Here is a 115,343-nt window from a genome sequence, read left to right as displayed (position 1 = left end):
TAATGTTTGGATTTGCTTATATTGAAGGTGGAGCTTGGAGTGATGATGGGCTTAAATCCGTTGCAAGATTTGTAGATAGAATCGAAAGATATCTTGATATAGCTAGAGAAGCTATTGAAGCTAACAATAACAATAAAACTACTTTAGATAAAGCTGAAAAGGAATTAAACTTCTGGTTACATAATGCAATTAAAGGTGTAACTGAAGATGCTGATAAATTCCAATTTAATACTGCAATTGCAAGAATGATGGAATTTGTTAATGCTTTCTCTAAATACTTACAAGAAGATGTAAAGAATTTAGATTTCCTAAAGAAAACTTGTGTAGACTTCTTAAAGATTCTAGCACCTTTTGCACCTCACTTTGCTGAAGAACAATGGAGCTTATTTGGATTAGAATTCTCAATTTTCAATGAAGATTGGCCAACATTTGATCCAAAAGCTTTAGTTAAAGATGAAGTTGAAATTGCTATTCAAGTTAATGGTAAGATTAAAGCAAAAATAAATGTTTCTACTGATTTAGATGAGGAAGGAATTAAAGCAGCTTCATTAGCTAATGAAAATATAATTGCAGCAACTGAAGGCAAGAATATAGTTAAAGTTATCGTTATAAAAGGAAGACTTGTAAACATAGTTGTTAAATAACTTTAAATAAAATAAAACAATTATTTAAAAAGGGTAAAGTGTATTTTAATACTTTACCCTTTAATCTTATTCTTTTTTATATTTCTTTAAAGTTATATATAATAAGAGTACTGCTACTAATGTTATTATCAGTCTAATAAAATTTTCTTCAATATTTATCAAATCATAACTTACTAATGCTTCAAGTGCTATAGATGGTATTTTTCCTAAAAAAGTAGCAATTATAAATATAAGTCCATTTACATTGCTAATAGAAGCTGCTAGTGTCACAAATCCTGATGGTATAAAAGGTATTAATCTACCCTCGAATATAAGTATACCTGCCTTTTTCCCTTCAGAATCAACTAGTGCCTTTAGTAATTTATGTTTATTTTTAATATTTTCTGCTCCCTTTTTAAATCCCAATCTATATATTATAAAACTTATATATCCTCCAAATGCTTCTCCAATTAGTGAGATTATAAACCCTTCAAAGGCACCAAAAAATATAATATTTGCTCCTGTTACAAATATTGATGGTACTACTCCCAATATTGCAATTATCGTACTTATCAATATTGATATAGGAATAGAATACATGCTATATTCTTTAAATAATGTAACTATGTCATCTAAATTAAACATATTCTTAAACCTTAATTTCCAAATTTATATAAAAATATATATTTTCATCACCTATATTTTATCCTGAATTAATCTAATACTGCTTTAAACTCTGCTAATACACTACTTACTAATTCTTCATCTAGTTGCCTATAATATTCTAAAAGATTTGAATCTTGAAGAGCAATAAATATATTTTTACTAATTTCCATCCAAATTTCTGGTATATAAACCCATACTATTTCTTCATATTTGCAACTTAATAAAAAATGCTCCACTCCCCAAAATAAATATTCCTTTATATCGTGTAATTCATTAAATTTATTATAATCATCTACTACTTGCTTAGTAAGCTTATACTCATATATATCTACATAAAAAAAGTCAAATCTTTCTCCAGTAACTTTATAAGCATCTTCATTTATTACTTTTATCTTAGGATTATCCCCAAAATTTGTATAATATAAATCTACTATATCTTTTTCTATTTCATAAACTATAACTTCCGTTACATCATCTTTTTTAGCTAATTCTTGGACTACATACCCTAATCCTAAACCAACTACTCCGACTTTTCCTGTTGCATATTTTATAAACATATAAGAACTTTCTATTTCTAACGGAGAAATTTTCATCCATATATTATTGGGTCCATGTAATTCTAAAATACTTAAATCTATATTTTCTTTTTTATTATACATATATCCATTAATAAAATCTTTTTTTCCATTTATTTTTTTTATTTCAAAACTCCCAATCTTCCCTAAAGATATCAAGTTATTATATTCATTTATCTTGTCTACTAAATAAGTTCTGTCATATGGCTTCAAAATAATACTTCCCTTCTGAATGAATAATAATTAAATTACATATACTACTTTATGTAAAATTCTATTTTCTATAACAAATATTTTACTCTTAAATAAATTATTTAATTTTTTCATATAAATTAATGAAATATTAGTTTTATTTATATTCTATCGATTAATTATATATTTAATAAAACATTAACGCATCATTATAACTTATTATAATTTTATTATTTATAATAATTATTATATTTACAATATATAGTAATGACAATAACTATTTATTAAAATTTACTATATATTGCATTAAAAAACTCTTGATATTTAATTATACTATGTTATACTAGTGATATAAATTATCATTTAATAATAGAAGGTGAATAATATGGATAAAATATTAATAAGTGAAGAAGCATACAAAGAATTTAAATCATTTTTAGACGAAAATGAAGTTGATAACTACAGTATAAGAATTAACTTAGCTGGATTTGGATGTAGTGGTCCTGCTTTCAATATATCTGTTGATGAAGCAAAAGAAGGAGACGTTACTCAAAAAGTTAACGATATTACTTTCGTAGTAGAAGAAAAACTAGTTGATGAATTCGGCGGATTCAAATTACTTTCAACTGACGAAAACGAAGGAAGAGGATTATCTCTTAAACCAGTTATCGAAGTTGAAGGCGGATGTGGATCTTGCGGTGGCGGATGTCACTAATTTAATTTTAAAAATTGTTATGCTTTAACATAAAGAAAGCTGTATCATTATTTGATACAGCTTTTTCTATTATATTATTACCAAGCTATTATTTCAGCCCCATCTTCTGTTACTAATACAGTATATTCCCATTGTGCAGAATATCCACCATCTTCTGTTAAAACTGTCCATTCATCATCTTCATCTACAAAAACTTCGTAAGTACCTTCATTTATCATAGGCTCTATTGTAAATATCATTCCTGGTACTAAAACCATTCCTTCACCTCTTTTACCATAGTGTGCTACAAAAGGCTCTTCATGAAACTCAACACCTACTCCATGACCACCAAAAGCTCTTACTACTGAAAATCCGTTTGCTTCCGCATGCTCTTGTATCACTGCTCCTACATCGCCTAAGAATCCCCATGGCTTAACAGCCTCAAGCCCCTTATCTAAGCACTCCTTAGCAACCCTAACAAGCTTTGCATCTTCTTCAGTTACATTACCTATCATATACATCCTAGAGGCATCAGAATAGTATCCATTATAAATAGTTGATACATCTACATTAACTATATCACCATCTTGTAAAATAGTATCTTCACTTGGAATACCATGACATACAACATCATTAATAGACACACAAACGCTCTTTGGAAATCCTCCATAATTTAATGGTGCTGGTATTGCTCCACTATTAACAGTAAGTTCATGAACAATTTTATTTATTTCTTCTGTACTCATCCCAACCTTAATTTTTTCTTGTACTAAATCTAATACTGCATTATTGATTTTAGCACTTTCTTTAATTCCTTCTATTTGTTCTTTATTTTTTATTAAATCTCTAGTTGGAACTTCATAACCTTTTAATTTTAAACTTTCAAGTTTTTCATCAAATTCAATATGGCACTTCTTATATTTTTTACCACTCCCACACCAACATTGATCATTTCTATTTAAATTCATATTAAACCTCCTAAAAATCGTATAGTTATAATATATGTATTCCATCTTAAATAGTCATTTTATATTATATTTCTACTATAACTAAATGTGGCTTAAATATTAGGAACTTATATTAACTAATACTACTTATTATTTCTTATATTATAAATATATCACATATTTTATATTATAAACTTAAAATTTAGTTAAAATAAGAAATCTTATTAATTTTATTAATGACTTTACTAGAATAATCAGAAATATCATTTACATTTATTAAATATTTTATTAACTATTATATTCATTAATTTTATTTATTAAAATAAAAAAATACTCTATTTTAGAGTATTTTAAATTTAATTCTTTATAGCAAATTCATAATTTAAATATTGATCCATTATAGAATTTATACCTTCTAAAACATCCATCCAGTAATCCTTTTTAATTGTAAGTAATTCCTTCTTTTCTTGATCAACATTTTTAAATTTATTCTCGTTAAATTCTTTATAAAATTCATCTAATTGAGTAGCCATATTACTCATAGCTTCAAAATTATCTAATGTTTCACCGTCTAAGATAATCTTCTCATTATGATTTTTCATTTCAAAACTTAAGTATTCAAATAGTAAACTTTCAATTCTAGAATAAACTTCATTAGGTATTTCTTTTGATATCTTTGATTTTTTCTTTATAGATATAATTTCTTCTTTTCCATAATCTCTATAGTTTGCCCATAAACTTGTAAACTCTTCAGATATTGAACTATAACTTTTATATAATGTTAATAATTCTTCATTACTAATGCTTCTTGCTTTAATACATTGATTTAATGTATTTAATACGCCTTCATTTCTACTTCTTATCTCTTCAACACTTTTATAAGTTTCTTTTCCTATTAATACTTTGTAACGTGAATTCATTATCGATGTGTAAACGTTTATCAAAAGGCTTACAACCAATACAAATACTATCAAAAGAATACTATTATTTTTACTTATTTTATAAGATTTCATAATGCACCCCCACAAATTTGTATTATATCACAAATTATTGACTAATACCAGTACTAGGAGCTTTTTGCCAAGCAAAATAATGTAAAATGAAAATTGGAGTAAGTCTCTCTTCATTCTCCACAATTTTCATTTTACATTTTACTTCTTCATTTAAAAGTATCTTCCATGTTCTTGTTGATACTCCTTAATCATATCTAATCCAGCAGTACCACCTTCACCCTTTTCTACTCTACCTTCTATTCTCTTTATTTGTCCATAAGGATTTGATAAAGATAATTCTTCATCTCCTATTAATACCCAAATTGTATTTGGATTTAAAGGCTTAATTTCTAACTCCTTTTCACCTACCCCATCGGTAAAATATATAAGTACATGATTTCGTAGTTTATTATCTCTTATATATTTAAATACTGGTGAAAATCTAGTTGATCCAATATTAGATACCCTTTTCTTAATATCATTCTTGGACCTCATTTCATATACACGTCTAATTTCATTATCACATTCTATTACAGTAATTTTATTAGTTCTAGTTTTAGTTATTTCTAATATTTCAATCATTACTTTATAAACTTCTTCTTCACTCATAGATGCACTTATATCAATTGCTACTATAACCTCTGGAATATTATTGGGAAGAGTTCCTCTTATATCCAACCTTTCTGGCTGCCTTCTATTTCTTCTTGTTATTGTCTTCTTTTCTCCAGCTCTAAGAGATGGTATCAATTTTTTTAATAATTGTTGCCATGATATTTCTGCTTTTTCTGTATATGATTTAATAATTGCTTCTATATCCTTTGGAGCTTTGCCCTTAAAAGAGCTTATTGCTACTTTTTTAGTCATATCCTTTATTGAATCATAATTTAAAGTACTTTCTTCCCAGACATCATGTGCCTTTGAAATATCTATTATATCTCCAATAACATCACTTTTATCAGCTTTTGTACTTTTAGATAACTTTGACTTTATTGCTTCTTCAATTTTTTCAGCATATACTTCAATTGCATTATCTTCTTTAAGACTTAAATTATATTCTCTATTAACTGTTTCAATCTTAAAACTATCTGTAGGTAAATTTTTTATAAATTGATTTATAGAAATATCTAATGCTAAATTAACAGCTGTAGTAGTATATTTATTTTTCAGCTCTCTTTCTCTTTGATGATGACCATACATTATATGATATATTTCATGTTTAAAAAGAGCCTGCATTTCTTTTTTATCACACAACAAAAATAGTACTGGATTAAAATACATTTTAAAGCCTTGCATTTTTGGAATAGTAGCTAATGGCCATGTAATATTAAATCTTATATTTCTTTCTATTTTTACTAAGAATTGACCAAAAAAGCTATCCTCACCTTCTAGCATTCCTATAACAACTGACTCTACCAAAGAAAAGAATTCTCTTTCAAAATTACTATCTATTCTAGCATTTTCCTTTATATCTAAAGCTTGCTTTAACAAACTGTTACGCTTATCTTCAAATAACATATATCATCATTCCTTATTCAAAAATATTAAAGAATGCATCTAAGAATGTATCTTCATTTAATAAATCATTATATAAAACTTTACTAGAATCACTTTTAACTTCCTTCATTATACCAAGTCTTAAATCCCTTGGATAACAAGTTAATAGATCTCCAAATAGTTTTCTATTATTTTCAGTATTATTTTCTTCTAAGTATCTTAAGGAATTCTTAGCTAAAATATATAACCTCGAATGGCTTTCTTTTCTTATTTCATCTTTTAATTCTATAGGTAAAATAATGTATGAGAATAAATCTTCTGGTTTAATTAATGGATTCTTTATATTCTTAATGTAATTAATAAAATCTGTAGCAATACTCACTCCTAAATTACCTTTTACAACATTATAAAATATATCTACAGAGTAATTATTACCGTTTTCCACATAAATATTATACGCCTTAGCAACCCTTTCCCAACTTCTTGGAGTTGCTTTTATAGTTTCTTTAGAATTTGGAGTACTTAAATATTCTGGGAATGTTGATAAAAACTCAATTATATGATCATTAATGTTCCCATCATCACTCATTGCCCATTTAATCCATTCCTTTATATCTGAGTCTAATTCTATCCATACAAATCTATCTTCTTGAGCTTTATCCATATCAACAACTTGATAATCACTGTCTTCAAAACCATCATATTTATTAGAAGGATTCATAGCAGCCACTATCTTAACATTGCCCGCTAACTTATATCCATTTATTTCTCTATTTAAAATTAAATTCATAAGTTCTTGTTGAACTGCATGTTCACATCTATTTAACTCATCTATAAATAATAACACTCCATCATAATTCTTATTTTCTATAGCTTCTTCCATTTCAATAAGCTTATAATGAGTTGCATATTTTGTTCTTCCATTTTCAACTACTGGTAATCCACCTATTTCACCTTCTTTTAAAAGGTTAGCATCTATATTAACTAAATAATAATTATCACTTTTACATATTCTTTTTACTAATGAAGTTTTACCTATTCCAGCTTCTCCTATTATTAATGGAACACTTCCTGATTCTAAAACTAATTCTATAGTACTTATAGCTTCTGAAAATTTCATATTATCACCTCTTTTTGCCTTATCTTGAAAGTTTATAATCTACTAATAAAATTTTAGCCTTTTTACTTCCATATTCTCTTATAAAATTAACTTTGTCCATCTCTAAAATTTCAAGTTCTAGAAAGTCTTTAATATAACTTTCATCTATAAGGTCTTCCTTTACTTTCTCTATTACAACATTAACTACAAAATCTACATCTATAGAATCATAAACGTATTTTACGATTTTTATATTATCTCCAATTAATATTCTTAATTCATCTAAATTAAAATCAATATAGTTAATAGCCTCTTCATTTCCTTTAATAGCTTCTCTTCTAGCTTCTAAAGTAGGATTATCTATAAATTTTATTGCTGCCCAATATTTTTTAATTGCTTCAATTTGAACCTTAGCAGAAGGGTTTTTTATATATTTGATTGCATCATAATCTTTAGATACAGCTTTTATTTGTACTTCTTCACTTGGATCAGCAATAAATTGAATAGCCCATCCTTTTGCATTAATTGCCTCAAATTTCACCTTTTCACTAGGATTCTTTATATATTTAAGTGAATTCCATAATAATCTAACTGCTAGTATTGCATTTTCTTCACTTAGTTCTTCTATATATTCAACTGCAAGTGGATTATTCTTAATTGCTGTTTCTTTCATTTCATTTGTTGGGTTTTCTATATACCTTATTGCTAACCCGTTCTTTTTAACAGCTTCCAGTATTAATTCTACACTTGGATTTTTTATATATCTTATATATAAAGGGTTATCATATATCTTTTTTAAATCATTATTTTCCATGCCTTTTCCTTCCTTATCTCTTAAGATCAATTTAATTAAAATCAAATTTTCCCAATTAATGTGTATTCCCTATATTACTTATATTATACTATATTTAACCGATAATTACTATTACTATTATTTAATAATTATTGTTAATTAAGTGGTAATAAAACAATTACATCTTAATTTATAAATAAAAAAGGTAAAAGTATATTGAAATACCCTTACCTTTAAATCATTTTATTTATGTTCATGATCTCTTATATGATTTATACAATAGCACTGCTTTCCTGAACATTTTGAACAATATCTGAATTCCATACTTGGATCATCTTTTTCAGTTATTCCACATACTACACATTTATGAAGAATTTCTCTTTGTTTTACTTGAGATTTAAATTTTTGATTTCTATGATAATTTACTGCTCCACTCTTTGTTCCTGCTACTATATCTCTTCCAAAGAATATTAAGTAATTAATAACTGGAATTAATACTAATATCATACCTCTCAATGATCCTGCTGTAATAAAATTAAAACCTATTATAATCCAGTTGAATATTGCTAGATATTTAACTTTTATTGGTATTATATAAAATAATAATATTTGAAAATCAGGATAAATTCTAGCAAATGCTAAGAATAAGGAAAGATTAATAAATGCCCCTGTTGCTGGAAGTCCTGTTAATAATGATACTACTATAGTAGCAATCATCCCTACAAGATAATATACATTTAGTTTAAATCCTCCCCATTCATGTTCAAGACCCGTTCCTGCTAAATAGTAAAAATATAATGAAAACAGTAAAGAAATTATACTACCTACTTCTGGAACAAATATAAATGTTATAATTCTCCACACTTCTCCTTGCATTACTCTTTGTGGATTTAATAAAATATTATTAATTAAAGTGAGGTCCCATCCATTCATCATTGTAAGAGCAAATACAAAAGCATTTCCTACTACAATAATAAGCATTAAATTTCTAATATAAAATTTTCCAAACTTTCTTTCTAATTTATTTAATAAATTCATAGCCTCAAGCTTGCTCCTTTTATAATTTATTTGTAACTATATAAATTAAATCATCAATTGAAAATTCTTTATTTTTCATTGTTATTGTAATCATATTACTTATTAAGAATGAAGTTAATTTTCTAGTCTCTATATCAATAGTTATATATTTATTTTCTTTATGTAGATCTATTATTTCATCTACAATTATATATAAAGGATCTAAAACATCATATCTCTTACATCCATGAGATTTTTTACTTTCTGTTTTCTTTTCACTTTTAGTTAGTTCAAAAAATACTTCTTTATGATATATTAAAAACTTTTCTATACCTAAATATATTAACTTTATTTTTTCTTCAAATGATATTTCTTTTTCTTTAACTTCTTTTAATTCATCTAGTATTTCTATCCATTTATTATTAAATATTTCACCAACTAATGCCATCTTATTTTCAAAATAATTATAAACTGTTCCTAAAGCTATTCCACTTCTATTGGCTAATTCTCTCATACTAAAGTTGCTATACCCTTGATCTTTTAAAAGTGTATAAGCTTCTTTTAATATTGTTTCTCTTGGATTTTGTAATATTTTTGGCATGAAACTCCCTCCCCTTATAGTATAGTTTATATTAATATTCTTATATTATCAACCAAGTAACTTCTACTTATTTTATTCCATTTATTTACAATTGTTATTATGTAAAGTATAATACTATTATAAGTTGCTGTATAAATTTCATCTAAGAAAAACTTTTTATAGCTAATAGAAAATTTATTAAAAGAAGCTCTAAAAATAAATTATTATACTTTAATAAGAGGTATGTATTATGGAAAATCAAAAATTCGATATCGCATACAAAAGAAAACTTCTCTATAAACGAAAGAGAAAAAGAAAATTAATATTACGTATTTCTCTTGTATTAAGTGCCTTTTTTTCCCTATCATTCATTTTATTATTAAATAATAAATTTGACAACAGTAATAATTATGTCAACAAAAAAGTAACAACTACATCTTCTAATGAAGATGAATTTATAGTTTGTATAGACCCAGGTCATGGTGATTGGGATGTAGGAACAAAGGGAACTACTGGAGTTCTTGAAAAAGATATAGTATTAAATATATCTTTAAAGCTTGGTAAATTATTAGAATCTAATGGAGTAAAAATTATCTATACGCGAACTAACGATTCACTTCCATGGCTTGAAACAGCTAATGATAGTTTAAAAGAAAGAATTAAGATACCTGAAGTATTTGATGCAGATTTATTTATATCATTACATTGTAATAGTAATTATGATGATTTAGATGCTAAAGGATTGGAATCTTGGTATAAACCTTCCAGTGAAGCTAGTAAAGACTTAGCACTAGCTATACAAAATTCTTTATTAAAATTAAAATATACAGATGATAGAGGGCTAAAAACTTATAAAAATAAAGATGACGCTCTTGCTGTTTTAGAGCTTAACTCAAGTATTCCAGCATTAATAGAACTTGGTTTTTTAAGTAATTACGCCGATGAAAGATATCTTAAATCAAATAGAGGACAAGATGCTTGTGCAAAAGCTATAAATGAAGCAATTTTGAGTTATATTGAAAATAATAAAGAAGATTTATTAAAGGCTCGGGATATTAAGAAAAACCAATAAATTACAAAACAATTTATTAGTGAAAAAATGAAAAATGAAAGAATTGAGGTTGTTTTGCTACGCAAAACTTACAATATATAAGTATCAATCACTTTCTATTCAAAGATCCTTCAAGGATTTTTCCCTCAACTTTTTCATTCTTTTATTTTTCACTATTCACTTTTCTTTCTATACTAAAGTCAAACCGTTAATTTCTTCTATTACTGAAGCTCGTTTATCTATATTTACTAAAACTACTATATAGTCACCACTTATTAATTTTACAGATCCCCTTGGAATTATCTCCTTATCACCTCTTTTTATAGAAACAAGTAAACAATCCTTAGGCCAGTCGACTTCGCTTATAAATTTTCCTTCTACTATACTTTCCATTTCAACTACAAACTCTAATATAGCCTTCTTATTATCATTTTCTTCTTTGCTTACTCCAACCCTCTTAAGTAACCTTTCTAATAAGACTTCATATATCGGCTCATTCCTTAATAATTCTGAAGTAATAAATGATATTATTACTACAACTGATAATGAAAGTAAATGGCTAAATGAACCTGTCATTTCCATTATAAGAACAATTCCTGTTACCGGAGCTTTTACTACTGATACAAAGTATCCAGCCATACCTAATGCTATAAAATTAATTATAAATGAACTATTAACACCTAATAATTCTATTGATAGAACTCCAAAAACATCCCCTATGATTGCTCCTAAAAGCAGCATAGGAAGAAATATACCTCCTGGTACTCCTGAGCCAAAGCAAACTAATAATAAAAGAAATTTTAAAATGTATATTATAATTAAAAATAAAATTGACTGCCCTCCTTCTGTTAACTCTAATATAAGTTCATGTCCGCCACCCAATAACATAGGTGCTATTAAACCTACAATAGCTGTTATTACAAAAGGTATCATAACTTTAACTTCCTGAGGTACCTTTTTTAACTTAGAATATATATCTTGAAATAAATATATTCCTTTTGAAAATAAAACACCTAATATACCTGTAAATACTCCTAATATTATTAGTATCCAATAATATTTTAAAGGTATTGCATTCATTTCACTAAAATTTAATGCTGGCTCCATCCCTAAAAAGTTTTTTGATATAAAATCAGCACTTATAGCAGCTGCCATAGCTGGTAATAAAACTAGTGGTGAAAAATTTCTATGAATTTCTTCTAATGCAAATATAATTCCTGATAAAGGAGAGTTAAACGCAGCAGAAAGCCCAGCAGATGCTCCAGCTGTTATTAAAAACTCTTTTTTAACAGGCATTTTTTTGTACGTTTTCTCTGCAACTCCTTCTCCTATAGAAGAACCAATTTGTACTGATGGACCTTCTCTACCAAGAGATAAACCAGCTGATAGAGCTATTAATCCACCTAGAAACTTATAAATTAGTATTCTTAACCAGTTCATTTTAAGCTTATTTATAACTCTACCCTTTACCTGTGGAATACCACTACCTGAAATCATACCTTCTCTCTTAACCATAAGTCCTACTAGTAATCCTATGAGAGCTAAAGCTATTATTACTAAAATAGCATTTACTATTCCTTTATTTCCCCAAGCATAAAATTTAATAAAAACTGAGTAGAGTTTATTTATGCCTAATCTATTCAATACAATTACTCCACCTGTAATTAACCCTATGATAATTCCTTGAATGATTAACCTAAATTTCATATTCTTTCTTTGAAGTAATATATCTTTTATTTTTTCTCCTTCCACCCTTACATCACCTTATCTTCAAATATATCTTTTACTTCATCTAATATTTTAAAGTTTGTAAAATCAAAATGTAGTGGTGTTAATGTTACATAGCCTTGTGATAAGAAATATAAATCAGAATCATCTTCTAAAATATCATTTCTAGTACCTTTAGTTACATAAACCTTATCTTCATTTTCCTCTACTAAAATATAATTTGTTTTGTATGTGGATTTTCCTAATCTGCAAACTTTTAATCCCTTAATATCTTCTTCATTTATATTAGGAACATTAACATTTAAAACTACATTTTCTTTCAAATAACCTTTTTCTGCTACATCTAATATTTTGCTTATCCATTTAGCAGCTTTAGAATAATCTTCATCTTCTTTGCTCCAATCTACATCCATAGAAATAGCAATTGAAGGCACACTATATATTGCTCCTTCTACTGCTGCTGATACTGTACCTGAATATAAAATATCTGTTCCACAATTCAAGCCTCTATTAATTCCTGAAATAACTATATCTATATCTCCTCCAAGCAAAGATAAACCCGCTTGAGTACAGTCAGCTGGTGTCCCTACTAAACTATATGCTTTAAAATTTTCATCTAATTTTTCTTCTCTTATTTTAATGGGATTATTAATTGATATAGAATGGCTAGAAGCACTTTTTTGCTCTCTAGGTGCAACTACTATAATTTCATGCTTTTTTGATATTTCTTTTGCTAAAGCAATTATTCCTCTAGCATTTATTCCATCATCATTAGTAATTAATATTTTCATATAAGTCCTCCTCCAAATATTATTATTTTTACTCTAAATTTAATAGTACTTATTATTTATATTATTATTTTTTCCTTATATATTATATACTACCATAAAAATAAATAAGATAAAAAAAGAAGTAATGCGGTTTAAATAAATCAAACTACATTACTTCTTAAATTATTCTATTTTTCTTTAAAAGCTTCTATTATTAACTTATACGAATTTATCTTAGAATTTAAATCTGTATTTAAATTTATAAGCATAAACTCATCTGTTTTATATATTTCACTCATATTTAATATTTGTTCTTTTATTTTATCTGGTGTTCCTATTAACATCCTTTTTCTGTTTCTTTTTACAATTTGCATTTCTGTATCAGAATATTTATAAGATAAAGCTGTATCTAAAGAAGGTATTCCTTGAGTTCTACCAGTTTCTACGAGAACTAAAGCTAAGTCCATAATAGACGCTTGCCTATTTACCTCCTCTTCAGTTTTAGCACAAATTGCAAAACTACATATTATTGTATTAGGTGCAGATGAAATTATTGAATTTTTAAAGTTATCTCTATACCAATTAACTGAACTAACTCCCATTCCACCTGTAATAAATTGAGCATATGCATATGAAGCTCCAATTTGAGCAGCCAATCCCGCACTACCTCCACTTGAACCTAAAATATGAATTTCAGGAACTGTATCTATAATAGGTGTAGCTTTTAAATCCTTAAATGCATGATTTTCTGGCATCATATCATAAATATATCCTACTAAATCTAATACCTTATCTGCATAATCATCAGAATAAATATTTTTTCCTTGCTGCATAGCCCTACTTACTAAAGGCATTCCTCCTGGTGCTCTACCTAAACCTAAATCTATTCTATTTGGATATAATGCTTCTAAAAGCTTAAAATTTTCTGCAACTTTATATGGACTATAATGTGGTAGCATAACACCACCTGAACCAACTCTAATTTTTTGTGTTTGAGCAGCAATACTAGATATAAGAATTTCTGGACTAGATCCAGCTAAACTCTTTGTATCATGATGTTCTGATACCCAAAATCTATGATATCCTAGCTTTTCTAATTCCTTAGCTAAGGTTATTGTATTTTTTAATGCTTCTTTTGCATTTGAATTTTCTCCAATAGGAGATTGATCTAATGCACTTAATTTTATTTTCACTTAATTTGCCTCCCATTATTTTTAAAATATATTTATTTTCGAACTATATTTTTATCTTTTCCTATAACTTTACTATAAATACTTTTTTAAAATTTACAAGTAGGCACTTTCAAGAAACTATTACTTAATAATAATTATTATATTCTTTGATTTATATTTTTCTTTGCTCCAATATACGTTGCAATAAAATATCCTCCATATATTACTAGCAATACACATAAAGATATTAATATATTATTCATTATGCTAACACTACCAAATACTGTTATTATTCTTTTAGAAAACTCTAATCCAACAATGGAATGTATTAGTGCTAATGATAAAGGCATCATAAAGTATATTCCTATTTGACTTAATAAGGATCTATTAATAATCTCATCGTCTACACCTATTTTTCTAAGTAATTTATATCTTTCAATATTATCTGTTGATTCAGATAATTGTTGAAGAGCTAATACTGCTGCTGATATTAGCAAGAATATTCCTCCAATATAAATTCCTAGATAAGCTATTATAGCTCCTGCACTTGATGTATCAGCTAATATTTCTTCCTTAGACATATAATACAAAGTTTTATATTTGTTTTCTATTATAGGGTCTACTTCAGAACTAATTAGATTTTGAATATCACTATTTCCATCTTTATAATTTAAGTTTAAAAATGAGTTTTTAGGTACTAATCCACTTATAAGACTATCGTCAACTACAATAGTACATATATTACTTTTCATCATATTATCATAAGCTACAATTTCTATAACCTTATCTACACTTGGTTTAAGGATAGTCCCATTTATATTTATTTCCTTATTATCTCTTAAAACTTTATCTAATACTTTTACTGAATCATCTATATCTGTAAATATTGCATATTCATTATCTCTTAAACTTATCCTTTCTCTATTTGCCATATTCATAATTTCATTAAATTTTGATAACCCTATTATTTGAACTGGCTGATTAACTGAAACAGGATAGTAATCTTTAAGTTCTTCTCTTCCCTCTTCTGATAAAATATCATTATATTTAAGATCACCATTATAATTTATATAACTAACATACTCATCAGAATATTTACTTAAATCTACTTCATTTTCTTTTAAAACTTTTTCTATATCCATCCCTTCAAAATTCCAAAAGGTTAAATCATATTCCGTTAGATCCTTTATATCTTCATTCATTGCACTACTAATTCCAAGTCCACCTGAAAGCATACAAATTCCAACAAACAGCATTAAGCATATAAAAGACATTGATATAAATACTGTGTTTATTTTACTATTTATTTGCCTTAATACAAACATATTTAAATCTTTTAAATAGTATTTTTTATTAGCTTGAACAAGCTTTAATAAAAAACCTGATAATGAAAAGAAAAATAAGAATGTTCCTACCGAACCTAATAATATACTTAACCCATTAATACTCATTTCTAAAGTGGCTACTCCTCCAGTAAGAACAGTATTATAAGCATATCCTAGCATAATACAGCTTATCATAAATATTATTACTGAAACCCAAACATTCCTTACTTTTATAGCTTCATTTTTTCTTGATGATGTTAATAAATCAATAAGGCTAATTTTTCTTATAGACATGGAGTTAAACATTAGAACCAGTAAATAAATAGCTCCAAAGCAGACTATAGTTTTTATCATTGAATTATATGAAAATATAAACTTAAATTTTATAAGATTAACTTGGAACATTTTAGCTGTTAATACTGACAGTCCTTGTGATAATAGTATTCCTAAACCTAGTCCAATAGCTAAAGATATTATTCCTACTAATAAGGTTTCTATAAAAATTATTTTTGATAAATTTCCCTTTTCCATTCCTAAAGTCATATATATTCCAAACTCTTTTTTTCTTCTTTTTATTAAATAATTGTTTGCATATATTATTAAGAATGCTAATATGAAAGATACAAATATTGAAGCATAACCCATTATATTTTCTACTTGCTCAAAGGCAGATGCTTGCATATCATTTAATTCCATCATAATACTTTGAGATTGTATTGAATTAAAAGTATAAAATATACATACCCCAAATACTAATGTTAGAAAATAAATAGTATAATCTTTAAAGCTTCTTTTTAAATTTCTAAAAGCTAACTTAGAATACATTATTTTGGTCACCTCCAAGAAGTGTTATAACTTCAATTATCTTTTCAAAGAACTCTTTTCTTGAATCATTTCCACGAACTAACTCATTAAATATCTTGCCATCTTTAATAAACAAAATTCTCCTTGCATAGCTTGCAGAAAAAGCATCATGTGTAACCATCATAATAGTTGCATTTAAATTTTCATTTAATTCTTCCATACTTTCTAATAACATTTTAGCTGATTTAGAATCTAATGCTCCTGTTGGTTCATCTGCTAATATTAATGAAGGGCTTGTTATTATTGCTCTAGCAGATGCAACTCTTTGTTTTTGTCCTCCTGACATCTCGTATGGATATTTATTTAAAATTTCCTCTATATTTAATTTTCTTGCTATATCCTTAACTCTTTTATCTATTTCTTTATGATTTGTCTTTAATATAGTCAAAGCTAATGCTATATTTTCATAAGCAGTTAAAGTATCTAGAAGATTAAAGTCTTGAAAAATAAATCCTAGTTCCTCCCTTCTAAACTTTGCTACCTTTTTTGAATTTAATTTTGTAATATCATTTCCCGATATATGAATATGTCCACTAGTCACTTTATCTATAGTTGATATACAATTTAATAGTGTAGTCTTACCGCTTCCAGATGCCCCCATTACACCAATAAATTCTCCTTCTTCTACTGAAAAACTAATGTTATTAATAGCTTTAGTTATATTCCCTTTTCTTCCATAATATTTTTCTATATTACTTACTCTTAACACTTCTTTTCCCATATTATTATTCCTCCTACTTGATACTATAGGATAATTCTAATGTTTAGCAGCTATTTAATCCATTGAAGAACATAACAGGAAACTTACACTTTTGTAATATAATAATATTTTAAAATTAATTTTCAAAAATCATCATTCTATTTATAGGAAATGTTATTGATACTTTAGTTCCACCATTTTGCTCTGAAGTTAACTTTATCCCAAGTCCAAGTTTCATTGCTAGCTTTTTACATAAATATAGCCCTATCCCAGTTGATTTTCCAAATTTGCGTCCATTTTCTCCTGTATATCCTTTTTCAAAAGCCTTACTTACATCACTTTCATTCATTCCAATTCCAGTATCTTCAATATGTAAAACAATATTATCTCCTAATTTATTTGTATAAAACTTTATTTTACATTCATTACTTCCAATATATTTTATAGAATTAGATACAATTTGATTAATAATAAACTCAATCCATTTACTATCTGAATACACAGTTACATCTAAATCCTTAGTTTCAATTTTTATTTTTCTTTCTATTAAGATATTAGCATTTCTTTTTATGACCTTATTTACAGAATTTTTTAAATTTAATTCTTTTATTATATAATCCTTTTCTAAAGCATTGCTCCTTGTATAAAAAAGCACTTGCTCAATATAGTTTTCAACTTTATCTATTTCCTCATCTATACTTTTAGTTAATTCAGATTTATTATTCTCTATAAGTAATTTACAACTTGAAATTGGAGTTTTTATTTCATGAACCCAGAGTTCTATATATTCTCTGTACTCATTATTACTTATTTTTAAAGAAGCTATTTCATCATTCATTGATTTTGCAGCTTCCTTAATTGCATAATATAAAATTTTACTATCTAAAAAGCTTCCTTCTTCTAAAATTTCTGAAATTAAATATTTTTTATCTAACACATCTAAATTAGAAATTAACTCATCATAATACTTTTTCTTATTAAGATAATCATAAATATGAAATATTAATATTCCAATACAATTAAAGATAAATATAAATATAATTGCATATAAATCTACATTTAGAGCAGTAAGTAATATTGAATTAAAAATTAATATACCTATACTTATTACAACAAATAATATTCTTTCTTTAATAAAATCTATTAATCGCATATTAGTATATATCCTTGCCCTCTCTTAGTTTTTAAATAATCTATTGCACCTATTTCTTCTAGTTTTTTTCTTAATCGATTTATATTCACTGTTAATGTATTATCATCAACAAACTCATCAGATTGCCATAATGATTCAATTATTTCATTTCTTGATACTATCTTTTCTTTATTCTTTATTAATACATACAATATTCTGCTTTCGTTTTTACTTAATTCTATTCTTTTATTATCGAACTCAGCTTCACTTGTAGATAAATTATGTATCAAGCCTCTATACTCTAGTACTTCTGAATCAGAATTATTATAAGCTCTTCTTATTATTGAAGAAATCCTAGCTAGAAGTATTTGAGTGTTATATGGCTTTGTTATAAAATCATCTGCACCTAAATTCATACTCATCAATTCATCTACTTCACTATCTCTACTAGTAACAACTATTATTGGTATAGAACTTCTTTTTCTAATTTCTCTACATATATAATAACCATCATAATATGGTAAATTAATATCTAATAACACTAAATGATATTTATCTTTCATGAATTCTTCTAATATATTTTCAAAATCTAAAGAATATCTAGTTTCATATCCATATTTATTTAAAAATGTACATAATTCATTTCTTATTTTTTCCTCATCTTCTATTATAAAAATTTTCTTTGTATCCATATTTCCTCCAAATTACAAATCCATTTTTTTCTTATTTTCTACTATATTCAATTATATATCAAGTTTATATACTTAATACAATTAATTATTTACATAATTTTCATTGATATTACTTTAAATAGTCAACAAAATCATTTAATTAAAATACAGAATTAAATTTATACAAACATCTTAGTTTTAATAAAAATTGATTGATTTATAAATACTATTGAATTTAAATAATTCAATAAAGCCATTCTACTATTCTAAATTATAAAATAATATTTTCTATTAATAAGGGAATTCTATTATTGATAATAATAATTTAGGAGGCCTTAAAATGAAAAACAAAAATTCTAACGATATTACTAATCCATCATCACCTAATTATGATAAGAGAATTAAAAATAAAGCTAATGAAAAAACTCCATATGGTGAAAATGAACCATCTACTCATACAACATATAAATAAATTTTAATAATCAAAGAAAATACCGTTTATAAAATAAACGGTATTTCTCATTAATCAACTATATACATATCTATAACATTTATTATTTTTCTATCCTAATAATCTATTTACTATGTCACTTGCATCTTGTGCTATTGGTATTATATTTTTAACAAAGGAAATAGTAGTATTAATACTTGTAAGCAAACTTAAAACCTTTTTTATATTTTCTTTAAACCTTTGATTTTTAGATGCCTCTTCACAAATATTTTTATTAAGCATTATGCTTCCAAGTCCTTGTTCTATAGAGGTTTTTAATCCATCTATTCCGTATATTTTATACTCTTCTATTTTATAATATAAATCACTAAGTACATTATTTAAAAATAACTTTAGTTCCTCATTTACTTCTAATTCTTCTAACTCTTCTATTAATACCTGTATCTTTTCTTTAAATTTCATTAAATTCTCTTCTTCAATATTTCTATATTGATTGCATACATCTAAAGCTAATGCTATTCCATTTATGGATATCAATATTTCCTTTGTGATTATAACATCTAACTTGTGTATATCATCTTCTAATCCTATAGCCATAATTTTCTTTTCAAAATTAGTAAGTGATTTTACTAATTGATCTTTTGAATTGCTTTCAATCTTATTAGTCAGTTTTTTTATATTTTCTATCATTTCAATAATTTGTATTATAGATTTAAATATTTTCTCTTCATCGTTTATATCTAAATCGAAAACCTGAGCAAGAACTGATTCTACCGTTCTAAATCTACTTTGTTTGTTCGCATTACTACTACAAAACTCTTTTGATTTACTTAAGATCTCGTATAGCCTAACTGCCGGATTAGTTGATAATACCATACTACCCCCTCCACAAAATTTGATACAGTTACTATTTCTATACTCTCCTACCGTTCTCCTCTTTTTTTCTTTAATCTTAATAGTTTTTTAAGTATTAAATATTATTAAATTATAATTAATATTTAAATATAGCTTTACTATATATAATGCTTTAAATTTATATTATATGTATGTTTTTTAATTATTTATATCTATTTTTTCTATTTGTACTTTTCCATTTATAATATTCATAATAGCCATAGTTAAAGGCAATAAAAACCTCTTTCTTCCACAACTTCCTGGATTAAGATATATAATATTCTCATTTATATCTAAACTATATTTATGTGAATGACCATATATTATAATATCAACTTCTTCTAAATTAGCATTTATATTATTTTTCTCATGCACAACATAGTTTCTTTCCCCCTATTTCTAATAGTTCCTCTTTATTCAATATATCTTCAAAAATCTCATTATCATTATTACCTTTCACAGCAACTGTTTTGGCAATACTATTAAGCTTTAATAATATTGCCTTATTACAAATATATCCTGCATGTATTATTAAGTCACAACTATTTAAATATCCTATTACTTCTTCTCGCAATAAATTATGTGTATCTGAAATAATTCCTATTTTCATATATTTATCATCACCTTTTTGTATATTTAATGGTATTATATAATTAAATTATAACTATATATTTCATGGAGGATTCTATATTGCTAAAAAAATTTAATATTAAAGGAGTTGCTAATATGTGGGTTATTTATGCATTACTATCAGCTTTTTTTGCTGCACTTACATCTATTTTAGCTAAAATAGGAATAGAAAACATAAATTCAAACTTAGCTACTGCAATACGTACTGTTGTAGTCTTAGTGATGGCTTGGGGAATAGTTTTTATTAATGGTAGCTTAAATCAAATTAATAACATAAGTCAAAAAAGCTGGATTTTCTTAATTTTATCTGGTATAGCTACTGGCCTATCCTGGCTATTCTATTATAAGGCTCTTCAAATAGGAGAAGCTGCAAAAGTAGTTCCAATAGATAAATTTAGTGTTGTAATAACCATGATATTAGCTTTTGTAATTTTAAAAGAAGCTCTTACAGTTAAAACAGTTTTAGGTGGAGTATTTATTACAATTGGAACTTTTATAATGATCTTATAGATATTATTATTCACTATTAACTAAAAAACTAACTGTAAAAACTTAAAATTAACAAGAAAACTCAGCCAAAGCTGAGTTTTTCCTTTATTAATAAACTATGGTTAAATATATTTGACATAGTACTAATCTTCCTTATAGTTTTCAACCACATTTTTTATAATTTCTTTTATTTCACTTAACGATAAATCCAGTGTTTCAATTCCACCAATATCACATTGTGCTGTAGTTTTTATGCTATTGAATATTCTTGCATATAATTGTTTTTTGTTATCAAATTTCTCATTATCTTGTAATATATAGCTATAAACTAACTTTGTTTCTTTTTCTATATAACCTCTATCATTCATAAATATTCTCCTTCATTAAAATTAAAAGTCCTCTATTTTTAATTTTAAACTTTATACTGCTGTTCTTTTATATTATAAATTCGACTCTTCAAACTTATGTTCCATAAAGTGAGTTATCTTATGCAATGGTTTCTTTAAAATTGAAAGAGTAATAAAAATTATGCAATAAACTAATAATGCTCTAACACTTATCCAAACATTTTCCCAAACTGGACCTGATATTGCTTCTCTAAATGAATTTATTGAATAAGTAAATGGCCAAAGTGGATACAACATCCCAAATATTTCTGGATTTGTTTGAATAGGATATATTCCCCCTGCACCTGCTATTTGGAATACCATTATTATAACAGCTATAGCTTTACCTACATTTCCTAAAATAGAAACTAAAGTAAAGATTATAATAGTAAAAGTAATTGATGTTAACATTGCTAATCCAAATAATAAAGGGACATTATAAACTGGGACCTTAAGAAGTAACCAGTCTCCTAAAACTATTATAAATGATTGAATTAAACTTATACTTAAAAATAATAACATTTTCCCAAAATGTCTTTGCATCATATTAGGTTCATTTCCATCATTAAAATCCTCACATTTTGTTGTTAATAACGCTCCAGCTAAAAGAGCTCCTACCCAAATTGCTAAAACTGAATAGAATGGAGTAAGACCTACACCAAATATACCTTCCCCATAAACATCGACCTGCTTAACATTTATTGGTGATGATATAAAATCAGCTATTTCACTAGAATCTTTAGTAAGCAATTCTATTATTTGATTCAAACTATCTCCATTTAAATTCTCTAACTTTGAAGATAAATCAGAAACACTTTCTTGAATGTCAGATATCTTTCTACTTAACTCCTCTGAATCCTTAATTGATTCATTACTAGATGCTATTCCATAGTTTGCTAATGCATCTAATTGAGGTGCTATTATTTTTGAAGTTTCAAGTATAGAGTTTAAAATATCTAAATTTTTTGTGTACTCTTTAGAAATATTATTAATAATATTATTACTATTTTTATAATAGTTATTTGAAATAATAACTACGTTATTCATTAACTCATCATTAGATTTAATAACTGCATCTATTTTTTTATTCAACTCTTCTACTGTTCCATTGTTTGCTAATTGCTTCAACTCAATTATAGATTTTTCCTCACTAGATAAAAGGCTATTCAAATTATTTAGTTCATTTACTAAATTATTCAAACCTGCATTATTTAAAACATCATTAATTTCATTTATTTCTTTTATTGATATATCAACTATATCTTTCATTTTATTAATATAATTATTAGCTTTACCTAATTTTTTATTTATTTCATCTTTAATCCCAGATGATAACTTAATGCTAGTTAATGAATTATTTATTTCCCTTACTAAAGATTGTAGTTCTATAATATTACTATTTATATCATTATTTATAGTATTTAAATTATTTCTATTTTCATTTACTAAATCCTTTATTGATTCCGTTGCCTTTTGTAAATCATTTATTTGCTCTGTAATAATAGGCAAGTCATTTTTCATACTATAAATATATTTCTTTAGATCTTCAGAGTTTTTAGCTGAAGTATTTATAAAAGCTTGTATACTTGATAAATCACTTTCAGCTGTATTAACTACATCTTTTATAGCTAATACCTTTGAACGATTATTATCTAAATGTAACCCTAACTTATTTAACTCATTAAATGCTTCTTCATTTACAGTTTCCACAAAATTTAATTTTATTTCTTTTGTCAACTTATCCTTAGCTACATTAGTTATTTTAGTTGCTATTGCATTTGCTTTTTCATTTACTTTATATATTATATTAGGCTTTTTAGGATTACTAGTTGTTAAACTAACTAATCCATTTGAGAAATTTTGCGGTATTTCTATTATTGCATAATATGTTCCTTGATTTAAAGCATTATTTGCTTGCCATTCATCTATTATTTCCCATTTAATAGATTTATTTTCTTTTAGATTTTCTATAACTTGTTCACCTACATTTATTTCCTTAGAATTTATCACTGCACCTTCGTCTTTATTAACTACAGCAACTGGTAAATTACCTGTATTAGCATACGGATCCCAACATGCTAATATGTTTATCCATGCATACAATGAAGGAATAATACAAAGCCCTATAACTATAACTATTGCTGCATAATTTTTTTTAATTTTAAATAAATCTCTTTTAAATATTTTAAATAACATCTTCATAATATAACCTCACTATTCTCCTATTCCAGACTCATGGAATTTCTTCTCAAATTTCTTTACTACACTCTTTAATCTTGGCTTAAATATAAAACCTAATATTACATATAGTATTGAGAATAGTAATAAAATACTTATGTCTAGAATTACACTACTTATAAGTGGTCCGGCAATAGCCTCCCTAAACCCACCTACTGCATAAGTAAATGGGAAAAATGGCTGTATAATTCTAAAAATAAGCGGATCTACCTGTACTGGATAACTTCCACCACAACCAGCTAATTGAACTATCATAAAAACAATATTTATAGCCTTTCCAACATTTCCAAGTAGAGATACATTTGTAAAAATAATTATAGAAAATGTTATTGCTGATAATACTGAAAAAATGACCATTAAAATAGGAGAAACTGAATATACATTTAGTAAGAATATATTACCTACAGCTATTATTAATCCTTGTATTGCTGCTAATAATACAAAGGTAAACATCTTTCCAAAATATTTTTCTCTTATATTAGGCTCATTTCCCCAATCAATTTTAGGGGCTTCAGTTTTTAAAATTGAAGTTAATATTAAGCCTCCAACCCATATTGCTAAAACTGAGTATATAGGAGCCATAGCTGAACCATAATTAGGTACAGAATATACCTGTACTTCTTTAATATTAAATGGATCGGCAATAAAATTAGAAATTAAATCTGGATTACTTTGTAATATTGCAAGAATACTCTTTAAATCCTCATCATTAACCCTAGATAATTGCTCTCCTAAAGCTTTAATATCATCTCTGTAGTATTTTAGTTCATCTAAAAGATTCCCTGAAACAGTAGATGCTAGTCCACTTCCTTGCTCAGCTGTATTTAATAAATTTGTTATTCCACTAACAGATTTTTGAGAATCATTCAAAAGCTCATAGGCCTTTTTAGTAGCATTTATTAAATTATTATTTATATCATTTAATATTGGAGCTGTTCCACTTTCAAAACTATTTTGTAAATTTTCAATATTACTAGAAATATGTTTTAAATTATCTTTTAACTTATTTATAACTTCTTCATTTTCTTTATTTCCACTAGAATAACCATCCCAAATTGATTCTAAAGAACTTTCTTGATTAATAATATCATTTTGTAATACTTTTAAATCTGAAATACTTTGAGATATAGTTTCATTTGGTTTTTCTTTATTAACGGCTTCTAAGTATTTTATATTTGAAGTTACTGAATTATTAGTTAAATTAATTGCATTTTTTGCATTACCTAATTGACTATTGATCTCCACAGTATTATCATTATTCTTTAAATTATCTAAAATAGCTATTATTTTATCAACATTAATCTTACTTTGACTTAAGTTTTGACTTAATATAGAAATTGAATTAGTAAAGCTATCTGTTGTTGTCTTTATTAAATTTTCTGCATTTTGAATTATAGACTCACCAGTGGACATTCCACTTGTTAATAATGGTAGTGTTGATTTAACTTCTTTTAAATAATTATTTAAATTTTCAGAGTTTGAATTTACCCCATCTAAAATATTTATAATAGAATCTATTTCTTTAGATGTAGTTATTATAAGATTTTTTAGCTTTATTATATCTATCTTATTTTTATCAATTTTATCTTCATAACCATCAATTTTTTCAAAAGCTTTTTCATTTACTGTTTCAATAAAATTAGTAGTTATTTCATCAACTAACGTTTCTTCTGCTACTCCAGCTATTTTTCCTGCAACAGGATTAGCTTTAGTATCTAATTTATAAATTATCTCTGCCTTTTTACTTCTATCTGTAGTTATACTAACCAAATCCTCAGAAAAATTTTCTGGGATTTCTATAGAAGCAAAATAAGTACCATCTATTACACCTGAATCAGCATTTTCTTTGCTAACAAATCTCCACCCTATATTCTTATTATTTTTAAGTTCTTCAATAATCTCTTGTCCAACATTTAGCTGCTCCCCTAAAACTTCTGCACCTTTATCACTATTAACTACTGCTATAGGTATTGTACTCGTATTTCCATATGGGTCCCAACATGCCTTTATATTTACCCAAGCATATAAAGCTGGTATAACACATACACCAGCTACAATTATTAAGGCTATTGGATTTTTAACAATACTTTTTAAATCTCTCTTGAATATCTTTACTATATTTTTCATACTGCATCTTTCCTCTTGCTACTTATAATATTTCAAATTTGACTAATTAGTACAATTTTAACTCTCCAGTATAAAAATTTCAACAAAGATTATTTATTATTTTAGCTTTTAAAAGGCTATTAAATATTAAATTCTATAATAAATGTGGTATCTTTCTCAATATTGCTTTCAGCATATATTTTTCCATTATGACTTTCAACTATAGATTTAGCTATTGATAATCCTAATCCATACCCTCCAGTTTTTCTTGCTCTTGAAGTATCTACTCTATAAAATCTTTCAAATATTTTATTTAAATCTTCTTTTTTTATACCTTCACCTGTATTTCTAACTTTCAATCTTATTTTATTTTTATCTAAATTAAGCTCCACATATATTTTACCATCTTTATTAGTGTACTTTATTGCATTGTCTAATAATATTATGAATACTTTTTTTATACTTTCTTTATCACCCTTTAAAAATACATTGTTTAAAATATTTGTCTCTAATTCAATTTTATTTTCAAATATAACAGCTTCAAATGTTAATAATATATTGTTTAATAGTTTACTTAAATCAAATGTTGAAAATTCTATAAGTTCTTTACCTGTATCAAGCTTAGCTAAAGATAGCATTTCATCTATTAATTTTGCCATTCTTTCAGTTTGATTATTTATATAATTTATCCATTTAATTTGATTACTTATATTATCTTCTTTATTATCCAAAATTACAGATATATTTGTTCTTATAATTGCAAGTGGTGTTTTTAACTCATGCGAAGCATCTGCAATAAATTGTTTTTGCTTTTCAAAGCTATCTTTTATAGGTTTTATAGTTCTATTAGTTAAATAAATACTTATAAAAAGCAATCCTACCAAGCTTATACTCCCAATAGTTAAATATGATCTTAAAAGACTTGATAAAGCATTTATTTGAGGTTCCCTACTCATAAGCACTATCTTCATACCTTTATTTATAGTTTCTTTCATATATCCATAACTATTTCCATCTAATTTTACTTTATCAAATTGTTTATCGCTTTTTATTATTTTATATACAGCATCCTCTAAAATCTCCTTATCAATTTCCATAAAAGTTAATACATTAGCTATATTATTGTCAGTATCTAAATCAATAATTATACTTCCAGCCATCATTGGGGAATCCGGTCCTGCAGGCTTACGAGGATTAAACATTGCACCTCTTAATTGATGTTCTAAATCTCTATCCATACTAATAGCAGTAGAAATATATATTGTCCCAAAAATTAATATAAAAACTAAAGTTAATAATGACATATTTATTAATATAAATTTCTTCTTTAATTTATCAAACAATGCTATCCTCCATCCTGTATCCTACTCCCCTTATAGTTACAATACTTACATTAGATTTTAAATAAGTTAATTTTTTTCTTATAAATGAAATATATACTTCTATATTGTTATATTCAACCTCCGAATCAAATCCCCAAAGTTTTGTTATTAAATCATCTTTGCTAACAACACATTTAGGCCTTTCCATAAAATATTTAATTATCTCGAATTCTTTCAAAGTCAGTCTTATATTCTCATTATTTACATCTAAATCATAAGTATCTAAATTTAAACTTATATCTCCATATGTTAATATATTATCATTTACAACATTCCCTTTTCTTCTAGTTATAGATCTTAATCGCGCTAGTAACTCTTCTGTAGCAAAAGGCTTTGTTAAATAATCATCTGCCCCTAAGTCAAGACCTCGAACTCTATCCTCAATTTGACTTTTAGCTGTCAGCATAATAACAGGTGTAGAAATACCTGATTTTCTTAATTGCTTTAATAAGCTTAATCCATTTAATTTAGGTAGCATTGTATCCAGAACTATAACATCGTATACTCCTGTTAAAGCATAATCAAGTCCATCCTCTCCATCATAAACAGCATCAACTGAATACTTATTATTTGTTAATATTTGAAATAACGCTTCTGAAAGCTCTCTTTCATCTTCTACTAATAATAACTTCATACTTATTCCCCCTATTTTAAATCATCTATAAAATTTTATTATTATTACTTATATTAGCTCCTTATTAATAATTATCAAACTAACTTTTCTTTAATTTTCTCCTATTTTTTATTCTTTAATTAAGTATTTGTTAATTTAAATAAAATTTTATCACATGAACCTTAAAATAAAATTAAATTTAAGATTAAATTAAGCTTTATATAATAATATCAATTTGTGAATAGGAGGTGAACTTTTATGACAAAGCCAAGACATGAAATTAAGGTATTCATTAATTACTCTGACTATATTTCTTTAAAAAATAGAATTAAAGCTTTTGCCAAACTCGATACTAACGCTAGCGAAAATGGTATTTATCATATAAGAAGTCTATATTTTGATAATTTTAATGATAAAGCCTTAATGGAGAAAATTAATGGATACAACAATAGGGAGAAGTTTAGAATTAGATTCTATAATAATAATCATTCGTTTATTAAACTTGAAAAGAAAAGTAAATCTAATGGATTATGCTACAAATCATCTTCACCTTTAAATAAAGACGAATGTATTAAAATCATAAATGGTGATATCGATTTTTTAATTAATTCAGAAAATGAACTTTTAAAAGAATTTTATTGCAAATTAAAACATCAATGCCTTAAACCCAAAACAATCGTCGATTATACTAGAGAAGCTTATATATTTAATGCAGGTAATGTAAGAATCACTATTGACAGTAATATCAGAAGCGGATTATATTCTCATGATTTATTCAATTCTAATTTGACTACTTCAGGAATAATTGACGGAAATCCAATAATATTAGAAATAAAATATGACAATTTTTTACCAGAGATTATTAAAGATCTAATTCAAACAAACACACGAAATCAAACTGCTGTATCAAAGTATGCAGCTTGTAGATTACTTACAGTATAAACTTTAATTTGGAGGTACAAAAATGACTTTTAATGATATTTTTAAATCTAGCTTTTTAGAAAAAGCTTCTACTTTTTCAATTCTTGATATGGTTATAGCTCTTGTTCTTGCCTTTGCTATAGGATTATTTATATTTTTAGTTTATAAAAAAACTTTTAGAGGTGTAATGTATTCCGAAAACTTTGGTGTTTCTTTACTTGCAATGACTTTAGTTACAACACTTATAATCTTAGCTGTAACTTCAAATGTGATATTATCACTAGGTATGGTTGGTGCTTTATCAATAGTAAGATTTAGATCTGCTATAAAGGAACCTCTAGATATTGCCTTTGTTTTTTGGTCAGTTAGTACAGGGATTGTACTTGGAGCTGGTCTTATACCTCTAGCTGTATTTGGATCAGTATTTATTGGAATAATTCTACTTGTATTTGTTAATAAAAAAAGCTCTGACAATCCTTATATACTAATTGTTAATTGTGATGATGATAATAGTGAATATTTAACAATGCAACATATAAATAAATCTGTAAAAAAACATGTGATAAAATCTAAAACAGTTTCTGGAGATATCGGAATAGAACTTACTGTTGAAATACGATTAAAAGAAATGTCAACTAAATTTGTGAACGAAATAAATCATTTAGAAGGAGTTCGTAATGTTGTTTTAGTAAGCTACAATGGTGACTATATGAGTTAACCTTTAAGGTGGTGTAATAATATGATTTCAAATAAATATATAAATGCTATTATAGCTACTTTAACAACTATTACTATATTGTTTACTACTATATTTTATATAAATACTAAAAATATAGATAATATAAATACTAACCACTCTAGCAACAACTTTACTTATGTTAATACTGTTTTTAATAAAGATCAAATAACAGAAGTTAATATAGAAGTAGATGAGAATAATTGGAATTATCTTTTAGTAAATGCTATAAATGAAGAATATGTTAATGCCGATATAACTGTTAACGGAAATAAATATTATAATGTTGGTATTAGAGCTAAAGGAAATTCTAGTCTTTCTTCTGTTGCTAGTGATAATACTACTGATAGATATAGTTTTAAAGTAAAATTTGATGAATATGTGGATGGACAAACTTTAGATGGATTAAGTAAAATTGCATTAAATAATATAATGTTTGATGCAACCTATATGAAAGAATACCTTTCTTATGATTTGCTAGAAAAAATGAGTGTACCTACTCCTGCTTTTGCTTTTACAAATATAAAAATAAATGGGGATGAATGGGGATTATACTTTGCTGTTGAAGTAATTGAAGAAGAATTTATAGCGAGAAATTATGGTTCACTATCTGGAAACCTGTATAAACCTGAAGGCAATGAAATAGGCGGTAAAGGTAATCAGAATATGAAGCCTAATATTAATAATGAAGACTTCGCACCTCTAATTATTGGTAATTATGAAAATAGCGAAGATGTTGTTCCTCCTAATATGAATAATGGTGATAATGGAGTAAGTTTTACTCCTCCTGATATGAATATCGACAACAATACTAGAAATACTATTCCGCCTACAATGAATAATGGTGAAAACCCTCCCCCTCCTAATATGGATAATCAACAAAATGGAGAAAATTTCACCCCGCCTACTGGTAATGAGGAAAATATAGAAAACATAAATTCAAATAATAAAAATAATACTACTCAAGGAAATGACAACTTTAAAGATAGCGGCTTTAGAGGTGGAATGATGGGTGGAGGAATGGGATCTTCTAATGGGGGAAACCTAGTTTACACTAATGATAATAAAGATTCATATTCTGATATATTTGATAATGCAATATTTAAAACAACTACTTCATCTGATGAAGATACTGTTATTGAAATGCTTAAAAATCTAAATGAAGGAACTAATTTAGAAGAATATCTTAATATAGATGAAATACTTAGATATTTTGCAGTGAACACTTTCCTTGTAAATTTAGATAGCTATGCTTCTAACATGAAACATAATTACTATCTTTATGAAAGAAATGGAATATTTGAAATACTTCCTTGGGATTATAATCTTTCTTTTGGTGGATTTTACATAGGAAGTGCTAGTAAAGCTATAAATTTCCCAATAGATAGTCCAGTTACAGATTCTCTTGAAAATAGCCCTTTAATAGGTAAATTACTAGAAGTTGATGAGTATAAAGAAACATACCATGAATATCTTCAAGATATTGTTGATTATGTTAATAATGGAACTTATGAAAACACAATCATTAAAGTAAATTCACTTATATCTGATTACGTTGAAAATGATGCTACAGCTTTTTATACTTATAAAGAATATACAAACTCCCTTCCTGAGTTATTGAATTTTGGAAGAGACAGAGCTAAAAGTATATCTGCTCAGCTTGATGGAACTGAGCCTTCAACTAGCTATGGTAGCATTGAAACTTCAATGAATTTAAGCTCTTTAGGTAGTCAAGGTGGTATGAATAATAAGGATAAAAATATGGGCATGCAGGGTCCTTCTAATGATGCATTTTCTCCGACTAATAATACATTCACTAAAGATAATCAAGGAAATGAAGCTGATCCACCTAATAATAAAGATAATGCATTTATAAATGGTAATATTCCAAATAATATGACTAATTATGAAGTCACTTTCTTTAATAGTAAAAATAACCTACTAATATTAGTTGGATATTTATTCTTTTTGATTGCATCTATACTATTTGTCTCTATGTTTAAAAGAAAGAAATTCAAATATAATAAGAGAATTTAATTTGTTTATACTTTAAATTATTTTTCTTTTATTATGCAAAAAATACTTATACTAATATATTATAATATAAGTATTTTTTATGGAGATTATTATGGTAATAACACCCGACATAAAATATTTAGAATATGTCTATAAAGATGGCGTTAAACTTTTTACTTTAGTTTCAGAAGTAGTTAACCTGGAACTTATACCTGGACTTTTTGTACGAGCCTTAGGATATAATATGGTGAGGATCCCCAAAATAAGAAAAGAAAAAATTATAAAGATTATCTAGTAGCTCTTCAAGAATGGGCATTTGATGAATTACCTTGGGGAGATATAACTAAAGTTACTTATAACTTAACATTTAAGATGCCTGAATTTAATTTCTTTACTCTGAATGGTAAGTGTTATCCTTCAACTGATTCCCTTGAAGTTTGTTATGGTGATACTGTAAAGGTAAGATTTTGTAATATTCAAATGCACCATCATCCAATTCATCTTCATGGTCATCAATTTAAAGTTGTTGGTGCCGATGGATTCCCAATAAGAAAGGAAACTCAAATATATAAAAATACAATTTTAGTTACTTCGGGAGAAACATGGGATATTGAATTTATAGCTAAAAATCCTGGTATTTAGCCAATGCATTGCCACATGCCTCATCATGTAACTAATAATGCTGCACCAGGAGCTGGTGGCATGTTTACTGCAGTAAACTATATAAATAATATAACAGAATTCTACTTAAATAATTATTGCCATATTTATTACTTTGTTAAATCAAATAATTTATACAATCATTGTTTATACTAAAAACCTAATTAGTTATAAATATACTTAAGAAAGTATGTTCTATATACTAATTAGGTTTTTATTAATTCCATGGACATATTTTCTTTTCTAATAAATCTATAATTTTAAATATAATAAGAGACATAATACTAAGAGCTAATACTCCAGCAAACATTCCTTTATAATCAACCATTGACCATGAATTCATTATATAATATCCTATTCCATATTTAGTTGCATAATTTTCACTAAAGAATAAAGCAGAAATTGCTATTCCTATACTTACTCTTAAAGCAGAAAATACTTTGGGTGCTATTGCAGGCATCACTACTTTTAATATAGTATCACTTTTACTAAATTTCATAACTCTAGCAGATATTAATACATCTTTGTCAATTTCTTTAACTGCATCTCTTGTAACTATTAAAATTTGAAAAACAATTATAGTTACCATAAGTATTATTTTAGATTTATCTCCTATTCCAAACATAACCATAAATATAGGTAAAAAAGCTATTTTAGGTATAGGATATAGTAGATATACTACTGGTGAAATTATTTTATCTACTAAACTACTAAGTCCAAGAGCAATTCCAACTGGAATCCCTATAATTAATGATATTAATATAGCTCCCAATATTCTATACATGCTATATAAAATATGATATATAAAATCATTTTGTAATAATCTTATTAGCTCATATATAGTAGTTTTAGGTGATGGTACCATATTAGTACCTATTAACATACTTAGTAAATACCATAAAGCAACTACAATTATTACTCCATAGAGTCCTTTTATTATTTTTAATAGTAGCTCTTTAATCATATAGTTTACCTCTTACTTCATTACATATTTCTATGTACTCTTGTTTCTTTCTTATATCTTTATCACCAAAATATCTATTATTAATTATGCTATGTATTTTACCATCCTTCATAACAACTATATACTCACCTAAAAAAACAGCTTCTTCAATACTATGTGTTACTAAAATCATCGTATTGTTTCTCTTATCTTTTATATCTAAAAGTAAATCCTGAATTTTTTCCTTGTTTATTGAATCTAGTGCAGAAGTTGCTTCATCCAATAGTAGCGTTTCTGGGTTGCTTATTATTGTTCTTGCTATAGCTACCCTTTGCTTTTGTCCTCCACTTAATTCCTTTGGATATTTATTCTTAAAACTTAGTAAATCTAATTCTTTTAGTACATCATTAACTAATTTCTCTTTTTGTTTTTTTGTAAATTTATACTTATTTAATCCAAGCTCTATATTTTTATATACTGTAAACCAATTAAATAATCCTAAATTTTGTAGTATTAAAGAAGTTTCTCCTTCTATTTCTAATTTCCCTTCATAATTAGAAATAAGCCCTGCTATAGTATATAGCAGGGTTGTTTTTCCACATCCTGATTTACCTATAATTGCATAAGTCTTTCCTTTTTCTATAGATAAACTTAAGCTATCTATAGCTTTTTCATTCTTATACTTCACGGTTAAATCACTTATTTTTATCATACTACTTTACAAATTTTCCTTCTAATAAATCAGCTGGCTTTACTGATAAATCTTTATTCAAAGTTTTTTCAGTCCAGTCTATTACACTTTGTAAATACTCATCACTTGGAAGGGCTGCTTTTTTATATGTAGGTAATACCATAATATCTTTTACAGCAGGATTTGTATTTGGTATTTTTTCAATTAATATATCTTTTGCTATTTCAGGATTTTTGTTTATTTCTTCTACAGCTTTATTATATGCTTCATGAAAAGCCTTAATAGTATTTGGTTTTTCAGATATAGCTTTTCCAGTAAAAACTAAACAATCTGCTGAAAATTCATCATCCATTCCATAAACATTTTTCTTTAATCCTTGTAATTCTCCATTTGAAGCTACTGGTTCTGGGAATAAACTCATATCAACTTCACCACTTTTTAAAGCTGCAAGTCTTGCTGGTATTTCATTTATAAATACCTTTTCTACATTATATTTATCTCCAAGCCACTTATCGATTAAGTAATTAGAAACGCTTACTTCCATCATTCCCACTTTTATGTCCTTTTTATCAGTTGCCCCTTCAGTAGCTAATACAGGAAACATTCCATCTGTCATTGTTGTTGCTTTTATATCAAACCCACCATCTACATTCGTAGCAACAGCTATAAAGTCAGTCATTGCTCCATCTATAGCATTACTTTGAAGAGCACTTTGTCTATTTTGAGCATTATTATAAATTTCTATTTCTACATCTATACCTGCATCTTTAAAGTACCCATTTTTTTGTGCAATAAGTATTGGTGCTGTATCAACAGCTGGCATTAAACCAATTTTTAATGTTGCATCTTCTATAGAAGCCTCTTCATTTTTTTCATTTGATCCACATCCAATTAAAATAACTGAGAACATTGATATCAAAATAAGTGATAACAATTTTTTAAAATTTCTCATTTGTTAATCCTCCTACAATCTTTAAATCCATTTTTATTATAGTTAAATAGACAAGCTATTTCAACATTTCCGGTAAACTTTTTCTATAAATTATAAAAAATCACTAATATATAAAGGATATTAGTGATTTTTTTAATTACTTTTTAAATTTTAATACTACTTTAAATAAATCTCCATCTATTTCTATATCTAATGTACCGCCTTGTAATTCAACAAAACTTTTTGCTATTGCTAAGCCAAGCCCTGATCCTTCTGTATTTCTAGACTTATCTCCACGAGCAAATCTTTCTACTATTTCTTCTGCTGTAAAATCTATTTCATTTGCTGACATATTTTTTAATGTTACATAAACTTCTTCGTTTCCATCTATTATATCTATAAATACTCTTGAGTTTTGCATTGAATACTTAACTATATTAATTAATAAATTCTCAAATACTCTAAAAGTCTTTTGACTATCTAATGGAACTATCACTTTATTTCCCGGGAAATTCCACTTAAATTTTAGTGATGATTCTTCAATTTTATCACTTAATTCAAATTGAGTTTGCTTCATAAGTGAAACTATATCCACATTAACTATATTTAGTTGAATATTTTTACTTGTTGCCTTACTTACTTCAAATAAATCTTCTATCAAGTTCTTCAGCCTTTGGGATTTTCTATCTAATGTATCTAAATATAATTTTCTATTTTCTTCACTTATATTTTCATCCTTTAGTAAATCTATATAAGTAATTATTGATGTTAACGGTGTTTTCAAATCATGAGAAACATTAGAAATAAGCTCTGTTTTCATTCTTTGACTTTTTACTTCTTCATTAACTGCATTTTTAAATCCTTTTTGTATTTTTTGAAGTTCATCTTTTAATGGTTCGAAAACTCCAAGTTCTTCTTCTATAGTAACATCTAAATTACCTTCTGCAATTTTATTTGTAGCTTCTAATAATATTTGATACTTATTCCTTATATCATTAAAATACTTTCTTAAAACAAAATATAAAAATACTGTATATATTATAGCTGCACCTACGCCTAAAAACCATATGATACTCATAAAAGCAAGAGCTATAAAGTTAACTGCTAATATCTTTATTATTATTTTATTAGATTTATCATTTAAATCTATATTTGTAACTTCATCATATATTTTTGCCCATATTCTTTTTATTAGCCTAAATATTTTATATATTATTGTATTTTCTTTTATATAGTTTTTTAACCCTTTATTAAATATATATTTAATTAACACTACTGATGTAAAAGCTGTTATTAATAGTACAAACCAATAAGCAATATTACCTATTATTAATATTGAATTTGTAAATACAAATGGTATTCCAACTCTTACTAGTGATTCCTTAACCCATTCATTGTTTACGGTCCAATAGGATATATTAGGTGAAAACGCAACTAAAGTTGTTATTAACGTAATTAAAATTACACTTATTTCAAAAGGAATCTTAATAATTCTTTTAACTCCTATAATATCCTTTGATTTTCTAAATGGAATAATTAACGATATAAACATTATAGCTATATAAGCTATTAATATATAAACCAGTATTATATCCCCATATCCATAGCTCTCTGCTCTATCAACATAATTGCTTATTCTATCAACATATTTAAGATCATTTGGTACACCATAAACAATAGTTATATTTTTAGGATTTGATAAAACAAAATCACTATCTCCATTAATTAAATTTCTCCACTGAAAATCTAAGAAAGTACTTATTACATTTTCACTTGCACCTTTTATTTTATTTATACTAATTTCTCCATACTCATTATAATCAATAACCATGTAATAGCCATAATAATTATCTAAATCATTTAAAACTTCTTTATTATCTTCATTTAAAATTAAATCACTTAATTTTTTTTCCGTATTTGAAGAAAAAGTATTAGTTTTTTTATCAACTATATAATAATCTAAATTCTTTAATTCTCTTTTTAATACTTTATTCCAATTACCTATTTCATAATTAATATTTCTCTTTATAAAGCTATAATCAGTCATATCCTTTTCACTATAGCCTTTATATTCTTTAAAAAAGATTTCATCAGCAGGAATATCTTTATTTTGCTCCTTTTCTAGAAGATCCTTATACAATACAAAACTTCCTTTATATAGATCCATTTGAAAATTATAATCTTCAAAATATGAAGGCTTTTCTTTTTCATTTGCAAGTTTTGATATTCTAGGGTAAGATGCCACTAAACCTATTGATGTCATAATCACTAATATATATACTATTGCACTTAAAAAATAATTATATTTACTGCTTTTCAATTTTGTATCCAACTCCCCACACCACCTTTAAATATTTTGGATTTTTAGGATTAATTTCAATTTTTTCTCTTATATTTCTTACATGAACCATTATTGTATCAGTATTGATTGCTTGTTCATTCCATACTCTTTCATATATTTCTTCAGGAGAAAATACTCTTCCTGGATTTTGCATAAGCAAATGAAGTATTTTAAATTCAATTGGAGTAATTTTTACTGGGTTTCCATCAACAGTTAATTCAACTGTATCAACATTTAATTCAAGTCCTCCAATTACAAAGCTATTAGATTTTTCTTTTTCTACCCCTACTAAACTTAGAAATTTTGAATATCTTCTTAGCTGGGAATTAACTCTAGCTAGTAATTCTAAAGGTGTAAAAGGCTTAGTTACATAATCATCCGCACCTATGTTTAAACCCATTATTTTATCAACTTCTTCTGATTTTGCTGAAAGCATAATAACTGGAAAATCATATTTCTCTCTCAGCTTCATAGTCATGGCTATTCCATCCATCCTTGGCATCATTATATCTACTATTGCTAAATGAATTTCTTCTTTGCTTATAATTTCTAAACCTTCTATTCCATTGTATCCTTTAAAAACATTATATCCTTGATTTTTTAAATATATTTCTATAGCATCTGCTATTTCCTTTTCATCCTCTACAACTAAAACATTATATGACTTCATAATTTAACTCCCTCTTTTTCTGTAATAATATAAATATTATACAATAAAAACTTTAAATTAATCTCATTAACTAAAGTATATCTTCTAATCCTAAAGATATACTTTAGTTAATTCTAAAGATTTTCTAAAGAGCTTCTTTAATTTTCTCACTATAATATTTAAAATTCTTAAGGTCTTCTAATGTAACCATTCCAAAGTCATTAATATTTATCTTTATAGTTGTAAATGGTAGTGGAATTATATATTTATCCCACCTACTTTTTAAACTTATCTTTCTTGAGTAATCTAATTTAACTCCAATAAATTTTTTATTAGCTTCTCTTGATAAAGAAAATCCTATTTTTTTAGGAATATGATATGGTCCTAATGGTCCATCTAATGATATTGCAACTGATTCATTTTCTTTTTTACTAACTAACTTAAGATCCCTTAAGAATGATTTCATTTTAATTCCATCTGGCATTCTTAAAGCCTTAACATTATATTTTTTCAGGACGTTTTCTATATAATTTCCTCTCGTATCCGCTGTAACAATTACATTCAAACTAAATTTCTCACTAACTAACTTCTTTATAACTAAATTCATTGAATAACTATCTCCATGCCAAAATCCAATGATACTATTATTAATATCAAAATTTAATTCATTTAAAACTATATCACTTGTTTTAAAAACTAACTCTAGATACACTATAAATAATTTACTTATTATAGTTTCCTTAATTTGCCTTAAGTTCATATTTAAATCCTCTGTTATAATATTCTTTTATTGTATGTGCATAATTATATTCAGCTTTTTTCGCTATATTAGAATTTAGATATTTTAAAGCTTCATTATACGCCCCATATCTAAGTTCATTCATTTTCTCATAGTTATTTACAATATCCTTCACTTTTTCTGACCATTCATCTATATTTTCATCTGTCATATACCCATTTTTATTATTTACTACAACATCAACTACTCCACTTGCTTTAATTGCGACTACTGGAAGTTTTGCTGCCATAGCCTCAAGTAATACAATTCCTTGAGTTTCAGATTTCGATGCAAAAAGGAATAAATCACAAGCCTTATAATAATTTCCTATTTCTTTATTATCAATTTTATTTAAGAATTTTATATTTTCCTCTAAATTCAGTTCTTTAACTCTTTTTATTAAATCTTCTTTTTCTGGTCCTTCTCCTATTATTAAAGTATTAAATGAGTTTCCAATTTTATCTTTCAATAATTTAATTCCATCTATAATAAATTCAATATTTTTTTCCTTACTTAATCTTGATACTGTACAAAAAAGATGACTTTTATCTCCCTTGTATTTTTTTCTTATTTCTTTTACATTTTCATTTGCTTCTTTGAAATAGCTTTCATTTAATCCAGTAGGCATAACTTCAATTCTTGTTTTTGTATTATTATCCATTAAATACTCTTTCATCATATTTGTTGGTGCAAATATTAAATCACATTTATTTGTAAAATATTTTATAAGTCCAGGTACTAGTTTTTCTTTAGTAAAATATAGAACTAAATCTTCAAACTCTCCAAAATAATTTTCTTCGTTTTTCTTTGCATTTTCTTCTAATGCTCTATAAGGTTTTATATAATGTAGATATTGTTCATATCTAGTATGGTAAGTATATGCAACTGGAATATTATATTTTTTACCTAAGTATAAGGCAGTTTGTCCCATAATCATTGGATGATGAACATGTATTATATCTATTTTTAAAGATTTGAACTTTTCTTCTATTTCCTTATCAAACATATTTGGAATCACTATTCCACTTGAAAATTTATAATTAGCTGACTTATATCTTATAACATACTCTTCTTCTACTTGATTTTCATAAGTTGGAGCAAATATATAAACTTCATGTCCGAGTTCTCTAAGCCCATTAGATAATCTTTCTATAGATATAGGTACTCCTCCAACGAATGGTTTATAATTATTTGTTAACATTGCTATTTTCATTTTTATTCCCCCTATAAAAAAGTTAATTTTTGAAATACGGCCTCTCCAAATACATATCCAGCACCTATAAATATAAAGTTCCATATAAATATTCCAAGTGTTGAGCTTACTGTATATTTAACAAAATCTAATTTTAAAACTCCTGCTGGAATTGAAATTAATGTTCTTGCCATTGGTATAAGTTTGCTTATAAATACTCCCATAGAGCCCTTTTCTCTTAATATCTTAAAATTTTTATTGATAGCTACTTCATGCTTAGGAAATTTCTTCAAATACTTTTCTAGTATAAATTCTCCAAAAAATCTACCTAGAAAATATAAAGCCCAACTTCCTAAAAGACCTGCTAAAACAGAAAGTGATATTACTAAAATAATATTTACTCCACCTTTTGAAGCCCATACACCTGCAAGTGGCATTATTATCCCTGCAGGAAAACCAGGTAAATTTAAATATTCTAAAAATACAATTATAAAAACAACTATTATTCCATATTGCGAAAAATATTGATTTAAAACTCCTACATCCATTTGCTATCTCTCCCTTGTTCTTATTTATTTTAGTTTAAGCTTAAAATCTTAATATATTTTTGATATAAATCTAAAGACTTTCTAAATATAACTTTAAAAAAATCTGTGTTCATTAATTTGAATACAGATTTTTTATTTATAATATTTTATCTAATTCTTTACTTACTAACTTGATATTATAGATATTAATTAAATTAACAAATAAATAAATCATTTTTTTGTTGACTATTTGTCTATTTAATGTTATTCTAATTGAGCAGTTGGTACGTAAGTGCTAATTACTTGAGGAGCTTGGGTTGTCTTTCGCCGGATACCAAGCTCCTCTTCATTTTTATAGTTGAAATTATTAAATTTGCCTAATAACATGTTATAAGTAATATAAAATTAAAATTAATTACAAATTACAATAGGAGTTGTATTATTGAAGTATCCCAAAATATTAGACATAAATATCTAACATCTGAGATTCAAATCATCATAACAACTCCTATATTTATATTGATTTTATTAACTGAGTTAATTTTTCTTCTATTTTACTACTATTAATTACTATAATTGCAGATATTAATAGTACTCCTCCCCATCCCCATAAAGGTATTGATATACTTGCCGAACCTAATGCACATGCTATTAAAATTTCCCATGGTCTTGTAAGTATTAGTATAATAAAATATCTTTTAAAACTCATACTGCTAATCCCCACTAGAAAATTTATTATATCATCAGGGAAAAATGGAAGTAATAGCATTAAAAATATTATTATTTCTCCCTTTGGAGAATTTATTATTTCTTCGTATTTTTGTAAAATTTTCGGACTGAGAAACCTTTCTACAAATGTCTTTCCACATATTCTTGATAAGTAAAATATTATTGCAGATCCACTAATTATAGCTAAAGTAGTTATTATAAAAGACCCCCACATTCCAAAGACCATTGCACCTGCCACAGCACTTACATTACTAGGTATAGGCGCAATAATAATGGATGCCAATTGTAATAAGAAAAATATAATGTAAGCACTATTTCCGAACCCTTCAATATAGCCTTTAAAATCTTCTAATGATGACATATATCCTAAAATCCCACTTGATTTAAAATAAATAATTATAGCTATAAGTGATACTATTGATATAATTAAATATATCCATTGTTTTGTCTGTATCTTATTTTTATTCATTAATTCTCTCCTTTTATAAATTAATCTATATAATTTAAATAAGCATCTATAAAAATACTAGTTTTAAATTACTCAGTACCTTTTATCTACTCCATATTTTTTATTAACTTTAGTATAAGTTTAAAATCTTAATATATTTTCATATAAAGCTTAAGATTTCCTAAATATAAAGTGAAAAAAATCTGTACATATAACTTAAATACAGATTTCTTGTTTAATAATATCTTCAATTAATGATATAACTAAATAATTCATTCATTTTTAAATGAATTATAACTTTATATTGATTATTAATATATTAAATGTTATTATTAAGCCATTAATAGATACGTAATATAATTGTGGAGCTTGGATGTCTTTCACCGGATACCAAGCTCTAATTTACTTTATATGACCTCTAAAGAAAGGATTTAATTATGAATTTTAAAGATTTAAAAATAAATACAAAATTAGTTGATGAATTAAAGAAAAATGGTATTACAACACCTACCAAAGTTCAAGTTAATGTTATACCTGAAATAATTAATAAAAATGATGTAATAGGAAAATCAAAAACTGGCTCTGGAAAAACACTAGCCTTTTTATTACCTATACTTCAAATAATAGATAGTAATTCTAAAAGTACTGAAGTGCTAATTTTATCTCCAACTAGAGAATTAGCTATCCAGATAACTGAGGAAGCAAATAAATTTAATATAAATGATATTGGAATTTTAGCTGCTTACGGTGGAAAAGATGTTGGTTCTCAATTAAAAAAACTTAATAAAGGCATCAATTTAATTATTGCAACTCCTGGAAGATTACTTGATCATTTAGAAAGAAAAAGTATAAATTTAAGTAAGCTAAATACTGTTGTTATAGATGAAGCTGATCAAATGCTTTTAATGGGATTTAGAAATGAAATTGAAAAAATAATGTCTTATGCTCCTAAAAAGCTTCAAACTCTTTGCTTTTCTGCAACTATAGATTCTAAAGTAAAAAAACTAGCTTATAGATATATGAATAATCCAACTATCATTGATATTACAGAAAATGAAGAATCTGAAATTCCTAATATTAAACAAGAAGTAGTTAAAACTACAGATAGATGGAAAGTTGATGCTTTAGTTAAGATTCTAGAAGAAGATAATCCTTTTATGTCTATTATCTTTTGTAGAACTAAAAGAAGAGCTGATGAACTAGAAGTAAAACTTGCTGCTAAAGGTATAAAGGCTGCTAAAATACATAGTGATGTTCCTCAAAATAAAAGAGAAAAAATAATGAAATCTTTTAGAGATTGTGAAATTCAATTTTTAATAGCAACTGACGTAGCTTCAAGAGGAATAGATGTTACTGGAGTTACTCATATATATAATTATGATGCACCAGAAAGTGTTGAAAGCTATATTCATAGAATAGGAAGAACAGCTCGTGCTGGAGATAGTGGCTATACATGCCTTATTACTGATCCTAAAAACTACACTATATTAGAGGAAATTGAAAATTACTTACAATATACAATTCCTGAGCGTGAAGTTAACTTTAAGTAAAAAAGTGCTTATATTAAATGTGCTTATTCCATATTTCTTAGCAAATTAACACCAAGTTACAGATATTAAATTAAAAAACTGATAGTTATAGTTTAAAAATAATTTTAAAAATGCATATTTATATATTGTAGCAATTCATATATTATGGTTTAAAATTTATATAAAAATAGACAATAAATATACTATTTTAATAAATAAAAAGTTAATAGAAAAATTTAAAGGACGTCGCGAAACGCGACTCCCTTTAAATTTAATTAGTAATAATTCTTTATATAATTAATCATAGAAAAAAACAATAGATAGATTTGTTTTACCAAAACCTATCTACTGTCTCTTTGTAGTTGTAATTTATAATGATCTTCTACTTTAATTTCCAGATTTCCTTATTGTATTGTTCAATAGTTCTATCTGATGAGAAGAATCCCGCTTTACTAATATTAAATAAAACTTTTCTATTCCAAGTTTCTCTATCTTCATAATCTTTAAATACTATTTCTTTAGTTTTAATATAATCTTCAAGATCTAGTAATGTCATGAACCAATCTTTATTAATTAATTCTTTATGAAGTCTTGTTAAGTTTTCTTTATCTCCAACTGCTATCATTTCATCACTAAGTATAAAATCAACTAATTCCTTTATTGCAGGTTTTTCATAGTATTTCTTAGAAACATAGTCTGCTTTTTTATAGTGTTCAATAACAGTTTCACTTGATTCCCCAAAGATATAAATATTATCATCTCCAACTAATTCATGTATTTCAACATTAGCTCCATCTTCTGTACCTAAAGTTAATGCTCCATTTAACATAAACTTCATATTACCTGTTCCAGAAGCTTCTTTAGATGCTAAAGAGATTTGCTCTGAAACATCACAAGCTGGAATTAATTTAGATGCTTTTGTTACATTATAATTTTCTACCATAACAACTTTTAAATACTTGTTAACTTCAGGATCATTATTTATAATTTCTTGTAGACATAAGATAGTATGGATTATATCTTGAGCTATTATATAAGCTGGTGCTGCCTTAGCTCCAAATATCATTGTTATTGGAGTTTCTGGGATATTTCCATTTTTGATATCTAAATACTTATGAATTATATAAAGAACATTCATTTGTTGTCTCTTATATTCATGAAGTCTCTTAATTTGAATATCAAATATTGAGTTTTCATCTATTTCAACACCTTGAGTTTCTTTTAGATAATTCTTAAGAGCAATTTTATTATTCTTCTTAATTTCTCCTAATTTTTTTAAAACCTCTTTATTATCTATATATTTTAATAAGTTTTCTAGTTTAGTAGCATCCTTTTTATAATCATCTCCAATTAGCTCACTTATATACTTTGCAAGTTCATTATTGCAATGAATTAACCATCTTCTAAATGTTATCCCATTTGTCTTATTATTAAACTTCTCTGGATAAATATTGTAAAATGGTTTTAACTCTTCTTCTTTTAATATCTCAGTATGAAGTGCGGCAACCCCATTTACACTAAATCCATAATGAATATCCATATGAGCCATATGAACTCTATTATCTTTATCTATAATATATACTTTTTCATCATCATACTTAGCTTTTACTTTATTATCTAATTCTCTTATAATTGGCATTAATTGTGGAACAACCTTATCTAAATATTCTATTGGCCACTTTTCTAATGCTTCTGCTAATATTGTATGATTTGTATATGCACAAGTCTTTGTAACTATTTCAATAGCCTCTTCCATTCCTATTCCTCTTTCTCCTAAAAGACGAATTAACTCAGGAATAACCATTGATGGATGTGTATCATTTATTTGAATAACTACATGATCATATAATTTATGCAAATCATATCCATTTTCTTCAGCTTCTAATAAAATTAATTGAGCTGCATTACTTACCATAAAGTATTGTTGATATATTCTTAATAAATGTCCTGCCTTGTCACTATCATCTGGATATAAGAATAAAGTTAAGTTTTTCTTTATTTCTTCCTTATCAAAATTTATACCATCCTTTACTAGTGTTTCATCTATTGTGTCTATGTCAAATAAACGAAGCTTATTGCAAGCCTTATCATAACCTGTAACATCTATATCATAAAGGCTTGATATAACCTTAAATCCTCCAAATAAAACTTCAAATTTTATATCTGATTTATTTAACCAACTTTCACTAGTTATCCATGGATTTTTTACTGCCTTTTGTTTATTATTTTCAAATACTTGCTGGAATAATCCAAAATGATAGTTTAAACCTACTCCGTCCCCATTTAATCCTAAAGTTGCAATTGAATCTAAGAAACATGCAGCTAATCTTCCAAGTCCACCATTACCTAATGATGGTTCTAACTCTATTTCTTCTATTTCAGTTAATTCCTTACCATTATCAGATAATACTTCTTTAACTTCTTCATAAAGTCCCAAATTAATTAGATTATTTGATAATAACTTTCCAATTAGAAATTCAGCTGAAATATAATAAAGTTTTTTATCCCCCTTATTAGTTCCCTTTTTATTAATTGTTCCTTTTGTTAATTCTAATAAAGCTAAATAGATTTCTTCATTGCTTGCTTCTTTTATTGTCTTGTCAAATCTCTTTTCTAGAATTTTTGTTAAGTTTTCTTGTACCATTGTTCTATCCCACCCTTAAATAATTAATTTACTTTTTAATAATATTATTTATATTCCTTTAAATTTCATAGGTTCATTAAACCCTTTACACTTACTATAATATCAACTTTATATATATGAATTTGTAAATTCATTCTTTTATTTGTATATTATTTATATGACTTTATAAGTTTTTTTATTTTCCTAGTTTTTTAACACTAACATAATAAGAAATTGCACTTATTCAATTACTTAATTGGAAGATTATATGACCTTTTATAATTTCCTAGTATAAATTAAAAGGAGATGCCCCAATACATCTCCTTTTAAAACATCTAATTATCTCTTACCCAAGAAATAACATATGCATATTTACTTTTAATAACTGGATTTTCAAATTTAAATTCTCCTTTTATTCCTTTTTCCTTCATATATAAGTCCAGATGACAAAGTGCTATACCTATATCTATTTGGCTCATAGCGGTACTACCATTGTTATATATATGAATATCGTCCTTTACCTTAAGCAATCTCCATGGTTGATTATTCATAGATGATGGTGCTAATCTTACCATCTCAAATACTTCTCCATATTCCTTTGATTCTTCCTTTGAAAGATGAGTATTAAAATTTTCATTGAAGAATAATTCAGAATAATCTTTTCTTATATTTTTATGGTCTTTCATTAATGATGCAAGAAATGATTTTTTTCCTCCTTCATATCCAATTGGTGATACCACTGGTAATATTTCACTACTTTTAAGATTAATAGTTTTTCCAAAATCCCCCTTGCTAAATGTTCCTCCAAGCCAAACTGTACCTAACCCTAGTGAAGTACAATATAAAATCAATTTTTCAAATGTATATCCTAATGCTTCTAATGCAAAATCTTTATTTTCGCATGCAGCTACTAAATAGTAATTTGCTCCTTTTATAACTCCATATGTACCAAGTCTAATTACATCCTTATAAGTTTCCTTTTTAATTAATTGTATTCTTACCTTTATATTAAAAGGATTATCTAATTTACCTATATAATTATCTATTTTATTTATTAATTCCTGAGATAAAGGCCTTTCTTCATAATTTCTAACAGAATATCTAGCTCTTATTATCTCCTCTAAAGGTTTATTGAATGTTAACCCCATATGAAATATCTCCCCCTCTTTTATATCATATTAAATAAACATTATCTATCTCCTTTTAAATAAACTATATAAATTCCCCTTGTAAAGGACCAGTGGGAGAATATTTGCTTTTGTGTAAAAACAATATGTATATCTAATATCTAATAATATAATATTCTAGAATATTGATTCTTCTAATAAACTTAAATTATTGACTATTATTTTCTTTGTACCAACAGCTTTAATAATATTTTCATTTTCTAATAAAGTTAGTTTCCTACTTAATGTTTCTCTTGCTATGCCACAATAATTAGCCATTCCTTCTCTATTTAAAGGAAGATCTATTTCTATCTTTCCATTTACAACTTTACCATATTTCTCTGAAAACTCTAAAAGCATACAACATATTCTTGCTTCTGGATTATTATTAGATAAATTTTTAGAAAGATTTTCTACTTCTATTAATCTCTTATTCATCTCAGAAAGAAGTTTTAAACAAATGGACGGGTTAGAATATAATATATCCTTTAGATCCTCTCTTGAAATAGTACATAATTCAGTGTTTTTTACTGCCACTGCAGATACATTACTTTCCTTAGTATCTCCTAGTATATTGCTTTCTCCAAGGAAATCTCCAACAGTTAGTATATTAATAATTTGCTCCTTTCCAGTTGCAGTACTTTTACTTATTTTTATCATGCCTTCACTTATTATAAATAGCTTTGAAACTTTATCTCCTTCTAAAAACAAGCTTTCTCCTTTTTTTAAGACCATATGCTTTCTTACTGATATTATTCTATCTAATTCCTCTTCAGAAAGTGATTCAAATATAGGTACTTCTTGTGCATATAATCTACTTGCACATTTTTCACAACAACAATCACAATTCAAAATAAAATACCTCCTAACCTAAATCATATAACTTAATTTAATTATACTATAAAATTCACATTTATAATTAAATTATATAATTTACAAGGAGGTATTAATTAATTTATATATTGATTTTAAAAATTCTACTTAATTTTAATTTACATTTAGTTTCTTAAATATAAGATTATTACTTACAATCTTCAGGTGTAAATGTACAATAACCTATATTATCACATTCTTTTTTCATATTAGCCCACTTAGTATCACCTTCTATACTTTCTAATGCTGTAGGATATAATATATAATTTTCCTTAAATATATGATCTTTTAATTCAAAGCAAATAGCATTTGAAAGTCTTTTTAATTCACTTTTATATTCAACAAAATCTAAGTCAGCTACAGACTCACTTAACTTCTTTAGTTCTCTTTTCTTTTTTCTTAAATCTTCATGCTCAAGTCTCATTATTCTAGTTGGTCCTGTTATCCCCCTTGCTTCAAGCTCTGGGAATAATACATCTTCTTCTCTTTTATGATGTGGCTCAGCATCTAATATACTAATAATAAGTTCAGTTACTCTTGTAAATTCTTTTCTATTCTTATCATAACTTTCCATTTCTAGTATTACATTAGTTACTTCTTCTAATTTCTTTAAAAAGCTTAAAATCAATGCATGTTCTTCAACTAGTGTATATAAAATATGTCCCTTAGATATATTGCTTTGTAATTTTTCAAGTTCACCTTGTAAAATCGTCATATGAATTTCACATAAATGCCTTAATTCACTTGGATTCATTCCTTCTTCTACTAAACTTTGCTCTGCCATAGAAAGTTCTAACGGACTTATTGATTTAACAAGTTTTAATCCCTTTTCCTTTAAATCTTCTGTTAATCCTTTTTCATTTAAATTTCTTAAAAGTACTGTTAACTCCTTTATTTTTCCTTCATTAACTGCTCTATTTACACCATTATCTAAAATAAATCTTTTCTTTTCCAAATTAATCACCTCTATATTCTTTAATAAACTTCTATTGATATCTCTTAAATAAAATATTGTTTTCTTTATGAATATGAACAAATAAGTCTTTCTCAAGATCATGCATCTTCATATATAATAATTTGAAGCTTGTACACGCCCATTCTGGAGCACTATAATCATCTGTAATTTGAGCTAATTCTTTTAGTATATCTCCTGCAGCTTCATGTTCTCCTATAAAGCTTTCTATTTCTACTTTTAAAATATCCTTCTTTTCTTTATCATTAGTATTTTCAAATTCAATTATCTTTGGAAATAATATTTTTTCCTCTTTTATTAAATGTTCTTCTAACTCACATTTTAATGCTCCAAAAAGTTTATGAACCCTTGTTAAAACTTCTGGTAAATGATTATAATGAACTTTAAATACCCTAACTAATAATGGATCTATATCTCTTAGTAATTCAAAAGTTTTAGCATGATGAGTATTTACTATATGCTGAATTAATTCTTCTGAATTTCTTTCATTCCAATTTATATATGATGAATTATCAAATATAAATTCTTCAAGTTCTTCATTTATATCTTCAATAAATTTATCTACGTTAATATTTTTTTCTTTTAATGCAATTTCTAAATTTTTATTTCCACCACAGCAATAGTCTAATTGCATATCATTAAATTTTTCAACAACAGCAGGATAAATAATAACACATTCACCTAAACTTAAATTTTTATTTATACTCTTTTCCATATCAATCACTCCAACCTTGTTTTTCTTATCTATGAATAAATTATAAGAAAATTTTTAAAATAAAAATGTGATTCAAATCAAATTTTGAGAAATTATAATCCTACATTAAGAATTGCATATATAAAATCAGTTTAATCTTTAATCATTAAAATAATAAAAACTTTATATCATAACCTTTTCTAAAATTTCAAAGTATAATACGAATCAAAAAAATAAGAAGATATATCATAACTATATCTCCTAAAATATTTATATTATACTAATTGTTGAAGACATGTCTTTAAATCTTCTTCTGGTGTACTAATAGGTTTAAGATCAAATGTATCTACTAGATATTGTAAAACATTTGGTGATATAAATGCAGGTAATGATGGCCCTAAGAACATTCCTTTTATTCCAAGCGATAATAATGCTAATAAATCTGCAACTGCTTTTTGCTCATACCAAGATAAAATTATAGATAATGGTAATGAATTTACATCTGTATCAAAAGCATCTGCTAAACTTGTTGCAATTTTCACAGCGGAGTAAACATCATTACATTGACCTACATCTAAAAGTCTAGGCAATCCATTTACTTCTCCAAATTCTAACTTGTTAAATCTATATTTTCCACAAGCAAGAGTTAAAATAATACAATCCATTGGAACTTGTTCAGCAAACTCTGTATAATAATTTCTTCCTGGTCTTGCTCCATCGCATCCTCCAATTACAAAGAAATGTCTTAGCTTACCTTCCTTAACTGATTCCACTATCTTATCTGCATGACTTAAAGTTGATTTATGAGCAAAACCTACTAATATTTCGTGTTCTTCTTGATCTTCTTCAAATCCACCTAACTCAAGGGCTTTATCAATTATTTCTGAAAAGTCCTTATATCCATTTTCATCTCTTCCTATATGCACTATTCCATCCCATCCAACTACTGAAGTACTATAAATTCTATCTTTATAGCTTTCTCTTGGCTTCATTAGACAATTAGTTGTCATAAGAATACAACCTGGTATATTATCAAATTCCTTTTGTTGATTTTGCCATGCAGATCCAAAGTTTCCTACTAAGTGCTTATATTTTTTTAGTCCATCATAACCATGGGATGGTAACATTTCTCCATGTGTATATATATTTATTCCTTTTCCTTCACTTTGCTCTAATAGCATTTCTAAATCTCTTAAGTCATGCCCTGAAACAACTATAAATGGTCCTTTTTTAATATTTACATTTACTTTGTGAGGTGTTGGATTTTTATATCTAGTTGTATTAGCATCATCTAGAACTCTCATAACTTCTATAGCTATTTCTCCAGTTCTCATTACCCAACGTATTAATTCTTCAACTTCAACATTATCATTTGTCATAATTCCTAATGCTCTAAAATAAAATTGATCAACTTGATCGCTATAAAAATCAATAAATCTAGCTTGATGACCATAAGCAGATATTCCCTTTAACCCATAAAGAATAGTTGATCTTAATGATCTTATATCTGCATCTAATTCCTGATCGTACATAATTCCTGCTTTAACTGCATCCTTTAGCATTTCCTGCTTAGTAGCGCTTAAGTTATATGTAGCAGGATCAGGGTAATCCCCCTTTGGTGCTTTACTTCTTAATGACTCTTTTATTTTTTGTGAATCTTTAAGCATTTGTATATGTACTTCTACATCAAAGTTAACATTAGTTAGTGTTGTAAAAAGTCCATTTTCTACAAACTCAACTATTGTTTTATCTATAAGCTCACCTTTATCAATTAATGGTTTAGCATAACATGATATTCCCTTTAGTTGATAAATCAATAAATCCTGAAGATTTGCAACTTCTGGTGTTTTACCGCAAACCCCCATTTTAGTACACCCCTTGCCCCCCATAGTTTGCTCACATTGATAACAGAACATTGCATTATCCATATTTTATCTCCTTTCTATATAAACCTATTCTTAGTTATATAACCCTATTATCAGTTATATAAACTATTTTTATTCATATATAATACTCTTTTAAAAAGCAAAAAATTCACGATTGCTTTGAACAATCATGAATTTTATATTCTTAATTTTTCTTTATTCCTATTATTTTTTTAAATCCTATGATTGAAATAATGCAATTAACTATAAATATAGCTATGCAAATTACTAAGCTAAGTAAATATACAAAATTTAAATTTTCTTTCATAAAATCAGCTAATGCATTAATTGCAAAATAACTATGAATTGCACCAACTACTAATGGAATGAAATAAAATAATGCAACTTCTCTACTTATAGATTTACTTATATCTTTCTTTGAAGCTCCTATACTTAAAAGTGTTTTATACTTTTGCTTATCTTCATTTGCATCACTATAAATTTTTATATAAATAATACTAGCTTCTGCTAATGCCATTACTAAGAATAAGAATCCTCCAATTGCATAAACAAATTTTACCCATTCTATTGTTTTTAACTCAAATTGCCCATAAAATCCATGAGTGGTTTCTAAATTAAGATTTTTTCCTATTTCATCTATTACATTAATTATATTTTCTTCATTTTCTATTTTAATGCCATAGAAATTTATTTCAGTTGCTGTTTCTTTAAGCTTTTCATATTCATCATTATTAACAACTATAGTAGAATAATTTAATGCTTCACCAAAAACTCTGATTCTAGTACTTTCGCTTACATTAAACTTAACATCATTTAATGTAATATCATTGGTATTAGCTAAAAAGCTCATAAGAGTACCTGGTCTTTCAATGTATATAACATTATTACCTTCTACCATTTCCTCATTAAATTTATCTAAGTCTTTCTCATCACCATTTGCTTTCAATATATTAGATAAATTATCATAAGATACTACTATATATTCATCATTTTGATATTGTGGAACATCTTTTAATGTACTATTAACCTTTAGTACTTTAGTATTTAAGGAATATTTTTCTTCTCCAACTTCTTTTAATTTATCAGCTATTTCTTCTGAATTAAACTCATCTGTAGATGAAAGTGCTAAAGAATATAAAGTAATATTTCTTTGACTATTTTCATATGTTGTCTTCATTGAAAAAGCTGTTCCAAGAACTGTAGTAGTTGTTGCTGTTAGTATAGCTATAGTAGCATAAATAGTATAGTTTTTCTTAAATCTATAAGCTAAATTATTTATAGTTACAATATTTGATCCTTTGTATAATATAGATTTTCTATTAATTAAGAAATTAAACACTATTGGGAAAACAGCTCCAAATAATCCATATGTTCCTATACAAACTAATACTAAAGTCTTAAGAGCATTCATTGCTTCTTCATTTACTAAGTAATATCCATATCCAATTAGAAATAAAGAAATTATTCCAATTACATATATAAGAAAATTAACTTTAGGCATCTTTTCTTGTTTTTTATTTGCATTTAAAAGATCTACAATTTTGCTTCTAACTATACTTATAAATCCTTTTATACTCATAAATAAAAAGATACACATAAAAATTGCTACAGTATAAATTATTGAATTTAAGCTTACATTAAACGTCACATCTATATTAAAGTCTGCAATTTTAAAAACTACTATTTGAAAAAACTTTGATAAGACAACTCCTATAGTTGTTCCAATTATTGATGCACTTACTCCAATTAACATCATTTCAATAAAATATATCTTTCCTATTACTGATGAATCAAGACCCATAAATGCATAAATACCAATTTCCTTTTTTCTATTTCTTAAGAAGATATTTGATGCATACCAAATAAAGAAAAACATAAATATAACTAAAATGACAGTTATAACTTGCAAAATAAGCTTGCTATATTCTTCATTCATATCACCAAGGACTTTCATTGCCTCTCCATCCATCATAATTAAGAAATTACTTAAAATAACCACCGAAAAAATCATTGAGATAAAGAACATAGTATATACTTTTATATTATTTTTGAAATTATTATAAGCTATATTGAATACGCTCATTATTTAGCACCTCCTAAAGATGCTAACATATCAATTATCTTACCATAAAACTCTTTTCTATTATCTCCTTTATTTAATTGACACTTTATTTCTCCATCACTTAATATATAAACTTTATTAGAATAACTTGCAGTAAGAGCATCATGAGTAACCATAACAATAGTAGCATTTTCTTCCTTATTTGCTCTACTTAAAGATTCTAGCAGATCTGATGATGATCTTGAATCTAATGCTCCAGTAGGCTCATCTGCAAAAATTACTTTTGGATCAGTTATTAAGGCTCTAGCTGCTGCCCCTCTTTGCTTTTGTCCTCCAGATAATTCATATGGATACTTCTTTAAATGCTCCTTAAGACCGAATATCTCTGCAATATTAATTACTTTGTTTTCTATATCTTTAGTTTTCTTTTTTCCTAATGCTAATGGCAATGCTATGTTATCCATTAAATTCATATTATCTAACAAATTATAATCCTGAAATATAAAACCTATTTTATCTCTTCTTAAATTAGATAAATCCTTATTCTTAATCTTTGTTATATCTTTTCCATCAAGAATTATTTCACCTTTTGTTGGTTTATCTAAGCTTGAAATTAAATTAAGCAAAGTAGTTTTTCCTGCTCCTGATGGCCCCATTATAGAAATAAAATCACCTTCATTTACAGTAAAATTTATATTATTTAAAACCCTTGTTCTAAACCCTCTAACTCCATACTCCTTAGATACATCTTTTAACTTTAAAATTTCTTTCATAACTAATTCCTCCAAAATTAACTTTAACTTTAATTTTATTTTAATAGTTTTTTAATTTGGATTCCTTCACTTAACCTTACCTTTTTTATTCTAATGTTACATTTTAGTAACCTTTAAATAATCGGAGATTTTATAAAAGTATATATTAAATAAAGTATATTCACCCTTAATTGATTCCACAGAAATTTCATGTTCTAATTTGTTTAATACCTTCTTAGTAAAATAAAGTCCCATGCCAGTAGATTTATATACTTTATTTCTACCATTACTCCCTGTAAAACCTTTATTAAATATCCTTTCTATATCTTCTTTTTCTATGCCAATGCCATTATCCTTAATACATAGTTTTATATATTCTCTATTATCCTCTGCATAAAATTCTATCTTACCATTTTCTTTTGAATATTTAATAGCATTATTAATTAATTGATCTATAACATAAATAATCCATTTCCCATCACTATGAATATTATAGTTTAAATTACTTGTAACAATTTCCACCTTATTTTTTATTAAAAAAAATGAATTGTTTCTTATAGATTTTTTGACTATATCCCCCAAATTTTCTTCCTTAATAAAAATATCCTCTGAAGCTACAGTAGCTCTACTTCCATAAATAACTGAATTAACTAGAAAATTAATTTTTTCTGTTTCATTTTTTATGCTACTTGCTGCATCATAATCCTCTATATCCTCTGAAATTATATTTAATGCTGTTATTGGCAATTTTATTTCATGAACCCATTTAGAAATATATTCTTCCATATCTCTTAATTTTTCTTCATATTCTTTAGTTTTAAAATCATACTTTTTATCTTTATTGTCTATAAGCTTAAAAATAATCTCCTCTTCTAAAGAATTTTCTTTAACATCTTCTAGAGAAATATCATTTTCATTTAAAATAGATTTATATAAATCGTAATATTTCTTTTTCCAATTAAAATAAGCAATGTATATCCATATTAAATATATAGTAATTATAATGAAATCTAAATAAATTAAATCACTAGTTCGACCATTGAATGAATTTATTGAAATTAAATATATGTTTATTACTAGTAATAAAGCTATTGAAAATATAATATTTATATTCTTTTCTTTTATAAATCTCATTAAGCCCATTAAATCATATACCCTATCCCTTTCTTAGTCTTTATAAAATCATTTAATCCTAATTCATCCTTAAGCCTTCCTCTTAGCCTAGTTACATTTACAGTTAATGTATTATCACTTACAAATTCATCATCATTCCATAAGCTCATCATAATTTTATCTCTTGAAACTACTTTCCCTTTATTTTTAATAAGTATTGATAATATTTTCATTTCATTTTTTGTTAACTCAATAATATTATCTTCATATTTAAATGTACATTTTTCCATATCTAATATAGTATCTTTATAATAAATAACAGAATCTGAAAAAGTATAATCATAGCTTCTCCTTAGTAATGCATTGATCTTAGTTATTAAAACTTCTATAGAAAAAGGCTTTGTTATATAATCATCACCACCATTATTTATTCCCATAATTAAATCCATATTTGAATCTCTTGAAGATAAAAATATTATAGGCACCTTAGATATTTCTCTAATTTTTTCGCACCAATAAAACCCATCATAGTATGGTAAATTAACATCCATTATTATTAAACTTGGTTTCTTTTCAGTAAATTCTTTTACTATATCACTAAAATTATCTATAAGCTCTATGCTAAATCCCCATTTCTCTAAAGATAAAGAAAGCTGTTTTGATAAATCTAAATCATCTTCTATTAATAATATTTCTCTCATAATAGCTACCTCTCAGTTATTTTTATGTAAATTATAACATTATGTAAATTTATATGAAACATTATAAAGTATAAAAAAGCTATAACTAATATTATATAGTTATAGCCTTAATTTTATTAAAAAGTACTTTGGTTACGCTAGCCAAAGCTATGACGCCCTCTATACTAATAATCTTATATTTAATTTCTAATTAACTTAACTTCTTTATTTATTAACCTTAATGATTGTTCTTTTATTCCTTCTAATGAATAATTGCAATTTTTTTCTTGTATCAATATTTTCGTTTTTATGCTGAATTCTCTATTATACATATCAATTATCCTACTTTTGATATAATACTTAAAATTACTTCCACCTAAAACAACTACACTAGGGTTAATTATTGCTGATATTGTTTTAATAGTATTTATAATTACTTGAATATACTCATCATCATCTAAATTGCTAATCATCATTGCATTTAGAAAAGTATTTCCAACAGGAATGAATCCAATTTCTCCAGCATATCCATTATCACCTTTTAAAACATTTCCATTTAGTACTATTCCAGCCCCTACCCCTAATGAAGTAAAGCTTACATATACAAGACTAATAGGATCACATTTATTTTTTTCTATATAATCATTATAAAATGCTAAAGAAGCAGAATTTATATCATTCTCTAATAGTATCGGAACATCAAATCTTTCTTTAAGATATTTTCTTATTTTTATTTCTTTCCAATCTTCCATTCTAATTCCAGATAAATATCCATCATCAGTCACAACTCCAGGAACGCTAATACCAATGCCTTCTATATTGTTATAAACTCTATATAAGGCTTCTATTGTATTTATTATAATTTCAATATCTTCTAAACTTCCTATTATTTTAGTATTTTCTTCTAAAACTTCTCCTAAAGTGTTTACAATTCTATAAATTATTTTCTCTTCTTCTATTGATATTGCTATTAAATATCTTTTATTAGGATTTATCTTATATCTTTCAGCTCGTCTTCCACCACTAGATTCATCTAATCCTACAGATATTATTTCATTTATTTCCATTAACTCATTTAAAATAACTCTTACTGTTGTATGACTTAACCCTGTATCCCTAGTAATTTCAGCTCTTGTTGCATTACCTCTAGCCCTTATTGAGTTCATTATTAATGAAGTATTCACATTTTTAAGTTCTGTTGGTTTTCCTGCAATTTTTTTCATTATAAGAAATTTAGCTCCTTTAAAATATCACTAGGATTTTTAAAGTTATAATCAGCATCTATTCCATCTAAGTCATCAGCACCCCACATAGCTATACCAAAATCCATCCCTGCAGCCTTAGTTGCTTTAAAATCAAATATTGTATCTCCAATATACATACAATCCTTTGGACTTATATTTAATATTTCACTTACTTTTAATAAAGGATCAGGATATGGTTTATGTCTTTTTGTATCATCTGCTAAAACTTCACACTGAATATATTTTTTTAATCCAGTAGGTCCAAAATCTATTTCATATTGATCTTTCATTTTAGAACTTGCTATAGCACATATGATTCCTTTTGAATTTAGTGTTTTCATAACTTCATCAAAGCCCTCATATAATACAGCACCTTCTTCAAAATCATTTACATACTGTACCCACTTCTTATAAGATTTATCTATATCCTTAAAACCAAGATCTTCTAAAGTTCTCTTTCCTGCATATGCTTTATATTTAAGCAAATCTTCATAAGAAATGACTTCACCTAGCTCTTCTTTTATTAACCTTTGAAGTGGAATTAAATTCATTCTCTCTGTATTTAAAATTGTTCCATCTAAATCAAAAATAATACATTTATACTCTCTCATATTTATAACCATACCCCTATACTATACTTTTGAAAGTTTCTTTCAAAAGTATAGTAACATATTTCTATAAATTAATCAATAAAATTAACTTATATAAAATAAACCAAGCCACAATAAAATGACTTGGTTTAAACTTGTATATAAATATATTATAATAATTCACCATATCTCTTTATAAATGCCTTTTTTAATATAGTTGCTAATATCATATAAAGTATTATTATTACTATTAAACAAGGAAAATAAATTGCCGGCATAGCAACCATATCCAAAGCCTTTCCAAAAGCTGTATAAGGAATTATAGTTCCCACTGCTATTCCTAATGTTGTTAGAGTTGTAAGTTGCCATGATGCTCTACTTTGAATAAATGGAATGTCTGGTGTTCTAATCATATGAATTACAAGAGTTTGAGACCATAATGATTCAACAAACCATCCTGCATGGAATAATCCCATAAATCCTAATTGTTGCACTTCATTTAATGTATAATATTGTCCTCCAAATACTAATGGACAAATAAAGAAATACATTAAAATATAAGTTGCTATATCAAAAACTGAACTTGTTGGACCAATCCAAAACATAAATTTACTTATTGAACTTGCATCCCATTTACGAGGTAATTTTAGATAATCTTCATCAACGTTATCCCAAGGAATAGTTATACAAGAAATATCATAAATTAAATTTAATATTAGTAATTGTATTGGTAACATAGGCAAGAATGGTAAGAATATACTTGCTACTAATACAGAAAACATATTTCCAAAGTTTGAACTTGCTGTCATCTTTATATATTTAATAATATTAGCATATATCTTTCTACCTTCTACTACTCCATCTTCTAATACCATTAAATCTTTTTCTAATAAAATTATATTCGCTGATTCTTTTGCTATATCAACTGCTGTATCAACTGAAATTCCAACATCAGATTCTGTCATAGCTGCTGCATCATTTATTCCATCTCCCATAAAGCCAACAGTATGTCCATTATTTCTTAAAGCAGAAACAACTCTTGTCTTTTGATTAGGAGAAAGTTTAGCAAATACATTTGTTTCTTCCACTACTTCACTTAATAATTCATCATCCATTTCTTCAATATCTGATCCAAGTAATAAATTATTTACCTTTATTCCAACTTGCTTACAAACAGAAGATGTTACTGCATCATTATCTCCAGTAAGAATTTTAACATTAACTCCAAAGTCTTCAAGAGCTCTTATTGCATTAGCCGTACTTTTTTTTGGTGGATCTAAAAATGCTAGATATCCTATTAATACCATATCTGATTCATCTTTTACTGAAAGCTCCCCTACCCTTGATGGATTGTTCTTTTGAGCAATTCCTAATATACGCATTCCTTGACTATTGTAACTAGAAACAGTATCTAAAATTTCTTTTTTAATTTCTTCTGTAATAGTTTCAATTTTCCCCTTATATTCTACATGAGAGCAAACTGATAGCATTTCTTCAATAGCACCTTTAGTTATTAATTGAGTTTTTCCAGCTTTATCTTCAACTACTACACTCATACGACGACGGCTAAAATCAAATGGTATTTCATCTACTTTTTTATAATCATGCCATAATTCAATCATATCTTTTTCATTTGCATGATTTACTATAGCTATATCCATTAAATTCTTTAGTCCTGTTTGGTGATAGCTATTTAGAAAGGCATGACGTAACACTCTGTTATCTTCTTTTCCATGAATATCAAGAGAATACTCTAAAACTACCTCATCTTGAGTAAGTGTACCTGTTTTATCTGTACAAAGAACATCCATTGCCCCCAAATTTTGTATAGCATTTAAATCTTTTACTATTACTTTCTTTTTTGACATAGAAACTGCACCTTTTGCAAGGTTTGCTGAAACTATCATAGGTAACATTTCTGGGGTAAGACCTACAGCTACTGAAAGAGCAAATAAAAATGCCTCCATCCAATTGCCCTTAGTAAATCCATTCATAAATAGTACAAATGGAACCATTACTAACATAAATCTAATTAATACCCATGATACTGAATTCACACCTTTTTCAAAACTTGTAGTTACTTTTTTTCCTACTAATTGTTTTGCCATTGAACCAAATATTGTATCATCACCAACATTAATTACTATTGCTATTGCTGATCCACTAATAACATTACTTCCCATAAAAGCTAAGTTATTTAATTCTATAGGATTTTTACTATCACCAATAATAATTGTGTCTACTTTTTCAATTGGCTCACTTTCACCAGTCAAAGATGATTGACTAACAAATAAATCTTTTGCCTTTAGTATTCTAACATCTGCTGGAATCATATCTCCAGCTGCAAGATGAATTATATCTCCAACTACAATTTCATTAATAGGAATTTCTTTTGCTCCTACACCTTTACGCTCCACACTTATAGTTGTTTTAACCATTTCGCTAAGCTTTTCAGCCGCCTTATTTGACTTTGTTTCTTGAACGAAACGAAGAATACCACTTACTAAGACCATTGAAGTCACTATAATAACTGATGTTGCATCTTTCTCACTTGGACCAACAATTACTATATCTGTAATGAATGATATAATCGCTAAAGCTAATAAAATTATAGTAAATGGATTAATAAATGCTTCTACTAGTCTTTTTAATAAAGAATCTCCTTTTTGATGAGTAATTTCATTTTTTCCATATTCCTCTCTCATCAATTCAACTTTACTTTCCTCATAACCACTATAGCTTGTGTTATACTTCTTTAAAATACCCATTTCATCTTGTTTTGAAGAAAAAATTAGTCTATTAACTCCTGAATTTACCTTTACCTCATCTGTAATTACTTTTCTAAATATCTTCTTTTTCATCGTCCTATCCTCCTAAAAAATTTAAAATATTTTTAGAGGTAAGACATAGATCCAAAAAGAAATATTATCTTTCAATTATTCAATTTTAAATTGTAAGAGGAATGAATGATGTATAAGCCACTGCATCATAGCTCCTCAAATTAATTAAATTTATATTTTTCCCTAGTGGATCTATGCACTTACTACTCTCTTCATCCATTCCTCTCACCTCCTAAAATTCAAATTATCTATATAAACATAAAAATGGATTAAAGCAACAAAAAAACCCTTACCAAAATAACTTAATGGTAAGGGAAATAAACTTACAAGCTTAATACAATCATAATAAAAGACTGCACAAAAAAACATAAAACAGAAAACTGCTTCATCATCGTACAAGCTTCAGCTTCACAAGGCGATGAAATTGCATTAGTCTATGCCTTGGCTTCGACATAGACTGCTAACCTTCTCATAGTGTCTCCACTATTTTGCGGCAGCAACCCTTATCCTTGTGGTAACCTCACCTACCGAAATATTAAATTGTTAATTCTCTTATATCATATGTAATAATTAAAAAATTGTCAACACTTTTCATAAAATTCATATTTATTTTTCACCTTTATATACTCTTACATAATTTTAAATCCTATCTATTTATATACTATATTAATACTATTTCATCATATTATTAATATAAATTTAACCTTTTTTCTACTAATATTCGTTGTAAAATTATTGTTATATTTATTTAGAAATGTTAAAATAACGCTTAATAACTCTTTCATTAATAAATTAAGGAGATAGCTATGAATAAGAAAAAAACAGCATTAATTTCAACTAGTATATTAGGTGCTTTATCTATAGGCGCTTTAGGATTTGTAGGTAATTTCTTTTATAATTTGGCCCTTAATCCAACAGTATCCAAGGATGCTATATTTGGCACTCCAGAAGAAGCAAAGTCAACTAGTGGAGAAGTTGTTGACGAAAATGTAGATTGGCTGATTAATAAATCCAACTTTTCTAATGAATATATAACCTCCTTCGATAATCTAAAACTTCATGGTTACAAAATACTAAACGAAATTCCTACTAACAAATGGGTTATATCTGTTCATGGATATACAAGTCAGGGATTAGACATGAGTGGTTATGCTAGAAATTTCTATGAAATGGGATATAATATTTTAATTCCCGATCTAAGAGCTCATGGTAAAAGTGAAGGCGATTATATTGGAATGGGTTGGGATGATAGATTAGATATTATTGAATGGATAAATTTAATTCTTAAGTTTGATGCAACTTCAGAAATAGTTCTTCATGGAGTATCAATGGGAGCAGCCACAGTTTCTATGACTTCTGGCGAAAAACTTCCAAACAACGTAAAAGCTATTATAGCAGACTGTGGATATACATCTGTTTGGGAACAATTTTCACATCAACTCGATGTTCTATATTCATTACCTAGTTTTCCAGTTATGAATGCTTCATCAGTAGTAACAAAAATCAAAGCTGGTTATACTTTAAAAGAAGCTTCTACACTAAAACAAGTAGCAAAATCTAAAACTCCAATATTATTCATTCACGGAGATGAAGATGATTTCGTTCCTTACTCAATGATGGATGAACTTTATAATGCCACAAGTTCAGAAAAGGAAAAATTAACCATAAAAGATGCCGGACATGCTAAAGCATCTAAAGTAAATCCTGAACTTTACTGGTCCACAATTAATATATTTATAAATAAATATATTAATTAAAAGTGAAAAATTAAAAAGTGAAAAAGTTAAGGATCTTTTCCTAAACTCTTTCACTTTTCCATTATTAATTTAACTTAGAAGTATAAATTGGCAAAGATAAATAGACGGTTGAATAAGCATATAGCCAGCAATTAGAGATACTTGGTGAAGGAAAAACTACTAGGCCTTAATGTTGCTTAATTGTTTGAGCGTAGATAGTTAACTAAAACTCTTTGCATAGTAGTTTTTTCGAAGTTTAATAGGACATCTACTTCAGACAAGCTTCAGCAGATGGTCTTTCATACTAAGTTCAGCTAGCTTCACTAAGTATTCAATTCCTACGTAGCTATTTAGCTTATGGACTATATCTAGTTATCATAGACTTTATATTTGCAATTTATTTATTATATCCATTAACTATTAAGTCTAACTTTCCTGTCTCAGGATCTATTGCAAGTCCATGAACAGATATACCTTCTGGCATTAATGGATGTTTCTTAATTAAAGTAACACTATCTTTTATAGATTCTTCAACCGAATCAAATCCATGCAACCATTTTTTAATATCTATTCCAGCATTACAAAGTGTATCTAAAGATTCTTTTGAAATTCCTCTATCAATAGCCTTTTGCAATAATTTATCTGTGTCTAAATTACACATTCCACAGCCATGATGTCCAATCACAAAAATTTCATCTATATTAAATTCATAAATTCCAACAATTATACTTCTAATTACACTTCCAAAAGGATGCATAATTGCTGCTCCAGCATTTTTTACAATTTTAGCATCACCATTTTTTAAATTTAATGCTTTAGGCAATAAATCTGTAAGCCTTGTATCCATACAAGATAAGATAAGTATCTTCTTTTTAGGATTTTTTGAAGTTATGTATTGCTCATAATCTTTATGTTCTACAAAGTCTTTATTAAATTCTAATATTTCATCTAATTTACTCATAGAGTCCCCCTTTTATGTTTTTAGCCTTTTACTTATTTTATAATAACAATACAATTTTTCATATAGTTTTTTATGTATTATTGTTATACATTTTTAATTCTATCCAGTAAATTTTTATATTCTAAATCCAATTCTTCTTTTTTAACTTTATTTGTTTCTAATGATAATAGTGAAATAACCTCTGTTAATCTATTTTTTAAAACTAGCAATTCCTCTTCACACTTCTTTTTATTAATATCAACACTATCAATATTTTTATGATCTAAATAGAAGCTATAACCTCCATCAAATTCATGTAGTTTATTTTCTTTAATTTCAATAATATAATCACATATATTTGAAACAAATCTTATGTCATGAGATACTAAAATAATAGTCTTATCAGTATTTACTAAAGCATTTTCTAATGCCTCTATAGATTTAATATCTAAATAATTGGTTGGTTCATCTAGTATTAATATATTATTATCTGATAAGATCACCTTACATAGCCCTACCTTTACCCTTTCTCCTCCACTTAAATCAGCGACTTTTTTATATACACTTTTATCTTTAAATCCAAATTCACTTAAATTAATTCTTATAAAAGTTTCATCATAAGATGAATCTTCTTTTATATTTTCTAAAATAGTCTTATCATCCTTTAAATTACCTTGACCTTGATCAAAATATCCTATTTTTACATTACTCAAAATCTTAACTTTATCACTATTTCCACTAATTATATATTTTAATAAAGTTGTTTTTCCACAACCATTTTCCCCTATTAAAGCAATTTTTCTTCCTTGTTTTATTTTTAAATTAACATCATCTATTAATAATTTATCTTTCACATAAATTTTTGAATCCTCTATTTCAATGGGAACTTTAGAATTCAGCTTCATACTTGGTACAATGTTAATTATAGTTTTCTTTGTATCTTTTGGTTTTTCTTTAACCTCTAACTGATTTATTCTGCTTTTAATTGATTTTATATTATTATCTATATTCTTCTTTCCTCTTTGATCACCCATTTTTATAGTTTTAGCTTCTGATGGTCCCATTCCTTTGGGAGCTTTTTTAATTCTATCTCTTAATACTTCCTTTTCTGATATGGCTTTTTCTAATCTAGATTTTTCATGAATATATTTATTATATTCTCTTTCATTAACTTTTCTATTTTCTTCTTTTTGATTAAGATAATCGCTATAATTTCCACTATATATAGTCAGCTTTCCCTCTTCAATTTCAACAATCTTATTACATAAATCATCCAAAAAATTTCTATCATGAGAAACAATAAGCAATGCTCCCTTATACTTCTTAAACATTTTATTTAAAAGCTTAACGCTTTCAACATCTAAATTAGAAGTAGGTTCATCTGCTATTATAAGACTACTATTTTCTTCAAAAGCCTTGACTATCCTCATTTTAACCTTTTCCCCTCCAGATAAGTAATCATCATATTCATCTGGAACATGAAGCATACCTTTTAATTTCCCCTCCCCGTCAATTTTGCACCACTCTTCTCTTTGACTAATATAAGAATAACTATCTGTAATATAAGTAGTTCCTTCATCAGCTTTTACTTCTCCCATTAATATTTTTATTAAAGTTGTTTTTCCTGCTCCATTTTCTCCTACTACTCCTATTCTATCGCCTTCCATTATTTCAAATTTATCTATATCAAGTAATAATCTATCACTATAATACTTCTTTAAATTATTAATACTTCCAAGTTGCATATTAAAGCCTCCATCAATAAAAATATAAAAGAAGGATGTTGCAAAAATTATACTTTACAACTATCCCTCTTAAATTAATCTTTTATAATATTATTTGATTTATCAATTAAATGTATTCTACTATAATTATTTAATTTTATTCTTTAAATAAAATTATTTAATAATATTACTAGCTTTTGGACAAGATATATATTATTATTATAAAAAATACTAATTTGAGGTGGTAAATATGACAGTTTATGCAATAACATTTTATTTAAGTGAAGATTCTCATTCATGTGGTTGTGATTCTCACGATCACAATCATGATCACGAACATCATCACCATCATCGTGATGACTATGATATAATTGCAACAATAAAATCACTTGGAGCTTGGGCTAATTTTATGCCTGATAGCTATTTACTTAAAACTGATGTTTCAGCTAATGAAATTTCAGAAAAGATTAAAGCATTCTTACAACCTAATGATCTGCTTTTTGTAACTAAGGTTGACAAGGATGATGTTGCATCACTAACTCCTGGTGTTGTAGATTGGATAAAAGCTTAATAATATAAATTCAAATGGCTAGATTTATTTTAAATCTAGCCATTTTTACCTTTTAATATATTCCTATTAAGAGTATAAATCCATTAATCATAACTCTTTAATATTTTATAAAATATGCTACCCAAATTTTTAAAAAATGAATCTTAAATTAGATAACTTTAATTAAAATATAACTTTACAATTAATATATCGGATCTGTAATAACACCAAATGATGTTGCTTTTATTAAAGGATTATTTATAAGTTCAATCAATTCTTCCTTTGTCCCATGAACTACTACTCCTAAAATTTTTGCATCTTCAGATGAAGTTTTTCCTCTTTCCATTATTTCATTATATAAAGTTTTATTCACTATCCTAGGCCTTTATAAAGCTATCATGAACTATGTCTTCTGCATCATTGATTTTACATCCACTTTTTACCAAATACAGACATATAACATTAAATTGCTTTTTATATAAATTTATAATAAAATCTTTGTCCATATTTCCTCCTTTAGTATTCTAACCCTTTCTTAAATAAGACAATTAAAATAGTAAAATGTGTACATATAAAATAAATTTTTAATTAAGCTTCAAAAACATTTTTAACTTACTATCTAAATAATTTATTATGACTTCAATTCCTAATATAATTAATTCTAAAATAAACTGTTATCTCCTTTATTCTCTTTAAAACTTTCTTATGTTATATATAACTAACATTTTCTTACATGAAATAAATATATTGTTGATTTATAATATAGGAAATTTAAATTTCAATGAAAAGGAGGTATTAAATTGCTAAATGCATTAACCATATTTATTTTACAACTTGTCTATGTTCCACTTTTAACATTAAGAACTACATTTGTTGTTAAAGGTAAGAAAGCTCAAGCTTCAATGTTTGCTTTCCTTGAAGCTATAATTTATATAGTAAGCTTAGGTATTGTTTTTTCTGACTTAAGTAATATCCTTAATATAGGTGCTTATATACTGGGATATGGTATTGGAATATATCTAGGAGGTTTAATAGAAGAAAAACTTGCTATTGGATATAGAACTATTCATGTAAATTTAACTAGTTACAATCAAGAATTAATTGATAAATTAAGAAGTTTAAATTTTGGAGTAACTACTTATAATGGAGAAGGAATTAATAAAGAAAAAAGATATAGACTTGAAATTGTATCTCATAGAAGTAGAGAAAGTGAAGTTATTTCTATAATTCAGTCTATGGAAAAAAATGCTTTTATAGTTTCTTATGAGCCTACTCAATTTAAAGGTGGATATATTACTAGGCATATGAAAAGATAGTATTTGTATATTCCGATTTTTACAGTTGATATTTTGATAATTTGTTATAATTTATAATAATTATATATAAATTCATTTCCACTTAATATATAATATTTATAAATTTATAAAAATAGGCTGGCGCTATATGAAATATAAAATACTAAAAGTAAACATGATAAACTATAAATTTTACTATGATGGAAAAGAAATTGATTCCTACATTGACTTAATTAATATGCATTAAAAAGATGGATATTCTTTATCTCAAATTCTATCATTACCTAGTGAAGATGCTTCTACTCAATTAACATTAGATATTATTTTGCAAAAAGATAATAATGCTTCTTCATATAATCAAGGATTCTCATATTAATTATAAAAGGAAAGCTATGAAACAAATAGCTTTCCTTTTATTTTCTAAAATTATTAACTTTTTAATCTCTCTATTTAATAATTATGCGTTAAAAACTTCTTTATATTATCTATAACTATCCTATTTTGTTCTTCAGTTCCCATTGAAATTCTAACGAACCCGTTCATGCCGATTAGTTTTCCGTCTTTTACTATTATTCTATTTCTTTGTAGGAAATCTACTAACTCACTTGCTTTCTCTCCTAATTTGAACATAATAAAAGATACATATGATTTAATATATTCTATGTTAAGTTCTTTAAAGGTAGTTTCGTACATATGAAGTGCTTCTTTATTTTTAATCCTTACTTGTTCTACATACTCTTTTCCTTTATAACTCTAACTGCTAAATTTTGAGCATATGAATTTAAGTCAAAAGGTCCAATAACAAACTTAAATTCATCAATTATGCTTGATCTAGCTATTCCATATCCTACTCTCACTCCAACTAACCCGTATGCTTTTGATAAAGTTCTTAATATTATTACATTAGAAAACTCTTTATAAATCTTTAAAGAATCTAATGGATCCTTTTCTAAAAATTCTATATACGCTTCGTCTAAAACTACTTTAACATATGAAGGAACTTTTTCTAAAAATGATACTATATCTTCATCATTTAAAAGTGTTCCAGTTGGATTATGAAGATTAGATATCCAAATTAATCTTGTATTTTCATTTATTATATCTTAATATTCAGATATTCAAAAAAATTTAGTATCTCTTAATGGATATATATATCAATATAATTTAGATAGAATATTAATTGCTGATAAATCTGGAAACGGCTTAAATAGTGGTGGACAAACTGTTACTATTTCTGATAGAGACTATTTTAAAACGGCTATGTCTGGTACTTCAACAGTTAGTAGCCCATTGACTGATAAAACTACTAAAAAAACTCTAATGACTTATTCTGCCCCAATAAAAAATAATGATCAAATAGTATGGGTATTATCTTTTGCTAGAGATGCTAAAGAAGTATCAGATAAAATAAGCACAATAACATTTAGAAAAACAGTAAAAACCTGCTTAATAGATGGTAATGGTACAACGATAGGTCATTATGATTATAAAAGAGTCCAAGAGGGAGAAAATGTAATTGAAATAGCTAAAACAAATACTGAATTATCAGAACTAGCTAAAAACTTTGAAAAAATGAAAGCTGGTGAAAATGGATATGGTGAATATAAATTTAATGGTGATAAAAGAGTAATTTCTTACTATAGTATTCCTGAACTTAATTGCTCAGTAGGCCTTATGGGTTGATAGTAATGATCTATTTATGGTAATAGTTATTACTATTGGAATTATATCACTAGTTATCGCAATGATACTAGCTTACAGATTCTCTAATAAACTTAGTAAAAGATTAAAATTAGCTTCTAGTATAATTTCAAATTTTGCAAAAGGTGACTTCTCATAAGTATTACCTAATAAAGAATTAAATAAAACATATGAAATAGGAGAAAGACTTTCTTCAATAGATAAATCACAAGATTCACTAAAAGATATGATTTCTTCCATCAAAGATTTATCAAATACTTTAGAAGAAGAATCATTAAGCCTAACTAATATATCTGAGGATTATTTAACTTCATGTAAAAATATTATTGCTGCTACAAAGGAAAGTTCACAAGGAACATATAGCCAAGCTAATCAACTTTCTAATATTACAGCTGATATGGATACATTTGATGCTAATTTAACTTCCATAATTACATCTATTTCTAACATTAATACTATGGTAACTAATATTAATAATAAATCTACTTCATCTAATGAAGATATAGGTGAACTAGTATTAACTATGAAATCCTTAGAGAAGAACTTCAAAATATTTAGTGATACTATTTCAAGCATGAAGGAAAATATAAATAGCATTACATCAATAACTGACGTAGTAAACTCTCTTTCTGAACAAACTAATCTTCTTGCTTTAAATGCTGCTATTGAAGCTTCCAGATCTGGGGAGGCTGGAAAAAGATTTGTAGTTGTTGCTGATGAAATAAGAAAACTAGCTGAAGAAAGTAAAACTTCATCAAGTGAATTATCTACCTCAAGTGAGAGAGTTGCTGATTCAGCTGAAAATTTAAGTATATTAACTAAGTCAATATTATATAAACTTAATAAGTTTAAAATAGATTAATAAAAATTTCTATTTAAGTTTATATATAAATGATAAGAACCGTATATATGATTTGTACCTTAGATGTTAAATATTTATATCTAAGGTGCACTTCAATATTACGGCTCTTTTTTATATTACAATTCTAAATTATCTCTACTTATAGCAGTTGCAATGAAAATTAATAAACTAGCTAAAAAAGATTTCCAAGCTCTAATTACAGCTCTTTTATCATTAGTTTCTCTACTTGCTCTCCTTGCCTCCTCTAAGCCTCTATAGTTAATATTTAAAAATACTCCTGTAGAATAAAGAAACATTGCATTTGTTATTCTAGGAAAATTCTTTGTATCAATAAAATTTTCAGATTCATTTGTGTCAAATAATTGATCTGAAACTCCTGCCCTTAAACTATATAAATAATAAAGGTTTAAAAGTGTAGCTAATATTATAATATATAATGTATCTATAGATAAATTCAATGTACCTAATTGAGATATTAACTCATCTCTATTAGGTACATTTGCATTATTTTGAGAATCATTACTTTCTTCTTCATTATTATTCTTTACTTCTGCTTCTGTATCATTTTTAATATCTTCTGCTATTCTATCCTTATCTTTAACTCTTATTTTTTTATTACCTGATCTATCTTTAATAGTATGCCTATCATGAATGCCTTGTTTATTTTTATTTATTCTACTTCTTTTATTTTCTACTTCATAACTCTTTTTTGATTCTGAAGAATAAGCTCTCTCAAAACCACTTCCTTCTCTTGAAGCAGAACACTGATTTTTATACTTTTTACTATTGTAGGTCTTTTTAGATTTCAATATCCTACTCCTAAAGGCATAATTATTTATAATATAAAATATGCACTTATTTATTATAAGATACTAATAATTTGTAGTTATTAATTTGATGCTTCTTTATCAGCGAATTGACTGTTATATAATTTTTCATAGAAGCCACCTTTTTTCATTAATTCTTCATGTGTTCCTTGTTCAATTATATTACCATCATTTATAACTAATATTAAATCAGCACTTCTTATTGTTGATAGTCTATGAGCTATTACAAAGCTAGTTCTTCCCTTCATTATATTTCTCATAGCTTTTTGAAGTAATAATTCTAACCTTGTATCTACAGAACTTGTTGCTTCATCTAAGATCAATATAGCTGGATCTTTAAGTATTGCTCTAGCTATTGTTAAAAGTTGTTTTTCACCTTGTGAAATATTAGATGCCTCTTCATTTAAGAACATGTTATATCCATCAGGAAGAGTTTTTATAAAATGATGAACATTAGCTATTTTAGCTGCTTCTACTATTTCTGCTTTTGTTGCTCCAAATCTTCCATACTCTATGTTATCATATATAGTTCCGTTAAATAACCAAGTATCTTGAAGCACCATTCCAAATATTGAACGTAAATCCTCTCGTTTCATATCCCTTATATCTACGCCATCTATTTTTATTGATCCACCTTTAATTTCATAAAATCTCATTAAGAGATTAATTAATGTAGTTTTTCCAGCACCTGTTGGTCCAACTATTGCAACCATTTGGCCACTTTTAACTTCTGCACTTAAATCTTCTATTAAAATCTTATCGTCATTATATCCAAATCTTACATGTTCAAAAGTTACATTTCCTTTTGGACTATCAAGTTTTACAGCTTTTTCTATATCCTTTATTTCTTCTTCTTCATCTAAGAATTCGAATACTCTATGAGCTGCTGCAACTGCTGATTGTATTGCTGATGATAACTGAGTTACTTGTGATAAAGGTTGATTTATTTGCCATATATAACGTATAAATGCTTGAAGGTTACCTACTGTTATTCCTCCTGCTATTGCTGTTATAGCTCCTGTTACTCCAACTGCTGCAATTCCCAAATAGCTAACAAGTCCAACCAATGGTGACATTATACTTGATATAAATTGTGCCTTAAATCCTGTGGCTCTAAGTTCTTCATTTACATCCATAAACTCTTTTATTGCATCTTCTTGCTTTCCATATAATTTAATTTCATTAAAACCAGTATACATTTCTTGTACTTTACCATTAAGTTTTCCTAAAGCTTTTTGTTGTTTATTAAATAAGTTCTGTGATTTATTTACTATAATCTTTGTAATTAAAATACTTAATGGAATTATAATAGTTGCTAAAAGTGCAAGTTTTACATTTATCGAATACATCATTATAAGTGCTAAGCTTAATGATAAAAATGCATTAACTACTTGAACAAAACTTTGTTGCAAAGCATTGGAAATAGTATCTACATCATTTGTAATACGACTTAATACATCTCCATAACTATTACCATCAAAATACTTTATAGGTAGCTTACTTATTTTCTTTTGTACTGTATTTCTTATATCCTTCATTGTATTTTGGATTGCATTGGTTAATAAGAAACTAGCTATAAATGTAGATCCTGCACTACCTATATAAACAAGGAATAACAAAATTAAAATTTTTATAATATAGTTAAAATTAACTGAAGCTCCTTGAACTCCTTTTATAATAGCTTCAAAATCCTTAGTCAATTGTGTAATAATTAAACCTTCTGTTCTTGGAGCTAATGCTGTGAATATTGCTGCTGATACTATAAATAGTATTGCTCCACAGAATGACCATTTATATTTATTTACAAAAGGAGTAATTTTCTTCACTACTGCTTTAAATCTATTCATTATGCAAGTTCCTCCTCTGTAAGTTGTGATGATGCTATTTCATGATAAATTTCACAAGTCTTAAGTAATTCTTTATGAGTTCCAATACCTACTACTTCTCCTTCATTTAATACTACTATTTTATCAGCATCCATTATTGAACCGATTCTTTGTGCTACTATTAGCACTACTGACTCCTTAGTTTCTGATTTAAGTCTCTTTCTTAAAATAGCGTCTGTTTTAAAATCTAAAGCTGAAAAACTATCATCAAATATATATATTTCTGGTTTTCTAACTATTGCTCTAGCTATTGAAAGTCTTTGCTTTTGTCCTCCTGATACATTTGATCCACCTTCACTTATTACTTCATCAAATTTTTTAGGTTTACGTGAAATGAAATCATAAGCTTGTGCAACCTTTGCAGAATATTCAACTTCTCCAGTATCTGCATTTTTCTTACCAAACTTAATATTACTTGCTATACTACCAGTAAATAAAAGCGTCTTTTGTGGTATAAATCCAATTTTTTTACGTAATGCCTTTAACTCATAATCTCTTACATCTACTCCATCTATTTTGATGCTACCTTTCGTAACATCATAAAATCTTGGAATAAGATTTATTAATGTACTTTTTCCACTCCCTGTACTTCCTATAAAAGCAATTGTTTCACCCTTTTTAGCAGTAAAAGAAATATCTTTAAGTACTGCTTCTTCTCCATTTGGATATACAAACGATACATTATCAAATTCTACTAATCCTTTAATTTCTGTATCTTTAACTCCATTTTCTGGACTCTTTATTATAGGATCTTCATCTAATATTTCCTTAATTCTATTAGCTGAAACTTGTGCTTTAGGATACATTATAAATACCATTGAAAATAACATAATTGAAAACATGGCATGAAATAAATACTCAATAAATGCTACTAATTGTCCTACTTGAAGAGTTCCTACATTTATCATTTTACTTGATACCCAAAATATTGCTATAATTGCTAAATTTAATAGGAAGAAGAACATTGGCTGAGATATAGCCATGAGCTTATGAAGCTTTTTAGAAACTTGTGCATATAATTCATTAGTTTCATCAAATCTTTTTCCTTCATAATTATCATTTCCAAAAGCCCTTATAACTCTTATTCCTGTTAAGTTTTCTCTTGATATTCTGTTTAGCTTATCTAGTCTCCTTTGTTGAGTTTCTGATAATGGCTCAGATATCTTTGCTATAACTATAACTCCAAGTATTATAAATGGAATAGTTATGGCTAGGACTACAGATAATGAAGGACTTGTTTTAAGAATCATTATTAAACTTACTATAAACATTACTGGAGTTAATAATGCTGTTCTTAAAAGAGTATTGGTGAATTGTAGAAGTACAAATGCATCATTTGTAGTTCTCGTTATCATTGATGATACTCCAAACTTATCATACTCCGTATGTGAAAATTCTTGTGACTTTTTAAAAATATCATTTCTAATATCTCTTGTTATACCTGTAGAAATTCTTGATGAACAAAATCCTAAAAGTATTGTTCCAAGAACTCCAATAACCGAAATAATTGAAATAATTATCCCCATTCTTTTTACATAATTAATGTCACTATTTACTATCCCTTTGTCTATAACTTTTGCCATTATAGTTGGTATTCCTAATTCAACTAATGCAAAGCCAAAGACAGATATAATATTTAGTATAAGAAGCGCCTTATAATTTTTTAAATACTTTAATAATAATTTCATTGCTGCGTGTTCACTCCTTTTCTTTTAATTCTTTTCAATATAAATAAAAATGAAATAATTAGAATATTACTATTATTTCATTCATTTAATACCCATATGCAATTTTTCAGTACATTATAACATAGCTTAAATAAAAATTCCACATTTTTCCCAATACTCCTTACTTTCTTCTACATTATATTAATCTTAAATCCAAAAATAATTTTAAATCAAAAAAGCATAACTAATATTTTAAATAGTTATGCTTTTTTTAACTTTTAATATTATAAAATTAAAGTTCTAACTACATTCTCAACAGTTTTTTCAAGATTAATTTCTCCATTTTTAAGAGCTTCCTCCAAAGAACATACACCTCTTATAATACCAAAAATTGAGTTTATTCCTATATCATAAAGATTTTCTGCTCCTTCACCAATCTTTCCTGCAAAAGCAATTGTTTTTACTCCACTTTTTTTAGCCACAGATGCTACTCCCATAGGAGTTTTTCCAAAGATAGTTTGGCTATCTATTGAACCTTCTCCAGTAAATACAAAATCAGCTTCTTTAATCTTATTTTCTAAATCAGTATGCTTTATTATTAACTCTATCCCACTTTTAAGTCTTCCATTAAAAAAAGCAAGTAATGCTGCCCCAACTCCACCTGCAGCACCAGCCCCTTCAACATTTGCTACATCAATTCCAAGTTCTCTTTTAATTACTTCTGCGTAGTTAGCTAACGCTTCATCTAATTGTATAATCATATCTTCTGTTGCTCCCTTTTGAGGACCAAATATTCTTGAAGCACCATTTTCTCCTATAAGCGGATTGTTTACATCGCAAGCAACCTCAAATATAACATCATTTAGTCGCTTATCAAAATTAGTTAAATCTATAGTATTTAATTTAATTAACTCACTACCACCAAAATTTAGTTCCTTACCCTCTTTATCTAATAAATGAGCTCCTAAAGCTTGAATCATTCCAGCACCACCATCATTAGTAGCACTTCCCCCAATTCCAATTATTATATGCTTTATTCCCCTATTTATAGCATCTAATATTAACTCACCTGTACCATATGTAGTTGTAATTAAAGGATTCCTATTCTTTCCTTCAACAAGATGAATACCACTTGCACTTGCCATTTCAATAATTGCTTTTTCACCATTTCCTAATATTCCATAAGTAGCATTTATCTTTCTATGTCCAAGAGGATCAGTAACTACTGCACTTACAAATCTTCCTTCAGTTGCCTCAACTAAAGCTTCAACAGTTCCTTCTCCTCCATCCGCCATAGGAACCTTTATGCATATGGCATCTTTAATTACTTTTTTAATTCCTCTTTCCATAGCATTACAAGCATCTTTTGACGTCATACTTTCTTTAAACGAATCCGGGGCCAATATAAACTTCATATAATTCATCTCTCCATTCAACTATCCTCATAGTATTATATCAAATATTATCGGAGAAACTGAAGTTAATATTAATCAAATTATTGATTCATATGGTATAGTTTCTATACCATTAGTAATATTTCCATAAGAAAATAAGTTATTATTAATTTAAATCGGCTAAAATTAATTTATTAATAGCCTTTGCAACTCCACTGTTATTATTATCTTCTGTAATATAATCTGCCATAGCTTTTACCTCATCCATTCCATTTTTCATTGCTACAGCCATACCTGCTCTTTTTAACATTTCTATATCATTTCCACCATCACCAATACAAATAACCTCTTTAATATCTATACCCAATTCCTTTACCAATTCCTCCACAGCTTTTCCTTTAGAAATACCCTTACTATTTATTTCGCAATAATGATGCTCTGCACTAGATATTTCAAACTCTTCCGTCTCCTCCAGAATTGTCCTCACTCTTTTTACTTCATCTAAATTATTCTTATTTATACAAATTGCCTTAACTATTTTATATTTATTATCTAGAGCTAAATTTTCAAATGGATAGTTTTCAATTATATTTACTTTATGCTTATTATCTAAATACTTATTTATTTTTTTATAACTATATTCATTTGGAATGTTATTTTCAGAAATTATTTCATTTTCAGTATTTAAATATATATCTACATCATAGTCTTTTACTAATTCCTTCAATTTTAATATTTCCTCGTAACTTAATGTTCTAAATTCTAAATTTCCATCCTCTGTTAAAATTATGCCTCCATTTGAAGCTATTACTTTAGTACTAACCCCTAATAAATCTTTTATATGATCTACAAACTTATAAATTCTACCTGTAGCTATACATATATTTACTCCACTATCAATAGCTTTCTTTATTGCTTCTATATTTTCATTTGTAATTTTCTTGTCATCTGTTAATAGAGTTCCATCTAAGTCTATGCATACAAGTTTATAATCATTTTTCTTCATTCCCATCTCCCCCTTATTTTTTCATATAAATAAAATGATCTGCATGATTTAAAAGTTTCATACAGATCATTTACTATTATTTTACCATTCAGCTATTGTTCCATCATAGTTTTTCCAACTAGGATTTGTCCAGTATAATCCTTCTGCAGAAACTTTTTCTACAAGTTCTTCATCTATTTCTATACCTAGACCTGGCTTTGTTGGCAATTCTAAATATCCATCTTTATATTGGAATATTTCTTTATTTTTTACAAAATCAAGTAAGTCAAATCCTTTATTGTAGTGAATTCCTAAACTTTGCTCTTGTATAAATACATTTGGTGTACAAACATCCAATTGTAATGTTGCTGCTAAAGCTATTGGCCCATAAGGTGCATGAGGTGCAACAGCAACATCAAATGCTTCTGCCATAGCTGCAATTTTTCTAGTTTCTAATATTCCGCCGCAAAGAGCTATATCTGGTTGAATTATATCAATAACTCCTTCTTTTAATATGTTTTTAAAGTCCCATCTACTATATAGTCTTTCACCTGTTGCAAGTGGTGTAGCAGTATGATTAGCAACTTCTCTAAATGCTTCTTCATTTTCTGGAAGTACAACTTCTTCTAAGAACATTAATTTATAAGGCTCTAATTCCTTTGCTAAAACCTTAGCCATTCCCTTATGAACACGTCCATGGAAGTCAACTCCTATACTTAAATCAAATCCAACAGCATCTCTTATAGATTTAACCCTATCAACTACTGCTTGGACCTTTTCAAATGAATCTATATAATGAAGTTCTTCTGTAGCATTCATTTTTATTGCTTTAAACCCTCTATCTCTTCTATCAATAGCTTCTTTTGCAACATCTTGTGGTCTATCTCCACCTATCCATGAATATACCATTATTCTATCTCTTGCTGCTCCACCTAATAATTCATATATTGGAACATTTAATGCTTTACCTTTAATATCCCATAAAGCCATTTCTATTCCTGAAATTATTGTTCCATTAATTGGACCACCTCTAAAGAATGATCTGTGAAGTTCTTGCCATATTCTTTCTATTTCAAATGGATTTCTTCCTATTATTCTTTTTCCTAATTCATAAGCACCTGCTACTACTGTATCTGTTTTAGTTCCAGATATCATTTCACCCCAACCTTCAATTCCTTCATCAGTTGAAATCTTTATGAATATCCATCTTGGCTTTACAGTATAAACTTTAATTTCTGTTATTTTCATTACAAAGTCTCCTTCTACTACTATATTTTAATTAAGCACTTTGCCCTACTTCATTATTTTCTGGATTTTTCTTTGCATCTTTCTTAGGTTTAATAACATCCATGTAGTACCAAATCACTGCAAATCCTATTATTAATAATGGAATATTTATTATTGGATTACCTACAGTAAAGGCCATGAATATTATAAAACTTTGAGTTAAGCTTGTTGCTGCAAATGATGATATTAATGCACCAGCTGCTAAGCTTAAATCAATCCCAACACTTGAAGCTAAATCTGTTAAAACTGGAGCTGTAACTGTACCAGCTAATAATATAGCTGCAGTAGTACATAAACCAATAACCACGTTTTTAAATAGATTTCCTCTAGTTAACGCAACTACAAGTGCAACTCTAAATGGAACAACTGCTAAGTCTGCAAAAGGTAACATTCTATTTCCAGGAAGTACTACCGCTAATAATATTGTTAATGGTATTACTATTAATGAAGTTGTTATAACATCTGGATTACCTGATACTACTGCTGCATCTAATCCTATAAATAGATCTCTTCCTTTAAATTTCTTCTTTGCAAATTTCTTTGCACCTTCTGATATAGGCATTAAACCTTCCATAAATAGTGATGTCATCTTAGGTATAAGAACTAGAACAGCTGCCATATTTACTGCAACATTTGCTATGTTAGTAAAGTCATATCCAGCTAATGCACCAATAACTCCACCTAAAATTAATCCCATTATCATTGGTTCTCCAAAAAAACCTAAATATTTTTTAGCATCTTTTAATGAGAAATTTATTTTATTTACTCCTGGTACCTTATCCAATAACCAGTTAAGTGGTACTGCAACTATTAATGAAGATAATGCTGAAACTGTTGGCAATGACACTCCTGGTAAACCAAAGTAATCTTCTACCATACCTGCTGACCAGTCTGATAGCTTAAATGTTACTATTGCCATTGCTATACTTGCTCCAACTCCAAAGAATATGTTTCCAGTTACGAAATAAGTCATAACCCCAACTATAGCCATATGGTGATAGTTCCATATATCAACATCTAAAGTATTCGTTTTCTTAAGAATTAACATTATAATATTTATAGCTAAAATTGCGAATATTAAAATAGGTATAATAGGTGATGCCCAAGTTACAGCTGCTATTGTTCCCCAGCCTACATCTAGTACATCTAAGCTGAAGCCCCATCTTTCAACCATTGCTTTAGCTGCTGGTCCAAGGCTTCCAGATAAAAGGTTAATTACAAGCTTAATACCTGCAAATCCAATACCAACTGTTAACCCCGATCTAAATGCCTTAGCTGGTTTAACCCCAAAAACAATGCCTACACCTAATATTATTAATGGTAAAAGTACAGTTGGGCCTGCATTTAATAATGTCTGGAATACATTATAAATAAGTTCCATAGTTAATCCTCCTCAATTATTTAATACTATTCTTAACTATTTATTTCTTAGCATAGTTTAATATTTCTTCTAAAGTTTCATCTTCTCCGATTCCTGTTAATAAAGACATTGCTGATACTACTGGTATTTTTGCGCTATCTCCACCATATTTTCCTGTTGTAACTAATATATCAAAATCATCTACCTTGCTATCAATCTCTAATAATTTGCATTGAGTTACTGATACTGCAACTCCATTTTCTTCACATATTTCCCTAATCTTTGTTGCCACTACTGTTGATGTTGCAATTCCATTTCCACAAGCTACTAATATTCTTTTCATTTTTTATTCCTCCAATTTTTTAATATTTACTATGATTTATTTCTATAAATTTTTCTAGGTATTTAATCCAAATAGCTCTTAACTACTTCTAAGATAGCTTCATCAGATTTTGCTTCTATAATTTTCTTTAAATCTTCTGAATTTTGAATTAAACTAATTATTTTTTGTAGCATTTCAATATGACCATGAGGTTCATTTAATGCTAGCATAATTACTATTTGAACATCCAATGTTATACTTGGATCATCCATAGCTTGAAAATCTACGGGATTATTAAGTATTCCCATTGCTATGGCAGATTCATTTACTAAAGTATGATCACAATGTGGTATTGCTATTTTTATTGCAGCAGGTAATCCAGTTGGATATTCTACTTCACGCTTTAATATAGCCTCTTTATACCCATCCTTAGCAAATCCTTCATCTTTTAATTTATCTGCTAAAAAACTTAAAATTTCACTACTAGTACTACACTCTAAATTTCTGTAAATTAAAGTACTGTGACTCATATTCTTTCCCCCTACTGTATCACTCTTTCTAATTCCTTTAATGCCTTTACTAATGCTTCAATATTTTTTGAGTTCACATCATCTTTATTAAAAAGACTTGAGCCTATACCTAAATAGTCAGCTCCATTTTCTAAGAATTCTTTAGCATTATCTGCAGATACTCCGCCAACAGCCATTACTTTTATATTTCCTAAAGGAGCCTTGATATCTTTTATATAGCTACTTCCACATGCTTTGGCTGGAAATACTTTTACTATATCTGCTCCATTTTCATAACACCACCAAATTTCTGTTGGGGTCATTGCTCCTATTATTGATTTAACATTATTTTTCTTACACTCATCAATAACTTCTTTCTCAACTACTATTGGTGTTAATATAAATTCTGCACCTGCTTTTATTGCATTTTTTGCATCTTCTATATTTTTTACTGTACCTGCACCTATGCTAACTCTATCTCCATATTCTTTTGATATCTTTTCAATAGTTTCAAGTGCACTCTCTGTGTTTAATGTTATTTCTACTGCTCTAATATTTGATTGAACTAAAGCCTCCATAACGGTTTTTGTTTGTTCATAGCTGTAACCTCTTAAGATAACAGTCACTTTAGAAAAATCCTTCACCTTTTTCCCCCCTTTAGTTTTCTTGCAATATATTAAAGCAATAGTCATGCCAAATTATTATGGCTAGTTTTGTATTTTGAGTTTTATAATAAAATTTCTAGTATTTCTTCTTTACTAGTGCTTGATTTTATCTTATTTAGAACACTTTCTTCCATGATTATCTTATATAATTGTTCAAAATATTTTTTTGAATCATCCTTTAAAGCTATAAGAAAAATTAAGTCTACTTCATAATTTTCACTCCATACTATCTTTTTGGCTAATTTAGTAATTAATATGGTTGGTTTTGTAACAAATTCTGAAGCACCATGCGGAATTGCTATTCCACCTTTTAAATACGTATCTCCAAGCATTTCTCTTTTAAATACACTTAATAAGAATTCTTCTTTTACATATCCACCATCAATAAGCTTTCTAACCATATCATCTAATGCTTCATCTTTATATTTATAATTTTCATTAACAAACACAACATTTTTATCTATAATTTCAGATAACTTATTTTCTTCTTTATTGGATATTATATTATTTAACTTTTTAACTCCTGATCCTTTCATTAATTCCTCTAATGATATAAAAGGTATATTTCTAAATTCCGGGTTTATCGTTCCTACTATAGCTTCTATATTTTTATTTTTAGATATCCTAGATAAAGATGAATTTATATCTTCATCCATAAATCCTATAGGTATAATTTCAATATCTTTTCCTTTTAAATCAATTTTGTTTTCTACATACTCTTTTATTTTTAAAGCTGAGCCTTTTCCTGTAATACATAATGTAACTATAACTTTTGATAAGTTACTATTTTCAATGTTATATTGACTTGATCCAAAACCTTTAGAATCACTTTCAAGATCATGCATTATTTCTTCTAATGATTGATCTGTTAATGCTGACTTTCTTACAGCTTCTAATACCATTAAAGTATCAACTCTTCCAATTACTCTAGTCTCAATTCCAGTTTTAGCAGTTATTATATCTCCAAATGTAACAAGTGAACCCATGTCAACTAAAATAATACAGCCTTTGCCTTGGTCATTTTCCTTCACTAATCTTATAGCTTTTTCAAGCATTATATCGGGAGAATCTCTAAAATCCATATCAAGTCCTACTGCATGATCAACGCCTAAAAACTTATTAGCTACTTCTGCCATTGCTGATGCTACTCTTCCATGAGTCATTACAATGACAGCTACTTTTCCTTCTTCAGTTTTTAAGTATCTTGTATAATTTTTAAGATACATTGTAATGAATCCTATTTCATCTTCAGGAACATCTATATTCAATCTTTCTCTTACAATTTCACACATTTTCTTAGCAACATTATATTCCTTTTCATACCTTGTCTTTATAATACTTAATTTGGGATTAATTATTTCCTTCCCATTACGTATTCTTTCATATGTTGAATTTAAATGAACAGCCAAAGGGTAAATGATATCTGACTGTAATCCTGTAAGTTCTTTTTTTGCAAGCTTTATCATCATTTTTACTGTTTCAAGGCTTTTAACACCAACTAGGTTCATAAGCTCATCTGTATTTACAACATTATAATTAATAGCCTTAGCCCCTCTAATCAATTCAAGCTCAACTTGTTGACTTAATATTTTTGATATTTCTTCATCGCTATACCCAACAAATTTAAGTTCTGACTGTCTTTTTTCTATAAATTTATATATATTTGTATTTTTCTTATTATATCTTGTATCTTCTTCTATTCTTTTCTCACCCTTATGGGATATATAAATATCTTCTATAATAAACTTTTCTATATCAGAATCATCAATATTAATCCTTCTACTTTGTTCCTTTATATAATCAGGTAGATACCTTTCATCTATATATAATCTTTTATCTTCTTTGAGCTTATGTTCCAAAAAACTTATGGCACATGCTACTTGAATATCACTTTTAAGTTGTCCTATATTTCCTTGACACTCATATTTCATAAGCTCACTTATGACATTTTTGGATATTAACATATCCTTTTTTATTCTATGACTTTCTTCAAAAAAGGCTTTATTTATTAATTCAAACCTTTCCTCAAAAGGTCTATCCTTAATTGCAGGTATTTCTATAACCATTGGTATTCTTCTTCTAAAAGTTAATAAAAGAGAACTCTCAACGTTTTCAGTCGTCGCTGCAATTATCATTACATTACTTTTTCTTACTGTTTCACTTTCTCCAAGCCTTCTAAATATACCTTTATCTAATATACTAAATAGTATTTCTTGTCCCTCTGACGGTAACCTATGAATCTCATCTAAAAATAAAATACCTCCATCACAAGCCTCAACAATTCCCATCTTATTTTCAGTAGCTCCTGTGTAGGCACCTTTAACACTACCAAATAATTGTGATAATAAAAGCTGTGGATTATCTGCATAATCTGCGCAGTTAAATATTATATATTTTGCATCTTCTGAAAAATTACTTGTACTCTTTGCAAATTCATACATTGCATCAGCTAAATAACTTTTACCAACCCCTGATGGTCCTAGAATTAATACATGCAATCCATGAGGTGGATAGCTAACTGCTGCTTTTGCTTGTTCCACTTGAACTCTTAAACTACCATTGTATCCAACTACTTCTTTGAAAAAGTCTTTTTGTTCATGAAAATCCTTAATATCCTCTGTCTTTTTATCTTTTATTGCATTTATATAATCATCTTCTTGCATATTAGAAATCAATTCTTTCTTTATATTAGAAGCTGCATATCTTTCAACTTTATATCCCTTTTCCTTTAAAGCTTCAGCTAGAGCTCTGTCCGATATTTTTTTATCTTTCTTTAAAATTTCTAAGGCATCCGTTTTTACATATTCTAACCGTCTATTTCTTGAATTAGCTATATTATTTTTCTTTCTATATTCGGTTACTATTTCTCTTAGTATATTTAATTTCTTTGCTATTTCTTCATCAGTTAAAGGATTTTTCTTATTTTCTTCCCTTAAAACCTCTGCTATCATTTTTTCTGTATTCATACTAATCTACCCCCGGGTTTGTATTTTAAAGTTACTATTATAATACACTACTTATATATAATTTTGAATTTATTAATTATTTATTCAACTTTGTTAAATTTAATATATTTACAAAATATTATAAATCCAATAATTCTCATATGCTATACTGCTAAACTCTATATAGACAAATATAAATGAGAAGACTCTTATATGATAAATAATAGCCTTCTCATTTTAAACATATTTTTAAAATTCTTTCTCAAAAGCAATTCTTTTACTTCCATCTAATAAATAAATAACACCACAGTATTTAAAGCTATTTTTTTCTAACAACTTTTGCATAATTAAATTATCTTCATGTGTATCAATCTTTATATTTTTTATTCCTTTTGATAAGCAAATTTCCTCAGACTTCTTAATTATTTCTGTCCCAATTCCTTTTCTATTAATATTATTAGAAACGGCTATTCTATGAATAACAGCATATTTCCCATTTGATATCCATTTTCCTTCATATATATTATTATAAGTCTCTTCTACATCAAATGATAAAGAAGTAGTTCCTATAATTTCACCAGTATCTTCTAAAACATAGCTAATATTATTTCTTATATCCTTTAAAATAACTCCCTCATTAGGATAGCCATTTTGCCACTGATCAACTTTATTATTTTTTAAAAAAGCCTTTGCCTCATTAATAATTTTCATTATGTTTTTTAAATCTTTTTCTGTTGATTTTCTAAATATCATTTTTTATTCTCCTAAAACATAAATTTATTAATTAGTATTATACAACATATCCTTATAATTTCTAGAATAATATCTATAATTAATTTAGAAACTAGTATTTTATTAATTGTTCTTAGCAAAATATTACAATAATCTTCTATAAATTAATTACTTTTTTAAGTAGAATAATTAGCCTTTTATGAACAGTATTACAATTTAACTAAATATCTTTTTATATATTAAGTTCTAATTATTATTAAAATAAAAATCCATAGTACGTGTTTACTATGGATTTTACTCTTCTTATCATATTAAACTTCTAATTATATTTTAATGGACTTCTCATTATCTCGCTATTTTACCTACTCCATAGCTTACTAGACTTTCCACTTCTTCATTTGTTACTAAATTTGCATCTCCATAAATTGTATGTTTTAAAACAGATGCTGCAACAGCAAATTCACAAACATACTTAGGAGACTTATTATTTATAATGCTATATAAAACTCCTGCAGTTAAGGCATCTCCCCCACCTACTCTGTCCACTATATCATCTATTGTATGAACCCTTGATGAAAATAATGTACCATCAGTATAATAATTACATTGTAACGTATTTACTGTTGATGACTTTATATCCCTAAAAGATGAGAAAATATGCTTTATATTAGGATAATTCTTTGAAATTTCATCATAATAATATTTTAATTTTTCATATTTGTCCTCTAAATCACATCTCATATTCAGTATATTTTCAGCATCTAAAATACCGCCTGAAAAAATATTAACATACGGTAAAATTTCTTTCGTAACTTCACTTGCCTCTTCTAAACTCCACATCTTTGCCCTGTAATTTGAATCATAACTAACTAAAATATTATTTTCCTTACAGTATTTTAATATTTTAAAAGTTAACTCTCTTGTTTTTTCTGAAATAGCTAAAGTTATACCTGAAACATGGAATATATCTATTCCATTTAATGCTTCTTTTATATTTATCTCTTCCTCTAAAATTGATCCAAAAGCTGAATCTAATCTATCATAAATTACTTTTGATCCCCTATTTCCACTTCCTACCTCTAAAAAATATATTGGAGTCCTCTTATTTCCTCTAACTATAAAATTAGTATCTACAGATTTTGATTTTAAATAGCTAAGAATTCCATCACCTAGACTATCACTAGAAAGCTTAGTAATCATTCTAGTACTTATTCCAAAGTTTGATAATGAAATTAATACGTTAGCTTCTCCCCCTCCATAATTCACATTAAACTCATTTGAATTTGATAATAATGCTCCTTTTTTAGCTGATAATCTTAGTAATATTTCTCCTAATCCAGCAACTCTCATATTAAATACCTCTTGCATTATTAAACTTTTCTATATACTTCTTACAAGTAGATTCTATTTCATCAAATTTTCCTGCTTCTCCAAGCTTATTTAGTTCTCCCCCTATTCCAACTAAATCCACTCCTGCTTTTGCCCAAGTATCTATATTTTCTAAATTCACTCCACCTGTTACCATAATATTTGCATGTGGTAATGGTGCTTTTACTGAACTTACATATCCTTGTCCAAAAGCATTCCCTGGGAATAGCTTAACTACATCTACTCCACTTTCATAAGCAGTTACTATTTCATTTATAGTCATTACCCCTGGTATATATGGTACATTATATCTGTTACAAAGAATTGCTGTATCTTTATTAAAAGATGGTGAAACTATATATTGTGCTCCTGCTAATATTGCCATTCTTGCTGTTTCTGAGTCTAACACTGTTCCAGCTCCAATTACAACCTCATCATTTCCATGATACTTTTCTGAAAGTTCTTTTATTATTTCATTTGCAAACTTATTTGTATATGTTACTTCTATAGCTTTAACATTTCCCCTAATACAACTTTCTGATATTTTAACTCCAATTTCTTTTGTAGTTCCACGAACTACAGCAACTACTCCACATTCCTTTAAGGCATTTAAAACTTTTATCCTAAACATAGTAAAATCTCCTATAAATCTTATATAATATTTTTACAAATAATTTTTCCGTGTCTCCAAATACTTTTAAATGAAAAATTAATACTTAAGAATTACGAATTATAATAATCTTTTTATACTAATCCTATCTCCTATAAGTTTTGCAGAGCAAAACCTCCTTAATTCTTCATTATTCATTATCAATTATTCCTTACTCCATATACCCACCCTTCATAGGTGAAACTGCTTTTTCTGAGAATATCTTTAATATTCCAGACTCATATTTATTTGCTCTTGGCTTCCAAGATTCTTTACGCTTAGCAAGTATTTTATCTATATCATCTAAAGCTACTCTTTCTCCATTAATACCTACTAATTGTAATATTCTTTTTTCTATATCTATTTCAATTAAATCATTTTCTTCAACTAACGCTATTGGTCCTCCAACTGCTGCTTCTGGTGAAACATGTCCTATAGCTGGTCCTCTTGATGCTCCTGAAAATCTTCCATCTGTAATAAGAGCAATACTTGCAGATAATTCTTTATCTGATGAAATTGCTTCTGTTGTATAGAACATCTCTGGCATTCCACTACCCTTTGGTCCTTCATACCTAATAAATACTGCATCACCTGGTTTAATTTTTTTAGATAATACTGCTTCAATTGCTTCTTCTTCACTATCAAATGGTCTTGCTTTTAGAATAGCTTTATGCATTTCCTTTGGTACAGCAGAATGCTTAACAACAGCTCCTTCTGGTGCTATGTTACCTTTTAATATAGCAATAGCTCCATTTTTACCTATTGGATTATTATATGGTTTAATAATATCTTCTTTCTTTAAGCCAGTTTCTTTTAAATATTCATTGCACTTTTCATAGAATCCATTTTTCTTTAGATCTTCTAAGTTTTCACCTAAAGTTTTTCCCGTAACTGTCATTACATCTAAATGTAATAAATCTTTAACTTCTTCCATAATTGCTGGCACTCCACCTGCATAGTAGAAATACTCTGCTGGCCATTTACCTGTTGGACGAATATTTAATAAATATGGCGCATATCTGTGTATTCTATCAAAGCTTTCTGCATCTATATCTACTCCAAACTCATGAGCTATTGCTGGAATATGAAGTAGCGAATTAGTTGATCCTGAAATAGCTGCATGAATTATAATTGCATTTTCAAATGATTTTGCTGTAACTATATCTCTTGCCTTTAAATTCTTCTTAGCTAATTCAACTATTTGCTTTCCTGCTTCTATTGCTACATTTTCTAAATCCTCACATGTCGCTGGCATAACTGCACTTCCAGGTAACATTAGCCCTAATGCTTCAGCCATAATTTGCATAGTTGCAGCAGTTCCCATAAATGAACATGAACCAGCTGATGGACATGCATTATTTTTATAATAAGTTAACTCATCTTCAGTAATTTCTCCACGCTTTTCCATAGCACTATAAGTTCCTATTTGTTCTAATGTTAAAAGATTTGGGCCTGCCTTCATTACCCCACCAGTAACAACAATTGCTGGTATATTTATTCTTCCTATAGCCATTAAATGTGCTGGCACGCCTTTATCGCAGCTTGTTATAAATACTCCTCCATCAAAAGGTGTAGCATTAGCATGAATTTCTATAAGTGATGCTATTGTATCTCTAGATGCTAAGGAATAGTTTATGCCATCATGACCTTGTGCCATTCCATCACATATATCTGTTGCAAAGAATCTAGATGCCCTTCCCCCTTTTTCTCCTACTCCCATAGCTGCATTATTTGCAAATTTAAGTAAGTGAATACTTCCTGGATGACTATCTCCAAAAGTACTTTCTACTATTATTTGTGGTTTAGATAAGTCCTCTGAAGTATATCCCATTCCTCTACGAAGTGGATCCATTTCTGGAGCAATTTTTCTAATATCTTGACTAATCATTATTATTCTCCTTAATCAATAATCTATTATTTAAACATAGCTCGGATAATGGATAATCCATCGTCCGAGCCTGTATCTGTTCTTTTATACTTTATTATTTAAGTTCTGGCCAGTAGCCCTTGTTAGCTTCAATTAAATCATCTAAGATTTCTTTTGCCACTTTTGCACTAGGTACTGTTTTAGATAAAGTAAGAGCTTGCCATAACTTTTGATAACTTCCTTCTATCCAACCTTCAACAACTAATTTTTCTACTGCTACTTGTTGTTCCATAAGACCTTTTTCAAATCTTGGAATAGTTCCTTGAACTAAAGCTTCTGGTCCATTGCTTCCTACGATACATGGAACTTCAACCATTGCTGTTGGATCAAAGTTTTCAATAGCTCCCTTATTTTCTACAATACATAACATTCTTTCATGTGTGTTGTATGCAATTGCTCTTGCTAAGTCAACTATGAATGATGCATGTGCATCTATATGGAATTCTCCACCTTTTGCTGTTCCAGCCTTAACTATTTCTCTTGCTGCACTAAATACATTCTTTTCTCTTCCATTCATTACTTCATTTGCTCTTGTAAATTCTGCATTAGAATGTTCTACAACATAATCTGGATATAGATAATATTTTAAGTAAGTGTTTGGTAAAAAGTTTGGATCTAATGCTATTAGGTCTTTTGCTTTCTTATGAGTTTCTTGCCAGCTTGGTTCTGTATGTTGAGTATCTACTTCAACTTGATTTAAATAACCATTTTCAGAAACATATTCTCTTAGCTTTGGCATTAAATCGTTTCCTTGTTTATCTCTAACACTTGTCCACCATCCAAAGTGATTTAATCCAAAGTAATTAACTTCTAAATCTGCTGGAGTTAATCCAACTATTTGAGACATACGACGTAATGTTCCTACTGGCATATCGCAAATATTTAATACCTTTGAATTTGGTTTTAACACACGGCATGCTTCTGCAACTATTGCTGCTGGGTTAGAGTAATTTAGCATCCAACAATTTGGAGAATACTTTTCCATAAGGTCGATTAACTCCATCATTCCACCTATTGAACGCATTCCATATGCTATTCCACCTGGTCCACAAGTTTCTTGTCCAACCACTCCATATTTTAAAGGAATCTTTTCATCCTTTTCACGCATTTCATACTTTCCCACTCTTATATGTGCCATACAGAAATCTACATCAGTAAATGCTTCTTCAGGATCTGTTGTATATGAAAATTCTATTTCAGGTGCACTTTCCTTTAATAATATTTCAAGTGCTTCACCAATTACTTCTTGACGTTCTTTATCATTATCATATAATTTTAATTTACGTAAAGGAAAACGATCTACATTGTCTAAAAGCATCATTACGATACCTGGTGTAAATGTGCTTCCTCCTCCTGCTATTACTATAGAAAACTTTTTGCTTGTATCCATAAAATTAGCCACCTTTCCTATTACAACTTATTAAATCTAATCATTTTATTTTAAAATTAGTCATTTTTCTTACTTACAAGCTCATTATAGCCCAGTAAAATGTAATGGTAAACAGTTTCGGTGGCCAAAGAAACATGTTACCCTAGGTTGTAACATGTTCTCAAAAAATCTCTATTTATTAACTTTTTATTGTACAATTCATAAAATTAAATTAGTTCAAAAAAATTATAATAATATATATTATTGTATTTATTATATAATTAACATTATTATATTATTTAAATATATTAGTTATAAAAAAGGAGTCATATCATTGGAAACACTTTTAATTATATTCTTAATCGGATTAGTCATTTATAATATTGTTTACTCTATTTTCTTTTATTACTACTCTACATTAACATGATTATTTAAAGCTTCTTTATTTGAAAAATTATCTCTCTTACTTATTAAAAGACATATCCAATCTAAAACTATATGAACAGCTTGATCAAATAAAGAACTTAATAATTGTATTGATTCTCCTTCACCGTCACCCTTAACCTTTCCAGGTACCACCAAAACAATATCTGCTATTTCACCTAAAGAAGAATTTCTTTTACTTGTAACTGCAATAACTTTTAACCCTAAATCCTTTGATGATCTTGCATTACTTAAAGTATTCTTTGTAGTGCCAGAACCAGATATAGCTATATAAATATCATTCTTTTTTAATGCAGGGGTAATAGTTTCACCCATAACATATGATTTATATCCTATGTGCATTAGCCTCATAGCAAAACCTTTTGCCTGAAAGCCACTTCTTCCTTCGCCATCAACAAAAATTGAATTACTTTTATCAATAATATTTACAACTTCATATACTTCTTTTTCATTAACATTTGATACTACATCATTTACTTCTTTTAATATTTGATCTATTAACTTCATAAAAGTTCCTCCTTAATTTCATTTAAAACTTTCATAGGATCTTTTGCTGCTGTTATTGATGAACCTATAACTACTATGTTTATCTCTTCATTTTTAAGCTTTTTAATAACCTCTAAATTTATCCCTCCAGCTATGGCAATATTTTTTATCAACGGAAACTTTAATTTAAACTCTCTTAATTCATATATAATATTATTTGAATTACCTTTATCTACAGATGTATGTAAACAATAAATAGCTTCATCAAACCTTGATATTTCTTTTATTTTTTCATATGAACATTCAAGTAAATCAATCATCATTTTCTTATTATATTCTTTTGAAACATCATAACACTTTTGTAGTGTTTCTAAAGAAGAACTTCCCATTACAGTTAAAATATCAAATCCTTGATTATATCCCATAGTAAACTCATAAGCGCCTTCATCATTAGTCTTTATATCTCCTAATATTAATGAATTAGTTGCTTTTAAATGCAATTTTTTTAAATTTAATAGACCATAGTCTTTTATTAAAGATGTTCCAATTTCAATTATATCGGCTACTCCATTAAATTTTTCAACTAACGCTATTGCTTTATCTAGTTCTACTCTATCAATAGCAACTTGTACTTTCATTTCTATCTCCTATCTATATGTTTCAATCAATTAACTTTAATAATTAATACTAATATTATATTAAACAATCCATAGGTTTATTTTAGTAAAGTAAAAAATTGAAACTAATATATTGGTTTGTTTCTAATATAAAATAAATTTAAAACTTTATCAGAAATAGGAGTGGCTAAAATTAGTCACTCCTACACTTAAATATAGTTTAATTTGCTTCTATTCCAAGATATTCATCTACACTTTTTCTTACTCCAGTAACTCTTAAACCATAAATTACTTGAACATTTTCACCTTTTATCACAACTCCATTAGCAGCTGTTTCATTTTTTAATAACGCTTCATTAACTAGTGATGAATCTTTTACTATTAATCTTAATCTTGTAAAACAGTTATCAACCTTTACTATATTATCTGCTCCACCAAGACCTTCTACTATTATAGGTGCTAATCCTGCATTGTCAGCATCCTTGCTTCCAGTAACAGTTGCTGAATTATCCTTAGTTGAATTTTTTTCTTTATAATCACTCTTTGTATAAAGCTTTGTATCTCCATCTTCTTCTCTACCTGGAGTTTTTAGCTTAAATTTAGCTATTACAAATCTGAATACTACATAATAAACTACAAATTGTCCTAAACCAACTAATATATACATTGGCCAGCCAGTTTTTTCTATTCCAAGTGGAATATTATATAATAAGAAGTCTATTAATCCATTTGGTCCTATTGCTGTAACTCCTAAAACGTTTAATACAACCATTCCTAGTCCGCTTAATACTGCATGAATTACGAATAATACTGGTGCTACAAACATGAATGAAAATTCTATTGGTTCTGTAACTCCTGCTAAAATTGATGTAACAGCTGCTGGAATTAATATTGCCTTTATCTTAGTTTTGTTCTTTGGTAATGCTGTGTGGTACATAGCTAAACATGCACCTATTAGACCAAACATCTTTGAAAGTCCTCTAGCATCCCAAATTACTGATGCTGAAAGCTTAGCTATAGTTGGATCAGCCATTTCTGCAAAGTATATGTTTCTAGCTCCTTCAAATACTTGTCCACCGATTTCAGCAACTCCACCTAATGAACTATATAAAAATGGAGTATAAACTAAGTGATGTAGCCCTGTTGGAATTAATAATCTTTCTAAAGTTCCATATGTGAATATACCAAAGTTTCCTGAACCTTGTATAAACTCACCAAGGTTATTAATAACATTTTGCACTGGTGGCCATATATAGCTGAATACTATTGCTAAACCAACTGTTACTGGTATTAATATAATAAATACTAATCTTGATCCACCATATATTTGGAATGCTCCATCAAATTCTTTTTCACAGAATTTATTATGGATATATGCAACAACTATTCCTAATATAATTCCTAGAAAAACTCCCATATCCAGTATTTGAACACCTAATACAGTTGTTTGTCCACTTCCTCTTAATGCATCTGCTGGTGCTAATTTTTCAGTTAATGTTAAAAATATATTCATTGCATTTATAAATACTAAAAACACTAATAATGATGTAAAACCCGCTTCTGCTTTTTTCTTTTTCGCAAGTCCTACTGCTAAACCTACACAAAATATAATACCTAAATTAGTTAATATTGAAACTAAAGAACCTGATAACATTTTTCCAAGCCCGTACACAACATCATTCTTTAAAAATGGTAAGTACTCTGCTAACTTTGCATTTGTTAAAATATTACCTATTGCTATTATTATACCTGCTATGGGTAATATTAAAACTGGTACGAACATTCCTTTAGAAAAGTCCTGTAGTTTATTCATTATCTTTTCTTTCATTTTTTTACCTCCATTTATTACTTTTTCAGAAATCATTTACATTTATCATTATAATGAGTGTCTTATTATCTGTATATAGATTTTCCCCTCAAAAAAACGTGTTACCTAATTAGATAACACGTTACTTAGAATTATTATTTTTTCGTTTATAATATTCATATATTAACAATTCAACTAAAACTAATACCTTTGGAAAAAAAGTATTCGGCATTAGATTTCTGTCATCCAGCTTATTTGCGTCATCAATTTTAAAACTTACATCTGCAAGTTTACTTATACTATTTTCTCTTTCATTTGTAAATGCTATAACATTAATTCCATGTTCCTTTGCTGTTTTTACCTTATTTAAAACCATTGGAGTTTCTCCTGATTTTGAAATAACTATAATGGAACTTATATAATCTAAGTTATTTTCAAATACTCCTATCGAATCTGTACCATTGGATAATATGCATCTTTTTCCCATAACTAAAAGTTTCTTATTAATATATTCTGCCACAATTCCTGAAAATCCATTCGCATATATAAAAATAAATTTACTATCATCATTAAATAAAATATCTACAAACTTATTAATAGCATCACTAGAATTTTCTTTTAAAAGACTATCCATATCTAAGCTATCAACAAAATCTCTTTCATTTAAATTTTCTCCTAGCTCATTCCCCTTTAATGATGCTAAGTTATATTGCATTTCTAAAAAACCAGAGTAACCAAGTTTCTTAGAAAGTCTCATTATTGTTGATGTTGAGGTATAATTATTTTTTGCAATTCCCCTAACGCCTAGCTTATTTACTTCGTCTATATTATCAACTATATAGTTTAAAACTTTTATTTCAATTTCAGTAAGCCCTTTATTTTCAATAAACTTAGATAAATCCATTATAAATCCCTCCATTAATTACAATTTATTATACAGTATTTCGATAGATTTTCCACCATATATAATTTTCTTATACTGTATTACACTTTAAGGGATTATATTTTTATTTTGTTTGCTAATTTCTCTAGTGCCTCTTCCATTCTTTTCACTTTTGTTTCTTCCTTTTTAGCTGAAGTTATCCATTGAAAATACTTTCTTTGTTGTGAATAAGGTAAGCTTTCGTAAAATTTATATGCATCATTATTTACTATAAGCTTTTCCTTAAACTCTTCTGGTAACTCTATATTTCTTTCTTCTTCGTCTTTTTGTAATTCTACATTTACAATATCTCCATACTTTTTACCTATCTTATTTCTTATTTCTTTTGTTATTCCTATCATATAACAAGGTAAACCCATTTTCACTATTGATCCTCTATAATCCACACCATCAAATTTCACTTTAACCTTTACTCTCTTGGCTCCAAATTCTTTTTCAACATCTAGAGGAACTTCTATATAAGTTGCATCTTTTCCTTCATGCTTTTTTATCTCTACTTCAAATTTATAATTTTTCATATTTGTCTCCTACTTTTTGTATTAAATTGCTTATTTAAAATTAAAATAAAATTATAATGCTTATTAATTTTATAATTAATATATAATAGAGCATTGCATAATTAAGAATTCAAATTTAAATAGCATTTTTATACATTCCTCTATTATGTATTATTATAACCTTGAACACTTTTTATATTATATCTGATATAATGTATAAACAACAATATATAGTAGGAGATTTTATGAATAAGTTACAAGAAAATATTTCACTCACTAAGCTTGGAGGACTAAATAATTCAAATTATTTAATAACATTACAGAACTCAAAATATGTTTTACGAATTCCAAGTAAAGATAACACGAATAATTTTTATAATGAAAATGAAATTTTAGATATAATTAAGCCTTTTAATATTTCTCCTAATATACTTTATCATAATAAAGATACTGGAGTCTTATTAAGTGAATTTAAACAATCTAATAAAATTAGTATTGAATTTTATAACTCCCCCTTTTTCATTAATAGTTTAATTCGTACATTAAAAAAACTACATAATTTAAATTGTAATAATTACTTTAATCCCTTTGAGATAATTAATAAGAATATAAATATTTTAATAGATTTAAATTTTAATTTTGATCACGATATAAATTTATTAGTAAAAAAATTAACCTCATTGGAAAATAATTTAACTAAGGAGTTTCATTATGGATTATGTCATAATGACTTAAATACGTCTAACATTTTATATACTAAAAACTCTGTCTATCTTATTGACTTTGAATTTTCTGCAATGGGCGATATATTTTTTGACCTAGCTACTTTATCTTGGTTTTTAAATGACGATATGAAAAATGAATTGATTAAAAGTTATTTTGGTTACTCTTCAAAAGATTTAAAAGAAAAATTAGAAGGCTATCTCTTTGTAGTTAAACTTTGGAACGCAACTTGGAGTTTTATAAAATCAGTAAATAGCACTTCTAACTATGATTATAGACTTGGTGGTAACATGATATTAGACGATTTAATAACTTCTTTATAAATCGTCTAATACCTTTAATTATTATTTAATTTAACTTTCATACCTCGAATTATATTCTTCTCTTCTTTAGAAACCTTTAGAGATTCACAAATTTTTTGTAATGATTTATTATATGTAAAATAATCTAAGTTATTTTCTTTTAGATAATTTAAAGTTGTTTTATTAAACTTTACATAACAAATAGAAATTGCCCAAGCAACAGCCATTTTAACATAATATCCATCATGCTTTATTTTATCTAAATTACTTAAAACAAGCTCAACATAGTCTTCTTCAACATAAAAATTTAATAACATTACTACTGCAAACCTTACTTCAAATTCATAACTTGATGAAAGATACTCTTCTATAAACTTCCACATTTTTTCTTTATTTTTATTAGTAGTTTTTAGTCCATTACAAAAGCTATCACAAACTGACCAATTATTGATCTTTGGTACATATTTTCTAATAAGATTTATAATTTCATCTATATCAGCATTATTAATATATCCAATTACCATACCTTGTAGCATTACTTCTTCAAAGTAATCATCACTTGCATTATTTAAGTAATTTTCCCAATTTTCCTTAGCAATACTTTTTGCAATTTTTCTTAATGCTGGTAGTCTAACTCCAAGTATATTATTAATTCCTGGTAAAAGCTTCGAAGAAAACTCCCTGTAATCTTCTTCTGACAAATTTATAAGTTCTTCCCTTATTTTTAAGGCTATATTTTCATCAACATTAAAGGCCAAAATTCTCCCCCCTTATCTATTAACTATTAATTTATTGCTAATCTAATGCAAAGAACTTTGGTTCTCTATTTCTAGTAGCCTTTCTTTCATTTCTAGGCCTCCAGCATATCCAACTAAACTTTTATTTTTACCTACAACTCTATGACATGGTATCATCATTAATATTGGATTTTTATTATTTGCCATTCCAATAGCGCGAGCAGCTTTAGAGTTTCCTATTTTTTCTGCTATTTCCTTATATGTTCTTGTTTCTCCATAAGGTATCTTAATTAACTCATTCCATACTTTATGCTGAAATTCTGTTCCTTCTGGATCTAATGAAATACTAAAATTTATTCGCTCTCCTGAAAAATATTCATTAAGTTGATTTACTGCTTCTTTAATTAATTTAGTTTCTCTTATTTCTATATCTTTTTCAATCTTTAATTTATTCTTTATATAAATATTGGTAATACCCTTTCCATTATCAGCTATTCCAATTTCTCCAATTATTGTCTCATAATAAAAAATACTTTTCATATAACTCCTTCACATCTATTTTATAAGCAGATTCTTAATTATTTTATACGATAACTCATAGGACTCATCCCTTCAACTTTCTTAAAATTATCATAAAAAGTTAATAAACTTTTATATCCACAATCATAAGAAATTTCAGTAATTGATTTGTCACTAGCTTTCAAAAGTTCCTTAGCTTTATTAATTCTAATTTTAGAAATATATGCTTTAGGTGTTAGACTAAAAGTTTTATTGAATACTCTTATTAAATGACTTTTAGCTATATGAAGATTACTTATTTTAATTTTGATAAGCTCTTCATCAAAATAATATTTATCATAAATCTCCTTCATACTATTAGCAATATTAGTAATGGGATTATACTCTATTAAATCAGGTCGACATCTTTTACAAGGCCTAAATCCACTTTTAAGTGCACTTTCAGTAGTAGAAAAAAATTTCACATTTTCTTTAACTGGCTTTTTAGATTTACAGGATGGACGACAAAATATTTTTGTTGTTTTAACTCCATAAAAAAATTCCCCATCATATCTTGAATCATTTTCTATGATAGCTTTCCATTTTTCCTCCTTATTCATATATCTACCTCCATTAATAATTTATCATAAGACTTAAAATATTTCTTACGGATTTTTATCTTCTAATTTTAATATAAATCATAATATTTATTTTGTATAAATACTATTATAATTTATACAAAATAAAAAAGTACTGATTAACAAGAATCAATACTTTTTTAGCAGAATTAATAACTATATATTATTTTTTTAAGACTATCTAGTTTATTATAAAATTAGAGAAAGCAATCTCTTAAATAATTTTAGGCAGCAGATTTAATGAAAGATTTCATACTGATATGATATTCAATTTCTCTTTCAAGTTCTTTAGCTTGCTTAAACCCTACACCTTTAAATAGATTTTGTGATCTCTTATTAATTTTTTTAATTTTAGCTACAACATAATCAGCTCTCATTTCAAAAAAAGCTACTTTTAAAGCTTCTAGTACAGCATTATGTCCTATTCCCTTTCCCCATAAATCCTTTTCACCTACTGCAATAACTATCTCTACAAACTCACCTTTTGGAACTAAACGTAAGAATCCTATTGAACCATATACATTTTTTATAATAAAAAATCTACAATTATTATTAAAAAGATGAGTTAATATAGGCATATTTACTCTATTTATAACGTTAATTAAATTTCTTTTCACATTATTATCCTCATTTAAATAACTTGTTATTTCATCATCACTAAGCCAGTTACATATCTTCTCTGCATCTGATATATACACCTCTCGACTCAGATTAACACTATTTACTTCCACAAAGTACAACTCCTTAGTTATATTTGATATAGCTTGCAAACTTCATGAATTAATTATTACTAGTAATACTCATATTTTACTCTCTTTATTAATTTAAGTAAAAAGTGTAGTTCTTTATTGCTTAAGTTTAACTCAACTTTCTTATTCTTTTCTTATTTTTCTAGCATTTTTCCACAATGTTTATATTTTCCATTAATAGTATTTAATTTCCATTTTAAGTTATTAAAAGTATTTTTTTGGTACTTTAATATATTTAATAACACCTACTTATAAATTCTTTAAATATATTAAATTGTTCCGGATAATCTTTATATAAATGTTCAGGATGCCATTGTATCCCTAATACAAATCTCCTATCCTTCATATAAATGCTTTCTATGACTCCATCTTCACTTATTGCAGCATCACTCACCTTAGGGGAAACCTTCTTTATAGCCTGATGATGCATACTATTTACCATTATTTCTTCTTTTTTCATAATATCAAATAATAAAGAATGTTTTTTAATAATCACCTTATGAGTTGGCTTATTATAAGGCTTTTCTTGCCTATGAACACTATCTTTATTATTATTTCTATCTATTTTTATATCTTGATATAAAGAGCCACCTAAATACGAATTTAACAGTTGAAATCCCCTGCATATTGCAAGTATAGGTTTATCTACATTTAATATTTCATTTAGCAAAGCTTTTTCCATTGTATCTCTAGCAATATTTACATCTCCACAATGAGTAGATTTATTTTCATTATATATTTCAGGATTTATATCTTGCCCACCAGCTAGTAAAAATCCATCAAATTTATTCACCAAAATTTTTATATCTTCTTCATTATCTATAATCGGCAATATAACAGGTATTCCTCCTGCATCTGTAATTGCATCTAAATATGACGGTAACATCCAAATACTATTTTTTTCATCATCAAAAAGTGCCGTAACTCCAATAATAGGCTTCTTCATATTATCCTCTCCTTCCTATGAACTATTTTATTTATTAACTATAGTAACACTTTTTATAACTTATTCCTATTTTTATACAACATTTCTCTCCTTTACATTTATTGCACTAAACAACTTTTTCTTATATAATATAAAATGTTCTTGAAAGGTAACATATTATGATAAATTACAATAATAAAAAATATATATGCTTACTAGACTTTGCAATGGATTTTATAAGAAGCAAATAGAAATCTCTTATTTTATGTCATCTTTATGATGAACCCAAGAGGTTTTTGGAACTTCAAAGATTTGTACAGGGAATAAGTCATAAAGTATTAATTGAAAATTTGAAAGAGCTTGAGGTAGATGAATTAGTTATCAATATAACATATGATGAAATGCCTTCTAAAGTTGAATATTATTTAACTGAAAAAGGAAAATAAATTACTAAAATTATAAAAAAGCTTGAAATTTGGTCTAAAAAATATTATCCAAATATAAATAAAACTTTTTAAATATTATACTACAAAATTACAGATACTAATCATATATATTTTACTAATTATATAGTCTAAAGGTTTAATTACAATTTTAAAGTTATCATTTTTTATATTAACTTTTGAATTTTAATAATTTAAATTTTAAAATTAATTAATGAATCCTATATTTTAATACAAAGGAGATTACATATGCTAAGCGAAAATCTTTTAAATAACCTTAATGAACAAGTTAACTTTGAGTTTTATTCATCTTATACGTATTTAGCTATGGCAGCTTATGCAGAATCAATAGATCTAAGTGGTTTTGCAAATTTCTTTAGAGTTCAAGCTCAAGAAGAGTTAGCTCATGCCATGAAATTATATGATTATATATTTCAAAAAAATGGTGTTGTAAAGCTACAAGAAATTCCTCAACCTTCTTCAAATTATAATAATATAATTGACTTATTCGAAAAAGGATATGAACATGAACAATTAGTTACTAATAAAATTTATAAACTAGCTGATATTGCTCTTGAGGAAAAAGAGCATGCTACCATTAGCTTATTAAAATGGTTTATAGATGAACAAGTTGAAGAAGAAAATAATTTCAACTCATTTTTAAAGAAAGTAAGAAGATCCGATGGAAACCCTGCTGCTTTATATATGCTTGATGAAGAACTTGCTAAAAGAGTATATGTTCCTATAACGACTACAATTTAAAAAACAAAGAGGATTACTGAATTAGAGTAATCCTCTTTGTTTTTTATTTAATTTATCTAATTCAAAATTTCTATTTTTTCATTTCATATTCAAATGTTTTTTTAACTAACCACATATTATCTAAATGCATATAGTTCTATTATATATAATAAATCTGACTCAAATCCTTATATAATATCATATAATAATTAGAACTCTTACTGGAGGTATTTATTTTATATGAGTAATGACGATTCATTTGATGATATTGAAGAATTTATAAGAAATTTGGATATAAACCTTGCCGAGCTCGAACGAACAGGTGCAACATTTATTTCAATAGGATATGCTTTTTTTGCTTATGCTGCAAATGTTGATATACATGATTTATTAACCAATAATAATACTGATGTAGCTTCTGCTGGAATTACACTACAGGGACAACAGCTTGTATTATTAGGCTATATTTTCTTATGGGTGGTAGCTACCAAAAGAGTTTATTCTAGAAATTTAAGAAACACTCAAATGGAAGAAACTATTAACGTATCTCCTTATGTAAAGCTCTCTAATTCATATCTATTAAGTACTTTTGCAAATACATTAAGACTTGAGGCTTTTACAGAAATAGCTAACTCTGAAGAGAGTGGAGAAGGAAATGATGAAGTTATTGAATAATAAATCAATTATTATATTTAATTGATTTATTATTACATACTTCCTATCTTTATAATATAGAATGGACATATATAAATATAGTTATTACCTACTTTACTTTTAACTAACTAAAAAAAAATATATGTCCATCTAAAAAAACAAAGAAAAGAAATCCTAAAGATTATTTGTTTTCTCTTTTAGCTCATTCCATTTAATATTCATTTGATTTCTTAAATTTTCTATATCATCACTTATAATATAATCTTTTACAAAAGAATAATCTAATTCTGAGCCAATGCTTTGCAGATGGTTCTTTTAATCTCGCTAAATAGTCTGATTTTGGCTCTGAAACAAACATTGGTCCGAAAATAGCCATTAACAAAAATATTACTAAAATAATAAATCCTACTCTAGCCATTTTATTATCCCAAATAACCTCAAAAAACTCCTTTAGAGAATTTAAAAATGAGCCTTCTTTATTTATTGTCTTATTTTTTTGTTTTACTGCCACTGTATTACTCATATCTTTACTTCTCCCTTAACCTTGGATTTAACTTAGTATTTAGGAATTCTGCAAATATTCCTGATAATAACACCATAACTATTATCATTAAGAACATACCTTGCATAAGTGAGTAGTCTCTTCTAGAAATATCTGTAGTTAAATAATATCCAACCCCTGGATATATAAAAAGATTTTCAATTAATGGTGATCCACCAAACATCATACCAAATGATATTGCAACACTTGTAACCATTGGCAACATTGCATTCTTACCTAAATAACTAAATACTATTCTTCTATCTGATATTCCTCTTGCCTTTGCATAATTAATATAATCTTCTCCTAATACAGACATACAATTTGCCTTCATTCCCATTACCCATCCCTGCTAGTGTAGTTAAAAAATATGCTAACATATGGTTAATGATGAATTATAAGCTCCTTATAATAAGCTATTTTATTTACTGTCATATCTATAAATAAATTGCTGATTAAGTCATCTGCTGTGATATCCGATCCATCACTCCATTTTAAATCTTTCTTTAATTTTAAAGTTAATATTTTATCCTTAAAATCATAACTTTCTAACAATGAAGGCTTAAATGTTTTTTCTGGTTGAGAACTATAATCACATAAATAATCATATATAATTGGTTCCATTGACCAATCAGGTCCTCCATTCACTGAAGGATTACCATGTCCTGCTGGAGCTGGTGTGAAGGAAACCATTGTACTTAATTCAGTTCCTTTAGAATCTGCTTTTTCTCCTTCAACTTTTGCATTTGTCATTGTTGTTTCGACACTTATTACTGAGTCCATAATAGATTCATCATTTGTGCTTTCTGAATTATTACTTTTACATCCCATAAATACAGATGCACTTAAGGTTAATGCCATAGTAAATGCTATAAGTTTTTTTAACTTATTTTTTTTCATAATCTTCCCCCTACTTTCATAGTAAAATTTATTACTGTTCACATTTAAAGTATATTAAGCGATACACTCTCAGTAAACGTTTCAAAAAGAAAAACCTAAGTAAGGTTTATAAATAATAAAATTTGTATATATACTAATTCATAAAAAAAGGAATTCAGCAATAGCCGAATTCCTTTTAAATATTATGCAAGTTTTAAATGAATTAATTTGCCTTTAAAATCACCATGTAAATTAGTTAAATTAATTCCAGCAGTCATCAATGCTCCACCAGATATAATTTCTCCGGTTTCTTCATTTTTATAAAATTTCTCTTCTATTAATCCCTTTAACTTTATTCTTCTGCTATGGTAATTTGCTCTTTCAAATACTTGTACACAAGTTACTAAGACTTCACTCTTATCTTTAGATACTACTGACCAAGCATCAAATGAGTTATTTTCGGAAAAGTTTTGTATTCTATAGTAATCACCACTTCTTACTAAGTCATTATACTTATGATACATTTCTATTTGTTCTGGTATCATATCTCTATCTTCCTCAGGAATTCTTGTTACATCAAGCTCATATCCAAAGGTTCCGGCAAGAGCTACATAACCTCTAGTTTCAAAAGGCGTAGTTCTTCCAACTGTATGATTTGGACAATCACTAACATGAGCACCTATAGCTGAAAGTGGATAAACCATAGATGTTCCTTCTTGTATTTTTAATCTTTCAATTGCATCTGTATCATCAGAGCACCATATTTGAGGACTATAATAAAGCATTCCTGGATCGAATCTTGCTCCTCCACCGGAACAGTTTTCTAATAAAATATGTGGAAAATCTTTAGTTAATCTATCCATCATATCATATACTGCTAGAACATACCTGTGTAATAATTCTCCTTGATTTTCTGATTTCAATCCAAGGCTTCCTAAATCTGTTAGTTGCCTATTCATATCCCATTTTACATAAGTTATATTTGCACTTGATAAAACTTTTTTTATACTATCATATATATAATCTAATATTTCTTTTCTTGATAAATCTAAAACATATTGTTCTCTACATAATGCAGGTTCACGACCTGGTATTTTAATACACCAATCCGGATGTTTTCTAAATAGTTCTGAGTCTCCTGATATCATTTCTGGTTCAACCCATATTCCAAATTCCATACCAAGTTTGTTTACTTCATCAACTAAATTCTTAAGTCCACCACTTATCTTATCTTCATTTACAAACCAATCACCCAATGATGAATTATCAGCATTACGCTTTCCAAACCAACCATCATCCATAACAAGCATTTCAATTCCTAATTTTGATGCTTCTTTTGCTATAGATAATAGTTTTTCTGTATTAAAATCAAAATAAGTTGCTTCCCAATTATTTATTAATATTGGACGCTTTTTGTCTTTATATTCTCCTCTTATTAAATTATTTCTATATAAATCGTGGAAGGTTCTTGTCATCTTTCCTATGCCTTCATTTGAATAAACCATAACAACTTCTGGAGCTATAAATTCTTCATCTTTATTTAATAACCAATTAAAATCTTCTGGATTTATCCCCATTACAACTCTAGTTGTATTAAATTGACATCCTTCAATTTGTGCAAAGAAATTTCCTGAGTAAACAAAATTAAACCCATATACATTACCATAGTCATCTGTTGCTTTGCTATCTAATAATGCTATAAATGGATTATCTTGATGACTTGATTCTCCCCTAATTGTTGATACTACTTGTTTTCCATAACCAATTTTCTTTCTTTGCACATGCCTTTCTCTAGCCCAAGACCCATGAAGTGATATCATATCATAATCTATATCATCAAAGTCGATACATGTAGATAAAACCTTCGTTAAATTAATTTTATCTTCACTTAAGTTTTTAACCTTTACACTTCTTGTAATAACATCTAAATTCTCAAAAGTGGTATAAACAAGTACAACTTGTAAATTTAAATACATATCTTCACAAGTTATTTCAAGGCTTGTACATTCATTTTCATCTCCAAAGGTAGCAGGCAATCCATTAAGCTCTTTTTTACCTTTATAAATTTCATGTGACTTATATTCAAGTTTCACTTCTGAATGCCCATTTTTATCTATAACTCTTATTGACGATTCCCTAAAATCTCCAATTCCATGAGTTGAATATTCAAAAGGAAAACTATCATAAAAAGATACTCTATCTCTATTATTTTTTGATGGAACATATGGTGGTTCATTAATTCTCATTAAATAATTTATATCTTCATCAATTACTTTCTTACCAAAATAAACATGTCCTAAAAATTTTTCTTCATCTACAATAGAAATAATGTATGATGTATCTTTTGAATCAAGTTTAAATACATTATACTTTTCTATAAATCTAATACCCATCTTTTATACCTCCATTACATAATACAATATTTAACCCAAATTTAATTATAACGTTTACTTTAAAATAACATAATTATTTATATTATTCAATACTGTTATAAATTACAATAATATTTGCAACAGTATCTTATATTTTGTTTATATTTATAAAAAGGTACAGTATTAATATTTTATTATAAAAATTAATACTGTACCTTCAAATTATCTTTTTATTAAATTTTATATATTTTTTACTTCATCTTTAATATACCTTTGTATATATATCTTATTTGCAAAAGCTATTACCATCGATCTTACTATCTCAGATTCAATAGTAAATTTCTTTGCTGAACTCGGCTCTGAAAAATCTCTTGTAGTAAATACTGATTTTATTGCCTTTTCAAGTTCTATACAAAAAAAATCATATGCCTCCTCTATAGGGCAAGTATCTATTTGCTTTCTTATTAAATAGCATATTTCTTGTAAGGTAAATACTTGCTTTAATGTACAAACTACAATTAAGTAAGCTAAATGTTTTTCATTATATCTTTTATCTTTTGGAGGATAAACTACCTTTTGTTTCACATAATTATTAAGCATTGTAGGTGTTAATAATTTTTCTTCATTATTAATATTTATTTCTTTTAATACATCTTCTATATATACAATGACTTGGTCCTTATATAACGAAACTTTTGGCAGTTCATTAAATCTTGGGCAATGGAATTCTAAAATATTTCTATGAATTCCACCTTTATTCCCTCTATCCATACTGCCTCTCCTATTTTTATGATTATTTTAATGAATCATGCTTTTTTATTACTTGTATCGCAACACATCCAGGTCCACCTTGAGTAGTAAATGCTGGACTTAACAAATTAATTTCTATATCTGCATCCTTAATATCTTCTAATATAATTTCTTTTGCCTCATTTGCTAAATCTTCTTTGCAAGCATGCGAAATATAAATTTTATAATTAGAATCTATATTTTTCTCTATAAATGTTTCACATATTTTTTTTACTGCTTTTTTATATGTACGTTTTGTAGTAAACTTTTCAAGAGATTTGCTGTCCTCTGAAAGAGTCATAACTGGTACTAATTTAATTGCACTGCCAATCTTACCAACTATAGATGATACTCTTCCCCCTCTTACCAAAAAGTCAAAATCATAAGGAATTAAGAATGAAGTTGATGTTTCAATAAACTTCATTATTTCATTTACTATTTGATTTCTCGTATAGCCAACTTCTACAAGCTTAACAGCTAAATCAACTAAATACCTGTGTGGCCCACATAAAGTTTTTGAGTTAATTACATCTATACGCTCCGGATTGTTATCCATACTTTTTGCCATACATGCTGAATTATATGTACCTGATAACCCATCTGCCATTGAAATATTTATTATTTCATCTTCTGGATATTTACTATATAAATCCAATACATGTCCAATAGATGGCTGTGAAGATTTTGGAACATGTCCTTCATTAATAATATCAATAAATTCTTCTGTATTGATATCCTCATATTCCCTATAGGTCTTGTTATCAATGCTAACTGTAAGAGGTGCAATATCAATATTATTAGCTTGTCCCTCTTTTATAGAATAAAGTGTAGATGAGTCTGATACTATTTTTATCATCTTTTTTCTCCAATTTCGTATTTTAATCTAATATACATAGTTTTAAAAACTATTTGTTTCAGATTATCATACTAAGTAATCGATGTCAATAATAATTATGTAACCATTTAAACGTAATTTTTTCCAACAAAATTTTGTGTTCCATTTATAGTAACTTTTAAAATTATATAAAATAATAAGAACCACCTTTTTAGATAGCCCTTATTAAATTTAAAAGTTAAAATCTACAGTTATTTATATAGTTTATGCTAAATCATTAAGAATAATTTAATTAAGAAAATTTCAATTGCAGTTTATTTTGATACTTTTCTAGATTATACATTACAAGATCATATCTTTTATATTTTAAATTTTAGCTAATATAAACCTTAGTACTTTCAGGAATATTATCATATATCCACTTTGCATTTTCTTTAGCTAATCTCACACATCCATCTGATAAAGCCATTCCAAGTCTTCCATCTCTTACACTACCATCCAAATTATAAATTATTGAGTGAAATAAATAATTTCCTTTAAACTGTGTATAATACCAGCATTTATAACCTCTCTCTACTCCAAAATACAATCCTTTAATTCCTATACTGAATGTTCCCTTTGGTGTTGGAGTAGATTTCTTTCCAATAGTACATAGATAACTATGAATAAGATTCCATTTATTTTTTGAACCACGAAATATGTTGACTTTAATTTTTTTGGTATCTACCCATATAAAATATTCAGTTGGGCTAGAAAAATCACTAGAATTAACAAATGCTGTAGTATTATTATTATAATCCTCTCCCCTTTTAAAGGAAAAAATTTTATTAATTATTTTCAAAATACTCTCTCCAAAATAAATACTTTCTAATTATACTATTCACATCAAATCAAATGTTGAAAATAAATGCTTATTTCATTATATTATTTGTCATTATATCTAATATCAATTTATTTTAAGATTCTATAATTATTTTATAAAATATTCCTCATCTTTTAGTAGAAATATTATCATGATAAGTTTCCCATTTTAATAATAAATCTAGCTTTTTATCAATTTGTCATAATATTCTATATTTTTCTTTAATGCTTCCATATTAAATTAATGTTTTATTAGCAAATCCTTACTTTCTTCATTTTGCTTTTATTTTGCTTATTGAGTACACTCATTGTAATAACTTAAAGGAGGATGATGCATATGTGGGGCTTTGAAATTAAGCTCTAGGTGTGGTTATTTAAATATCTAATATTATAAATATATTCGCCTCAACTTTATAGAGCTTAATAAATAATTATATTAGTTGTAATATTATATATAAAGTTATGAAAGAGGTATTTATTATGTCAAATTTAGCATTTAAAGTCTATGAAAGAAATGTAAAAGCAAATCAAAGTAAACTTAGAAAAACTGGACAAATCCCTGGGATAATATATGGGGAGTTCCTTGATCATACTATCCCAATAAAAATGTGTAATGCCGAGCTTAGAAGAATGCTTAGAAAAAATAATAGTGGATCTATTATAGAAGTTGAATTAGATGATAAAAAATTTAATTGCGTAGTTAAAGATGTTCAGAAAAATAATCTACATGAAATAGTACATGTAGATTTTCAATATATTAAACCAAATGAAGTAATAAAAATGAGAATTCCTATTAAAATAATTGGACAAGAAAATCTAGAATCTAGACGATTAACATTAGAAACTCATAATTTATTTATAGATTTACAAGGTAATGTTGAAAAAATTCCAGAATCCATTGAAATAAATGTTTCTGATATGAACGTTGATGATAAAGTATTAATCGAAGATATTGTTATTCCAGAGGATATAACAATTTTAACTGACCCTAAAACTCTATTGGCTGTTGTAAGTAGTCAATATATTTAATTCTAATTTTATAATTAAATATTTATAAAAAGAAAAAGCTATACACTGCACTGTATAGCTTTTCCCATGGCAAAATATACTTTAATTTTAAGAAGTTCTGAACCTTATACTTTTAGCTAGAATGATTATCTAGAGTAGAACTCAACTATTAAATTTTCATTAATTTGTATTGGAATTTCTTCTCTTAATGGATATCTAGTATATACAGCCTTAAATTCATCTAAGTTAGAATCTATGTAAGGTAAAGTATTTACATGCCCATTTATGTTTGAAATATAATTTGGAGATTTTCTTGCCTTTTCTGTTAAAGAAATTTCTGTTCCTGGTTCTACCTTATATGATGGAATATCAATTTTCTTTCCATCAACTAAAATATGTCCATGATTAACCATTTGCCTTGCAGCTCTTATAGAATTAGCAAATCCAATTCTATATACAAGGTTGTCTAATCTCGATTCAAGTCTTAATAATAAAGCTTCTCCAGTTGTACCTTCTTTAGTTTTAAAGGCATCTTCAACATATTTTTTAAACTGCTTTTCTAAAACTCCATAATATGCTCTTAATCTTTGCTTTTCTAATAGTCTTACACCATATTCTGATAACTTTTTATCTGCTCTACTTGTTCCCTTTACAGCTCTATTCATAGCTTTTGGATGTCCATAAACATTCAATCCAAGTCTTCTACTCTGTTTAAATCTTGGGCCTCTTTCTCTAGCCATGGTTTTCCTCCTTTTTAAAATTAAATTATGTAATTATAATATCATACCTTCTCAATAATTGAAAATCATTATCATTTAGTTTTTGCCTATTATCTTAATTTATTTTTAAATTCCTTAATATTTCTCACTAATTGATAATATTTATCATTTGTGTTGTACCATATCTATATCTTCAATTTTATCTTAACCATCACTATAAATATTATTCTACTCTCTTAAAACCCCTTTTATTTGCCTATTTATATCCCTATAACCAATTCACGTACTTTATTTTATAGAATCTTATTTTTTCATTGCAATTTTTGTAATATTTATATATAATTAATTTTAAATATTGTCATAGTTTATTTTTAGGAGATTTTAAAATGATAAAAAATATAAATTTATCTGAAACGCTAAAACTTAATATATTTTTCTTTAGCCTTTTTAGTTAGGTTTGTATTTATCGGTTTATATATTGACCATAGATACAAACACTTAATCGTTTGTATCTATGGAGGCTAAAGTTAATTTATTAAAGCCACATAGGTATCCACTATGTAGCTTTTAATCCTAGGCCTAAAGCCACATAGTAAATTCTATGTGGCTTTTTTATTTATAAAATATGGAAAGAGGTACTACTATGAAAAAAAATAAAAATAAGGACGTATTAATTATTGCTTTTGCAGTCTTCTCTATGTTTTTTGGAGCAGGTAATCTGATTTTTCCTCCATTTATAGGATTGACATCTGGTCATAAATGGATTGTAAGCTTTTTGGGCTTTATATTATCTGATGTAGGACTTATTCTTTTATCAATAGGAGCAATAGCACGTGCAGGCTCTTTTAAATCAATTTTAAAAAAATCAGGTAATAAATTTGGTCTTACTCTAGAAATTGTAATTATGCTTTGTTTAGGTCCAATATTAATTGTACCAAGAACAGCTGCTACAACTTTTGAAATGAGTGTACAACCATTGTTTGAATCAGTTAACCCAGTTTTATTTTCAATTTTATTCTTTTCTATAGTTTTAATATTAACTATAAAACCAACTAAAGTTATGGATATACTTGGTAAATTTTTAACTCCAATTTTACTATTTTCCCTATTGGTTTTAATAATAAAAGGAATCATTTCTCCTATTGGATCTTTGAATCTCGATATACAATCTAATAACTTATTTATGACAGGATTAACACAGGGTTATCAAACAATGGATCCATTGGGAAGTGGAGGTATTACTGCTCTAATAATTACATCATTTTTAAATAGGGGATATACTAAAAAAGAAACTATAGGACTTACTATAAAATCAGCTATAATATCTGCAATAGCTCTTACTTTAGTATATGGTGGATTAACTTATTTAGGAGCAACTGCCTCTAATATTTATAATCCAACTATTTCTCAAACTACACTATTAATTAGTATAACAAATGATTTGTTAGGAAATTCTGGAACAATAATATTAAGTATAGTTGTTGCTTTTGCGTGCCTTACTACAGCAATAGGCTTAACTTCTGTCACAAGCAAATATTTTGAGGATATTACTAATAAGAAAATTAAATATAATTACATAGTTATTTTTATTTGTACTTTTAGCGCTATTATTTCTAACTTTGGAGTTGATAAAATAATATCAATTTCTGCTCCAATATTAACAATAATCTATCCGGTTTCAATTGCATTAATCCTAATGAATTATTTTAAAAATATATTTACTAAAATTGAAATTTTTAAAGGTGTTGCATATTCTACGCTTTTAGTGAGCTTGCTTACTGTAATTGATAGTTTAGGAGTAAATATAAACTTTATTCATAAGCTACCTTTCTCAAGCTTTGGTTTTAACTGGATTATCCCAGCTATAATAGGAGGATTTATAGGCTTCATTTTTAGTCATATCACTTCAAAAAAATTAATGTTTTTTAATTTTTGTAATAAAAGCAAATAAAAAAAGTAGCTGTGGCACTAAATAATTAGTGCACAGCTACTTTTTTGTAAAAAATAAATCTCAAACTCTATGAGTTTAAGATTTATGGTAAAATATCTTTATTCGAAAAAAACATTTTACAAAAAGATTATATTTCTTAATATCATTCTTTAGCTATTTTCATTATTTCCTTAGCATGATTAGTTAATGTATCAAAATCTCCTGAGTTTACCATATCCTTATTAGTTATATAATTACTAATTCCTGCACCTACAAATCCTAAATTTAAGAAATCTCCTAAGTTTTCTGGAGTAACTCCTGCAGCTGCAATAAACTTAACATTATTTATTGGACCTAATATATCTCTTACATACTTTAATCCTAATGTACCTGCTGGGAATAGTTTTACAAAATCTGCACCAGCTTTATGTGCTGATAAAATTTCAGTTGAAGTCATAGCACCTGGTATTGTTACTAAATCTAATTCATTTGCTAGCTTTATTATTTCAACATCTGAATTTGGAGCTAAAATATATTCTGCTCCTGAGTTTTTTGCAGCATAAACTTGCTCTGTAGTAATAACAGTACCTGCTCCAAACTTAACTTTGCCATTAAATTTAGAAGTTAGCTCTTTAATTGCTTCTGAAGTTTTTTCAATACAGTTTTCATCACCTTGATCAAATGTTACTTCAACTAACTTAACTCCGCCATTGTACAAAGCTTCTACTAATTGAACTAACTTTTCTCCATAAATCCCTCTACAAATTGCAATTATTTTATTTTTTTCAATAAAATTGATTATATCTTTTTTCATTTTGTACACCTTCTAAATATATTTTTCTATTGTTTATTTTATTATTATATCACAATACTATTTTCATTAATTTAATTTCAATAATTTTTAGAAATTTTGTATATATTACTATTCTTTTATTTTTTTAAACAATCCTCTGGATTTAATTTTATATATTCCCATTTTCCATTACTATTTTGAACATATTGAGATACTTCTATATCATAATCATTAGTTAAAGTATAGAATTGTATTTTATAGTTCTTATTGTCGTTTCCTAGGAAATATATATTCTTAACATAGCCATCCACCTCTGTTTTTCCCATCTTTTTAATAAGCTTGCACCAGTTTCCATATTCTATTTCAACCTTTGAGGCCCCATCATATACCCATCCATGATATGGTGCACAAAGATAATTTTCAGGTGTAATACTAATATCTAATATTTTAAATCCATCTCCTGATTTACCTAACTCTATAAATCCATAGTAATAAGTAAAACTTGCAATGTTATTTTCTAAAGCTTGTATAACTTCTATTTCATAAAAATACTTTAAATTTTCATTATCACTTTGAACTTCTTTATACTTTATTAAACTTATATGAAACATATTAGAAAATGAATCTTTATAAGTATTGAAACTTACCTTTTTCTTATATTCATAATCAAAAAAATTATATGCTATTGGATAAGGCCTATTCCCATCCCCCAATGAACCACAACCTATGTATTTACTATCTGAAGGATTAGCTGCTTCCCTTAAAAGTGAAAAATAATTCAAGATCGTATCTTCTGGACTCTTTATAAACTTTATTGGAATAGATATATCATTTACTTCTTTATCATAATAATTATTAATAAGTTCATTAACTTCATCTTTATTATTTAATACTGGCAGCTTTGATGGTCTAAAGTACTTTTCGTTGTTTATTATAGTAACTACTTCTTTTTCTTGTTGTTCTTCTAGCTCTTGATTTATGACAAATGCTCCTGCAATAAAATCCTTTTTATTATTTATTATTACGTATTTATAAAATATAAATCCAAAACAAAATAACGCTAATAAACATAATAATAAATAACCTATTCTTTTTTTAATATAAATTACCATTTAATACTCTCCATTATAATATACTTAATAAATATCTATTATAATGTTTATTCCAAAAAAATTTGAAAATTACTTAATCTATTGCGAAAGTAAAAAAGCGCAATCTCAGTAATCTATTTAATGTACAATTTAATTTATTCAATTTCAAGTAAGCTTTATTGCCTAGAAAAAGTTAATTTTTTTATTTTTATAAAGGGAGTCGCGTTTTAAACTGATACCTATAGACTAGACACTAAAATAAAAGGGTTTATGTCTATAGGTATTTTTTATATAATTAAATAAACAGATGGAGGTTACTGAATGGGTAGATTTTTATTAACGAGAGAAGATATTGAAAAATTAGAAAAGAATAAATATGTAGCTAAAGCAAGTGAAACAACAATAACTTATACTTTTGAGTTCAAAAGATTATTTATAGATGAATATATTGCTGGAAAACCAGCACGGAAAATTTTTGCTGAAAATGGATTTGATATAGCTATGATTGGAATTAAAAGAGTTGAAGAATCAGCTGCTAGATGGAAGAAAGCTTATGATAAAGGTGGTATTCTAGCTTTAGATAAAGCCACAAGAACCCCACGTTACCGTAATGTTAATCGAGAATTAACGAAAGAAGAAATTATAGAAAGACAAGAAGCTAAAATCAAGCTACTTGAAGCACAGGTAGAACTATTAAAAAAATTAGACGAGAAAGAAAGGTTGCTGATAAATAAAAATAAAGGATTGAATGCTAGCAATAAATTTGAATTAATAAAATCTACAATTGAAATGTATAATTTTAAAATGTTAACAGGATACTTTTGTAAGATTTTAGATGTTTCACGCTCGGGATATTACAATTATATAAATTCAGTAGATATACGAAAGCAACGTGATAACCAAGACTTATTTACTAAAAATCTAATTTTAAAGGCTTTTAACCGACGTGGATACAAGAAAGGTTCTAGGTCTATTAAAATGATCTTGGAAAATGAATACAATGTAATTTATAGCTTAAAAAAGATACAACGAATAATGAAAAAATATGAAATTATATGTCCACATAGAAAAACTAATCCTTATAAAAAATTGCAAAAGCAACTAAAGAGCATAGAACTGTTTCGAATCTTTTAGAAAGAAATTTCAAGCAAGGAACTCCTGGTTTGGTTTTATTAACTGATATTACATATTTGCCATACGGCGAAAACGATATGGCTTATTTGTCAACCATTCTAGATGCCGCAACAGGTGAAATCTTAACCCATCATATGTCTAAACGAATTACTCTAGATATAGCGACAGAAACAATACTAAAACTAAAAAAACAGAAGAAAGTAAAGTTAGCTGCAAATGCATTTATCCATTCTGACCAAGGCTCACATTATACAAGTCCTATATTTCAAGCCTTACTGAAGGAAAATGACTTGGGTCAATCTATGTCTCGCCGTGGAAACTGTTGGGACAACGCCCCACAGGAATCTTTCTTTGGTCATTTGAAAGACTCTGTTAAATCTAAGAAGTGTAATTCATATGAAGAACTTAAAAGTAAAATTAATAAATATATAATTTATTATAATAACTACAGGTATAAATGGGATCAAAAAAAGATGACCCCTGTTCAATACAGAAATCATCTTCTTTATGCATAACCCTTTTTTTTATAATGTCCTTGACATAGGTATCAGTTTATTTCGCGACCCCCTTTTATACTTCTATATTAATTTTTTCTAAAGGGTATCACGAAACGTTATATTCTTTAAGTTATTTATTTACTTAAACTAATTTTTAAATATAATTTTTTATCTATTATTTACATATGCATAAAATTAAATATTTTTAATACTATTCGTAAAAAAGGAGCTCTAATTTAAGCTCCATTTTTATCAACTTCATTAAAATTTATTTATATATATTTCTTTAATTTTAATAATGTAATTTATAAACTTTTATTAAGTTAAAGATTTTTCCTCTTCACTAACTTTATTTAAAGCTCGTAAAAATAATTCTATAGGTTGAGCTCCTGATACTGTAAATTTTTCATTGAATATAAAGAATGGTACCGCATTTATTCCATAACGCCCTGCCAGTTCTTCATCGGCTCTTACTAAATCACTATATTTATTACTATTTAATACATTTATTGCTTCTTCTTTATTTAATCCAACATTCTCTGCTATTTCAACCAAGGTATTAAAATCACTTACGTTTTTAGAATCTGTAAAATATGCTTTAAATAAAGTTTCTGTCATTTCCTCCATCTTACCATACTCTTTTGCAAAATGAATCATTCGATGAGCATCAAAAGAATTTGTTGGAACTAAAGTATCAAAGTTATATTCTAATCCTAATTCCTTTGCTTGATTTACTATATTATCATTATTTAACTTAGCCTCTTCATAAGTAATTCCATACTTATTAGCAATAAGTTCATGTATGTTCTTATCATTATGCTTTTCTGCACTAGGATTTAATTCAAAACTACGATATATAATTTCTATATCTTCCTTTTTATCAAATTTTTCTAAAGCTACTTCAAATTTACGTTTTCCTATATAACAAAATGGACAAAATATATCTGACCAAATTTCAACTTTCACTTCTCTTCCTCCTTACTGTATAGATATTTTAATTGATTATTTGTATATTTTTAATTATCTCCAAATTATTTCTGCATTTTTCCTTGGGGTAGTTCTTAAATACTTTATATTAGGATATCCAATAACCATACAAGTTACAATTTGTTTACTTTCATCTAAACCT

Annotated in this window: 112 protein-coding genes, 2 pseudogenes and 1 riboswitch (2 of these 115 running past the window's edge); of the genes and pseudogenes, 24 read left to right on the top strand and 90 right to left on the bottom strand. The window is 26.9% G+C overall.

Features of this window, described 5'->3' with window-relative positions; translation table 11 throughout:
* Positions 1-644, top strand: partial view of a leucine--tRNA ligase gene (leuS, locus tag CSBG_RS05550; RefSeq protein WP_008677790.1) — the 3' end only. 1,807 nt of this gene lie to the left of the window's left edge; only the last 644 of its 2,451 coding nucleotides appear in the window; its start codon lies off the left edge, out of view; its stop codon occupies positions 642-644.
* Between the two features lie 66 nt (positions 645-710).
* Here the strand turns inward: leuS and CSBG_RS05545 are convergent, their stop codons facing one another.
* Both CSBG_RS05545 and CSBG_RS05540 read right to left on the bottom strand, forming a co-directional pair.
* Positions 711-1,268 carry a VTT domain-containing protein gene (locus CSBG_RS05545; RefSeq protein ID WP_008677789.1) on the bottom strand — a complete coding sequence of 186 codons (558 nt, stop codon included), beginning with the start codon at positions 1,266-1,268 and terminating at the stop codon, positions 711-713.
* 68 nt (positions 1,269-1,336) lie between these two features.
* A complete protein-coding gene (locus CSBG_RS05540; RefSeq protein ID WP_008677788.1) occupies positions 1,337-2,077 on the bottom strand; it encodes a hypothetical protein in 741 nt (246 codons plus the stop codon).
* 364 nt (positions 2,078-2,441) lie between these two features.
* On the opposite strand from CSBG_RS05540, the gene CSBG_RS05535 reads away from it, so the two are divergent.
* Positions 2,442-2,771 (top strand): HesB-like protein, encoded by a 330-nt coding sequence (locus CSBG_RS05535; protein WP_008677786.1) that lies wholly within the window; start codon positions 2,442-2,444, stop codon positions 2,769-2,771.
* A gap of 77 nt (positions 2,772-2,848) precedes the next feature.
* Here CSBG_RS05535 and CSBG_RS05530 read toward each other — a convergent pair whose 3' ends face one another.
* The 7 genes from CSBG_RS05530 to CSBG_RS05500 form a co-directional block, all read right to left on the bottom strand.
* Entirely contained in the window at positions 2,849-3,718 is an 870-nt protein-coding gene (locus CSBG_RS05530; protein ID WP_008677784.1) for a methionyl aminopeptidase, read from the bottom strand.
* 335 nt (positions 3,719-4,053) lie between these two features.
* Positions 4,054-4,710, bottom strand: a complete 657-nt coding sequence (locus tag CSBG_RS05525) for a hypothetical protein (RefSeq protein ID WP_008677783.1) — start codon at positions 4,708-4,710, stop codon at positions 4,054-4,056.
* Between the two features lie 150 nt (positions 4,711-4,860).
* Positions 4,861-6,204 (bottom strand): VWA-like domain-containing protein, encoded by a 1,344-nt coding sequence (locus CSBG_RS05520; RefSeq protein ID WP_008677781.1) that lies wholly within the window; start codon positions 6,202-6,204, stop codon positions 4,861-4,863.
* A gap of 13 nt (positions 6,205-6,217) precedes the next feature.
* Entirely contained in the window at positions 6,218-7,303 is a 1,086-nt protein-coding gene (locus CSBG_RS05515; RefSeq protein ID WP_008677779.1) for an AAA family ATPase, read from the bottom strand.
* 19 nt (positions 7,304-7,322) lie between these two features.
* Entirely contained in the window at positions 7,323-8,096 is a 774-nt protein-coding gene (locus CSBG_RS05510; RefSeq protein ID WP_008677777.1) for a hypothetical protein, read from the bottom strand.
* 222 nt (positions 8,097-8,318) lie between these two features.
* Positions 8,319-9,113: a rhomboid family intramembrane serine protease gene (locus CSBG_RS05505; RefSeq protein ID WP_008677775.1), complete on the bottom strand. Its 795-nt coding sequence runs from the start codon at positions 9,111-9,113 to the stop codon at positions 8,319-8,321.
* 19 nt (positions 9,114-9,132) lie between these two features.
* A complete protein-coding gene (locus tag CSBG_RS05500) occupies positions 9,133-9,693 on the bottom strand; it encodes a TetR/AcrR family transcriptional regulator (protein ID WP_008677774.1) in 561 nt (186 codons plus the stop codon).
* Positions 9,694-9,922: 229 nt separating this feature from the next.
* Between CSBG_RS05500 and CSBG_RS05495 the strand changes: the two genes are divergently transcribed.
* On the top strand, positions 9,923-10,744 hold the full coding sequence (locus CSBG_RS05495; RefSeq protein WP_008677773.1) for an N-acetylmuramoyl-L-alanine amidase: 822 nt from the start codon (positions 9,923-9,925) through the stop codon (positions 10,742-10,744).
* Between the two features lie 168 nt (positions 10,745-10,912).
* Here the strand turns inward: CSBG_RS05495 and CSBG_RS05490 are convergent, their stop codons facing one another.
* The 7 genes from CSBG_RS05490 to CSBG_RS05460 form a co-directional block, all read right to left on the bottom strand.
* Positions 10,913-12,430, bottom strand: coding sequence for a ClC family H(+)/Cl(-) exchange transporter (locus tag CSBG_RS05490; protein WP_051005307.1), 1,518 nt, complete (start codon positions 12,428-12,430; stop codon positions 10,913-10,915).
* 47 nt (positions 12,431-12,477) lie between these two features.
* Positions 12,478-13,242, bottom strand: coding sequence for a 5'/3'-nucleotidase SurE (gene surE / locus CSBG_RS05485; RefSeq protein ID WP_008677771.1), 765 nt, complete (start codon positions 13,240-13,242; stop codon positions 12,478-12,480).
* Between the two features lie 167 nt (positions 13,243-13,409).
* The gene (locus tag CSBG_RS05480; protein ID WP_008677770.1) at positions 13,410-14,414 is read right to left on the bottom strand and encodes an LLM class flavin-dependent oxidoreductase; all 1,005 of its coding nucleotides are present in this window, start codon (positions 14,412-14,414) and stop codon (positions 13,410-13,412) included.
* Between the two features lie 137 nt (positions 14,415-14,551).
* Positions 14,552-16,543, bottom strand: coding sequence for an ABC transporter permease (locus CSBG_RS05475; protein WP_008677769.1), 1,992 nt, complete (start codon positions 16,541-16,543; stop codon positions 14,552-14,554).
* Positions 16,533-17,303, bottom strand: coding sequence for an ABC transporter ATP-binding protein (locus CSBG_RS05470; protein ID WP_008677768.1), 771 nt, complete (start codon positions 17,301-17,303; stop codon positions 16,533-16,535). The genes CSBG_RS05475 and CSBG_RS05470 overlap by 11 nt, the downstream gene beginning before the upstream one ends.
* A gap of 115 nt (positions 17,304-17,418) precedes the next feature.
* Positions 17,419-18,435, bottom strand: a complete 1,017-nt coding sequence (locus tag CSBG_RS05465) for a sensor histidine kinase (RefSeq protein WP_008677764.1) — start codon at positions 18,433-18,435, stop codon at positions 17,419-17,421.
* A complete protein-coding gene (locus CSBG_RS05460; protein ID WP_008677761.1) occupies positions 18,426-19,106 on the bottom strand; it encodes a response regulator transcription factor in 681 nt (226 codons plus the stop codon). Before CSBG_RS05460 ends, CSBG_RS05465 begins: the two co-directional genes overlap by 10 nt.
* A 319-nt stretch (positions 19,107-19,425) precedes the next feature.
* On the opposite strand from CSBG_RS05460, the gene CSBG_RS18925 reads away from it, so the two are divergent.
* Positions 19,426-19,557: a hypothetical protein gene (locus tag CSBG_RS18925; RefSeq protein ID WP_008677759.1), complete on the top strand. Its 132-nt coding sequence runs from the start codon at positions 19,426-19,428 to the stop codon at positions 19,555-19,557.
* 90 nt (positions 19,558-19,647) lie between these two features.
* On the opposite strand, the gene CSBG_RS05455 is transcribed toward CSBG_RS18925, so the two are convergent.
* Together CSBG_RS05455 and CSBG_RS19025 are read right to left on the bottom strand one after the other, a co-directional pair.
* A complete protein-coding gene (locus CSBG_RS05455) occupies positions 19,648-20,412 on the bottom strand; it encodes a hypothetical protein (RefSeq protein WP_008677756.1) in 765 nt (254 codons plus the stop codon).
* A 177-nt stretch (positions 20,413-20,589) separates the two neighbouring features.
* Positions 20,590-21,040, bottom strand: a pseudogene (locus CSBG_RS19025) (metallophosphoesterase family protein).
* A gap of 116 nt (positions 21,041-21,156) precedes the next feature.
* Between CSBG_RS19025 and CSBG_RS05445 the strand changes: the two are divergent.
* Positions 21,157-21,570 carry an EamA family transporter gene (locus CSBG_RS05445; protein ID WP_035285684.1) on the top strand — a complete coding sequence of 138 codons (414 nt, stop codon included), beginning with the start codon at positions 21,157-21,159 and terminating at the stop codon, positions 21,568-21,570.
* Positions 21,571-21,692: 122 nt separating this feature from the next.
* Here CSBG_RS05445 and CSBG_RS05440 read toward each other — a convergent pair whose 3' ends face one another.
* The 5 genes from CSBG_RS05440 to CSBG_RS05420 form a co-directional block, all read right to left on the bottom strand.
* Entirely contained in the window at positions 21,693-21,917 is a 225-nt protein-coding gene (locus tag CSBG_RS05440) for a hypothetical protein (protein ID WP_008677752.1), read from the bottom strand.
* A gap of 72 nt (positions 21,918-21,989) precedes the next feature.
* A complete protein-coding gene (locus tag CSBG_RS05435) occupies positions 21,990-24,137 on the bottom strand; it encodes a YhgE/Pip domain-containing protein (protein ID WP_008677751.1) in 2,148 nt (715 codons plus the stop codon).
* 12 nt (positions 24,138-24,149) lie between these two features.
* Complete coding sequence (locus CSBG_RS05430; RefSeq protein WP_008677749.1) at positions 24,150-26,300, bottom strand: YhgE/Pip domain-containing protein; 2,151 nt, start codon at positions 26,298-26,300, stop codon at positions 24,150-24,152.
* Positions 26,301-26,419: 119 nt separating this feature from the next.
* Entirely contained in the window at positions 26,420-27,622 is a 1,203-nt protein-coding gene (locus CSBG_RS05425; RefSeq protein WP_008677746.1) for an ATP-binding protein, read from the bottom strand.
* Complete coding sequence (locus CSBG_RS05420) at positions 27,615-28,295, bottom strand: response regulator transcription factor (protein ID WP_008677744.1); 681 nt, start codon at positions 28,293-28,295, stop codon at positions 27,615-27,617. The genes CSBG_RS05425 and CSBG_RS05420 overlap by 8 nt, the downstream gene beginning before the upstream one ends.
* Positions 28,296-28,532: 237 nt before the next feature.
* On the opposite strand from CSBG_RS05420, the gene CSBG_RS05415 reads away from it, so the two are divergent.
* The 5 genes from CSBG_RS05415 (at position 28,533) to CSBG_RS18685 (ending at position 32,589) form a co-directional block, all read left to right on the top strand.
* A complete protein-coding gene (locus CSBG_RS05415; protein WP_008677743.1) occupies positions 28,533-29,216 on the top strand; it encodes a polyphosphate polymerase domain-containing protein in 684 nt (227 codons plus the stop codon).
* Positions 29,217-29,238: 22 nt separating this feature from the next.
* Entirely contained in the window at positions 29,239-29,913 is a 675-nt protein-coding gene (locus CSBG_RS05410; RefSeq protein WP_008677741.1) for a DUF4956 domain-containing protein, read from the top strand.
* A gap of 21 nt (positions 29,914-29,934) precedes the next feature.
* Positions 29,935-31,968 (top strand): CotH kinase family protein, encoded by a 2,034-nt coding sequence (locus CSBG_RS05405; RefSeq protein WP_008677739.1) that lies wholly within the window; start codon positions 29,935-29,937, stop codon positions 31,966-31,968.
* A 91-nt stretch (positions 31,969-32,059) separates the two neighbouring features.
* Entirely contained in the window at positions 32,060-32,242 is a 183-nt protein-coding gene (locus CSBG_RS18690) for a hypothetical protein (protein ID WP_008677737.1), read from the top strand.
* Positions 32,243-32,319: 77 nt separating this feature from the next.
* Entirely contained in the window at positions 32,320-32,589 is a 270-nt protein-coding gene (locus CSBG_RS18685; protein ID WP_242825267.1) for a multicopper oxidase domain-containing protein, read from the top strand.
* Between the two features lie 235 nt (positions 32,590-32,824).
* On the opposite strand, the gene CSBG_RS05390 is transcribed toward CSBG_RS18685, so the two are convergent.
* The 10 genes from CSBG_RS05390 to CSBG_RS05350 all read right to left on the bottom strand — a co-directional run bounded on the left by CSBG_RS05390 (position 32,825) and on the right by CSBG_RS05350 (position 41,857).
* On the bottom strand, positions 32,825-33,571 hold the full coding sequence (locus CSBG_RS05390; RefSeq protein ID WP_008677736.1) for an ABC transporter permease: 747 nt from the start codon (positions 33,569-33,571) through the stop codon (positions 32,825-32,827).
* Complete coding sequence (locus CSBG_RS05385) at positions 33,564-34,262, bottom strand: ABC transporter ATP-binding protein (protein WP_008677734.1); 699 nt, start codon at positions 34,260-34,262, stop codon at positions 33,564-33,566. Before CSBG_RS05385 ends, CSBG_RS05390 begins: the two co-directional genes overlap by 8 nt.
* Before the next feature lies 1 nt (position 34,263).
* Complete coding sequence (locus CSBG_RS05380; RefSeq protein WP_008677732.1) at positions 34,264-35,193, bottom strand: ABC transporter substrate-binding protein; 930 nt, start codon at positions 35,191-35,193, stop codon at positions 34,264-34,266.
* 136 nt (positions 35,194-35,329) lie between these two features.
* On the bottom strand, positions 35,330-37,504 hold the full coding sequence (locus CSBG_RS05375) for a sensor histidine kinase (RefSeq protein WP_008677730.1): 2,175 nt from the start codon (positions 37,502-37,504) through the stop codon (positions 35,330-35,332).
* Positions 37,479-38,183 carry a response regulator transcription factor gene (locus CSBG_RS05370; protein ID WP_008677729.1) on the bottom strand — a complete coding sequence of 235 codons (705 nt, stop codon included), beginning with the start codon at positions 38,181-38,183 and terminating at the stop codon, positions 37,479-37,481. Before CSBG_RS05370 ends, CSBG_RS05375 begins: the two co-directional genes overlap by 26 nt.
* Positions 38,184-38,307: 124 nt before the next feature.
* Positions 38,308-38,922, bottom strand: a complete 615-nt coding sequence (locus CSBG_RS05365; RefSeq protein WP_008677728.1) for a hypothetical protein — start codon at positions 38,920-38,922, stop codon at positions 38,308-38,310.
* Positions 38,903-40,153, bottom strand: coding sequence for a glycosyltransferase (locus tag CSBG_RS05360; protein WP_008677727.1), 1,251 nt, complete (start codon positions 40,151-40,153; stop codon positions 38,903-38,905). Before CSBG_RS05360 ends, CSBG_RS05365 begins: the two co-directional genes overlap by 20 nt.
* A gap of 11 nt (positions 40,154-40,164) precedes the next feature.
* The gene (locus tag CSBG_RS05355) at positions 40,165-40,680 is read right to left on the bottom strand and encodes a DedA family protein (protein ID WP_008677726.1); all 516 of its coding nucleotides are present in this window, start codon (positions 40,678-40,680) and stop codon (positions 40,165-40,167) included.
* Between the two features lie 243 nt (positions 40,681-40,923).
* Entirely contained in the window at positions 40,924-41,046 is a 123-nt protein-coding gene (locus tag CSBG_RS18910) for a hypothetical protein (protein WP_268875695.1), read from the bottom strand.
* A 127-nt stretch (positions 41,047-41,173) separates the two neighbouring features.
* The gene (locus CSBG_RS05350; RefSeq protein ID WP_008677725.1) at positions 41,174-41,857 is read right to left on the bottom strand and encodes a VTT domain-containing protein; all 684 of its coding nucleotides are present in this window, start codon (positions 41,855-41,857) and stop codon (positions 41,174-41,176) included.
* 416 nt (positions 41,858-42,273) lie between these two features.
* Between CSBG_RS05350 and CSBG_RS05345 the strand changes: the two genes are divergently transcribed.
* Positions 42,274-43,386: a DEAD/DEAH box helicase gene (locus tag CSBG_RS05345; protein ID WP_008677724.1), complete on the top strand. Its 1,113-nt coding sequence runs from the start codon at positions 42,274-42,276 to the stop codon at positions 43,384-43,386.
* Between the two features lie 361 nt (positions 43,387-43,747).
* On the opposite strand, the gene CSBG_RS05340 is transcribed toward CSBG_RS05345, so the two are convergent.
* From CSBG_RS05340 to mgtA, 13 genes are all read right to left on the bottom strand, one after another.
* Positions 43,748-46,009: a glycogen/starch/alpha-glucan phosphorylase gene (locus CSBG_RS05340; protein WP_008677723.1), complete on the bottom strand. Its 2,262-nt coding sequence runs from the start codon at positions 46,007-46,009 to the stop codon at positions 43,748-43,750.
* Positions 46,010-46,323: 314 nt separating this feature from the next.
* Positions 46,324-47,136 (bottom strand): nitroreductase family protein, encoded by an 813-nt coding sequence (locus CSBG_RS05335; protein ID WP_008677720.1) that lies wholly within the window; start codon positions 47,134-47,136, stop codon positions 46,324-46,326.
* A 156-nt stretch (positions 47,137-47,292) separates the two neighbouring features.
* On the bottom strand, positions 47,293-48,006 hold the full coding sequence (locus CSBG_RS05330) for a Crp/Fnr family transcriptional regulator (RefSeq protein ID WP_008677718.1): 714 nt from the start codon (positions 48,004-48,006) through the stop codon (positions 47,293-47,295).
* Positions 48,007-48,175: 169 nt separating this feature from the next.
* Positions 48,176-48,982, bottom strand: coding sequence for a DUF438 domain-containing protein (locus tag CSBG_RS05325; RefSeq protein ID WP_008677716.1), 807 nt, complete (start codon positions 48,980-48,982; stop codon positions 48,176-48,178).
* A 31-nt stretch (positions 48,983-49,013) separates the two neighbouring features.
* Complete coding sequence (ric, locus tag CSBG_RS05320; protein WP_008677714.1) at positions 49,014-49,715, bottom strand: iron-sulfur cluster repair di-iron protein; 702 nt, start codon at positions 49,713-49,715, stop codon at positions 49,014-49,016.
* 254 nt (positions 49,716-49,969) lie between these two features.
* Positions 49,970-51,622: a hydroxylamine reductase gene (gene hcp, locus CSBG_RS05315; RefSeq protein WP_008677713.1), complete on the bottom strand. Its 1,653-nt coding sequence runs from the start codon at positions 51,620-51,622 to the stop codon at positions 49,970-49,972.
* Between the two features lie 142 nt (positions 51,623-51,764).
* A complete protein-coding gene (locus CSBG_RS05310; RefSeq protein ID WP_008677711.1) occupies positions 51,765-53,663 on the bottom strand; it encodes an FtsX-like permease family protein in 1,899 nt (632 codons plus the stop codon).
* Complete coding sequence (locus CSBG_RS05305; protein WP_008677709.1) at positions 53,663-54,415, bottom strand: ABC transporter ATP-binding protein; 753 nt, start codon at positions 54,413-54,415, stop codon at positions 53,663-53,665. The genes CSBG_RS05310 and CSBG_RS05305 overlap by 1 nt, the downstream gene beginning before the upstream one ends.
* A 96-nt stretch (positions 54,416-54,511) precedes the next feature.
* Positions 54,512-55,528 carry an ATP-binding protein gene (locus CSBG_RS05300; protein ID WP_242825266.1) on the bottom strand — a complete coding sequence of 339 codons (1,017 nt, stop codon included), beginning with the start codon at positions 55,526-55,528 and terminating at the stop codon, positions 54,512-54,514.
* 8 nt (positions 55,529-55,536) lie between these two features.
* Positions 55,537-56,208 (bottom strand): response regulator transcription factor, encoded by a 672-nt coding sequence (locus CSBG_RS05295; RefSeq protein WP_008677705.1) that lies wholly within the window; start codon positions 56,206-56,208, stop codon positions 55,537-55,539.
* Between the two features lie 179 nt (positions 56,209-56,387).
* Positions 56,388-57,410: an ROK family protein gene (locus CSBG_RS05290; protein WP_008677704.1), complete on the bottom strand. Its 1,023-nt coding sequence runs from the start codon at positions 57,408-57,410 to the stop codon at positions 56,388-56,390.
* Positions 57,410-58,042 carry an HAD-IA family hydrolase gene (locus CSBG_RS05285; protein ID WP_035285069.1) on the bottom strand — a complete coding sequence of 211 codons (633 nt, stop codon included), beginning with the start codon at positions 58,040-58,042 and terminating at the stop codon, positions 57,410-57,412. The genes CSBG_RS05290 and CSBG_RS05285 overlap by 1 nt, the downstream gene beginning before the upstream one ends.
* Positions 58,043-58,191: 149 nt before the next feature.
* Complete coding sequence (gene mgtA / locus CSBG_RS05280) at positions 58,192-60,882, bottom strand: magnesium-translocating P-type ATPase (RefSeq protein ID WP_008677700.1); 2,691 nt, start codon at positions 60,880-60,882, stop codon at positions 58,192-58,194.
* 359 nt (positions 60,883-61,241) lie between these two features.
* A riboswitch (M-box (ykoK) riboswitch) is annotated at positions 61,242-61,400 on the bottom strand.
* 267 nt (positions 61,401-61,667) lie between these two features.
* Between mgtA and CSBG_RS05275 the strand changes: the two genes are divergently transcribed.
* Positions 61,668-62,618 carry an alpha/beta hydrolase gene (locus CSBG_RS05275; RefSeq protein WP_008677698.1) on the top strand — a complete coding sequence of 317 codons (951 nt, stop codon included), beginning with the start codon at positions 61,668-61,670 and terminating at the stop codon, positions 62,616-62,618.
* 376 nt (positions 62,619-62,994) lie between these two features.
* Here the strand turns inward: CSBG_RS05275 and CSBG_RS05270 are convergent, their stop codons facing one another.
* Both CSBG_RS05270 and cplR read right to left on the bottom strand, forming a co-directional pair.
* Positions 62,995-63,558, bottom strand: a complete 564-nt coding sequence (locus tag CSBG_RS05270) for a carbonic anhydrase (protein ID WP_008677697.1) — start codon at positions 63,556-63,558, stop codon at positions 62,995-62,997.
* An 83-nt stretch (positions 63,559-63,641) separates the two neighbouring features.
* Entirely contained in the window at positions 63,642-65,282 is a 1,641-nt protein-coding gene (cplR, locus tag CSBG_RS05265) for an ABC-F type ribosomal protection protein CplR (protein WP_008677696.1), read from the bottom strand.
* A gap of 229 nt (positions 65,283-65,511) precedes the next feature.
* Here cplR and CSBG_RS05260 point away from each other — a divergent pair, with 229 nt between their 5' ends.
* Positions 65,512-65,832, top strand: coding sequence for a hypothetical protein (locus CSBG_RS05260; RefSeq protein WP_008677695.1), 321 nt, complete (start codon positions 65,512-65,514; stop codon positions 65,830-65,832).
* 181 nt (positions 65,833-66,013) lie between these two features.
* Here the strand turns inward: CSBG_RS05260 and CSBG_RS18200 are convergent, their stop codons facing one another.
* Together CSBG_RS18200 and CSBG_RS18905 are read right to left on the bottom strand one after the other, a co-directional pair.
* Positions 66,014-66,184: an anti sigma factor C-terminal domain-containing protein gene (locus CSBG_RS18200; protein ID WP_008677694.1), complete on the bottom strand. Its 171-nt coding sequence runs from the start codon at positions 66,182-66,184 to the stop codon at positions 66,014-66,016.
* Positions 66,185-66,188: 4 nt separating this feature from the next.
* Positions 66,189-66,317 carry a hypothetical protein gene (locus tag CSBG_RS18905; protein WP_008677692.1) on the bottom strand — a complete coding sequence of 43 codons (129 nt, stop codon included), beginning with the start codon at positions 66,315-66,317 and terminating at the stop codon, positions 66,189-66,191.
* Between the two features lie 294 nt (positions 66,318-66,611).
* Between CSBG_RS18905 and CSBG_RS05255 the strand changes: the two genes are divergently transcribed.
* Entirely contained in the window at positions 66,612-67,127 is a 516-nt protein-coding gene (locus CSBG_RS05255) for a DUF5698 domain-containing protein (protein WP_008677691.1), read from the top strand.
* 429 nt (positions 67,128-67,556) lie between these two features.
* Here the strand turns inward: CSBG_RS05255 and CSBG_RS05250 are convergent, their stop codons facing one another.
* The gene (locus CSBG_RS05250) at positions 67,557-67,799 is read right to left on the bottom strand and encodes a hypothetical protein (protein ID WP_008677689.1); all 243 of its coding nucleotides are present in this window, start codon (positions 67,797-67,799) and stop codon (positions 67,557-67,559) included.
* A gap of 35 nt (positions 67,800-67,834) precedes the next feature.
* Positions 67,835-68,182, bottom strand: coding sequence for an aminotransferase class I/II-fold pyridoxal phosphate-dependent enzyme (locus CSBG_RS17895; protein ID WP_268875682.1), 348 nt, complete (start codon positions 68,180-68,182; stop codon positions 67,835-67,837).
* Positions 68,183-68,222: 40 nt separating this feature from the next.
* Here CSBG_RS17895 and CSBG_RS05245 point away from each other — a divergent pair, with 40 nt between their 5' ends.
* The 3 genes from CSBG_RS05245 to CSBG_RS05235 all read left to right on the top strand — a co-directional run bounded on the left by CSBG_RS05245 (position 68,223) and on the right by CSBG_RS05235 (position 69,669).
* Positions 68,223-68,789, top strand: a complete 567-nt coding sequence (locus CSBG_RS05245) for a cache domain-containing protein (RefSeq protein WP_083854752.1) — start codon at positions 68,223-68,225, stop codon at positions 68,787-68,789.
* A 16-nt stretch (positions 68,790-68,805) separates the two neighbouring features.
* Positions 68,806-68,946 (top strand): hypothetical protein, encoded by a 141-nt coding sequence (locus tag CSBG_RS18195; protein ID WP_156804376.1) that lies wholly within the window; start codon positions 68,806-68,808, stop codon positions 68,944-68,946.
* Between the two features lie 87 nt (positions 68,947-69,033).
* Positions 69,034-69,669, top strand: coding sequence for a methyl-accepting chemotaxis protein (locus CSBG_RS05235; RefSeq protein ID WP_035285061.1), 636 nt, complete (start codon positions 69,034-69,036; stop codon positions 69,667-69,669).
* Between the two features lie 116 nt (positions 69,670-69,785).
* Here CSBG_RS05235 and CSBG_RS05230 read toward each other — a convergent pair whose 3' ends face one another.
* The 21 genes from CSBG_RS05230 to CSBG_RS05130 form a co-directional block, all read right to left on the bottom strand.
* Positions 69,786-70,478 (bottom strand): hypothetical protein, encoded by a 693-nt coding sequence (locus tag CSBG_RS05230; RefSeq protein ID WP_008677687.1) that lies wholly within the window; start codon positions 70,476-70,478, stop codon positions 69,786-69,788.
* A gap of 80 nt (positions 70,479-70,558) precedes the next feature.
* A complete protein-coding gene (locus tag CSBG_RS05225; RefSeq protein WP_008677684.1) occupies positions 70,559-72,343 on the bottom strand; it encodes an ABC transporter ATP-binding protein in 1,785 nt (594 codons plus the stop codon).
* Entirely contained in the window at positions 72,343-74,070 is a 1,728-nt protein-coding gene (locus CSBG_RS05220) for an ABC transporter ATP-binding protein (protein WP_008677682.1), read from the bottom strand. Before CSBG_RS05220 ends, CSBG_RS05225 begins: the two co-directional genes overlap by 1 nt.
* A 263-nt stretch (positions 74,071-74,333) precedes the next feature.
* Positions 74,334-75,464 (bottom strand): glycerate kinase, encoded by a 1,131-nt coding sequence (locus tag CSBG_RS05215; RefSeq protein ID WP_008677681.1) that lies wholly within the window; start codon positions 75,462-75,464, stop codon positions 74,334-74,336.
* 145 nt (positions 75,465-75,609) lie between these two features.
* Positions 75,610-76,449 (bottom strand): Cof-type HAD-IIB family hydrolase, encoded by an 840-nt coding sequence (locus tag CSBG_RS05210; RefSeq protein WP_008677679.1) that lies wholly within the window; start codon positions 76,447-76,449, stop codon positions 75,610-75,612.
* 81 nt (positions 76,450-76,530) lie between these two features.
* Complete coding sequence (gene dgoD, locus CSBG_RS05205) at positions 76,531-77,676, bottom strand: galactonate dehydratase (RefSeq protein ID WP_008677677.1); 1,146 nt, start codon at positions 77,674-77,676, stop codon at positions 76,531-76,533.
* A 31-nt stretch (positions 77,677-77,707) separates the two neighbouring features.
* Positions 77,708-79,096: a PTS transporter subunit IIC gene (locus CSBG_RS05200; RefSeq protein ID WP_008677675.1), complete on the bottom strand. Its 1,389-nt coding sequence runs from the start codon at positions 79,094-79,096 to the stop codon at positions 77,708-77,710.
* Positions 79,097-79,136: 40 nt separating this feature from the next.
* Positions 79,137-79,418, bottom strand: a complete 282-nt coding sequence (locus CSBG_RS05195; RefSeq protein ID WP_008677673.1) for a PTS sugar transporter subunit IIB — start codon at positions 79,416-79,418, stop codon at positions 79,137-79,139.
* A gap of 62 nt (positions 79,419-79,480) precedes the next feature.
* A complete protein-coding gene (locus CSBG_RS05190) occupies positions 79,481-79,927 on the bottom strand; it encodes a PTS sugar transporter subunit IIA (protein ID WP_008677672.1) in 447 nt (148 codons plus the stop codon).
* Positions 79,928-79,938: 11 nt separating this feature from the next.
* Complete coding sequence (locus CSBG_RS05185) at positions 79,939-80,550, bottom strand: bifunctional 4-hydroxy-2-oxoglutarate aldolase/2-dehydro-3-deoxy-phosphogluconate aldolase (protein WP_008677670.1); 612 nt, start codon at positions 80,548-80,550, stop codon at positions 79,939-79,941.
* A gap of 83 nt (positions 80,551-80,633) precedes the next feature.
* Positions 80,634-83,537 (bottom strand): sigma 54-interacting transcriptional regulator, encoded by a 2,904-nt coding sequence (locus tag CSBG_RS05180; protein WP_008677668.1) that lies wholly within the window; start codon positions 83,535-83,537, stop codon positions 80,634-80,636.
* Between the two features lie 228 nt (positions 83,538-83,765).
* Positions 83,766-84,269 (bottom strand): GNAT family N-acetyltransferase, encoded by a 504-nt coding sequence (locus CSBG_RS05175; RefSeq protein WP_008677667.1) that lies wholly within the window; start codon positions 84,267-84,269, stop codon positions 83,766-83,768.
* Positions 84,270-84,593: 324 nt separating this feature from the next.
* A complete protein-coding gene (locus CSBG_RS05170; protein ID WP_008677666.1) occupies positions 84,594-85,598 on the bottom strand; it encodes a sugar kinase in 1,005 nt (334 codons plus the stop codon).
* Between the two features lies 1 nt (position 85,599).
* Positions 85,600-86,247: a bifunctional 4-hydroxy-2-oxoglutarate aldolase/2-dehydro-3-deoxy-phosphogluconate aldolase gene (locus CSBG_RS05165; RefSeq protein ID WP_008677665.1), complete on the bottom strand. Its 648-nt coding sequence runs from the start codon at positions 86,245-86,247 to the stop codon at positions 85,600-85,602.
* A gap of 190 nt (positions 86,248-86,437) precedes the next feature.
* The gene (gene ilvD / locus CSBG_RS05160; RefSeq protein ID WP_008677664.1) at positions 86,438-88,153 is read right to left on the bottom strand and encodes a dihydroxy-acid dehydratase; all 1,716 of its coding nucleotides are present in this window, start codon (positions 88,151-88,153) and stop codon (positions 86,438-86,440) included.
* 94 nt (positions 88,154-88,247) lie between these two features.
* The gene (locus tag CSBG_RS05155) at positions 88,248-89,582 is read right to left on the bottom strand and encodes a 6-phospho-alpha-glucosidase (RefSeq protein WP_008677663.1); all 1,335 of its coding nucleotides are present in this window, start codon (positions 89,580-89,582) and stop codon (positions 88,248-88,250) included.
* A gap of 387 nt (positions 89,583-89,969) precedes the next feature.
* Complete coding sequence (hxlB, locus tag CSBG_RS05150) at positions 89,970-90,512, bottom strand: 6-phospho-3-hexuloisomerase (RefSeq protein WP_035285056.1); 543 nt, start codon at positions 90,510-90,512, stop codon at positions 89,970-89,972.
* Positions 90,509-91,129, bottom strand: coding sequence for an orotidine 5'-phosphate decarboxylase / HUMPS family protein (locus tag CSBG_RS05145; RefSeq protein ID WP_035285053.1), 621 nt, complete (start codon positions 91,127-91,129; stop codon positions 90,509-90,511). The genes hxlB and CSBG_RS05145 overlap by 4 nt, the downstream gene beginning before the upstream one ends.
* 199 nt (positions 91,130-91,328) lie before the next feature.
* Positions 91,329-92,936, bottom strand: a complete 1,608-nt coding sequence (locus CSBG_RS05140; RefSeq protein WP_008677661.1) for a PTS transporter subunit EIIC — start codon at positions 92,934-92,936, stop codon at positions 91,329-91,331.
* A gap of 121 nt (positions 92,937-93,057) precedes the next feature.
* Complete coding sequence (locus tag CSBG_RS05135; RefSeq protein ID WP_008677659.1) at positions 93,058-93,819, bottom strand: MurR/RpiR family transcriptional regulator; 762 nt, start codon at positions 93,817-93,819, stop codon at positions 93,058-93,060.
* Between the two features lie 95 nt (positions 93,820-93,914).
* Positions 93,915-94,376: a YdeI/OmpD-associated family protein gene (locus CSBG_RS05130; RefSeq protein WP_008677657.1), complete on the bottom strand. Its 462-nt coding sequence runs from the start codon at positions 94,374-94,376 to the stop codon at positions 93,915-93,917.
* Positions 94,377-94,600: 224 nt separating this feature from the next.
* On the opposite strand from CSBG_RS05130, the gene CSBG_RS05125 reads away from it, so the two are divergent.
* Entirely contained in the window at positions 94,601-95,401 is an 801-nt protein-coding gene (locus tag CSBG_RS05125; RefSeq protein WP_008677656.1) for a phosphotransferase, read from the top strand.
* Between the two features lie 14 nt (positions 95,402-95,415).
* Here CSBG_RS05125 and CSBG_RS05120 read toward each other — a convergent pair whose 3' ends face one another.
* The 5 genes from CSBG_RS05120 to CSBG_RS05100 form a co-directional block, all read right to left on the bottom strand.
* Positions 95,416-96,114: a DNA alkylation repair protein gene (locus CSBG_RS05120; protein WP_035285667.1), complete on the bottom strand. Its 699-nt coding sequence runs from the start codon at positions 96,112-96,114 to the stop codon at positions 95,416-95,418.
* A 66-nt stretch (positions 96,115-96,180) separates the two neighbouring features.
* Positions 96,181-96,657 (bottom strand): methylated-DNA--[protein]-cysteine S-methyltransferase, encoded by a 477-nt coding sequence (locus tag CSBG_RS05115; RefSeq protein ID WP_035285049.1) that lies wholly within the window; start codon positions 96,655-96,657, stop codon positions 96,181-96,183.
* A 38-nt stretch (positions 96,658-96,695) separates the two neighbouring features.
* A complete protein-coding gene (locus CSBG_RS05110) occupies positions 96,696-97,235 on the bottom strand; it encodes an Ada metal-binding domain-containing protein (RefSeq protein ID WP_035285045.1) in 540 nt (179 codons plus the stop codon).
* A gap of 242 nt (positions 97,236-97,477) precedes the next feature.
* Positions 97,478-97,984 (bottom strand): GNAT family N-acetyltransferase, encoded by a 507-nt coding sequence (locus CSBG_RS05105; RefSeq protein ID WP_008677652.1) that lies wholly within the window; start codon positions 97,982-97,984, stop codon positions 97,478-97,480.
* A gap of 253 nt (positions 97,985-98,237) precedes the next feature.
* Positions 98,238-98,948, bottom strand: coding sequence for a gamma-glutamyl-gamma-aminobutyrate hydrolase family protein (locus CSBG_RS05100; protein ID WP_008677650.1), 711 nt, complete (start codon positions 98,946-98,948; stop codon positions 98,238-98,240).
* Positions 98,949-99,106: 158 nt separating this feature from the next.
* Between CSBG_RS05100 and CSBG_RS05095 the strand changes: the two are divergent.
* The 3 genes and pseudogenes from CSBG_RS05095 (at position 99,107) to CSBG_RS05085 (ending at position 100,786) form a co-directional block, all read left to right on the top strand.
* A pseudogene (locus CSBG_RS05095) lies at positions 99,107-99,445 on the top strand (helix-turn-helix domain-containing protein).
* Between the two features lie 174 nt (positions 99,446-99,619).
* Complete coding sequence (locus CSBG_RS05090) at positions 99,620-100,132, top strand: ferritin (RefSeq protein ID WP_008677648.1); 513 nt, start codon at positions 99,620-99,622, stop codon at positions 100,130-100,132.
* Positions 100,133-100,351: 219 nt separating this feature from the next.
* Positions 100,352-100,786 carry a hypothetical protein gene (locus CSBG_RS05085; RefSeq protein ID WP_008677645.1) on the top strand — a complete coding sequence of 145 codons (435 nt, stop codon included), beginning with the start codon at positions 100,352-100,354 and terminating at the stop codon, positions 100,784-100,786.
* A 226-nt stretch (positions 100,787-101,012) separates the two neighbouring features.
* Here CSBG_RS05085 and CSBG_RS05080 read toward each other — a convergent pair whose 3' ends face one another.
* The 7 genes from CSBG_RS05080 to CSBG_RS05050 form a co-directional block, all read right to left on the bottom strand.
* Positions 101,013-101,288 carry a hypothetical protein gene (locus tag CSBG_RS05080; RefSeq protein WP_008677643.1) on the bottom strand — a complete coding sequence of 92 codons (276 nt, stop codon included), beginning with the start codon at positions 101,286-101,288 and terminating at the stop codon, positions 101,013-101,015.
* Positions 101,289-101,292: 4 nt separating this feature from the next.
* Complete coding sequence (locus CSBG_RS05075; RefSeq protein ID WP_008677641.1) at positions 101,293-101,646, bottom strand: ABC transporter permease; 354 nt, start codon at positions 101,644-101,646, stop codon at positions 101,293-101,295.
* Positions 101,647-101,690: 44 nt separating this feature from the next.
* A complete protein-coding gene (locus CSBG_RS05070; RefSeq protein WP_008677639.1) occupies positions 101,691-102,206 on the bottom strand; it encodes a hypothetical protein in 516 nt (171 codons plus the stop codon).
* Between the two features lie 182 nt (positions 102,207-102,388).
* Positions 102,389-104,578, bottom strand: a complete 2,190-nt coding sequence (locus tag CSBG_RS05065) for an alpha-galactosidase (protein ID WP_008677637.1) — start codon at positions 104,576-104,578, stop codon at positions 102,389-102,391.
* A 219-nt stretch (positions 104,579-104,797) separates the two neighbouring features.
* A complete protein-coding gene (locus tag CSBG_RS05060; protein ID WP_008677636.1) occupies positions 104,798-105,328 on the bottom strand; it encodes a DUF1836 domain-containing protein in 531 nt (176 codons plus the stop codon).
* A 22-nt stretch (positions 105,329-105,350) separates the two neighbouring features.
* On the bottom strand, positions 105,351-106,202 hold the full coding sequence (locus CSBG_RS05055) for a DegV family protein (protein ID WP_008677633.1): 852 nt from the start codon (positions 106,200-106,202) through the stop codon (positions 105,351-105,353).
* A gap of 352 nt (positions 106,203-106,554) precedes the next feature.
* On the bottom strand, positions 106,555-107,016 hold the full coding sequence (locus tag CSBG_RS05050; RefSeq protein ID WP_235840785.1) for a L,D-transpeptidase: 462 nt from the start codon (positions 107,014-107,016) through the stop codon (positions 106,555-106,557).
* A gap of 506 nt (positions 107,017-107,522) precedes the next feature.
* On the opposite strand from CSBG_RS05050, the gene CSBG_RS05045 reads away from it, so the two are divergent.
* The gene (locus CSBG_RS05045) at positions 107,523-108,071 is read left to right on the top strand and encodes a 50S ribosomal protein L25 (RefSeq protein WP_008677628.1); all 549 of its coding nucleotides are present in this window, start codon (positions 107,523-107,525) and stop codon (positions 108,069-108,071) included.
* 125 nt (positions 108,072-108,196) lie between these two features.
* Here the strand turns inward: CSBG_RS05045 and rpsD are convergent, their stop codons facing one another.
* Positions 108,197-108,790, bottom strand: coding sequence for a 30S ribosomal protein S4 (gene rpsD / locus CSBG_RS05040; RefSeq protein ID WP_008677626.1), 594 nt, complete (start codon positions 108,788-108,790; stop codon positions 108,197-108,199).
* A gap of 622 nt (positions 108,791-109,412) precedes the next feature.
* On the opposite strand from rpsD, the gene brnQ reads away from it, so the two are divergent.
* On the top strand, positions 109,413-110,720 hold the full coding sequence (gene brnQ / locus CSBG_RS05035) for a branched-chain amino acid transport system II carrier protein (protein WP_008677624.1): 1,308 nt from the start codon (positions 109,413-109,415) through the stop codon (positions 110,718-110,720).
* A gap of 142 nt (positions 110,721-110,862) precedes the next feature.
* Here the strand turns inward: brnQ and CSBG_RS05030 are convergent, their stop codons facing one another.
* Positions 110,863-111,513, bottom strand: a complete 651-nt coding sequence (locus tag CSBG_RS05030) for a bifunctional 4-hydroxy-2-oxoglutarate aldolase/2-dehydro-3-deoxy-phosphogluconate aldolase (protein WP_008677622.1) — start codon at positions 111,511-111,513, stop codon at positions 110,863-110,865.
* Between the two features lie 116 nt (positions 111,514-111,629).
* Positions 111,630-112,604, bottom strand: a complete 975-nt coding sequence (locus CSBG_RS05025; RefSeq protein WP_008677620.1) for a hypothetical protein — start codon at positions 112,602-112,604, stop codon at positions 111,630-111,632.
* Between the two features lie 300 nt (positions 112,605-112,904).
* Here CSBG_RS05025 and CSBG_RS05020 point away from each other — a divergent pair.
* Positions 112,905-114,232 (top strand): IS3 family transposase gene (locus CSBG_RS05020; RefSeq protein ID WP_242825265.1). Its coding sequence is split into 2 segments (ribosomal slippage): positions 112,905-113,676 and positions 113,676-114,232, totalling 1,329 coding nucleotides; the frame shifts between segments, so codons are not numbered across the junction.
* A gap of 300 nt (positions 114,233-114,532) precedes the next feature.
* On the opposite strand, the gene CSBG_RS05015 is transcribed toward CSBG_RS05020, so the two are convergent.
* Together CSBG_RS05015 and CSBG_RS05010 are read right to left on the bottom strand one after the other, a co-directional pair.
* Positions 114,533-115,180, bottom strand: coding sequence for a DsbA family oxidoreductase (locus CSBG_RS05015; RefSeq protein ID WP_008677614.1), 648 nt, complete (start codon positions 115,178-115,180; stop codon positions 114,533-114,535).
* 54 nt (positions 115,181-115,234) lie between these two features.
* On the bottom strand, positions 115,235-115,343 hold the final stretch of the coding sequence (locus CSBG_RS05010) for a nitroreductase family protein (RefSeq protein WP_008677612.1). 713 nt of this gene lie beyond the right edge of the window; the window shows 109 of its 822 coding nt (coding positions 714-822); its start codon lies beyond the right edge, outside the window — the gene reads right to left on this strand; it ends in the stop codon at positions 115,235-115,237.

The sequence above is a fragment of the Clostridium sp. 7_2_43FAA genome, from assembly GCF_000158375.2.
GTDB lineage: Bacteria > Bacillota > Clostridia > Clostridiales > Clostridiaceae > Clostridium > Clostridium tertium.
The sequence above is the reverse complement of the archived record's forward strand: the minus strand, read 5'-3'. Positions and strand labels throughout refer to the sequence as shown.

What these genes read in the sequence shown, in the direction of transcription:
- CSBG_RS05545 (WP_008677789.1), bottom strand. Translation starts at nt 1,268, where the DNA reads ATGTTTAATTTAGATGACATAGTTACATTATTTAAAGAATATAGCATG.
- CSBG_RS05535 (WP_008677786.1), top strand. Translation starts at nt 2,442, where the DNA reads ATGGATAAAATATTAATAAGTGAAGAAGCATACAAAGAATTTAAATCA.
- CSBG_RS05530 (WP_008677784.1), bottom strand. Translation starts at nt 3,718, where the DNA reads ATGAATTTAAATAGAAATGATCAATGTTGGTGTGGGAGTGGTAAAAAA.
- CSBG_RS05525 (WP_008677783.1), bottom strand. Translation starts at nt 4,710, where the DNA reads ATGAAATCTTATAAAATAAGTAAAAATAATAGTATTCTTTTGATAGTA.
- CSBG_RS05520 (WP_008677781.1), bottom strand. Translation starts at nt 6,204, where the DNA reads ATGTTATTTGAAGATAAGCGTAACAGTTTGTTAAAGCAAGCTTTAGAT.
- CSBG_RS05515 (WP_008677779.1), bottom strand. Translation starts at nt 7,303, where the DNA reads ATGAAATTTTCAGAAGCTATAAGTACTATAGAATTAGTTTTAGAATCA.
- CSBG_RS05510 (WP_008677777.1), bottom strand. Translation starts at nt 8,096, where the DNA reads ATGGAAAATAATGATTTAAAAAAGATATATGATAACCCTTTATATATA.
- CSBG_RS05505 (WP_008677775.1), bottom strand. Translation starts at nt 9,113, where the DNA reads ATGAATTTATTAAATAAATTAGAAAGAAAGTTTGGAAAATTTTATATT.
- CSBG_RS05500 (WP_008677774.1), bottom strand. Translation starts at nt 9,693, where the DNA reads ATGCCAAAAATATTACAAAATCCAAGAGAAACAATATTAAAAGAAGCT.
- CSBG_RS05495 (WP_008677773.1), top strand. Translation starts at nt 9,923, where the DNA reads ATGGAAAATCAAAAATTCGATATCGCATACAAAAGAAAACTTCTCTAT.
- CSBG_RS05490 (WP_051005307.1), bottom strand. Translation starts at nt 12,430, where the DNA reads ATGAAATTTAGGTTAATCATTCAAGGAATTATCATAGGGTTAATTACA.
- surE (WP_008677771.1), bottom strand. Translation starts at nt 13,242, where the DNA reads ATGAAAATATTAATTACTAATGATGATGGAATAAATGCTAGAGGAATA.
- CSBG_RS05475 (WP_008677769.1), bottom strand. Translation starts at nt 16,543, where the DNA reads ATGTATTCTAAGTTAGCTTTTAGAAATTTAAAAAGAAGCTTTAAAGAT.
- CSBG_RS05470 (WP_008677768.1), bottom strand. Translation starts at nt 17,303, where the DNA reads ATGGGAAAAGAAGTGTTAAGAGTAAGTAATATAGAAAAATATTATGGA.
- CSBG_RS05465 (WP_008677764.1), bottom strand. Translation starts at nt 18,435, where the DNA reads ATGCGATTAATAGATTTTATTAAAGAAAGAATATTATTTGTTGTAATA.
- CSBG_RS05460 (WP_008677761.1), bottom strand. Translation starts at nt 19,106, where the DNA reads ATGGATACAAAGAAAATTTTTATAATAGAAGATGAGGAAAAAATAAGA.
- CSBG_RS18925 (WP_008677759.1), top strand. Translation starts at nt 19,426, where the DNA reads ATGAAAAACAAAAATTCTAACGATATTACTAATCCATCATCACCTAAT.
- CSBG_RS05455 (WP_008677756.1), bottom strand. Translation starts at nt 20,412, where the DNA reads ATGGTATTATCAACTAATCCGGCAGTTAGGCTATACGAGATCTTAAGT.
- CSBG_RS05445 (WP_035285684.1), top strand. Translation starts at nt 21,157, where the DNA reads ATGTGGGTTATTTATGCATTACTATCAGCTTTTTTTGCTGCACTTACA.
- CSBG_RS05440 (WP_008677752.1), bottom strand. Translation starts at nt 21,917, where the DNA reads ATGAATGATAGAGGTTATATAGAAAAAGAAACAAAGTTAGTTTATAGC.
- CSBG_RS05435 (WP_008677751.1), bottom strand. Translation starts at nt 24,137, where the DNA reads ATGAAGATGTTATTTAAAATATTTAAAAGAGATTTATTTAAAATTAAA.
- CSBG_RS05430 (WP_008677749.1), bottom strand. Translation starts at nt 26,300, where the DNA reads ATGAAAAATATAGTAAAGATATTCAAGAGAGATTTAAAAAGTATTGTT.
- CSBG_RS05420 (WP_008677744.1), bottom strand. Translation starts at nt 28,295, where the DNA reads ATGAAGTTATTATTAGTAGAAGATGAAAGAGAGCTTTCAGAAGCGTTA.
- CSBG_RS05415 (WP_008677743.1), top strand. Translation starts at nt 28,533, where the DNA reads ATGACAAAGCCAAGACATGAAATTAAGGTATTCATTAATTACTCTGAC.
- CSBG_RS05410 (WP_008677741.1), top strand. Translation starts at nt 29,239, where the DNA reads ATGACTTTTAATGATATTTTTAAATCTAGCTTTTTAGAAAAAGCTTCT.
- CSBG_RS05405 (WP_008677739.1), top strand. Translation starts at nt 29,935, where the DNA reads ATGATTTCAAATAAATATATAAATGCTATTATAGCTACTTTAACAACT.
- CSBG_RS18690 (WP_008677737.1), top strand. Translation starts at nt 32,060, where the DNA reads ATGGTAATAACACCCGACATAAAATATTTAGAATATGTCTATAAAGAT.
- CSBG_RS18685 (WP_242825267.1), top strand. Translation starts at nt 32,320, where the DNA reads ATGCCTGAATTTAATTTCTTTACTCTGAATGGTAAGTGTTATCCTTCA.
- CSBG_RS05390 (WP_008677736.1), bottom strand. Translation starts at nt 33,571, where the DNA reads ATGATTAAAGAGCTACTATTAAAAATAATAAAAGGACTCTATGGAGTA.
- CSBG_RS05385 (WP_008677734.1), bottom strand. Translation starts at nt 34,262, where the DNA reads ATGATAAAAATAAGTGATTTAACCGTGAAGTATAAGAATGAAAAAGCT.
- CSBG_RS05380 (WP_008677732.1), bottom strand. Translation starts at nt 35,193, where the DNA reads ATGAGAAATTTTAAAAAATTGTTATCACTTATTTTGATATCAATGTTC.
- CSBG_RS05370 (WP_008677729.1), bottom strand. Translation starts at nt 38,183, where the DNA reads ATGAAGTCATATAATGTTTTAGTTGTAGAGGATGAAAAGGAAATAGCA.
- CSBG_RS05365 (WP_008677728.1), bottom strand. Translation starts at nt 38,922, where the DNA reads ATGAACTTAAGGCAAATTAAGGAAACTATAATAAGTAAATTATTTATA.
- CSBG_RS05360 (WP_008677727.1), bottom strand. Translation starts at nt 40,153, where the DNA reads ATGAAAATAGCAATGTTAACAAATAATTATAAACCATTCGTTGGAGGA.
- CSBG_RS05355 (WP_008677726.1), bottom strand. Translation starts at nt 40,680, where the DNA reads ATGGATGTAGGAGTTTTAAATCAATATTTTTCGCAATATGGAATAATA.
- CSBG_RS18910 (WP_268875695.1), bottom strand. Translation starts at nt 41,046, where the DNA reads ATGTTATTAGGCAAATTTAATAATTTCAACTATAAAAATGAAGAGGAG.
- CSBG_RS05350 (WP_008677725.1), bottom strand. Translation starts at nt 41,857, where the DNA reads ATGAATAAAAATAAGATACAGACAAAACAATGGATATATTTAATTATA.
- CSBG_RS05345 (WP_008677724.1), top strand. Translation starts at nt 42,274, where the DNA reads ATGAATTTTAAAGATTTAAAAATAAATACAAAATTAGTTGATGAATTA.
- CSBG_RS05340 (WP_008677723.1), bottom strand. Translation starts at nt 46,009, where the DNA reads ATGGTACAAGAAAACTTAACAAAAATTCTAGAAAAGAGATTTGACAAG.
- CSBG_RS05335 (WP_008677720.1), bottom strand. Translation starts at nt 47,136, where the DNA reads ATGGGGTTAACATTCAATAAACCTTTAGAGGAGATAATAAGAGCTAGA.
- ric (WP_008677714.1), bottom strand. Translation starts at nt 49,715, where the DNA reads ATGGAAAAGAGTATAAATAAAAATTTAAGTTTAGGTGAATGTGTTATT.
- hcp (WP_008677713.1), bottom strand. Translation starts at nt 51,622, where the DNA reads ATGGATAATGCAATGTTCTGTTATCAATGTGAGCAAACTATGGGGGGC.
- CSBG_RS05310 (WP_008677711.1), bottom strand. Translation starts at nt 53,663, where the DNA reads ATGAGCGTATTCAATATAGCTTATAATAATTTCAAAAATAATATAAAA.
- CSBG_RS05305 (WP_008677709.1), bottom strand. Translation starts at nt 54,415, where the DNA reads ATGAAAGAAATTTTAAAGTTAAAAGATGTATCTAAGGAGTATGGAGTT.
- CSBG_RS05300 (WP_242825266.1), bottom strand. Translation starts at nt 55,528, where the DNA reads ATGAGATTTATAAAAGAAAAGAATATAAATATTATATTTTCAATAGCT.
- CSBG_RS05295 (WP_008677705.1), bottom strand. Translation starts at nt 56,208, where the DNA reads ATGAGAGAAATATTATTAATAGAAGATGATTTAGATTTATCAAAACAG.
- CSBG_RS05290 (WP_008677704.1), bottom strand. Translation starts at nt 57,410, where the DNA reads ATGAAAAAAATTGCAGGAAAACCAACAGAACTTAAAAATGTGAATACT.
- CSBG_RS05285 (WP_035285069.1), bottom strand. Translation starts at nt 58,042, where the DNA reads ATGAGAGAGTATAAATGTATTATTTTTGATTTAGATGGAACAATTTTA.
- mgtA (WP_008677700.1), bottom strand. Translation starts at nt 60,882, where the DNA reads ATGAAAAAGAAGATATTTAGAAAAGTAATTACAGATGAGGTAAAGGTA.
- CSBG_RS05275 (WP_008677698.1), top strand. Translation starts at nt 61,668, where the DNA reads ATGAATAAGAAAAAAACAGCATTAATTTCAACTAGTATATTAGGTGCT.
- CSBG_RS05270 (WP_008677697.1), bottom strand. Translation starts at nt 63,558, where the DNA reads ATGAGTAAATTAGATGAAATATTAGAATTTAATAAAGACTTTGTAGAA.
- cplR (WP_008677696.1), bottom strand. Translation starts at nt 65,282, where the DNA reads ATGCAACTTGGAAGTATTAATAATTTAAAGAAGTATTATAGTGATAGA.
- CSBG_RS05260 (WP_008677695.1), top strand. Translation starts at nt 65,512, where the DNA reads ATGACAGTTTATGCAATAACATTTTATTTAAGTGAAGATTCTCATTCA.
- CSBG_RS18905 (WP_008677692.1), bottom strand. Translation starts at nt 66,317, where the DNA reads ATGGACAAAGATTTTATTATAAATTTATATAAAAAGCAATTTAATGTT.
- CSBG_RS05250 (WP_008677689.1), bottom strand. Translation starts at nt 67,799, where the DNA reads ATGTACGAAACTACCTTTAAAGAACTTAACATAGAATATATTAAATCA.
- CSBG_RS18195 (WP_156804376.1), top strand. Translation starts at nt 68,806, where the DNA reads ATGGTAATAGTTATTACTATTGGAATTATATCACTAGTTATCGCAATG.
- CSBG_RS05235 (WP_035285061.1), top strand. Translation starts at nt 69,034, where the DNA reads ATGATTTCTTCCATCAAAGATTTATCAAATACTTTAGAAGAAGAATCA.
- CSBG_RS05225 (WP_008677684.1), bottom strand. Translation starts at nt 72,343, where the DNA reads ATGAATAGATTTAAAGCAGTAGTGAAGAAAATTACTCCTTTTGTAAAT.
- CSBG_RS05220 (WP_008677682.1), bottom strand. Translation starts at nt 74,070, where the DNA reads ATGAAATTATTATTAAAGTATTTAAAAAATTATAAGGCGCTTCTTATA.
- CSBG_RS05215 (WP_008677681.1), bottom strand. Translation starts at nt 75,464, where the DNA reads ATGAAGTTTATATTGGCCCCGGATTCGTTTAAAGAAAGTATGACGTCA.
- CSBG_RS05210 (WP_008677679.1), bottom strand. Translation starts at nt 76,449, where the DNA reads ATGAAGAAAAATGATTATAAACTTGTATGCATAGACTTAGATGGAACT.
- dgoD (WP_008677677.1), bottom strand. Translation starts at nt 77,676, where the DNA reads ATGAAAATAACAGAAATTAAAGTTTATACTGTAAAGCCAAGATGGATA.
- CSBG_RS05200 (WP_008677675.1), bottom strand. Translation starts at nt 79,096, where the DNA reads ATGGAACTTATTTATAATGTATTCCAGACATTATTAAATGCAGGCCCA.
- CSBG_RS05195 (WP_008677673.1), bottom strand. Translation starts at nt 79,418, where the DNA reads ATGAAAAGAATATTAGTAGCTTGTGGAAATGGAATTGCAACATCAACA.
- CSBG_RS05190 (WP_008677672.1), bottom strand. Translation starts at nt 79,927, where the DNA reads ATGAGTCACAGTACTTTAATTTACAGAAATTTAGAGTGTAGTACTAGT.
- CSBG_RS05180 (WP_008677668.1), bottom strand. Translation starts at nt 83,537, where the DNA reads ATGAATACAGAAAAAATGATAGCAGAGGTTTTAAGGGAAGAAAATAAG.
- CSBG_RS05175 (WP_008677667.1), bottom strand. Translation starts at nt 84,269, where the DNA reads ATGATATTTAGAAAATCAACAGAAAAAGATTTAAAAAACATAATGAAA.
- CSBG_RS05170 (WP_008677666.1), bottom strand. Translation starts at nt 85,598, where the DNA reads ATGAGAGTTGCTGGATTAGGAGAAATATTACTAAGATTATCAGCTAAA.
- CSBG_RS05165 (WP_008677665.1), bottom strand. Translation starts at nt 86,247, where the DNA reads ATGTTTAGGATAAAAGTTTTAAATGCCTTAAAGGAATGTGGAGTAGTT.
- ilvD (WP_008677664.1), bottom strand. Translation starts at nt 88,153, where the DNA reads ATGATTAGTCAAGATATTAGAAAAATTGCTCCAGAAATGGATCCACTT.
- CSBG_RS05155 (WP_008677663.1), bottom strand. Translation starts at nt 89,582, where the DNA reads ATGGATACAAGCAAAAAGTTTTCTATAGTAATAGCAGGAGGAGGAAGC.
- hxlB (WP_035285056.1), bottom strand. Translation starts at nt 90,512, where the DNA reads ATGAAGTTAATAGATCAAATATTAAAAGAAGTAAATGATGTAGTATCA.
- CSBG_RS05145 (WP_035285053.1), bottom strand. Translation starts at nt 91,129, where the DNA reads ATGAAAGTACAAGTTGCTATTGATAGAGTAGAACTAGATAAAGCAATA.
- CSBG_RS05140 (WP_008677661.1), bottom strand. Translation starts at nt 92,936, where the DNA reads ATGAAAGAAAAGATAATGAATAAACTACAGGACTTTTCTAAAGGAATG.
- CSBG_RS05135 (WP_008677659.1), bottom strand. Translation starts at nt 93,819, where the DNA reads ATGGATTTATCTAAGTTTATTGAAAATAAAGGGCTTACTGAAATTGAA.
- CSBG_RS05130 (WP_008677657.1), bottom strand. Translation starts at nt 94,376, where the DNA reads ATGAAAAATTATAAATTTGAAGTAGAGATAAAAAAGCATGAAGGAAAA.
- CSBG_RS05125 (WP_008677656.1), top strand. Translation starts at nt 94,601, where the DNA reads ATGAATAAGTTACAAGAAAATATTTCACTCACTAAGCTTGGAGGACTA.
- CSBG_RS05115 (WP_035285049.1), bottom strand. Translation starts at nt 96,657, where the DNA reads ATGAAAAGTATTTTTTATTATGAGACAATAATTGGAGAAATTGGAATA.
- CSBG_RS05110 (WP_035285045.1), bottom strand. Translation starts at nt 97,235, where the DNA reads ATGAATAAGGAGGAAAAATGGAAAGCTATCATAGAAAATGATTCAAGA.
- CSBG_RS05100 (WP_008677650.1), bottom strand. Translation starts at nt 98,948, where the DNA reads ATGAAGAAGCCTATTATTGGAGTTACGGCACTTTTTGATGATGAAAAA.
- CSBG_RS05090 (WP_008677648.1), top strand. Translation starts at nt 99,620, where the DNA reads ATGCTAAGCGAAAATCTTTTAAATAACCTTAATGAACAAGTTAACTTT.
- CSBG_RS05085 (WP_008677645.1), top strand. Translation starts at nt 100,352, where the DNA reads ATGAGTAATGACGATTCATTTGATGATATTGAAGAATTTATAAGAAAT.
- CSBG_RS05080 (WP_008677643.1), bottom strand. Translation starts at nt 101,288, where the DNA reads ATGAGTAATACAGTGGCAGTAAAACAAAAAAATAAGACAATAAATAAA.
- CSBG_RS05075 (WP_008677641.1), bottom strand. Translation starts at nt 101,646, where the DNA reads ATGGGAATGAAGGCAAATTGTATGTCTGTATTAGGAGAAGATTATATT.
- CSBG_RS05070 (WP_008677639.1), bottom strand. Translation starts at nt 102,206, where the DNA reads ATGAAAAAAAATAAGTTAAAAAAACTTATAGCATTTACTATGGCATTA.
- CSBG_RS05065 (WP_008677637.1), bottom strand. Translation starts at nt 104,578, where the DNA reads ATGGGTATTAGATTTATAGAAAAGTATAATGTATTTAAACTTGATTCA.
- CSBG_RS05060 (WP_008677636.1), bottom strand. Translation starts at nt 105,328, where the DNA reads ATGGATAGAGGGAATAAAGGTGGAATTCATAGAAATATTTTAGAATTC.
- CSBG_RS05055 (WP_008677633.1), bottom strand. Translation starts at nt 106,202, where the DNA reads ATGATAAAAATAGTATCAGACTCATCTACACTTTATTCTATAAAAGAG.
- CSBG_RS05045 (WP_008677628.1), top strand. Translation starts at nt 107,523, where the DNA reads ATGTCAAATTTAGCATTTAAAGTCTATGAAAGAAATGTAAAAGCAAAT.
- rpsD (WP_008677626.1), bottom strand. Translation starts at nt 108,790, where the DNA reads ATGGCTAGAGAAAGAGGCCCAAGATTTAAACAGAGTAGAAGACTTGGA.
- brnQ (WP_008677624.1), top strand. Translation starts at nt 109,413, where the DNA reads ATGAAAAAAAATAAAAATAAGGACGTATTAATTATTGCTTTTGCAGTC.
- CSBG_RS05030 (WP_008677622.1), bottom strand. Translation starts at nt 111,513, where the DNA reads ATGAAAAAAGATATAATCAATTTTATTGAAAAAAATAAAATAATTGCA.
- CSBG_RS05025 (WP_008677620.1), bottom strand. Translation starts at nt 112,604, where the DNA reads ATGGTAATTTATATTAAAAAAAGAATAGGTTATTTATTATTATGTTTA.